This is a genomic window from Phenylobacterium montanum (assembly GCF_018135625.1).
GTDB classification, from domain to species: Bacteria; Pseudomonadota; Alphaproteobacteria; order Caulobacterales; family Caulobacteraceae; genus Poindextera; species Poindextera montana.
Map to the genome: position 1 here is coordinate 3589551 of NZ_CP073078.1, position 112971 is coordinate 3702521.

109 protein-coding genes and 1 pseudogene (2 of these 110 running past the window's edge) are annotated in these 112971 nt (G+C 69.0%); 59 read left to right on the forward strand and 51 right to left on the reverse strand.

From position 1 onward, the window contains the following. Positions 1–55 carry the start of an HlyD family secretion protein gene (locus KCG34_RS16180; protein WP_211936666.1) on the reverse strand. 1055 nt of this gene lie to the left of the window's left edge, so 55 of the gene's 1110 nt are visible here — the first part of the coding sequence; the start codon lies at positions 53–55; the stop codon falls past the left edge of the window. A gap of 170 nt (positions 56–225) precedes the next feature. Here KCG34_RS16180 and KCG34_RS16185 point away from each other — a divergent pair, with 170 nt between their 5' ends. Then, on the forward strand, positions 226–1197 hold the full coding sequence (locus KCG34_RS16185) for a LysR family transcriptional regulator (protein ID WP_211936667.1): 972 nt from the start codon (positions 226–228) through the stop codon (positions 1195–1197). On the opposite strand, the gene KCG34_RS16190 is transcribed toward KCG34_RS16185, so the two are convergent. Beyond that, positions 1160–1678, reverse strand: a complete 519-nt coding sequence (locus KCG34_RS16190) for a hypothetical protein (protein ID WP_211936668.1) — start codon at positions 1676–1678, stop codon at positions 1160–1162. The genes KCG34_RS16185 and KCG34_RS16190 overlap by 38 nt on opposite strands. Before the next feature lie 70 nt (positions 1679–1748). Next, positions 1749–2090 (reverse strand): hypothetical protein, encoded by a 342-nt coding sequence (locus tag KCG34_RS16195; RefSeq protein WP_249138048.1) that lies wholly within the window; start codon positions 2088–2090, stop codon positions 1749–1751. 210 nt (positions 2091–2300) lie between these two features. Here KCG34_RS16195 and KCG34_RS16200 point away from each other — a divergent pair, with 210 nt between their 5' ends. The 3 genes from KCG34_RS16200 (at position 2301) to KCG34_RS16210 (ending at position 9449) form a co-directional block, all read left to right on the forward strand. After that, positions 2301–4202 carry an ATP-binding protein gene (locus tag KCG34_RS16200; protein ID WP_211936669.1) on the forward strand — a complete coding sequence of 634 codons (1902 nt, stop codon included), beginning with the start codon at positions 2301–2303 and terminating at the stop codon, positions 4200–4202. Between the two features lie 88 nt (positions 4203–4290). Continuing rightward, positions 4291–7575: an acetyl-CoA carboxylase family protein gene (locus tag KCG34_RS16205; RefSeq protein ID WP_211936670.1), complete on the forward strand. Its 3285-nt coding sequence runs from the start codon at positions 4291–4293 to the stop codon at positions 7573–7575. 629 nt (positions 7576–8204) lie between these two features. Next, entirely contained in the window at positions 8205–9449 is a 1245-nt protein-coding gene (locus KCG34_RS16210; RefSeq protein ID WP_211936671.1) for a dicarboxylate/amino acid:cation symporter, read from the forward strand. A gap of 3 nt (positions 9450–9452) precedes the next feature. Here the strand turns inward: KCG34_RS16210 and KCG34_RS16215 are convergent, their stop codons facing one another. Then, positions 9453–10679: a serine hydrolase domain-containing protein gene (locus KCG34_RS16215; protein ID WP_211936672.1), complete on the reverse strand. Its 1227-nt coding sequence runs from the start codon at positions 10677–10679 to the stop codon at positions 9453–9455. A gap of 191 nt (positions 10680–10870) precedes the next feature. Between KCG34_RS16215 and KCG34_RS16220 the strand changes: the two genes are divergently transcribed. The 15 genes from KCG34_RS16220 to KCG34_RS16290 all read left to right on the forward strand — a co-directional run bounded on the left by KCG34_RS16220 (position 10871) and on the right by KCG34_RS16290 (position 33124). Beyond that, complete coding sequence (locus tag KCG34_RS16220) at positions 10871–12556, forward strand: MdtA/MuxA family multidrug efflux RND transporter periplasmic adaptor subunit (RefSeq protein ID WP_211936673.1); 1686 nt, start codon at positions 10871–10873, stop codon at positions 12554–12556. 217 nt (positions 12557–12773) lie between these two features. Beyond that, complete coding sequence (locus KCG34_RS16225) at positions 12774–15899, forward strand: multidrug efflux RND transporter permease subunit (protein ID WP_211936674.1); 3126 nt, start codon at positions 12774–12776, stop codon at positions 15897–15899. Further along, complete coding sequence (locus KCG34_RS25940) at positions 15896–19297, forward strand: efflux RND transporter permease subunit (RefSeq protein ID WP_249138049.1); 3402 nt, start codon at positions 15896–15898, stop codon at positions 19295–19297. The genes KCG34_RS16225 and KCG34_RS25940 overlap by 4 nt, the downstream gene beginning before the upstream one ends. Positions 19298–19308: 11 nt before the next feature. Next, complete coding sequence (locus tag KCG34_RS16235) at positions 19309–20757, forward strand: efflux transporter outer membrane subunit (RefSeq protein WP_249138050.1); 1449 nt, start codon at positions 19309–19311, stop codon at positions 20755–20757. Between the two features lie 124 nt (positions 20758–20881). Then, positions 20882–21514 carry a LemA family protein gene (locus KCG34_RS16240; protein ID WP_211936675.1) on the forward strand — a complete coding sequence of 211 codons (633 nt, stop codon included), beginning with the start codon at positions 20882–20884 and terminating at the stop codon, positions 21512–21514. Beyond that, a complete protein-coding gene (locus KCG34_RS16245; RefSeq protein WP_249138051.1) occupies positions 21511–22302 on the forward strand; it encodes a TPM domain-containing protein in 792 nt (263 codons plus the stop codon). Before KCG34_RS16240 ends, KCG34_RS16245 begins: the two co-directional genes overlap by 4 nt. A 10-nt stretch (positions 22303–22312) precedes the next feature. Next, positions 22313–22984, forward strand: a complete 672-nt coding sequence (locus KCG34_RS16250) for a TPM domain-containing protein (protein WP_211936676.1) — start codon at positions 22313–22315, stop codon at positions 22982–22984. Between the two features lie 172 nt (positions 22985–23156). Next, entirely contained in the window at positions 23157–23759 is a 603-nt protein-coding gene (locus KCG34_RS16255; protein WP_211936677.1) for a sensor histidine kinase, read from the forward strand. A 98-nt stretch (positions 23760–23857) separates the two neighbouring features. After that, positions 23858–25438, forward strand: coding sequence for an AMP-binding protein (locus tag KCG34_RS16260; RefSeq protein ID WP_211936678.1), 1581 nt, complete (start codon positions 23858–23860; stop codon positions 25436–25438). Between the two features lie 11 nt (positions 25439–25449). Then, positions 25450–26712 carry an LLM class flavin-dependent oxidoreductase gene (locus KCG34_RS16265; RefSeq protein ID WP_211936679.1) on the forward strand — a complete coding sequence of 421 codons (1263 nt, stop codon included), beginning with the start codon at positions 25450–25452 and terminating at the stop codon, positions 26710–26712. 2 nt (positions 26713–26714) lie between these two features. Beyond that, positions 26715–27500: an alpha/beta fold hydrolase gene (locus KCG34_RS16270; RefSeq protein WP_211936680.1), complete on the forward strand. Its 786-nt coding sequence runs from the start codon at positions 26715–26717 to the stop codon at positions 27498–27500. A gap of 129 nt (positions 27501–27629) precedes the next feature. Next, complete coding sequence (locus tag KCG34_RS16275; protein WP_211936681.1) at positions 27630–29186, forward strand: class I adenylate-forming enzyme family protein; 1557 nt, start codon at positions 27630–27632, stop codon at positions 29184–29186. Positions 29187–29355: 169 nt separating this feature from the next. Further along, positions 29356–29802: a cupin domain-containing protein gene (locus tag KCG34_RS16280; RefSeq protein WP_211936682.1), complete on the forward strand. Its 447-nt coding sequence runs from the start codon at positions 29356–29358 to the stop codon at positions 29800–29802. 90 nt (positions 29803–29892) lie between these two features. Next, complete coding sequence (locus KCG34_RS16285) at positions 29893–31515, forward strand: long-chain fatty acid--CoA ligase (RefSeq protein WP_211936683.1); 1623 nt, start codon at positions 29893–29895, stop codon at positions 31513–31515. 67 nt (positions 31516–31582) lie between these two features. Beyond that, positions 31583–33124, forward strand: coding sequence for an acyl-CoA synthetase (locus KCG34_RS16290; RefSeq protein WP_211936684.1), 1542 nt, complete (start codon positions 31583–31585; stop codon positions 33122–33124). Here KCG34_RS16290 and KCG34_RS16295 read toward each other — a convergent pair. Then, on the reverse strand, positions 33121–33363 hold the full coding sequence (locus KCG34_RS16295; RefSeq protein WP_211936685.1) for a hypothetical protein: 243 nt from the start codon (positions 33361–33363) through the stop codon (positions 33121–33123). The genes KCG34_RS16290 and KCG34_RS16295 overlap by 4 nt on opposite strands. A gap of 99 nt (positions 33364–33462) precedes the next feature. Between KCG34_RS16295 and KCG34_RS16300 the strand changes: the two genes are divergently transcribed. Beyond that, a complete protein-coding gene (locus tag KCG34_RS16300; protein WP_211936686.1) occupies positions 33463–34266 on the forward strand; it encodes a molybdenum-dependent transcriptional regulator ModE in 804 nt (267 codons plus the stop codon). 5 nt (positions 34267–34271) lie between these two features. On the opposite strand, the gene modC is transcribed toward KCG34_RS16300, so the two are convergent. From modC to KCG34_RS16320, 4 genes are all read right to left on the reverse strand, one after another. Beyond that, a complete protein-coding gene (gene modC / locus KCG34_RS16305; RefSeq protein WP_249138052.1) occupies positions 34272–35027 on the reverse strand; it encodes a molybdenum ABC transporter ATP-binding protein in 756 nt (251 codons plus the stop codon). Further along, the gene (gene modB, locus KCG34_RS16310; RefSeq protein ID WP_211936687.1) at positions 35024–35689 is read right to left on the reverse strand and encodes a molybdate ABC transporter permease subunit; all 666 of its coding nucleotides are present in this window, start codon (positions 35687–35689) and stop codon (positions 35024–35026) included. Before modB ends, modC begins: the two co-directional genes overlap by 4 nt. Before the next feature lie 2 nt (positions 35690–35691). Continuing rightward, positions 35692–36438 (reverse strand): molybdate ABC transporter substrate-binding protein, encoded by a 747-nt coding sequence (gene modA, locus KCG34_RS16315; protein ID WP_249138351.1) that lies wholly within the window; start codon positions 36436–36438, stop codon positions 35692–35694. A 171-nt stretch (positions 36439–36609) separates the two neighbouring features. Next, positions 36610–37005, reverse strand: coding sequence for an NtrZ family periplasmic regulatory protein (locus KCG34_RS16320; RefSeq protein WP_211936688.1), 396 nt, complete (start codon positions 37003–37005; stop codon positions 36610–36612). A gap of 284 nt (positions 37006–37289) precedes the next feature. On the opposite strand from KCG34_RS16320, the gene KCG34_RS16325 reads away from it, so the two are divergent. Genes KCG34_RS16325 through KCG34_RS16345 form a run of 5 tightly spaced genes read left to right on the forward strand, consistent with a single transcriptional unit; the run spans position 37290 to position 42914 of the window. Continuing rightward, positions 37290–37781, forward strand: a complete 492-nt coding sequence (locus tag KCG34_RS16325; protein WP_211936689.1) for a DUF3576 domain-containing protein — start codon at positions 37290–37292, stop codon at positions 37779–37781. Positions 37782–37800: 19 nt separating this feature from the next. After that, entirely contained in the window at positions 37801–40395 is a 2595-nt protein-coding gene (gene leuS / locus KCG34_RS16330) for a leucine--tRNA ligase (protein ID WP_211936690.1), read from the forward strand. A gap of 5 nt (positions 40396–40400) precedes the next feature. Further along, on the forward strand, positions 40401–40916 hold the full coding sequence (gene lptE / locus KCG34_RS16335; protein WP_211936691.1) for an LPS assembly lipoprotein LptE: 516 nt from the start codon (positions 40401–40403) through the stop codon (positions 40914–40916). A 1-nt stretch (position 40917) separates the two neighbouring features. Continuing rightward, on the forward strand, positions 40918–41970 hold the full coding sequence (gene holA, locus KCG34_RS16340) for a DNA polymerase III subunit delta (RefSeq protein ID WP_211936692.1): 1053 nt from the start codon (positions 40918–40920) through the stop codon (positions 41968–41970). A 29-nt stretch (positions 41971–41999) separates the two neighbouring features. Further along, the gene (locus KCG34_RS16345) at positions 42000–42914 is read left to right on the forward strand and encodes a DUF2268 domain-containing putative Zn-dependent protease (RefSeq protein WP_211936693.1); all 915 of its coding nucleotides are present in this window, start codon (positions 42000–42002) and stop codon (positions 42912–42914) included. A gap of 7 nt (positions 42915–42921) precedes the next feature. Here KCG34_RS16345 and KCG34_RS16350 read toward each other — a convergent pair whose 3' ends face one another. The 6 genes from KCG34_RS16350 to KCG34_RS16375 form a co-directional block, all read right to left on the reverse strand. Continuing rightward, positions 42922–43815 (reverse strand): ParB/RepB/Spo0J family partition protein, encoded by an 894-nt coding sequence (locus KCG34_RS16350; protein ID WP_211936694.1) that lies wholly within the window; start codon positions 43813–43815, stop codon positions 42922–42924. A 25-nt stretch (positions 43816–43840) separates the two neighbouring features. Further along, the gene (locus KCG34_RS16355; protein WP_211936695.1) at positions 43841–44671 is read right to left on the reverse strand and encodes a ParA family protein; all 831 of its coding nucleotides are present in this window, start codon (positions 44669–44671) and stop codon (positions 43841–43843) included. After that, positions 44664–45293 carry a 16S rRNA (guanine(527)-N(7))-methyltransferase RsmG gene (rsmG, locus tag KCG34_RS16360; protein ID WP_211936696.1) on the reverse strand — a complete coding sequence of 210 codons (630 nt, stop codon included), beginning with the start codon at positions 45291–45293 and terminating at the stop codon, positions 44664–44666. The genes KCG34_RS16355 and rsmG overlap by 8 nt, the downstream gene beginning before the upstream one ends. Positions 45294–45315: 22 nt before the next feature. Beyond that, complete coding sequence (gene mnmG, locus KCG34_RS16365) at positions 45316–47175, reverse strand: tRNA uridine-5-carboxymethylaminomethyl(34) synthesis enzyme MnmG (protein WP_211936697.1); 1860 nt, start codon at positions 47173–47175, stop codon at positions 45316–45318. A 223-nt stretch (positions 47176–47398) separates the two neighbouring features. Beyond that, positions 47399–48754 carry a tRNA uridine-5-carboxymethylaminomethyl(34) synthesis GTPase MnmE gene (gene mnmE, locus KCG34_RS16370; protein WP_211936698.1) on the reverse strand — a complete coding sequence of 452 codons (1356 nt, stop codon included), beginning with the start codon at positions 48752–48754 and terminating at the stop codon, positions 47399–47401. Positions 48755–48769: 15 nt separating this feature from the next. Next, entirely contained in the window at positions 48770–49006 is a 237-nt protein-coding gene (locus KCG34_RS16375; RefSeq protein WP_211936699.1) for a DUF6489 family protein, read from the reverse strand. 142 nt (positions 49007–49148) lie between these two features. Here KCG34_RS16375 and KCG34_RS16380 point away from each other — a divergent pair, with 142 nt between their 5' ends. Further along, positions 49149–49847 carry a dienelactone hydrolase family protein gene (locus KCG34_RS16380; protein ID WP_211936700.1) on the forward strand — a complete coding sequence of 233 codons (699 nt, stop codon included), beginning with the start codon at positions 49149–49151 and terminating at the stop codon, positions 49845–49847. Positions 49848–49928: 81 nt separating this feature from the next. Continuing rightward, positions 49929–50900, forward strand: a complete 972-nt coding sequence (locus KCG34_RS16385; RefSeq protein WP_211936701.1) for a quinone oxidoreductase family protein — start codon at positions 49929–49931, stop codon at positions 50898–50900. Between the two features lie 190 nt (positions 50901–51090). On the opposite strand, the gene rho is transcribed toward KCG34_RS16385, so the two are convergent. The 4 genes from rho to hemE all read right to left on the reverse strand — a co-directional run bounded on the left by rho (position 51091) and on the right by hemE (position 55305). After that, positions 51091–52488: a transcription termination factor Rho gene (gene rho, locus KCG34_RS16390; protein WP_211936702.1), complete on the reverse strand. Its 1398-nt coding sequence runs from the start codon at positions 52486–52488 to the stop codon at positions 51091–51093. Between the two features lie 248 nt (positions 52489–52736). Continuing rightward, positions 52737–53141, reverse strand: a complete 405-nt coding sequence (locus KCG34_RS16395; RefSeq protein ID WP_211940857.1) for a CopD family protein — start codon at positions 53139–53141, stop codon at positions 52737–52739. 56 nt (positions 53142–53197) lie between these two features. Further along, positions 53198–54259 carry a ferrochelatase gene (gene hemH / locus KCG34_RS16400; protein ID WP_367576004.1) on the reverse strand — a complete coding sequence of 354 codons (1062 nt, stop codon included), beginning with the start codon at positions 54257–54259 and terminating at the stop codon, positions 53198–53200. Beyond that, the gene (gene hemE, locus KCG34_RS16405) at positions 54259–55305 is read right to left on the reverse strand and encodes a uroporphyrinogen decarboxylase (RefSeq protein WP_211936704.1); all 1047 of its coding nucleotides are present in this window, start codon (positions 55303–55305) and stop codon (positions 54259–54261) included. The genes hemH and hemE overlap by 1 nt, the downstream gene beginning before the upstream one ends. A gap of 533 nt (positions 55306–55838) precedes the next feature. Here hemE and KCG34_RS16410 point away from each other — a divergent pair. Genes KCG34_RS16410 through dnaQ form a run of 5 tightly spaced genes read left to right on the forward strand, consistent with a single transcriptional unit; the run spans position 55839 to position 59496 of the window. Then, complete coding sequence (locus KCG34_RS16410; RefSeq protein WP_211936705.1) at positions 55839–56684, forward strand: pyruvate, water dikinase regulatory protein; 846 nt, start codon at positions 55839–55841, stop codon at positions 56682–56684. After that, positions 56681–57274, forward strand: coding sequence for a Maf family protein (locus KCG34_RS16415; RefSeq protein WP_211936706.1), 594 nt, complete (start codon positions 56681–56683; stop codon positions 57272–57274). Before KCG34_RS16410 ends, KCG34_RS16415 begins: the two co-directional genes overlap by 4 nt. Then, positions 57271–58128, forward strand: a complete 858-nt coding sequence (gene aroE, locus KCG34_RS16420; RefSeq protein ID WP_211936707.1) for a shikimate dehydrogenase — start codon at positions 57271–57273, stop codon at positions 58126–58128. The genes KCG34_RS16415 and aroE overlap by 4 nt, the downstream gene beginning before the upstream one ends. Continuing rightward, on the forward strand, positions 58125–58763 hold the full coding sequence (gene coaE, locus KCG34_RS16425; RefSeq protein WP_211936708.1) for a dephospho-CoA kinase: 639 nt from the start codon (positions 58125–58127) through the stop codon (positions 58761–58763). The genes aroE and coaE overlap by 4 nt, the downstream gene beginning before the upstream one ends. A gap of 7 nt (positions 58764–58770) precedes the next feature. Next, positions 58771–59496, forward strand: a complete 726-nt coding sequence (gene dnaQ / locus KCG34_RS16430; RefSeq protein WP_211936709.1) for a DNA polymerase III subunit epsilon — start codon at positions 58771–58773, stop codon at positions 59494–59496. Between the two features lie 6 nt (positions 59497–59502). On the opposite strand, the gene secB is transcribed toward dnaQ, so the two are convergent. After that, on the reverse strand, positions 59503–59982 hold the full coding sequence (gene secB / locus KCG34_RS16435; protein ID WP_211936710.1) for a protein-export chaperone SecB: 480 nt from the start codon (positions 59980–59982) through the stop codon (positions 59503–59505). Positions 59983–60175: 193 nt separating this feature from the next. Here secB and timA point away from each other — a divergent pair, with 193 nt between their 5' ends. The 3 genes from timA to KCG34_RS16450 are packed head-to-tail and all read left to right on the forward strand — an operon-like array spanning position 60176 to position 62480. Further along, on the forward strand, positions 60176–60784 hold the full coding sequence (gene timA, locus KCG34_RS16440; protein WP_249138053.1) for a TIM44-related membrane protein TimA: 609 nt from the start codon (positions 60176–60178) through the stop codon (positions 60782–60784). A 2-nt stretch (positions 60785–60786) separates the two neighbouring features. Continuing rightward, positions 60787–61977: an MltA domain-containing protein gene (locus KCG34_RS16445; RefSeq protein ID WP_211936711.1), complete on the forward strand. Its 1191-nt coding sequence runs from the start codon at positions 60787–60789 to the stop codon at positions 61975–61977. Next, a complete protein-coding gene (locus tag KCG34_RS16450; RefSeq protein ID WP_211936712.1) occupies positions 61974–62480 on the forward strand; it encodes a Smr/MutS family protein in 507 nt (168 codons plus the stop codon). Before KCG34_RS16445 ends, KCG34_RS16450 begins: the two co-directional genes overlap by 4 nt. A 4-nt stretch (positions 62481–62484) precedes the next feature. Here KCG34_RS16450 and KCG34_RS16455 read toward each other — a convergent pair whose 3' ends face one another. Beyond that, positions 62485–63855, reverse strand: coding sequence for an RsmB/NOP family class I SAM-dependent RNA methyltransferase (locus tag KCG34_RS16455; RefSeq protein ID WP_211936713.1), 1371 nt, complete (start codon positions 63853–63855; stop codon positions 62485–62487). 60 nt (positions 63856–63915) lie between these two features. Between KCG34_RS16455 and KCG34_RS16460 the strand changes: the two genes are divergently transcribed. Together KCG34_RS16460 and KCG34_RS16465 are read left to right on the forward strand one after the other, a co-directional pair. Continuing rightward, positions 63916–64113: a DUF1674 domain-containing protein gene (locus KCG34_RS16460; RefSeq protein ID WP_211936714.1), complete on the forward strand. Its 198-nt coding sequence runs from the start codon at positions 63916–63918 to the stop codon at positions 64111–64113. 85 nt (positions 64114–64198) lie between these two features. Then, complete coding sequence (locus KCG34_RS16465; protein ID WP_211936715.1) at positions 64199–64669, forward strand: hypothetical protein; 471 nt, start codon at positions 64199–64201, stop codon at positions 64667–64669. A 7-nt stretch (positions 64670–64676) separates the two neighbouring features. Here the strand turns inward: KCG34_RS16465 and pyrF are convergent, their stop codons facing one another. Next, the gene (gene pyrF / locus KCG34_RS16470) at positions 64677–65402 is read right to left on the reverse strand and encodes an orotidine-5'-phosphate decarboxylase (protein ID WP_211936716.1); all 726 of its coding nucleotides are present in this window, start codon (positions 65400–65402) and stop codon (positions 64677–64679) included. A gap of 89 nt (positions 65403–65491) precedes the next feature. Between pyrF and KCG34_RS16475 the strand changes: the two genes are divergently transcribed. Beyond that, positions 65492–66190 carry a MarC family protein gene (locus KCG34_RS16475; RefSeq protein ID WP_211936717.1) on the forward strand — a complete coding sequence of 233 codons (699 nt, stop codon included), beginning with the start codon at positions 65492–65494 and terminating at the stop codon, positions 66188–66190. 12 nt (positions 66191–66202) lie between these two features. On the opposite strand, the gene KCG34_RS16480 is transcribed toward KCG34_RS16475, so the two are convergent. The 4 genes from KCG34_RS16480 to KCG34_RS16495 all read right to left on the reverse strand — a co-directional run bounded on the left by KCG34_RS16480 (position 66203) and on the right by KCG34_RS16495 (position 70737). Then, on the reverse strand, positions 66203–66394 hold the full coding sequence (locus tag KCG34_RS16480) for a hypothetical protein (protein ID WP_211936718.1): 192 nt from the start codon (positions 66392–66394) through the stop codon (positions 66203–66205). A gap of 173 nt (positions 66395–66567) precedes the next feature. Beyond that, positions 66568–67374 (reverse strand): exodeoxyribonuclease III, encoded by an 807-nt coding sequence (xth, locus tag KCG34_RS16485; RefSeq protein ID WP_211936719.1) that lies wholly within the window; start codon positions 67372–67374, stop codon positions 66568–66570. Between the two features lie 232 nt (positions 67375–67606). Next, the gene (locus tag KCG34_RS16490) at positions 67607–68251 is read right to left on the reverse strand and encodes a LolA family protein (protein ID WP_211936720.1); all 645 of its coding nucleotides are present in this window, start codon (positions 68249–68251) and stop codon (positions 67607–67609) included. Between the two features lie 86 nt (positions 68252–68337). Then, positions 68338–70737: a DNA translocase FtsK gene (locus tag KCG34_RS16495; RefSeq protein ID WP_211936721.1), complete on the reverse strand. Its 2400-nt coding sequence runs from the start codon at positions 70735–70737 to the stop codon at positions 68338–68340. 138 nt (positions 70738–70875) lie between these two features. On the opposite strand from KCG34_RS16495, the gene KCG34_RS16500 reads away from it, so the two are divergent. Then, the gene (locus KCG34_RS16500) at positions 70876–71337 is read left to right on the forward strand and encodes a hypothetical protein (RefSeq protein WP_211936722.1); all 462 of its coding nucleotides are present in this window, start codon (positions 70876–70878) and stop codon (positions 71335–71337) included. Between the two features lie 3 nt (positions 71338–71340). Further along, positions 71341–72102, forward strand: coding sequence for a M48 family metallopeptidase (locus KCG34_RS16505; protein WP_249138054.1), 762 nt, complete (start codon positions 71341–71343; stop codon positions 72100–72102). Between the two features lie 179 nt (positions 72103–72281). On the opposite strand, the gene leuB is transcribed toward KCG34_RS16505, so the two are convergent. From leuB to dapF, 8 genes are all read right to left on the reverse strand, one after another. Continuing rightward, positions 72282–73334, reverse strand: a complete 1053-nt coding sequence (gene leuB, locus KCG34_RS16510) for a 3-isopropylmalate dehydrogenase (protein ID WP_211936723.1) — start codon at positions 73332–73334, stop codon at positions 72282–72284. A gap of 10 nt (positions 73335–73344) precedes the next feature. Continuing rightward, positions 73345–73647: a putative quinol monooxygenase gene (locus KCG34_RS16515; RefSeq protein ID WP_211936724.1), complete on the reverse strand. Its 303-nt coding sequence runs from the start codon at positions 73645–73647 to the stop codon at positions 73345–73347. Beyond that, on the reverse strand, positions 73644–74258 hold the full coding sequence (leuD, locus tag KCG34_RS16520) for a 3-isopropylmalate dehydratase small subunit (RefSeq protein ID WP_211936725.1): 615 nt from the start codon (positions 74256–74258) through the stop codon (positions 73644–73646). The genes KCG34_RS16515 and leuD overlap by 4 nt, the downstream gene beginning before the upstream one ends. An 11-nt stretch (positions 74259–74269) precedes the next feature. Beyond that, on the reverse strand, positions 74270–75073 hold the full coding sequence (locus KCG34_RS16525; RefSeq protein ID WP_211936726.1) for a VOC family protein: 804 nt from the start codon (positions 75071–75073) through the stop codon (positions 74270–74272). 46 nt (positions 75074–75119) lie between these two features. Beyond that, positions 75120–75890: a hypothetical protein gene (locus tag KCG34_RS16530; protein WP_211936727.1), complete on the reverse strand. Its 771-nt coding sequence runs from the start codon at positions 75888–75890 to the stop codon at positions 75120–75122. 78 nt (positions 75891–75968) lie between these two features. Then, positions 75969–76427: a GFA family protein gene (locus KCG34_RS16535; RefSeq protein ID WP_211936728.1), complete on the reverse strand. Its 459-nt coding sequence runs from the start codon at positions 76425–76427 to the stop codon at positions 75969–75971. Beyond that, positions 76424–77680 carry a tRNA (N(6)-L-threonylcarbamoyladenosine(37)-C(2))-methylthiotransferase MtaB gene (gene mtaB, locus KCG34_RS16540; RefSeq protein ID WP_249138055.1) on the reverse strand — a complete coding sequence of 419 codons (1257 nt, stop codon included), beginning with the start codon at positions 77678–77680 and terminating at the stop codon, positions 76424–76426. Before mtaB ends, KCG34_RS16535 begins: the two co-directional genes overlap by 4 nt. Beyond that, on the reverse strand, positions 77677–78516 hold the full coding sequence (dapF, locus tag KCG34_RS16545; RefSeq protein ID WP_211936730.1) for a diaminopimelate epimerase: 840 nt from the start codon (positions 78514–78516) through the stop codon (positions 77677–77679). Before dapF ends, mtaB begins: the two co-directional genes overlap by 4 nt. A gap of 159 nt (positions 78517–78675) precedes the next feature. On the opposite strand from dapF, the gene KCG34_RS16550 reads away from it, so the two are divergent. Then, positions 78676–79479, forward strand: a complete 804-nt coding sequence (locus KCG34_RS16550) for an alpha/beta fold hydrolase (RefSeq protein WP_211936731.1) — start codon at positions 78676–78678, stop codon at positions 79477–79479. Here KCG34_RS16550 and KCG34_RS16555 read toward each other — a convergent pair. Beyond that, the gene (locus tag KCG34_RS16555; RefSeq protein ID WP_211936732.1) at positions 79476–80243 is read right to left on the reverse strand and encodes an SDR family NAD(P)-dependent oxidoreductase; all 768 of its coding nucleotides are present in this window, start codon (positions 80241–80243) and stop codon (positions 79476–79478) included. The genes KCG34_RS16550 and KCG34_RS16555 overlap by 4 nt on opposite strands. Further along, positions 80240–81613, reverse strand: a complete 1374-nt coding sequence (locus tag KCG34_RS16560; protein WP_211936733.1) for a transaminase — start codon at positions 81611–81613, stop codon at positions 80240–80242. The genes KCG34_RS16555 and KCG34_RS16560 overlap by 4 nt, the downstream gene beginning before the upstream one ends. A 144-nt stretch (positions 81614–81757) precedes the next feature. Here KCG34_RS16560 and KCG34_RS16565 point away from each other — a divergent pair, with 144 nt between their 5' ends. Beyond that, entirely contained in the window at positions 81758–83863 is a 2106-nt protein-coding gene (locus KCG34_RS16565; protein ID WP_211936734.1) for an acylase, read from the forward strand. Between the two features lie 98 nt (positions 83864–83961). On the opposite strand, the gene KCG34_RS16570 is transcribed toward KCG34_RS16565, so the two are convergent. The 7 genes from KCG34_RS16570 to KCG34_RS16600 form a co-directional block, all read right to left on the reverse strand. Continuing rightward, entirely contained in the window at positions 83962–85179 is a 1218-nt protein-coding gene (locus tag KCG34_RS16570) for a M20 metallopeptidase family protein (protein ID WP_211936735.1), read from the reverse strand. 9 nt (positions 85180–85188) lie between these two features. Then, on the reverse strand, positions 85189–86004 hold the full coding sequence (locus KCG34_RS16575) for an enoyl-CoA hydratase (RefSeq protein WP_211936736.1): 816 nt from the start codon (positions 86002–86004) through the stop codon (positions 85189–85191). 86 nt (positions 86005–86090) lie between these two features. Further along, positions 86091–87287, reverse strand: a complete 1197-nt coding sequence (locus KCG34_RS16580) for a CaiB/BaiF CoA transferase family protein (RefSeq protein WP_211936737.1) — start codon at positions 87285–87287, stop codon at positions 86091–86093. 72 nt (positions 87288–87359) lie between these two features. Next, complete coding sequence (locus KCG34_RS16585; RefSeq protein ID WP_249138056.1) at positions 87360–87893, reverse strand: SRPBCC family protein; 534 nt, start codon at positions 87891–87893, stop codon at positions 87360–87362. A gap of 39 nt (positions 87894–87932) precedes the next feature. Beyond that, positions 87933–88784 carry a glutamate racemase gene (locus KCG34_RS16590; RefSeq protein ID WP_211936738.1) on the reverse strand — a complete coding sequence of 284 codons (852 nt, stop codon included), beginning with the start codon at positions 88782–88784 and terminating at the stop codon, positions 87933–87935. A gap of 51 nt (positions 88785–88835) precedes the next feature. After that, complete coding sequence (locus tag KCG34_RS16595; protein WP_211936739.1) at positions 88836–89297, reverse strand: DUF4345 domain-containing protein; 462 nt, start codon at positions 89295–89297, stop codon at positions 88836–88838. A gap of 51 nt (positions 89298–89348) precedes the next feature. Then, positions 89349–89732 (reverse strand): endonuclease domain-containing protein, encoded by a 384-nt coding sequence (locus KCG34_RS16600; protein ID WP_249138057.1) that lies wholly within the window; start codon positions 89730–89732, stop codon positions 89349–89351. A gap of 369 nt (positions 89733–90101) precedes the next feature. Here KCG34_RS16600 and KCG34_RS16605 point away from each other — a divergent pair, with 369 nt between their 5' ends. The 4 genes from KCG34_RS16605 (at position 90102) to rimM (ending at position 93182) form a co-directional block, all read left to right on the forward strand. Beyond that, positions 90102–90356: a hypothetical protein gene (locus KCG34_RS16605; protein WP_211936740.1), complete on the forward strand. Its 255-nt coding sequence runs from the start codon at positions 90102–90104 to the stop codon at positions 90354–90356. A 175-nt stretch (positions 90357–90531) separates the two neighbouring features. Then, entirely contained in the window at positions 90532–92064 is a 1533-nt protein-coding gene (gene ffh, locus KCG34_RS16610; protein ID WP_211936741.1) for a signal recognition particle protein, read from the forward strand. Between the two features lie 32 nt (positions 92065–92096). Beyond that, a complete protein-coding gene (gene rpsP, locus KCG34_RS16615) occupies positions 92097–92582 on the forward strand; it encodes a 30S ribosomal protein S16 (RefSeq protein ID WP_211936742.1) in 486 nt (161 codons plus the stop codon). Between the two features lie 78 nt (positions 92583–92660). Next, positions 92661–93182 (forward strand): ribosome maturation factor RimM, encoded by a 522-nt coding sequence (gene rimM, locus KCG34_RS16620; RefSeq protein WP_211936743.1) that lies wholly within the window; start codon positions 92661–92663, stop codon positions 93180–93182. 56 nt (positions 93183–93238) lie between these two features. Here the strand turns inward: rimM and KCG34_RS16625 are convergent, their stop codons facing one another. Further along, positions 93239–94087, reverse strand: a complete 849-nt coding sequence (locus KCG34_RS16625) for an acyl-CoA thioesterase (RefSeq protein ID WP_211936744.1) — start codon at positions 94085–94087, stop codon at positions 93239–93241. A 272-nt stretch (positions 94088–94359) separates the two neighbouring features. Here KCG34_RS16625 and trmD point away from each other — a divergent pair, with 272 nt between their 5' ends. From trmD to KCG34_RS16660, 7 genes are all read left to right on the forward strand, one after another. Continuing rightward, positions 94360–95085, forward strand: coding sequence for a tRNA (guanosine(37)-N1)-methyltransferase TrmD (gene trmD, locus KCG34_RS16630; RefSeq protein ID WP_211936745.1), 726 nt, complete (start codon positions 94360–94362; stop codon positions 95083–95085). A 2-nt stretch (positions 95086–95087) separates the two neighbouring features. Next, positions 95088–95474, forward strand: coding sequence for a 50S ribosomal protein L19 (gene rplS, locus KCG34_RS16635; RefSeq protein ID WP_211936746.1), 387 nt, complete (start codon positions 95088–95090; stop codon positions 95472–95474). A 254-nt stretch (positions 95475–95728) separates the two neighbouring features. Beyond that, positions 95729–97423 (forward strand): ATP-binding protein, encoded by a 1695-nt coding sequence (locus tag KCG34_RS16640; protein WP_211936747.1) that lies wholly within the window; start codon positions 95729–95731, stop codon positions 97421–97423. A 118-nt stretch (positions 97424–97541) separates the two neighbouring features. Next, positions 97542–98501 (forward strand): bifunctional helix-turn-helix transcriptional regulator/GNAT family N-acetyltransferase, encoded by a 960-nt coding sequence (locus tag KCG34_RS16645; protein ID WP_211936748.1) that lies wholly within the window; start codon positions 97542–97544, stop codon positions 98499–98501. A gap of 275 nt (positions 98502–98776) precedes the next feature. Continuing rightward, positions 98777–100141 carry an FAD-dependent oxidoreductase gene (locus tag KCG34_RS16650; RefSeq protein ID WP_211936749.1) on the forward strand — a complete coding sequence of 455 codons (1365 nt, stop codon included), beginning with the start codon at positions 98777–98779 and terminating at the stop codon, positions 100139–100141. Positions 100142–100143: 2 nt separating this feature from the next. Beyond that, entirely contained in the window at positions 100144–101403 is a 1260-nt protein-coding gene (locus KCG34_RS16655; RefSeq protein WP_211936750.1) for an MFS transporter, read from the forward strand. A gap of 39 nt (positions 101404–101442) precedes the next feature. Next, positions 101443–101727 carry a hypothetical protein gene (locus tag KCG34_RS16660; protein WP_211936751.1) on the forward strand — a complete coding sequence of 95 codons (285 nt, stop codon included), beginning with the start codon at positions 101443–101445 and terminating at the stop codon, positions 101725–101727. On the opposite strand, the gene KCG34_RS16665 is transcribed toward KCG34_RS16660, so the two are convergent. Continuing rightward, a complete protein-coding gene (locus tag KCG34_RS16665) occupies positions 101728–102642 on the reverse strand; it encodes a LysR family transcriptional regulator (RefSeq protein ID WP_211936752.1) in 915 nt (304 codons plus the stop codon). It lies immediately after the preceding gene. A 91-nt stretch (positions 102643–102733) separates the two neighbouring features. Here KCG34_RS16665 and KCG34_RS16670 point away from each other — a divergent pair, with 91 nt between their 5' ends. Next, positions 102734–103762: an NAD-dependent epimerase/dehydratase family protein gene (locus KCG34_RS16670; protein ID WP_211936753.1), complete on the forward strand. Its 1029-nt coding sequence runs from the start codon at positions 102734–102736 to the stop codon at positions 103760–103762. On the opposite strand, the pseudogene KCG34_RS16675 reads toward KCG34_RS16670, so the two are convergent. Next, positions 103701–104401, reverse strand: a pseudogene (locus KCG34_RS16675) (DUF1013 domain-containing protein). The gene KCG34_RS16670 and the pseudogene KCG34_RS16675 sit on opposite strands and share 62 nt — an antisense overlap. 120 nt (positions 104402–104521) lie before the next feature. After that, positions 104522–105505 carry an NAD(P)H-quinone oxidoreductase gene (locus KCG34_RS16680; protein ID WP_211940862.1) on the reverse strand — a complete coding sequence of 328 codons (984 nt, stop codon included), beginning with the start codon at positions 105503–105505 and terminating at the stop codon, positions 104522–104524. Between the two features lie 83 nt (positions 105506–105588). Here KCG34_RS16680 and KCG34_RS16685 point away from each other — a divergent pair, with 83 nt between their 5' ends. Both KCG34_RS16685 and rcdA read left to right on the forward strand, forming a co-directional pair. After that, complete coding sequence (locus KCG34_RS16685) at positions 105589–105789, forward strand: DUF1192 domain-containing protein (protein ID WP_211936755.1); 201 nt, start codon at positions 105589–105591, stop codon at positions 105787–105789. A gap of 233 nt (positions 105790–106022) precedes the next feature. Then, complete coding sequence (gene rcdA, locus KCG34_RS16690) at positions 106023–106547, forward strand: protease adaptor protein RcdA (RefSeq protein ID WP_211936756.1); 525 nt, start codon at positions 106023–106025, stop codon at positions 106545–106547. A gap of 210 nt (positions 106548–106757) precedes the next feature. On the opposite strand, the gene rpmE is transcribed toward rcdA, so the two are convergent. Further along, positions 106758–106982: a 50S ribosomal protein L31 gene (gene rpmE, locus KCG34_RS16695; RefSeq protein WP_211936757.1), complete on the reverse strand. Its 225-nt coding sequence runs from the start codon at positions 106980–106982 to the stop codon at positions 106758–106760. A gap of 200 nt (positions 106983–107182) precedes the next feature. On the opposite strand from rpmE, the gene KCG34_RS16700 reads away from it, so the two are divergent. Next, on the forward strand, positions 107183–109030 hold the full coding sequence (locus KCG34_RS16700) for an ABC transporter transmembrane domain-containing protein (protein WP_211936758.1): 1848 nt from the start codon (positions 107183–107185) through the stop codon (positions 109028–109030). Positions 109031–109067: 37 nt separating this feature from the next. Here the strand turns inward: KCG34_RS16700 and KCG34_RS16705 are convergent, their stop codons facing one another. Beyond that, positions 109068–109862, reverse strand: coding sequence for an inositol monophosphatase family protein (locus tag KCG34_RS16705; RefSeq protein WP_211936759.1), 795 nt, complete (start codon positions 109860–109862; stop codon positions 109068–109070). Positions 109863–109935: 73 nt separating this feature from the next. Further along, positions 109936–110589 (reverse strand): thiamine phosphate synthase, encoded by a 654-nt coding sequence (thiE, locus tag KCG34_RS16710; protein ID WP_211936761.1) that lies wholly within the window; start codon positions 110587–110589, stop codon positions 109936–109938. A 146-nt stretch (positions 110590–110735) separates the two neighbouring features. Here thiE and KCG34_RS16715 point away from each other — a divergent pair, with 146 nt between their 5' ends. Continuing rightward, positions 110736–112331, forward strand: coding sequence for a PAS domain S-box protein (locus KCG34_RS16715; protein ID WP_211936762.1), 1596 nt, complete (start codon positions 110736–110738; stop codon positions 112329–112331). A gap of 33 nt (positions 112332–112364) precedes the next feature. Further along, positions 112365–112844 carry a response regulator gene (locus KCG34_RS16720; RefSeq protein ID WP_211936763.1) on the forward strand — a complete coding sequence of 160 codons (480 nt, stop codon included), beginning with the start codon at positions 112365–112367 and terminating at the stop codon, positions 112842–112844. A gap of 19 nt (positions 112845–112863) precedes the next feature. Here the strand turns inward: KCG34_RS16720 and KCG34_RS16725 are convergent, their stop codons facing one another. After that, positions 112864–112971: the 3' end of a pyridoxamine 5'-phosphate oxidase family protein gene (locus tag KCG34_RS16725; RefSeq protein WP_211936764.1), read on the reverse strand. Its footprint extends 807 nt past the window's final position; the window shows 108 of its 915 coding nt (coding positions 808–915); the start codon falls outside the window, past its right edge; it ends in the stop codon at positions 112864–112866.

The following is a 112971-nucleotide window of genomic DNA, read 5'->3' on the forward strand; positions in this document are numbered from 1 at the left end:
GCGCAGGGGCCACGACCCCATCGCTGGGGGTCGAAGGCGTCTCGTTCTGACTCATTTGGCCAAGTCCAGTTCGCGCCAGGCGCGGCGCACACAAAAAGCGAGGTTTCGGGAAAGCCCCAGGCATAGTCAACCGGCGGGCCGGGAGGATGTCCGGGCCCGTCCGGGTCGCATCTTCAGGTAGGGCTCCGCTTCCCATGAGCCAAATGAGAAGTTATCACGACGGATATGCCGGAGATTCATTTCGCCGCCCTCGACCTCAACCTCCTGCGGGTGTTCCACGCCCTGGCCGAGGAGGGCAGCGTGACCCGCGCCGGGGCGCGGCTGGGACTGTCGCAATCGGCGGTCAGCCACGCCCTGAACCGGCTGCGCTACGCCCTGGATGACGAGCTGTTCGTGCGCGGCCCCGCCGGCATGCGCCCCACGGCCCGGGCGCTGGAGATCGCGCCCCGCCTGCACGAGGGCTTGCGCCATCTGCAGTTGGCCGTAGCGCCGGCCGAGTTCGTGCCGGCCGAAACGCGCCGCCGCTTCACCATCGCCGCCGGCGCCTACACCTCGACCGTGCTGATGCCGACCGTGATCGCCATGATCCGCCAGGCCGCGCCCCTTGCCGAGGTCCGCCTGCAGCTGGCCGCCGCGACCCTGGGCGAAGACCTGATGACCGGCCGGGTGGACCTCGCCATCGGCGCTTTCGGCCGCTCGACCCCCAGCTACGAGCGCGAGGCCCTTTTTTCGGAGGCGATGGTCTGGGCCGTGCGCGCCGACCATCCGGCGGCCCGGGCGGGAGTCCTGACCCTGGCCGACATCGCCGCCACGCCGCATGTCCTGATGAGCTCGTCGGAAGAGGACGTGGCGGTCGACGGGCGCGTGACGGAGACGGGACTGGAGCGGCGGGTGTTCTGGGACGACCGCGGCGAGGTCGACGAGGTCCTGGCGCGGGCGGGACTGCGCCGCACCGTGGCGCTGAGGGTGCAGGACGCCCATAGCGCCCTGGCCATCGTCAGCCGCTGCGACATGATCGCGATCACGCCCCGGCGGCTGTCGACCACGCTCGCGGCCCACTATGACCTTCGGCTGTTCGAGGCGCCCTACGCCTCGCCGCTGATCCAGATCGAGGCTCTGTGGCGGCGCGAGGTCGGCGAGACGGCGCCGATCGCCTGGCTCAGAGGCTGCTTGCGAGCGGCGGCGGCTCAGCTCTGAGGCCGCCGGCCGTGGGCTCGGCCGGGCGAGGCTTGCGCAGGGCGCGCAGCTTCAGAATGTTCGCCGTCGTGCCGCCGGCGAAGATCAGCAGCACCGAGTAGCTGATCATGTTGTTCAGCAGCAGGTAGACCACCATGCCGCGCCAGCGCGGGGCGTCGGCGTCATCGAGCTGGATGCCGTGCAGGGCGAACAGCATCGATTCCAGCAGCATCGCCATGCCGACCCAGACGCTGGCGTAGCGGATGGCGATGATCAAAAGGCCGATCGAAAATGCGGCGTCGGCGCCGAACAGGATCACTGTGGGGATCAATTCGCCGCTGATCGCGCGGAGCAGGTCGCTGCCGATCCAGCAACCCGCGACGACCATCATGCCCAACTTTTCGGCCCTGCCGCCTTTCCACCATGCATAGGCGCAGGTGAGCGTCAAAAGGCCCAGGCCGAACTGGGTGTAGACGTTGCTGAGGTATGAAACCAAAGACATTCCGCGCCCCGGACCAAAGGCTCGAGGCGCGGATACAGTAGAAGTCTTAAAATACCTGAACTATCGAAGTTCAGCCGGCGAGGCGGTCGTTGGCGCTGCCGGTGACCACGTTTTCGCCGAACGACTTCGGACCGCTGCCGATCATCCGCGTGCGGATGCCCAGGCGCAGCTTGGCTTCGGCCAGTTCGTTGTGCGAAGCGACCACCGCGGCGCGGGCTTCGGTCAGGGCGTTCAGCGCGACGCCGATCTTGGCCGCCGCATCGGAGCCCAGCACCGCCGAGAAGCCGATTTCCTGACGCGCTTCGATCATGCCGGCAAGAAGTTGGCTCGCTTCGAGGATGGCGGCGTCCACCGCATTCTCTGTCGCAAACAACTTGTTGGCGACCCGTTGAGCAATCAGCGCTTTTTCCACTCGGTCCTCCAGGGGGCGTGGCCCGCAATTAGCTAAGCAGTGTTAACCTTAAGCTAGTTTAAGGATTTCGCAATCAAAAAGAGCAGGCGCGACGAAAGCTCGCGCCATGGCGTCAAACCTGGCCATAGCCGAGCGTGTGACGCGTCGAAGCGAAGCGTTAGGAAGTTGCGACATATGGTCCCGCGGGCCGATGGGATCTCGGGGCTTGTTTTGACGGGAAGCGAACAACTGGAGCCGGGTCCGACGGTGGGCGCTCGGGGGATCACCTTCGAGCACCGCATCGCCGTCACAGCCCTGGCCACCGCCATCGCCGTGCTGGCCCTGGCCAGCGCGCTGTTCCTCTATGAGCAGTGGCGGTCCGAGCGCTCGAACCACATCCGCGCGCGCGGCCACCTGGCCGAGCTGGTGGCGCGCGAGCTTGAGCCCAGCCTTGCCGCCGGCGACATGGGCCTGGCGCGACGCGAGGCGACCATGTTCGACGTGGTCGGCGGCGTGCGCCATATCGTGGTGAAGAATCCGGGCGGCGGCGTTGTCATCGACTACGAGCCGCCGGGCCTCGGTCCGCCCAGGGGCGGCGAGCTGATCGACAGCCGCGCGCAGGTGGTCCACGACGGCCAGGTTCTCGGCCAGGTCGCCGTCACCTCGGAAAGCGCGCCGTTCAGCGCACTGCTGCTCCGCTATCTGGCGGTCTGCGGCAGCCTGTTCTTCGCCGCCGTCGCCATGGCCCTGTTCATGGGCCGCGCCCTGGCCAAGCGGGTGGTGCAACCGGTCAACATCCTCTCGCGCGCCATGCGCGAGGTCACCGACAGCGGCGACTATTCCGGCCGGGTGCCCAACTGGGCCAAGGACGAATTCGGCGAGCTGACCGACAGCTTCAACACCCTTTTGGCCCAGCTGCAGGCCAACGACCGCGCCCTGCACGCGACCATGAGCGACCTGGTGGAGGCGCGCGACGCCGCCCAGGCGGCCAATGTGCTGAAGTCTCAGTTCCTGGCCAATATGAGCCACGAGATCAGGACGCCGCTGAACGGGGTGCTGGCCATGGCCGAGATCATGGCCCTGGGCGACCTGGCCCCCAACCAGCGCGAGCGGGTGGCGGTGATCCGCCGCTCGGGCGAGGACCTTCTGGCCATCCTCAACGACATCCTCGACCTTTCGAAGATCGAGGCCGGGCGAATGGAGATCGAGGATGGCGAGGTCAGCGCAGAGATGCTGGAGACCAAGACCATCCAGGCCTTCGCCGAGGTGGCCGCGGCCAAGAAGAACCTGAAGTTCAAGATCGAGGTGAAGCCGGCCGCGCGCGGTGTGCGCCGCGGCGATCCGGGCCGCGTGCAGCAGATCCTGAGCTGCCTCGTCTCCAACGCCATCAAGTTCACCGGCGAGGGCGAGGTCCGAGTGCTGATCGACGGCTACGGGCCGGGCGGCGGCGAAGGCCTGCGCCTGACCGTGGCCGACAGCGGCATTGGCATCGCCCCCGAGCAGATGCCCCTGCTGTTCCAGAAGTTCAGCCAGGCCGACAGCTCCAACACGCGCCGCTTCGGCGGCACGGGCCTGGGCCTGGCCATCTCGCGCGAGCTGGCCCGCCTGATGCACGGGACCATCGAGGTCGACAGCGAGCAGGGTAAGGGCTCGACCTTCACCGTCACCCTGCCCCTGACCCGCGTCGCCGCCGCCCCCGCCGACACCGCCGACCTGGCGGCCGGCAAGCGGGCCATGCGAGTCCTGGCGGCCGAGGACATTCCGACCAACCAGCTGGTGCTGAAGACCATCCTGCAGTCCTTCGGCGTCGAGCTGGAGATGGTCGAGAACGGCCAGCTGGCCGTGGAGGCCTGGCGTCAGCACAGCTTCGACCTGATCCTGATGGACATCCAGATGCCGGTGATGGACGGGATCGCCGCCACCCAGGCGATCCGCGCCGAGGAGCTGGCCGCCGGCCGCCCCCGCACCCCGATCATCGCCGTGTCCGCCAACGCCCTGCCGCACCACGCCAAGACCTATCTGGAAAACGGCATGGACGCCCATGTCGGCAAGCCGATCGAGCTGGCCAAGCTGCAGGAGGCGATCGAGCGGGTCGCCCCGGCCGCGCCGTTGAAGCGGGTCGAGCTGGGCTGACTGCGAGAACCCGCACAGGTTCTCTATTTGACATCAAACAAGCGTTCGAATTGTCTGGCGGTCCCAGTGTTTTCAGCGGACCCGCCCCATGGCCTTCGACGCCGTCCTGATCGCCAACCGCGGCGAGATCGCCATCCGCATCGCCCGGGCCTGCGCCGCCCTGGGCCTCCGATCGGTCGCGGTCTATTCCGAGGACGACGCCCGCTCGCTGCACGTGCGCGCCGCCGATCAGGCCGTGGCGCTGAAGGGCGCCGGTGCGCGGGCCTATCTGGATAGCGAGGCGGTGATCGCCGCGGCGCTGGAGGCCGGCTGCGGCGCCGTCCACCCGGGCTACGGATTCCTGAGCGAAAACGCCGCCTTCGCCGCCCGCTGCGCCGAGCGGGGCCTGGCGTTCATCGGCCCCAAGCCGGAGGCGCTGGCCCTGTTTGGCGACAAGGCCGCCGCCCGCGCCCTGGCGGCGCGCGTCGGGGTTCCGACCGCCCGCGGGCTCGACCGAGGCGTCAACCTGGAGGATGCGCACGCCTTCTTCGCCGGGCTAGGCGAGGGCGGGGCGATGATGATCAAGGCCCTGGCCGGCGGCGGCGGGCGCGGGATGCGCGCCGTGCGCCAAGGCGCCGAGATCGAGGCCGCCTTTGAGCGCTGCGGCTCGGAGGCCAAGGCCGCCTTCGGCGACGGGGCGCTCTATGTCGAGGAGTTGATCGAGACCGCCCGTCACGTCGAAATCCAGGTGCTGGGCGACCGTCACGGTGGGCTGGTCCACCTGTGGGACCGCGACTGCAGCCTGCAGCGGCGGCATCAGAAGCTGGTCGAGATCGCGCCCAGCCCCAACCTGCCCGAGGCTCTGCGCGAACGCCTGGCCGAGGCGGCCCTCAGCATGGCCCACGAGGTCCGTTACGACAGCCTGGGCACCTTCGAGTTCCTGGTCGACGCCGGCTCTGCCGAAGGCCGGTTCGTGTTCATCGAGGCCAATGCCCGCCTGCAGGTCGAGCACACGGTCACCGAGGAGGTCTGCGGCGTCGACCTGGTCGCGGCCCAGATCCGCGCGGCGCAAGGCGCCACCCTGGCCGAGATGGGCCTCACTACTCCGCCGGCGCCCATGGGCTGGGCCATCCAGCTCAGGCTCAACACCGAAACCATGGACGCCACCGGCGCGGTCAAGCCCACCGGCGGGGTGATCGGCCTCTACGAGCCGCCCTCCGGCCCGGGCGTGCGGGTCGATGGCTACGGCTATGCCGGCTATGCGACCAACCCCAATTTCGACTCCCTCCTGGCCAAGGTGATCGTCCATCAGCGCGCCGGCGGCTTCTCCGCCGCGCTGGCCAAGGCCGGCCGGGCGCTGGACGAGTTCCGCCTGACCGGGGTCGAGACCAACCTTGCCCTGCTGCGCGCCCTGGTCGGCCGGCCCGAGGTGCGCGAGGGGCGGGTGTTCACCACCCTGGTCGAGCGCGACATCGCCCTTCTGCTGGCCGAGGCCGACGCCGCCCAGCCGCGCTTCTTCGAGCCGGCCGCGGCCGGACCGGCCCACGCCCAGCACGGCCACGACACGCCCGAGGGCATGGTCGCAGTCGCCGCACCGACTCAGGGGCTCCTGGTCTCGATCAGCGTCGCCGACGGCGATGTGGTGCGCCCCGGCCAGGCGGTGGCGGTGCAGGAATCCATGAAGATGGAGCACCTGGTCGAGGCCAGCGAAGGCGGGATCGTCCGCGCCATCGCCGCCCATGCCGGCCAGACCCTGTTCGAGGGCCAACCGATCCTGTTCCTCGAGCCCGCCGAGATCGAGGGGGCGGCGGCGGCAGCCGCCGAGGCGGTGGACCTGGACGCTATCCGCCCCGACCTCGCCGAACTGAACGAGCGGCGCAACTTCGGCCTCGACGCCCATCGCCCCGAGGCCGTCGCCAAGCGGCGCAAGCTCGGCATGAGGACCGCGCGGGAGAACGTCGACGCCATCGTCGATCCGGGCAGCTTCATCGAATATGGCGCCCTGGCCATCGCCGCCCAGCGCCGCCGCCGCTCCACCGACGACCTGATGAAGAACACCCCGGCCGACGGTCTGATCACCGGGGTCGGCCAGGTCAATGGCGCTCTGTTCCCCGAGGACAGGAGCCGCTGCGCCGTCCTGGCCTACGACTACACGGTGCTGGCCGGGACCCAGGGCACGGCCAACCACAAGAAGACCGACCGCATCCTGCAGGTGGCCGAGCGCGAAAAGCTGCCTGTGATCTGGTTCTGCGAGGGCGGCGGCGGGCGGCCCGGCGATACCGACGGCCTGGGGGCCACGGGCCTGGATGTGCCGACCTTCGAGCTCTATGCGCGGATGAGCGGCCTCGCCCCCCGCATCGGCATCGCCGCCGGGCGCTGCTTCGCCGGCAATGCGGTGTTCTGGGGCTGCAGCGATATCACCATCGCCACCAAGGATTCCACCATCGGCATGAGCGGTCCGGCGATGATCGAGGGCGGGGGCCTGGGGGTCTATACCCCGGAGGAGGTCGGGCCGATCTCGGTGCAGGACGCCAACGGGGTGGTGGACCTGGTGGCCGACGACGAGGTCCACGCCGCCGACCTCGCCCGCCGGCTGATGGCCTATTTCCAGGGGCCGGTCGCGGGCTGGACCTGCGCCGACCAGCGCCTGTTGCGGCGGTCGATCCCGGAGAACCGCCTGCGCGTCTATGACGTCCGCGCCCTGATCCGGCTTCTGGCCGACGATGACAGCTTCCTGGAGATCCGCCCCGGCTTCGCCAAGGGCATGATCACTGGCTTCCTGCGCATCGAGGGCCGCCCGGTGGGCTTGATCGCCAACGACCCGCGCTTCCTGGGCGGGGCGATCGATTCCGAAGGGGCGACCAAGGCGGCCCGGTTCATGCAGCTGTGCGACGCCTTCGACCTGCCGATCCTGTCGCTGTGCGACACCCCCGGCTTCATGGTCGGTCCGGATTCGGAAAAGACCGCGCCGGTGCGCCATGGCTCGCGCATGTTCGTCACCGCCGGCGCCCTGCAGGTCCCGATCTACGCCATCGTGCTCAGAAAGGGCTACGGCCTGGGCGCCCAGGCCATGACCGGCGGCACCTTCCCCGCCAGCTTCTTCACCATCGCCTGGCCCACCGGCGAGTTCGGCGGCATGGGCCTGGAGGGCGCCGTCCGCCTGGGCTACCGCAAGGAACTGGAGGCCGAAACTACGCCCGAGGCCAAGAAGGCCCTGTTCGACCAGCTGGTGGCCAAGAGCTACGAGCGCGGCAAGGCGGTCAATGTCGCCCAGGTGCTGGAGATCGACGCGGTGATCGACCCGGCCGAGTCGCGGGCCTGGATCGTGCGGGGGCTGAAGTCGCGCGCGCCGCGGGAGGGCGGCGGGCGAAGAAGGTTCGTGGATACGTGGTGAGGGGATAGATGAAACTTAGAACCTTCGCCGGCCTAGCAGCGATCTTCTTGGCCGCTGCATTTGTCATCCGATCCATCGCCTATGACAAAATGCTCGAAGCCCGCTTCGATAAGATTTTGCCCGGCATGACCGCCAGCCAAGTCACTCGGATACTGGGCTCGCCCAAATCGGTTGGTCGGTGTGGTGTTGCTTGGGGAACAAGACCCCCCGCTCATTGCACCAGAGAGCTCCTATATGCCTCCGCATTCGCACCTATCAATCCGACCTACTACCTAGTGGATTTGGGGGTGGACGGTCGCGTCGTGGAAACGATGCCACTATTGTCGCCTTGAGTGTGCAACTGAATTCCGGTCGCCAGTCCCCGACTGCGAACCATCCCTGAAGGCCTTGGTTGATAGTGAAGCCGTAGACCCCAGCAAGACACGCCACCAAGACTTAAGGGACAATCCGGGCCGCACGCCCAAAAGAGCCCCTCCCCCTTGCGGGGAGGGGTTGGGGCGGGGGTGTCAGCGCCCAAGTCGGTCGAAACTGAGGTTCACCCCCATCCCCTGCCCCTTCCCCGCAAGGGGGAAGGGGTTCTCATAGGCGCCGCCTTCGCTATGTTGCCCCGCTTGACCTAAAGGGGCTGCATGAACCGCCGTTTCACCATTCTGCTGGTCGCCGCCATGCTGGCGGGGATCGCCGCGGGCTATGTGCTGCATGGCTGGCTGCCCGACGACGCCGCCAGGGCGCGGTGGGAGGGCTATTTCGGGGTGGTCACCTTCGCCTTCCTGCAGGCGATCAAGATGATCATCGCTCCCCTGGTGGTCTCGACCCTGATCGCGGGCATAGCCCACATGGAGGACGCCGCCGCCGTCGGGCGGGTGGGGGCCAAGACCATGGGCTGGTTCATCGGCGCCTCGCTGGTCTCGCTGACCATCGGCCTTCTTATGGTGCACCTCTTGCACCCCGGCGTCGGCCTCGCTCCGCCGCATCCCGCCGCCGGCGCGGCCCAGGCGGTCGACACGACGAGCTTCAACATCAAGGACTTCGTCGCCCACGTGATCCCGTCCTCGATCGTCGACGCCATGGCCAAGAACGAGATCCTGCAGATCGTGGTGTTCTCGGTGCTCTTCGGTCTCGCCATCGCCGCCACCCCGGACGGCGCGCCCTTGGTGATCCAGTTCTCCGAGCAGGTCGCGCGGGTGATGATGAAGGTCACCGGCTATGTGATGAGCTTGGCGCCCCTGGCCATCTTCGCCGCCCTGGCCGCCACCGTGACCCACTATGGCGTCGGGGTCCTGATCACCTACGCCAAGTTCGTCGGCGGCTTCTACCTGTCGCTGGCCATCCTCTGGGGCCTGCTGCTGGCCGCCTGCGCCTCGGTGGTTGGGCGGCGGGCGCTTACCCTGTTCGGCCTGATCCGCGAGCCGGCGGTCCTGGCCTTCTCCACCGCCAGCTCCGAGGCCGCCTATCCCGGAACCCTGGAAGCCCTGCAGCGCTTCGGCGTCGCCCGGCGCATCGCTAGCTTCGTCCTGCCGCTGGGCTACTCGTTCAATCTGGACGGGTCGATGATGTACTGCACCTTCGCCACCCTGTTCATCGCCCAGGCCTACGGGATCCAGCTCTCCATCGGCCAGCAGATCCTGATGCTCCTTATACTGATGGTCACGTCGAAGGGCATGGCCGGCGTGCCGCGCGCCTCGCTGGTGGTGATCGCCGCCACTTTGGCCTTCTTCCACCTGCCAGAAGCCGGCCTGCTCCTGGTCCTGGCCGTCGACCACCTCCTGGACATGGGCCGCAGCGCCACCAACGTGGTCGGCAATTCCGTCGCCGCGAGCGTAGTGGCGCGGTGGGAGGGGCAGTTGGGGGAGATGACGGCGACCGAGGCCTGAGCCTCACCCATTCATCTCCGTGAGCGCCGAATAGACCAGGGTCCTCAGCTGCCGGCGGATCGGGTAGGCGGAGGAGGGGATCAGCTGGGTCATCAGGATGGCGATCAGTTCCTCCTTCGGGTCGATCCAGAAGAAGGTCGAGGCGGCCCCGCCCCAGGAGAGGTCGCCGACGGTGGCCGGGATCAGGGTCGCGGCGGGATCGACGGTGGTGGAGAAGCCGAGGCCGAAGCCCAGGCCCGCATAGGCCGCCTCGCTGAACAGCGAGCGGGACATGGTGGCGAGTTCCTGGCCGCCCGGCAGGTGGTTCAGCCCCATCTGGCGGATGGTCTTGGGGCTGAGATAGCGCCGCCCGTCCAGCTCGCCCCCGTTCAGCACCATGCGGCAGAAGCGCAGGTAGTCCTGGGCGGTGGAGACCAGACCGCCGCCGCCGGAGACGAAGCTGGGCGGCTTCAGGTACGGGCTCTTCGCCGGGTCGTCCTGCAAGACGACCCCCTTGGGCGTCAGGGTGTAGCAGGCGGCCAGCCGGTCCGCCTCGCCGGGCGGGGCGTAGAATCCGGTGTCGGCCATTTCCAGCGGATCGAACAGGCGGGTGCGCAGGAACTGCTCGAACGGCTGGCCGCTGATCTTGCCGATCAGATAGCCCAGCACATCCGTCGAAACCGAATAGTTCCAGGCCGTCCCCGGCGAGAACTCCAGCGGCAGGCCGGCCAGGGCCTCGATCATGCTGTCGAGCGTGCCCTGAACCTCGATCTCGCCAATGCCCAACTTGCGGTAGGCGGCGTCGATATTGCTGCGCTGCTGGAAGCCGTAGGTCAGGCCCGAGGTGTGGCGCAGCAGGTCGACGATCAGCATCGGCCGTTCGCACGGTTTGGTGCGGAAGGTCTCCATGAAGCCGCCGTCGTAGACCCCGAGGTTCTTCCAGGCCGGGATATACTTGGCCACCGGATCGTCCAGGGCGACCAGCCCCTGTTCCACCAGCATCATGAAGGCCACGCTGGTGACCGGCTTGGTCATGGAATAGATGCGAAACAGGGTGTCGGCCCGCATCGGCCGGCCCCGCTCGGCGTCCATCGCCCCCAGCACCCCCAGGTGCGCGGTCTCGCCCCGGCGATGCACCAGCACCACCGCACCCTTCAGCTTGCCGGTGTCGAGATACTGGGTCTGGAGAAAATGGTCGATGTGGGCCAGACGCTCCAAGGATAGTCCGGCGACCTCGGTCCTGCCGTGCATGCGCTATTCTCCCCATCCCCGCATCAAGCCAACGTCAAGCAAGTGTAAAGCTGCGGGCAAATTTCAGGCTTGAGACACCATCGCCTTGAAGCCGTCGTAGAGGAAGTCCAAACGAGCCTGGCTGAGCTACAGGCGACAGGCATGTCTGCGCACGGGCTCGACTGGACTATCCGCCGCCCTCTGGAGGACGAATGAGCGCGCCGCAATCTGGCTCGACGCCGCCTGGCGCCCACCCTTATCGCGCCCCGCCGCCGCGCAAGCGGCCCGCCTGGCGCTCGGCGCTGTGGGCCGGCGCCGCGATCGTCGTGTTCATCGGCGTCGCCTGGCTGGCGACGCCTCATGACGGCGGCGGCCAGAGCGGGCCCGGCGGGCCGGGCGGCGCCGGTAGCCGCGGCGGCCGTGGCGCCGCAGGCGGGCCGGGCGGCGGGCGCAGACCGCCGACCGTCGTCGGCGTCGCCACCGCCCAGAAGGGCGACATCCCCATCGAGCTGACCGAACTCGGCACGGTCACGCCGCTGGCCAGCGTCACGGTCACCCCGCGCATCGCCGGCAATCTGATGCGCGTCGATTTCAAGGAAGGCCAGATGGTCAAGGCGGGGCAACTGCTGGCCCTGATCGACGACCGGCCCTATGTCGCCGCCCTGACCCAGGCCGAGGGCCAGCTGATGAAGGACCAAGCCGCCCTGGCCAACGCCAGACTGGACCTGACCCGCTACACCACCCTGGCCAAGCAGGACTCCATCGCCCAGCAGCAGGTCGACACCCAGAGCGCCCTGGTCAAGCAGGACGAGGGGGTGGTCAAGACCGACCAGGCCGCCGTGGCCAGCGCCAGGCTCAACGTCGAATATTGCCACATCACCTCGCCGGTCTCGGGCCGGGTGGGCCTGCGTCAGGTCGACCCCGGCAACTATGTGACCAGCTCGGCCACCAACGGCATCGTCATCGTCACCGAGATCGACCCGATGGACGTGGTGTTCACCCTGCCGGAGGATTCCGCGCCCCAGGTGATGGCGAGGATGCGGTCGGGCGCCACCCTGGCGGCCACGGCCCTCGACCGCGCCGGCGCCCAGACCGTCGCCCAGGGCCAGCTCCTGACCCTGGACAACCAGATCGACACCTCGACCGGCACGGTGAAGGCCAAGGCGCGCTTCGCCAACGGAACCGGCGCCCTCTACCCCAACCAGTTCGTCAACATCCGCCTGCTGGTCGACACCATCCACGACGCCATCGTCGTACCGACCCAGGCCGTGCGCCACGGCTCGCAGGGCGACTATGTCTACACGGTCGACCTGGACCAGAACGCCAAGATGACGCCGGTCAAGGTCGGCCAGATCAATGGCGAGAAGACCCAGATCCTGTCCGGCGTGCAGGCCGGGGACGAGGTGGTCACAGATGGCGGCGACCGCCTGCGCGACGGCGCCCCGGTGATCCTGCCCGCCGACGTGCCCGCCATGCAGAAGGCCAACAAGCCGCCGGAGAAGCAGGGCTTCTGGGCCTGGCTGACCGGCCTGTTCGGCCACAAGCCGGCGGCGGGCGAGCAGGCGGCGGCCGGGTCCGGTCGTTCGTCCGGCGCCGGCCAGGCGGCGAGCAGCGGCGCAGGCGCGCCGGGCGGCGGCCGTGGCGGGGCCCGCTTCCAGGCGATGATGGACCAGCTGGACCTGACGCCTGACCAGAAGGAGAAGATCCGCCCGATCCTCTCGGACATGCGCCAGAAGGCCATGGCCGCCGGCCCCGACCCGGAGGCGCGCCGCGCCGCCATGAAGGAGGCCATGCCGAAGATCGAGGCCATACTGACGCCTGAGCAGAAGACCAAGTTCGAGGCTCTGCGCGCCCAGATGCGCGGCGGCGGGGGCCAGGGCGCCGGGGCTCAGCAATAATGGCTTCGGCGATCGGCGAGGCCCAGTTGGTTTCCCCTTCCCCCCTTGTGGGGGAAGGAGGGGCCCGTTCGCGAAGCGAATGGGAGGATGAGGGGTCGCGCCGGCCTATCCGGTCTTACCCGCTCATCTTTGCTGAAGCGCCTGCGCGACCCCTCATCCTCCCACGGCTTCGCCGCGGGCCCCTCCTTCTCCCACAGGGGGAGAAGGGACTTCCTCAATGAGCCCGTCCCGCCCGTTCATCCTGCGGCCGGTGGCCACGTCGCTGTTCATGGCGGCGATCCTCCTGGCCGGCCTGGTCGCCTTCAAGTTCCTGCCGCTGTCCGCCCTGCCCGAGGTCGACTATCCGACCATCCAGGTGCAGACCTTCTATCCCGGGGCCAGCCCGGACGTGATGGCCACCACCGTCACCGCGCCGCTGGAGCGCCAGCTCGGCGAAATGGCCGACCTGAAGCGGATGAGTTCGGTCAGCTCGGGCGGCGCCTCGGTCATCACCTTGCAGTTCAACCTCGACCTGTCGCTCGACGTGGCCGAGCAGGAGGTGCAGGCGGCGATCAACGCCGGCGGCAACTTCCTGCCCGCCGACCTGCCGGCCCCGCCGATCTACGCCAAGGTCAACCCGGCCGACGCGCCGGTCTTGACCATAGCCCTGACCTCCAAGACCACGCCGCTCACCCAGGTCGAGGACCTGGCCGACACCCGCATCGCCCAGAAGATCAGCCAGTTGCCCGGCGTGGGTCTGGTTTCGATCTCCGGCGGCCAGCGCCCGGCCGTGCGCATCCAGGTCAACACCCAGGCCCTGTCGGCCAACGGCATGACCATGGAGACCCTTCGCACCGCCATCTCCAACGGCAACACCGACATCGCCAAGGGCTCGTTCGATGGCCCGACCCAGGCGGTCAATATCGACGCCAACGACCAGCTGACCGACGTCGACAGCTACATGAACCTGGTCGTCGCCTATAAGAACGGCTCGCCGATCCGGCTGCGGGACGTGGCCAAGGCGGTCGATGGCGCGGAGAACAGCCGCCTCGGCGCCTGGTACAACACCACCCCGGCGGTGATCCTGAACATCCAGCGCCAGCCAGGCGCCAACGTCATCACCACGGTCGATGCGATCAAGAAGGCCCTGCCGCAGATGGAGGCCTCTTTGCCCGCCGGTGTGGACGCCGCCGTGGTCAGCGACCGCACCACCGGCATCCGCGCCTCGGTCGAGGACGTGGAGTTCGAGCTGCTGCTCGCCGTGTTCCTGGTGGTGGCGGTGATCTTCGTGTTCCTGCGCAGCGGCCCGGCCACCTTCATCGCCGGGGTCTCGGTGCCGCTGTCGCTGGTGGGCGCCTTCGCCTTCATGTACCTGATGAAGTTCAGCCTGAACAACCTGACCCTGATGGCCCTGACCATCGCCACCGGGTTCGTGGTCGACGACGCCATCGTCATGCTGGAGAACATCTCCCGCTATATCGAAGAGGGGGAAAGGCCGCTGGACGCGGCGCTGAAGGGCGCCTCGCAGATCGGCTTCACCATCATCTCCCTGACCGTGTCGCTGATCGCGGTCCTGATCCCGCTGCTGTTCATGGGCGATGTGGTCGGCCGGCTGTTCCGCGAGTTCGCCATCACGCTTGCGGTCACCATCGTGCTCTCTGCCGTGGTGTCGCTGACCCTGGCCCCGACCCTTGCGGCCCGCTGGCTGAAGCCGCACGTGGCGCACGACCCGCACACCTTCCTTGGCCGGGTCGAGCGTCTGTTCGACGACACCATCGAACGCTACGACGCGGCGCTGCAGTGGGTGCTGGACCGCCAGCCCCTGACCATGGCCGTGGCCATCGCCACCCTTGTGGTGACGGTGCTGCTCTACATGGTGATCTCCAAGGACCTGTTCCCGACCCAGGACACCGGCCTCCTGCAGGGCGTCACCACCGCGCCGCAGTCGGTCTCCTACGGCCGCATGGCCCAGCTGCAGGAGCAGCTGGCAAGCCTCCTGACCAGGGACCCCGACGTGGTCTCCGTGACCGGCAACATCGGCGTCGACGGGACCAACAACACCCTGAACAGCGGCCGGCTGATGATCACCCTGACGCCGCACGGCCACCGGACCGCCTCGGCCTCGGCCATCACCGAGCGACTGCGCCGGGAAGCCAGCCAGGTCGCCGGGATCAGCCTGGCTGTCCAGCCCGTGCAGGACCTGACCATCGACGCCAATGTCAGCCCGACCCAGTACCAGTTCGCCCTGGAGGGCTCGAACCAGCAGGACATCGACGCCTGGGCGGCCAAGCTGGTGGACAAGCTGGGCCAGGTGCGCCAGGTGCGCAACGTCTCGGCCGACGTGCAGAACCAGGGCCAGTCGATGTTCATCGATATCGACCGCGCCACCGCCGCCCGCCTGGGCGTCACGCCCGCAACGGTGGACGAGATCCTCTATGACAGCTTCGGCCAGAGAATCATCTCGACCATCTTCACCCAGTCGAACCAGTACCGGGTGATCCTGGAGGCCGACCCGACGCTGCTGCAATCGCCCCAGGCGCTCAGCCAGATCTACATGCAGTCGACCTCGGGGACGCCGACCCCGCTCTCGGCCTTCGCCACCCTGCGCCGCCAGGCCTCGCCGCTGCAGATCAACCACGTCGGCCAGTTCCCGGCAGCCAACATCTCCTTCGACACCGCCCAGAACGTCTCCATCGACGCGGCGGTGGACGCGATCAAGAAGGCCGAGGCCGAGATCAAGATCCCGGCCACCATCAACACCACCTTCCTCGGCGCCGCCCAGGCCTTTCAGGCCTCGCTGAGTAACGAGCTTTGGCTGATCCTGGCGGCGATCGTCACCGTCTACATCGTGCTGGGCGTGCTCTACGAGAGCTACATCCACCCGGTGACCATCCTTTCGACCCTGCCCTCGGCCGGGGTCGGGGCGCTCCTGGCCCTGATGCTGTTCGGCCAGCACCTGGGGGTGATGGGCATCATCGGCATCATCCTCCTGATCGGCATCGTCAAGAAGAACGCCATCATGATGATCGACTTCGCCCTGGAGGCGGAGCGCGAGGAGGGGCTGGCGCCGCGCGAGGCGATCCACAAGGCGGCGCTGCTGCGCTTCCGCCCGATCCTGATGACCACCCTGGCGGCCCTGTTCGGCGCGCTGCCCCTGATGCTGGGTTGGGGCGTCGGCTCCGAGCTGCGCCATCCCATGGGCATCGCCATCGTCGGCGGGCTGATCGTCAGCCAGCTTTTGACCCTGTTCACCACCCCGGTGATCTACCTGCAGTTCGACCGCCTGGCGCGGCGGCTCGACCGCACGCCGGGGCTGGAGCAGGTCAGCCTGGCCCCGCCGGGGCCCGAGGCGCCGGTCCCATGAACTTCTCCGAGGCCTTCGTCCGGCGGCCGATCGCCACCACCCTCCTGACCCTGGGCCTGGCCCTGGCCGGGATCGCGGCCTATTTCCTGCTGCCCGTGGCCTCCCTGCCGACGGTGGATTTCCCCACCGTATTCGTCCAGGCCGGCCTGCCGGGCGCCAACCCGGAGACCATGGCCACCAGCGTGGCGACGCCCCTGGAGCGGCATCTGGGCCTGATCTCCGACGTCACCGAAATGACCTCGCAGAGCCGGGTCGGCCAGTCGACGGTGGTGCTGCAGTTCAACCTGGACCGCGACATAGACGGGGCGGCGCGCGACGTGCAGGCCGCAATCGTGGCGGCGCGCATCGACCTGCCCTCGACGCTGAAGTCCAACCCGACCTATCGCAAAGCCAATCCCTCGGCGGCGCCGATCATCATTCTTTCGCTGACCTCGGCGACACGAAAGCCGACCCAGATCTATGACGTGGCCGCCAACCTGATCCAGCAGAAGCTGTCCCAGGTGGAAGGGGTCGGCGAGGTCAATATCGGCGGGGCTTCCCTGCCGGCGGTGCGGGTCGAGCTCAATCCCGACGCCCTGGCGCACTACGGGATCGGCATGGAGGACGTGCGCGCGGCCCTGGCCTCGGCCAACGCCAACCGGCCCAAGGGCGTGGTCGAGGAGGGCGGGCAGAGGCTGCAGGTCTATACCAACGACGCCGGCGTCGTCGCCGCCGACTACGCGCCCCTGGTGATCGCCTATCGGGGTGGTTCGGCCGTGCGGCTGTCCGACGTGGCCCTGGTCCGCGACGGCCAGGAGGACGTGCACAATCTCGGCCTGTTCTCCGCCCGCTCGGCCGAGGATGGCAGGCCTTCGGAGGCCCGGCCCTCGGTGGTGGTGTTCATCACCAAGCAGCCCGGCGCCAACGTCATCAAGACCGTCGATGCGATCAAGGCCCAGTTGCCCATGCTGCGCGCGGCCCTGCCGGCCGACATCGACATGAATGTGGCGGTCGACCAGACCACCTCGATCCGCGCGTCGCTGCGAGAGGTGGAGAAGACCCTGCTGATCGCCACCCTGCTGGTGGTGGTTGTGGTGGCGGTGTTCCTGCGCTCGGCCTCCTCGACCCTGATCCCCGCGGTGGCGGTGACCGTCTCCCTGCTGGGCACGCTCGGGGTGATGTACCTGTGCGGCTACAGCCTGGACAACCTGTCCCTGATGGCCCTGACCGTCTCCACCGGCTTCGTGGTCGACGACGCCATCGTCGTGCTGGAGAACATCACCCGCCACATCGAACAGGGCATGAACCGGTTCGACGCCGCGCTCCTGGGCGCCCGCGAGGTGGGCTTCACCGTGCTTTCGATCAGCGTCTCGCTGATCGCCGTGTTCCTGCCGGTGCTGTTGATGGGCGGGATCGTCGGGCGGCTGTTCCGCGAGTTCGCGGTGACGCTCTCAACCTCGATCCTGATCTCCCTGGCCATCTCGCTCACCACCACCCCGATGATGTGCGCCTACATGGCCGGCCGGCCCAAGCCGCGCCACGAGCAGGGACGCCTGGCCCGCTTCTCCGAGGACGCCTTCGAGGCCATGGCCCGGGCCTATCGCAAGGCCCTGCTCTGGTCGCTCGATTCTGGCCCGATCATCCTTCTGATCCTGGCCCTGACCGTCGGCCTGAACATCTATCTCTACGGCGTCCTGCCCAAGGGCTTCTTCCCGCAGCAGAGCAACGGCGAGCTCAGCGGCTTCATGCAGACTGACCAGAGCGCGTCGTTCCAGCTGACCCAATCGCGCCTGCGCCGCTATGTCGACCTGATCAAGGAAGACCCGGACGTGATGCAGGTGATCGGTTTCACCGGAGGTCGGTCAGCCGGCGGCCAGACCTTCATCGCCCTGCGCCCTGAGTCCCAGCGCAAGGGCAAGCTGACCGATGACCAGGTGATCGGCCGCCTGCGCGGCAAGATGCTGGGCGTCACCGGCGCCAGCATGTTCCTGCAGTCGCAGCAGGACGTGCGCGCGGGCGGGCGTCAGAGCTTCGCCCAGTACCAGTACACCCTGAAGGCCGACGACCTGCAGACCCTGAAGACCTGGGCCACCCGGTTGGGCGAGGAGCTGAAGAAGCAGCCGATCTTGACCGACCTCAATTCCGACCAGGAGGATCACGGCCTAGAAAGCTACGTGACCATAGACCGCGACACCGCACAGCGCCTGGGCTTGACCGCCGGCGACATCGACAACGCCCTCTACGACGCCTTCGGCCAGCGCCAGGTCTCGACCATCTACAACGCGCTGAACCAGTACCATGTGATCATGGAGGTCGGGCCGGAGTGGAACCAGGCGCCGGACATGCTGCGCCGGCTCTATGTCTCCACCAAGTCGGCCGCCACCACCAAGGCTAGCAACCCCAATGTCGGCTCGACCGCCACGACGGCGGCTGTTGCGGCCCCGGCCACAGGCTCGGCGCCGGCCTCGACCAATGCGCTGTCCCAGACCTCGCTGCTGGCCACCGGCTCCAATGGGGCCTCGGTCGCCGCAGGCACCCCCTCCAGCCTGGTCGGCCCCGCGGCGCCGCCTGCCAGAGGCGCCTCCAGCGGCGTCGCCATCTCCAGCGTGGGTGAGCGCATGATCCCGTTGGCGGCGATCACCAGCTTCGGCCCGTCCGCTGCCCCGACTTCGGTCAACCACCAGGACGGCTCGGTCGCCACCACCCTCAGCTTCAATCTCCAGCCCGGTCACTCGATCAGCGAGGCGGTGGCCGCGATCGACCAGGCGGAGCAGGCCATCCACATGCCGGCCACGGTCCAGGGCGCCTTCGCCGGCACCGCCAAGCAGGCGCAGGACACCTTCGGCAACGAGCCGGTCCTGATCGCCGTGGCGCTCCTGGCCATCTACATAGTGCTGGGCATCCTCTACGAGAGCTATGTCCACCCGCTGACGGTGCTTTCGACCCTGCCCTCGGCCGGGATCGGCGCCTCCCTGGCGCTCTTGATGTTCAAGACCGAGTTCAGCCTGATCGCCTTCATCGGCGTCATCCTCTTGATCGGAATCGTCAAGAAGAACGCCATCATGATCATCGACTTCGCCCTCGACGCCGAACGCTCGCAGGGCCTGTCGACGCGGGACGCCATCTACCAGGCCTGTATCCTGCGCTTCCGCCCGATCATGATGACCACCTTCGCCGCCCTCCTGGGCGCCGTGCCCCTGGTGGTCAACAGCGGCACGGGCTCGGAGCTTCGCAAACCGCTCGGCATCGCCATCATCGGCGGACTGATCGTGAGCCAGCTGTTGACCCTCCTGACCACCCCGGTGGTCTATCTCTATCTCGACCGGTTCCGTCGTCGCTCGGATGACGAGCGCCGCTTCAGCCGCGGCGTGGGCGTCGCCCCGCCCGAAGCCGAACTCGGCCCGAGCCCCGCCGTTTAGGAATGCGATCCATGGCCCGCTCGCCCACCCACCTCCTGATACCGGCCCTGATGGCCGCCGGCGCCGCCTTGTCGGCCTGCGCCGTCGGCCCCGACTATCATCGGCCGCCGGTGACGACCCCTCCGGCCTTCAAGGAAACCAAAGGCTGGACGCCGGCCGCTCCCGCCGACGGCGTCGACCGCGGCGACTGGTGGACCCTGTTCGGCGACGACCAGCTGAACGCCCTGGAGGCCAGGGTGTTGGTCTCCAACCAGAACCTGAAGGCCGCCGAGGCCGCCTATCGCCAGGCCCGCGCCCTGGTGGCCGAGGACCGGGCCAGCCTGTTCCCCGCCGTCGACCTGACCGGTTCGGCCACCCGCTCGCAGCGCGGCGGAACTTCCACCGCCATCGGCCCGGGCGGCGCGGTGACCACCGTGCGCAGCCCCGCCGCCTCCAGCTACCAGGCCAGCCTCGGCGCCAGCTGGGAGCCGGACATCTGGGGCAAGATCCGCCGCACGGTCGAAAGCGCCAAGGGCTCGGCCCAGGCTTCGGAAGCCGACCTGGCCAATGCTCGCCTGTCCGCCCAGAGCGAACTGGCCGCCGACTACGTCCAGCTGCGGCTGGCCGACGCGAACAAGCGCCTCCTGACCGCCACGGTCGATGGCTACGCGAAATCGCTGCAGATAACCCAGAACCAGTACAAGGTCGGCGTGGCGGCGAAGAGCGACGTGCTCCAGGCCCGGACCCAGCTGGTCAGCACCCAGGCCCAGCTGGTCGATCTGGACAACCAGCGCGCCGCCGCCGAGCACGCCATCGCTGTCCTGATCGGCGAGGCACCCGCCGACTTCACCCTGGCGCCGGCCACCGACTGGACCCCCAAGCCGCCGCCGACGCCGGAGAGTCTGCCCTCGACCCTGCTGCAGCGGCGCCCAGACGTGGCCGCGGCCGAGCGTCGGGCCATGGCGGCCAACGCCCAGATCGGGGTCGCCACCGCCGGCTTCTTCCCCGACATCACCCTCTCCGGTTCCTACGGCTTCGGCTCCAGCGCGCTGAAGAGCCTGTTCAACAGCTCCAACGCCGCCTGGTCCTATGGCGGAAACCTGGCCCAGACCGTGTTCGACGCCGGCGCGACGTTGGAGCGAGTCCATGGCGCCAGGGCTGGCTACGACCAGGCCGTGGCCACCTATCGCCAGACCGTGCTGAGCGCCTTCCAGCAGGTCGAGGACGGCCTCGCCGCCGCCCGCGTGCTACAGGACGAGGCGGTCTATCGCCAGGAAGCCTCGAGCTCGGCCGACCAGGCCGAGCAGATCCTCTTGAACCAGTACCGCGCCGGCCAGGTGGCCTACACCAGCGTGGTGGTGGCCCAGGCGACAGCCCTCTCGGCCCGGGAATCCCTCTTGCAGATCCAGGGCCAGCGCATCACCAATTCCATCAGCCTGATCGCCGCCCTCGGCGGCGGTTGGGACGGGAAGCTGAAGTAGCTTGACTGAGTGGTTTGAAAGGTTACGCCCAATTCACCCGCATTCCCGTTGCCGGGGCGGCCAAGCTCATTAGATTAGCGGCGTTTCGGCCGCGCCGCGGCCGACCAACGGAGACTTTTCTCAAATGTCCTGGACCGCGCGTTTCAAGACGCTGGCCATCGCCCTCGCCCTGCCGGTCGCCCTGGCGGGCTGCGGAATCAATACCATCCCCACCCGCGAGGAGTACGCCAAGGCCAAGTGGGCCGACGTGCAGAACCAGTATCAGCGCCGCGCCGACCTGGTGCCGAACCTGGTTGAGACGGTGAAGGGCTATGCCGCCCAGGAGAAGAGCGTGCTGGTGGAGGTGACCCAGGCCCGCGCCCAGGCGACCCACGTCTCGGTCGACGCCTCGACCATCACCGATCCCGCCAAGTTCAAGCAGTACGAGCAGGCCCAGAACCAGCTGTCCGGCGTGCTCGGCCGGCTGATGGTGATCCAGGAGCGCTATCCAGAGCTGAAGTCGAACGAGAACTTCATGGAGCTGCAGTCGCAGCTGGAAGGGACCGAAAACCGCATCTCGATCGCCCGCCGCGACTACAATGACGCGGTCCGGGCCTACAATACCGAACTGAAAACCTTCCCGGGCGTGATCTGGGCCGGCACGCTCTACAAGGCCGACAAGCCGATGCAGCCGTTCGAAGCCACCACCGAGGCCCAGGCCGCGCCCAAGATCAGCTTCGCCCCTGCTGCGCCCGCGCCCTCGTCGTCCGCGCCGTGAACCGGCTCGGCGCCGTCCTGGCGGCGGTCTTCGCCCTGGTCCTGGCGCTTGCCGGCGGCCAGGGCGCCTTCGCCGACCCCAAGTTCCCGACCCTGACCGGGCGGGTGGTGGACGAGGCCCATGTGCTCTCGCCCGACACCCAGGCCAAACTGACCTCGGAGCTCGCGGCGCTGGAAGCCAAGAACGGCGACCAACTCGTTGTCGTCACGCTGCCTGACCTGCAGGGCTATCCGATCGAGGACTTCGGCTACCAGCTCCTGCGGACCTGGGGCATAGGCCAGAAGGGTAAGGACAACGGCGCGATCTTCATCGTCGTGCCCAGCGAGCACAAGGTGCGCATCGAGGTCGGCTATGGCCTTGAGCCGGTCCTGACCGACGGCCTCTCCAGCATCATCCTGCAGCGCAGCGTCCTGCCCCGCTTCCGCAGCGGCGACATCGAGGGCGGGGTCGTGGCCGGAACCGAAAGCCTGGTCCAGCAGCTCGGCCTGTCGCCGGAAGAGGCGCAGGCCAGGGCGCAGGAAGCGCAGCAGGCCGTCGTCGAGCGCCCGGCCCGGCGTCACGGCTCGCCGCTGCAGGGCCTGATCGTGATCATATTTGTGGTGCTGTTCATCAGCTCGATGCTGCGAGGGCGCGGCGGTGGCTGGTGGTTCCTGCCGTTCCTGTTCATGGGCGGCGGCGGGCGGTATCGCGGCGACGACGGTTTCGGCGGTGGCGGCTTTGGCGGGGGCGGCGGCTTCAGCGGCGGGGGCGGCTCCGGCGGTGGCGGCGGCGCCTCGGGCAGTTGGTAAGGGGCAGGCGATGCTGAGCAAGAGCGACCACCAACGCATCGCCGACGCCATCGCCACGGCCGAGACGGCGACCCGGGGCGAGATCTTCTGTGTGGTGGCGCATGAGAGCGGCGCCTATCGCGAGACGGCCTTCGCCTGGGCCGCGGGCTTGGCCCTCGCCGGGCCGCCGGTGGTGCTGCTGGCGGGTTTCCGGCCCTGGGAGCGCATCGCGACAGGCGACTGGAGCACGGGGGCCATGGCCCACCCCCACCCGATGACGATCCTGATGGGCTACGCCACGGTCCAGGCCCTGCTGTTCGCCGCCAGCCTTCTGCTGATCTCCCTGCCGGCGGCGCGGCGAGTACTGACCCCGCCGCGGGTCAAGCGGGCCCGGGTGCATGCCCGCGCCCTTGAGCAGTTCGCCCACCGGCTGCACGCCACCGAGGCGGAAACGGGCGTACTGATCTACGCCTCCCTGGCCGAGCGCCGGGTCGAGGTGATCGCCGACGAACTGATCCACGCCAAGGTCGGCGACGCGGCCTGGGACCAGGCGGTGGCCGCCGCCCTGGCCCGCATCCGCCAGGGCGACATCGCCGGCGGCCTGGTAGCGGCGATCGAATCCTGCGGCGCGGTGCTGGCGCGCCATTGCCCCGTCGAAGGCGACCGCGCCTCTCCGCCCGGCGGAGAGGCGATCGAGATCTGAGCGGCGGCCCCCGCGTCAATTTGGCTCGCACTTGTGATTGCAGATCACCTGCCGCCGGGCTCATTGTGTCGCCGCGGCTGGCCCGACCGGAACCAGCGACCTGCGCTGTTTTCAACGCGTGCAATCTGACGTACCCGGTCACAGAGCGGCGTTATTGCCCAGGAGGCGAGGCGTGACGGACGAGACGGCCACGAGAGATCACGGCGTCGCCGAGCAGCGCCACCGCATCGCCAACCTGTTCCAGTTGCTTTCCACCTTGACGCGCATGCGCCAGCAGCGCTCGTCGGACGCCGAGGCCAAGCGCCAGCTGGGCTGGATCCTGGAAGCGATCAGCGCGCTGGGCGCCCTGCAGCAGAAGATGGTCATGCACGACCAGTACGATTTCGCCGCCTTCCTGGCGGACATGCAGGGCCAGTGGCGCCGCCGCATCGCTGGCCGGCCGGTGCAGCTGCATGTGGAGGCCGACGAGATCCTGCTGCGCGAGCAACTCTCTTCGGCCCTGGCCATCATCGCCAACGAGCTGGTCACCAACGCCATCAACCACGCCCACCCGGAAGGCCGCGCCGGGGTGGTCGACGTCAGCCTGAAACTGGTGGGCGAGGGCCGGGCCCGGCTGGTCATCGCCGACGACGGCTGCGGCTATGACGACCAGACCCAGGACCGCAGCAAGCTCGGCCTGTGGCTGATCCGCGGGCTGGCCGACCAGGTCCGCGGCGAGTTGGCGACCGAGTGCCAGGGCGGCGTCAAGGTGCGGCTGGAGTTCCCTATCGGTTAGGCCTGGACGCATCCTTCCGGTTGGTGAATGCTGATCACCGAAGGCAGCCGTCCCCTTGAGAGGCCGGCGCCGGAAGGGAGTGTTCGGGTATGGATGGCATGGACGCGCCTGTCGACGCGGGCGTGGTCGCCGAGTTGGCGATGAAGGGAATGCTGTCGTCGCTCTATGCGGCGATCAAGCCGGACGGGATCGCCGTCGTCGCTCCGCGCGGCAAGCGCACCTTCGCCGAGCTGCATGCCGGCGCCAACCGGCTGGCGGCGGCCCTGCGCCGGGCGGGCCTCGGCCCCGGCGACCACATCGCCCTGCTCTGCCCCAACACGCCGGAATTCGTCGAGGTGCTGGCCGCCAACCTGCGTTCGGGCACCCGGCTGACCCCGATCAACTGGCATCTCAGTCCGACCGAGGTCGCCTATATCGTCGCCGACTGCCAGGCCAAGGCCTTCATCGCCCATGCCGACTTCGCGGCGGCGGCCCTGGCCTCGGTCACCGACCGGCTGCAGCTGAAGCTTGCCATCGGCGGGGCGATCGAGGGCTTCGGCGACTACGCCGCGGCGCTGGCGGCCGAACAGCCCGACGACCCGCCCGAGCCGGTTCATGGCGGGACCATGATGTACACCTCGGGCACCACCGGCCGGCCCAAGGGCGTGTTCCGCGCCAAGCCGATCATCGTGCCGCCGGCCTGGGGGCCGGGCACGCTGAAGGGCTACGAGCGCAACGGCGACGTCAACCTGTGCTGCGGGCCCGGCTATCACGCCGCCCCGCTGGCCTTCGACGTCACCCAGCCGCTGAACGCCGGCATCACCATCGCCCTGATGGAGAAATTCGACCCCGAGGCCTGGCTGAAAGCGGTGGAGGCCCATCGCGTGACCCACGTGCACATGGTCTCGACCATGTTCCAGCGCCTGCTGGCGCTGCCTGAGGCGGTGCGCCGCAAATACGACCTTTCCAGCCTGCGCTTCGTGCTGCACGGCGCCGCCCCCACCCCGCCGGAGGTCAAGCGGGCGATGATCGAGTGGCTGGGGCCGATCCTCTACGAGTACTACGCGGCCAGCGAGGGCGGCGGGAACTTCTACATCGACTCCGCCGAATGGCTGGCCAAGCCGGGCAGCGTCGGACGGCTGGACCCGGCCTTCGGCACACGGATCATCGGCGAGGACGGCCGCGACTGCGCCCCCGGCGAGATCGGCGCGATCTATTTCCAGCACAGCCCGGTGGCGCGGTTCGAATATTTCAACGACCCGGGCAAGACCCAGGAAGCGACCCTGGACGGCGGGACCCACTTCACCGTCGGAGACATGGGCTATGTCGACGAGGACGGCTACCTGTTCCTGACCGGCCGCACCGCCGAGTGCATCATCTCCGGCGGGGTCAACATCTACCCGCAGGAGATCGACAACGAACTGGTCAAGCACCCGGCGGTGCTGGACGTCTGCACCATCGGCGTGCCCGACGACGAGTGGGGCGAGGCGGTCAAGTCGGTGGTCTCGCTAAGGGACGGCCATGCGCCCTCGGACGACCTGGCCCGCGAGCTGATCGCCTTCGCCCGTGAGCGCCTGGCCCACTACAAGACCCCCAAGAGCATCGACTTCGCCGCCGACATCCCCCGCTCGGAGGCCGGCAAGGTGCAGCGCCGCCAGGTGCGCGCGCCTTACTGGGCCGGGCGGGTCAAGCAGATCTGAGGACGCGCGCCATGAAGTTCACCTGGTTCAACCTGATGCCGTGGCCCTACCTGCCCGACGATTTCCGGGAAAAGAACCGTTCGGTCTGGGTCGACATCGACCAGAAGCTGTTCGATCCGGTGAAGAGCCATCAGGTCTACAACACCTATATGGACCTCCTGGAATATGCCGGCACGCTCGGCTTCGACGGCATCGGGGTCAACGAGCACCACCAGAACGGCTATGGCATCATGCCCTCGCCGAACATCATCGCTGCGGGCCTCGCCCGCCGGACCAAGGACGTGGCCCTGGTGGTGCTGGGCAACTCCATCGCCCTCTACAACCCGCCGGTTCGGGTGGCCGAAGAGTTCGCCATGCTGGACTGCATTTCCGGCGGGCGGCTGGTGGCCGGGTTCCCGGTCGGAACCTCGATGGACACCAACTATTGCTACGGCCAGATCCCGTCCCTGACCCGAGAGAAGTACCAGGAGGCGCACGACCTGATCATGCGGGCCTGGCATGAGCGCGAGCCCTTCGCCTTCAACGGCCGCTACAACAAGCTGCGCCACGTCAACATCTGGCCGCGGCCGATCCAGGAGCCGCACCCCCCGATCCACATCCCGGGCGGCGGCTCGGTGGAGACCTACGACTTCTGCATCGACAACACCTATTCCTACTCGTACCTCAGCTTCTCCGGCTACATCCGGGCCAAGGCCTTGATGCAGGGCTACTGGGACCGGGTGGCCGAGCGCCAGGCGCCGGATGCGTCGCCCTACCGCGCCGGCTTCGCCCAGACCATCTGTGTGGCTGAGACCGACGAGGAGGCCGAACGGCTCTATTCCGAGCACGTCAGCTACTTCTACAATCGCTGCCTGCACGTCTATCCGGGCTTCGCCGACGCGCCCGGGTATCGCACGATCAAGACCATCCAGTCCGGCGCCCTGTCGCAATACGCCCCACCGCGCGGCGGCTACAGCCAGCTGACCTGGAAGGACCTGACCGAAGGCGGCCACGTGATCGCCGGCTCGCCCGAGACCGTCCGCCAGCGGATGGAGGAGATGATCAAGGGCCTGCACGTGGGCAACATCTTCTGCCTGATGCACGTGGGGAACATGCCGGCCGACAAGTGCATGTACTCGAGCCGCCTGTTCGCCGAGAAGGTGATGCCCAAGCTGCGCGGGATGTTCCCAGACCATGCCGAGGACGGCCGCTTCTGGTGCAAACCGATCGCCGGCCAGGTCACGCCTGGATCGCTGCCCAGCGAGCGCGAAGCGGCCCTGGTGGCGGGGAAGTGACCATGCAGCTGAAGATCGTCCAGACCCACCACACCCCGGTCCACTACCTGGAGGCCGGCTCGGGCACGCCCCTGGTCTATCTGCATGGCGCCGGCGGCCTGACCGCCGAGGATCCGCTGCTGATCAAGCTGGCTGAGCGCCACCACGTCTTCGCGCCCTACCTACCCGGCTATGGCCCCAGCGACGAGTGCCACGCCCTGCGCGACATGCTCGACTTCACCCTGCACGGCTGGGACGTCGTCGAGGCCCTGGGGCTGAAGGACCCGATCCTGGTCGGCCACTCGATGGGCGGGATGATCGCCGCGGAGATGGCGGCGGTCGCGCCGAACGACCTCTCGCGCCTGGCTCTGATCTGCCCGGCGGGCCTTTGGCTGGATGATCATCCGATCCCGGACATCTTCGCCACCCTGCCGTTCGAGATGCCCGGCCTGCTGTTTCATGACCCGGAGCGGGGTCGCGCCATGATGACGTCCGGGCTGGCGGTGGACGATCCGGCGTTCCTGCAGACCTATCTGGTCACCAACGCCCGCCAGCTGGGCATGGCCGGGCGGATCCTCTTTCCCATCCCCGAGCGGGGCCTGTCCCAGCGCCTCTACCGCATCAAGGCGGAGACGGCCCTGATCTGGGGCGACAGCGACCGGCTGATCCCGCCGGTCTACGCCCACGCCTTCAAGCAGAGGATCGAGCATTGCCGCCTGACCTCGATCCCCGAGGCGGGGCACATGGTCGGCTGGGAGAAAACCGCGGAAGTGGCGGCGGCGATCGAGCGACTGGGCCCGTCACGATGATTTCGGATCAAATCGATCCGAAATCATCGTGACCGATTCCTACGAGTTAGAGCGGGACTGGCGCGAAAAACCGGCTTCCACTTTTCCGCGTCCCGCTCTAGTCGAACATCCGTTTGAACGGAGTTCGCCATGTCCCCCGCCGACCTGCTCGCCCAGCCCTTCGGAACCCTGCCGGCCCTGATCGCGGCCCATGCGGCGGAGCGGCCCGACCATGTGGCCCTGATCCAGGGCGAGCGGAAGGTCACTTACGGCGGGCTCGACGCCTTGATGGACAGGGTCGCCGCCGGCCTGCAGCGGGACGGCGCCGAGCCCGGCGGCGCGGTCGCGGCCTGCGCCCTGACCTCGATCGAATATGTGGCGGCGTTCCTGGGCGCGCTCAGGGCAGGCGTCGCCATGGCCCCCCTTGCCCCATCCTCCACCCCGGAAAGCCTCGCCGGCATGATCGCCGACAGCGGCGCCAGCCTCCTGTTCCTGGACCAGGGTGTCTCCGAGCAACTGGAAGGCGTGTCGGGTCAGATCTCGGCGCGGCCCGTTGCGCTGGACGGCTCGGACGCGGGCGAGGCCTTCGAAGCCTGGCTGCCGCCCGCAGGATCGAAGCCGGAACCGGTAGAGATCCAGCCCGACTGGCCGTTCAACATCATCTATTCCTCGGGCACCACCGGCGCGCCCAAGGGCATCGTGCAGTCGCACGCCATGCGCTGGCAGCATGTGGGTCGCGGCCCTGCCGGCGGCTACGGCCCCGATGCGGTGACCATGATCTCGACCCCGCTCTATTCCAACACCACCCTGGTCTGCCTGATCCCGACCCTGGCCGGCGGCGGGACGGCGGTGCTGATGGAGAAGTTTGACGTCGTCAGATTCCTCGAGCTCGCCGAGCGCCATCGGGCCACCCACGCCATGCTGGTGCCGGTGCAGTATCGCCGGCTGATGGAGCACGCGGACTTCGACCGCTTCGATCTTTCGAGTTTCCGCATGAAATTCGCCACCAGCGCGCCCTTCTCTGCGGCCCTGAAGGCGGATGTGCTGAAGCGCTGGCCCGGCGGGCTGATCGAATATTTCGGCATGACCGAGGGCGGCGGCACCTTCATCCTGGCGGCGCATGAGCATCCGGATAAGCTGCACACCGTCGGCCGTCCGGCCCCCGGCCACGATATCCGCCTGATCGACGAGGAGGGTCGCGAGGTTCCCGTTGGCGAGATCGGCGAGGTGGTCGGCCATTCGCCGGCGATGATGAACGGCTATCACAATCAGCCGGGCAAGACCGCCGACGCCGAGTGGCGCGATGCGTCCGGCAAGCGCTTCATCCGCACGGGCGATGTGGGCCGCTTCGACGCCGAGGGGTTCCTGACCCTGATGGACCGCAAGAAGGACATGATCATTTCGGGCGGGTTCAACATCTATCCCAGCGACCTCGAAGCCGTGGTGGCAGGGCACGAGGCGGTAGCCGAGGCGGCCGTGGTGGGCGCGCCGTCGAACCGCTGGGGCGAGACCCCGATCGCCCTGGTGGTGCTGCGCGACGGCGCCGCCATCGAGGCCGAGGCCCTGCGCGCCTGGGCCAATGAGCGCCTGGGCAAGACCCAGCGGCTGGCGGCGCTTGAGATCCTGCCCAGCCTGCCAAGAAGTGCGATCGGCAAGGTGCTGAAGCGCGAACTCCGGGACCAGTACGCGCATCTCGTCCGGGACTAGGGCTCCACTCCCAGCAACCGCAATTTGAGGGTCGAACAAAAGGGCGGAGGCTTCGCCTGAAACCTGCGAACCATTTTCGCGTTCGTTGTTGCGTCCGCGCGTGGCTCCATTGCTTTGCGCGCAGTCGAACCGGACGGGCGAGGGGGTGCTGGCTGTGAGAGAAATTCTGGTGAGCCCGACGGATCTGGCCCTGCAGCCTGCTCCGATTCATCCGGACTGGGTCCTGGAGGGCGCACCCAGCGCGCGTTACCGCATTCTCGCCGACACGCGCGACCACGGCGCCCAGACCCTGCTGTGGGACTGCACCGCCGGCGTCTTCAACTGGTTCTACGACGTGGACGAGACCATTCATATTCTCGAAGGCGGAATGCTCCTGACCGACGGGACTGGAACGCGCCGGGTCAAGGCCGGCGACGTCGTGTTCTTTCCCGCCGGCAGCAAGGCCAGGTGGGAAGTCGAGACCTACGTCCGCAAGGTGGCGGTGATTCATCATCCGCTGCCTGCGCCACTCGGCTTCGGCATGCGGGTCTGGCGCAAACTGACCCGCCGCAATATCGGCCATGCGACGCCGACTGCGGAGACCGCTTCGGCAAGCCCACAGCCCGAGCACGCGTAACCGCTTCGCAGCTTCCGCGACGGCGCCGTCTTATCGCCGTTCACGCGGCGGTCTATGGTTCCTCAAAACGTGAGGGAGCCCAGACGCCGCATGATCCCGGGCCTGATGCAGACGGAGCCGCTATCGACCACGGCGATCCTGCGCCATGCCGCCAGGAACCACGCCGGGCGCGAGATCGTCTCGCGCACGGTCGAGGGCGACATCGTCCGCTATGGCTATGGCGAGCTGGAGCGGCGTTGCGAGCGGCTGGCCAAGGCGCTGCTGGCCCAGGGCGTGGGGCCTGGCGATCGGGTGGCGAGCCTGGCCTGGAACACCCACCGGCATCTGGAGATGTTCTTCGCCGTCCCCGGCCTCGGCGCGGTGCTGCACACGGTCAATCCGCGCCTGTTCGAGGAGCAGATCCGCTACATCCTCGACCATGCCGGAGCCAAGGTGCTGTTGTTCGAGCCCAGCTTCGCCGATCTGGTCGATCGGCTGGCCCCGCAACTGCCCCAGCTTTCGACCTTCATCCGCCTGACCGACGAGGCCTACCACAAGCCCGGCGCGGTCGGCGCCCTGTGCTACGAAACCTTGATGGCGCTGGAGGCGCCCGGCTTTTCCTGGCCGCGGGTCGATGAGAACGCCGGAGCGGTGCTCTGCTACACCTCCGGCACAACGGGCGATCCCAAGGGCGTGCTCTATTCGCACCGCTCGATCGTGCTGCACGCCATGGCCGGCGGCCTCTCAGGCGCCTTCGGGCTTTCGGCGCATGACGTGATCATGCCCTGCTCATCCATGTACCACGCCACCGCCTGGGGCCTGCCCTACATGGCCCCGGTCAACGGCTGCAAGCTGGTGCTGCCAGGCGACAGGATGGACCCGGCCAGCCTGCACAGCCTGATCGCCGCCGAGGGCGTGACCCTGAGCGGCGGGGTGCCGACCATCTGGACCCTCTATCTGAACCATCTGGCTGAGCACGACTTGAAGCCAGGCGCCCTGCAGCGCCTCGTAATCGGCGGCTCAGCCGTGCCGCAGGTGATGGCCGAAACCTTCAAGCAAAAATACGGCGTCGGCGTCCTGCAGATCTGGGGCATGACCGAGACCAGCCCGCTGGGCGTGGTCTCGACCCCCAGCCCGGCCCTGGACGATCTCACCGAAGACGAGCGCGACCAGGTGATCTGGACCCGCCAGGGCCGCATGCAATTCGGCATCGAGCTGAAGGTGGTGGGCGACGCCGGCGACGAGCTGCCCCGCGACGGGACCAGTTCGGGCCGGCTGATGGTGCGCGGCCCCTGGGTGCTGCGCCGCTACTTCCGTGGGCAGAACGACGTGGTCGACCAGGACGGCTGGTTCGACACCGGCGACATCGCCACCATCGACGCCGCCGGCTTCATGCGCATCACCGACCGAACCAAGGACGTGATCAAGTCCGGCGGCGAATGGATCAGTTCCATCGACCTTGAGAACGTCGCCGTGGGCTGCCCAGGCGTGCGCATCGCTGCAGTGGTCGGCGCGCCTCATCCCAAGTGGGAGGAGCGGCCGATCCTGATCATCGAGACCCACGCGGGCCGCGAGATCACCCGCGACGAGGTGCTGGAATTCCTGAAGCCCCGCATCGCCAAGTGGTGGACGCCGGACGACGTGATCTTCGCCGCCGTGCCGCTCACCGCCACCGGCAAGATCGACAAGAAGATTCTGAGAGACACCTACCGCGACCATTTGATGAAGCCCTGACCCCGCCGAAAGCGTCGGCCACAAGGCGCGGCGGCGACCATTTCATAGAGGACGTTCAGTCAGACCCATGCATCCGACCCACCATGCTAAGACATTTCCGGACAAGCCCGCCTTCATCATGGCCGCCAGCGGCGAAACCGTGACCTATCGCGAACTGGAGGAACGCTCGAACCAGGGCGCGCACCTGTTTCGCTCGCTGGGGCTGAAGCCTGGCGACGCGATCGCCCTCTTCATGGAAAACCACCCGCGCTACTACGAGGTCATCTGGGCCGCCCAGCGCTCGGGCATCCGCTTCACCTGCATCTCGTCCAAGCTGACCGAGGGCGAGGTCGAGTACATCGTGGGGGACTGCGAGGCCAAGGCCTTCATCACCTCCAAGGCCCTGGCCGAGACCGCGATGAAGGTCGCGCCGAAGATTCCCGGCGTGAAGCTGTATATGGTCGACGGGGCGGAGGGGCCGTTCGAGAACTTCGTTGAAGCCCGCTCCGCCTTCCCTACGACCCCGATCGCCGACGAGACCGCCGGCAGCGTCATGCTCTATTCCTCCGGCACCACAGGCCGGCCAAAGGGGGTGAAGCGGGCCGCGACCGCCGAGACCGCGATCGACGCGCCCAGCCCCTTGGCCATGCTGGGCCAGGCCCTCTACGGCTGGAACCAGGACTCCATCTACCTCTCGCCCGCGCCCCTCTATCACGCCGCCCCTTTGGGCTGGTCCATGGCGGTGCAGTCCATGGGCGGCACCGTGGTGATGATGGAGCGGTTCGACCCCGAGGACGCCCTGCGCTTCATCGAGCAATACAAGGTCACCACCGCCCAGTGGGTGCCCACCCACTTCGTCCGCATGCTGAAACTGCCTGAGGAGACCCGAGCCCGCTACGACATCTCCAGCCTGACCGGGGTGTTCCACGCCGCCGCGCCATGCCCGGTTCCGGTCAAGGAGCAGATGATCGCCTGGTGGGGCCCGATCGTGCACGAATACTATGCCGGAACGGAGGGCAACGGCTTCTGCGTGATCAATTCCGAGGAGTGGCTGGCGCACAAGGGCTCGGTCGGCCGCGGCCTGACCGCCGAGGTCAAGATCTGCGGCGAGGACGGCGAGCCCCTGCCGCCCCGTTCCGAGGGCCTGGTCTATTTCGCCGGCGGCGGCCAGTTCGAATATCACGGCGACCCGGTCAAGACCGCCGAATCCCGCAACCAGCACGGCTGGACCACCCTGGGCGACGTGGGCTGGCTGGACGAGGAGGGCTATCTCTACCTGACCGACCGCAAGAGCTTCATGATCATCTCCGGCGGGGTGAACATCTACCCGCAGGAGATCGAGAACCTGATGATCGGCCACCCCAAGGTGGCGGACGTGGCCGTGGTCGGCGCCCCGCACGAGGAGATGGGCGAACAGGTGGTGGCGGTGGTGCAGCCCGCCGATTGGAGCGAGGCCGGCCCGGCCCTGGCGGAGGAGCTATCGGCCTGGACCCGCGAGCGGCTCAGCCACGTCAAGACCCCGCGCAGGATCGACTTCATGCAGGAGCTGCCCCGCCACCAGACCGGCAAGCTCTACAAGCGCCTGATCCGTGACGCCTATTGGGGCAAGGAGGGATCGAAGATCGTTTAGAGCGGCCGCGGGATCGGCGCGCCGGCCGTGGCCCGCACGGTCGGCAGGGCGACCTCGTCGATCCAGCGCAGGGTCGCCTCGGCCGAGGTGCGGATCAGGGCGGCGTCGGCGCGCCATCGGGTGATGACAGGCTCGATCCAGGCCGCGTCGCGCAGGGCGCCGGCCAGTTCCTCCACGAGGCCGTCAGCGCCGTCATGCAGCGCTTCGACCAGGGCGACCAGGATCACTTCGGGTTCCATGCGACGAAGCCTAGCGCAACAGCCTGAACAGTTGATGAGCAACGGCGCCGCAGGCGGCTGACATTTCGTCGCGGCCTATTCTTGTGGCAGGTTCTGCCCATGAGTTCGGACCAGGCGACCAAGGCCCTGTTGCAATTCCACCGCGGCCCCACCGCGCGAGCCGGGGCCGACCGCATGCGCCTCCTGGCCGCCATCGGCGAGCACGGCTCGATCACCGCCGCCGCCAAGGCCTGCGGGCTCAGCTACAAGGGCGCCTGGGACGCCGTGCAGGCGCTGAACAACCTGTTCGAGCGGCCCCTGGTCGCCGCCCAGACCGGCGGTGCGAAAGGCGGCGCGGCGAGCCTGACCCCGGCGGGCGAAGCGGCCCTTTCCGCCTACGGGGCGCTCGAGACCGAACTGGCCCGCCTGGTCGGCCGGCTGGATGCGGCGATCGGCGCTGCGCCCGAAACCCTCGATGGCCTGATCTGGAGCCTCGGCATGAAGACCAGCGCGCGCAACGCCCTCCGCGGCGTGGTCGAGACCGTCACCGAAGGGGCGGTCAACAGCGAGGTCACCCTGCGCATCGCCCCGGACCTGGCGATCGTCGCGGTGATCACCCGCGAAAGCGTCCAGGACCTGGGTCTGGCCCCAGGGCGCACAGCCGTGGCCCTGATCAAATCCAGCTCGGTGATCCTGGCCCTGGGCGAAGAGCCCCTGCGCACCTCCGCCCGCAATCAACTGGCCGGAACCGTGGCCCGGCACGAGCGCGGGGCGGTCAATGACGAGGTGGTCCTCGACCTCGGCGGCGGCAAGACCGTCACCGCCACCATCACCCGCGAGAGCGCCGACGCCCTGGACCTCGCCGTCGGTCAGCCCGCGCGCGCCCTGATCAAGGCTTCGCAGGTGATCCTGGCGGTGGATTGAGGGGCTCAGCCCAGTCCAGCCTTGAGCGCAGCCGCCGCCAACTGCTCCAGCCGCTCGCGATCCAGGGCCTTGACGAGGCTGTCGGCGAGGTCGGCCTGGGCCGGCGAGCCGGGTTCGACCTGCCCCGCACGCATCGTCAGCACCCGATCGGCGATGCGCGCCACCTCGGCTGGGTCGTGGCTGACATAGAGCATGGGGATGGCCAGGCTGTCGTGCAGGCCGACCAGATAGGGCAAGATCTCGGCCTTGGCTTCCGCATCCAGGCCGGCCAGGGGCTCGTCCATCAGCATCAGCCGCGGTTGGGTCAAGAGGGCGCGGCCGATGGCGACCCGCTGGCGCTCGCCGCCGGAGAGCTTCAGGGGCGCACGGTCCAGAAGCGGGCCGAGGCCGAGACTCTCCACCACCTCGTCGAACCGGGCCGCGCGGGCGTCAGGCGCGCGGCGAAAGCCATAGGCCAGGTTTCCGCGCACCGAGAGATGCGGCAGGAGGCTCGCCTCCTGGAATACATAGCCCACGGCTCGCCGGTGCGGCGGCAGGAAGGTGCGCGCGTCCTGCCAGGCCTCGCCGGCGACCGTCAGGCGCCCGGGCAGCCGCTCCAGCCCGGCGATGCAGCGCAGAAGCGTGGTCTTGCCGGCGCCGGACGGCCCCACCAGGGCGGTGACACCGCGGCCGGGCAAGCTGAACTCGGCGTCCAGACGAAAGTCGCCCAACACGCCCTTGAAGCGGGCGACCAGACCCGCGATCTCCACCGGCCCGTTCACAGCCCGACAGCCCCTGTCCGGCGATCGGCCAGGAACAGGCCGAGCAGGGCCAGGAAGGCGAAGGCCAGGAGTCCCGCCGCCAGCTTGTGCGCCCCCGCGAAGTCCAGCGACTCCACCATCTGATAGATGCGGATCGAAACCACCTCGGTCTTGCCCGGCACCCCGCCGCCGATCATCAGCACCACCCCGAACTCACCGATGGTGTGGGCGAACACCAGCACCGCGGCGGCGACGAAGCCGCGCCGAGCCTGGGGCAGGACCACGGTGAAGAAGGCGTCGAGCGGAGAGGCGCGCAAGGTCGCCGCGACCTCCAGCGGCCGCTCGCCCACGCCTTCGAAGGCGGCGCGGATAGGCTGCACGGCGAAGGGCAGGGAATAGACTGTCGAGCCGATGACGAGGCCGGTGAAGGTGAAGGCCAGTGTGCGTACGCCGAATGGATGCAGCAGGGTCATGAGCGGGCTTGAGGGCCCGAGCGCGATCAGGAGGTAGAAGCCCAGCACCGTCGGCGGCAGCACGATCGGCAGCGAGACCAGGGCCGCGAGCACGTCCTTCAGCACCGAGCGCCGGCGCGCCAGCCACCAGGCCAGGGGCGTGGCCAGCACCAGCAAGAGCACGGTGGTGACGCTCGCCAGCGCCAGCGTGGTCTGGAGGACCGTCTCCACCCTCAGCGCGCCTCGTAGCCGTAGCGGCGGATGATCGCCTTCGCCTGCGGCCCTTTCAGGAAGTCGAGGAACGCCCTGGCCGCCGGGTCGGCCGCGCCGGTCTTCAAGAGCACCGCCTGCTGCTCGATCGGCGCATGGTCGGCCTCCGGGACAAGCCAGCGCGAGCCGCCGGTCTCCTTGATCACCTGCGACTGGGCGACGAAGCCCAGCTCCGCTGCGCCGGTGGCTGTGAACTGATAGGCCTGGGCGATCGAGGCGCCGGTGACCAGCTTGGGCTTCAGGGCGTCATAGAGCTTCAGGTGCTGCATCGTCTCGACCGCAGCCTGGCCATAGGGCGCGGCCTTGGGATCGGCCAAGGCCAGCTTGGCGAAATGGCCGCCGGTCAGCACCGCGCCCCTGTCGTCCACCAGGCCGGGGGTCTTGGAGTAGAGCACCAGCCGCCCGACCGCATAGGTGAAGCGTGTCCCCGGCGCGGACAGCCCATCTTTGTCCAGCTTCTGCGGCCGCTCGGCGTCGGCGGACAGGAACACCTCGAACGGCGCCCCCTGGGTCATCTGGGTGTAGAACGTCCCCGAGGCGCCGAAGCTCAGCACCGCATCGTCGCCGGTGGCGGCCTTGAAGGCGGCGGCGATTTCCTTGGCCGGCTCGGTGAAGTTGGCCGCGACGGCCACCTGGACCTCCCGCGCGGCGGCGGGCGCGGCGGCGAGCAGGCTGGCCAGGGCGGCGAGTAGGATCGGCTTGAAGGACAGGGCTCTCAGTATCCGCGCTCCGGCGTGCAGGAAACGGGTCGTTATGTATCCTAGCTGCCGGACGACCTGCGGTGAAGCCGGCGGCGGAGTCAATCGACAAGGCGGCGCTCATTGACCGGCCACCGCATGGTCGAGAATGTCGGGTATCGCCGCGAACGCCGCGGCCCAGCCTCAGAACTTGAAGCGGGTTTCCAGCTTGACGCGGGGGGCCTGCTGGGTCTGGGGCAGATTGCGGTCCGGGGAGACCTGCTCATCGCCCAAGGACACCGCGCCGCCGACGTGCAGCGAGGGGGTCAGGTGATAATAGGCGCCGGCCTGGACGTCGCGCAGCTGCATGTCGCGGCCGGCGGGGGTATTCATGTCCAGCTTGAGGCTCCAGTGACCCTTGTCGTCCCACTGCACCGACTTGTGGATGGGGGCGAGGCCGAACTGGGCGAAGTCGTTGGGCGTGGCGGGGGTATTGGTCACGCTGAGCGTCGGGCGGGCGGAATCCGCGTGGGCCAGCGAAGCGCCCATAAGGACCATCGCTGCGATCGCCACTGCACTGATGCGAGCTTTCGCCGCCATCACACCCGCCTCAAACCCCTTAGACCCAAGGTCCGTCAAAAACGCCGGTAGACCACACGGGCCTTGAGGTCGCATTAAAGCCCCACGCCCCGTCAGGTCAATGCGTCAGCAGGTCTCGCCTCGCCCTGGCGGTCGTTCCGGCAGAGTCTGTTGCGCCCCGGCCACGCGATTCCTGTTTGGCCGAACGGCTCGCATGATATAGAGCCGCTTTGCGGGGATAGGCGGGGCGAGACGCCGGCGGGCTTTTCCGCGCCGAGCGTGAAGCGAACTGGAGAAGAACAAGAATGGTGTTGGTGCGTCGAGCGGCGATTGTGGCCGTGGCCCTGGGAGCCCTGGCCGTTGCAGGCTGCGCCCACAAGGACGCCGCCGGCCCGCGGCCCTATAGCAGCGGTGGCGGCTTCCATCCCTTTGGCGGCGGCCACCCAAAGGGTAACCCCGAGAAGGATGCGGCCCTGGGCGTGAACGCCTACCTGTGGCGCGCCTCGCTGGACACCCTGGCCTTCATGCCGCTGGCCTCGGCCGACCCCTATGGCGGCGTGATCATCACCGACTGGTACGCCAATCCGGAAAAGCCGGACGAGCGCTTCAAGTGCACGGTCTTCATCCTGGACACGCGCCTGCGCGCCGATGGCCTGAACGTGACCGTCAACAAGCAGGTCAAGGACGCCAACGGCGGCTGGATCGACGCAGCGGCCTCTGACCAGACCGCGACCGACATCGAAAACGCCATCCTGACCCGCGCGCGCCAGCTCAAGCTGTCGAACGTCGGCGGCTGATCCTCCCCTCGCATCGGCCATGGTCCGCTATAATCCGCAAGAGTCGGAACCCAGGTGGCGCAAGGCCTGGGCCGACGCCGACATCTTTCGCGCGGGGCCGATCGATGCGTCCGACCCGCGGCCGAAATACTACATCCTGGAGATGTTCCCCTATCCCTCGGGGCGCATCCACATGGGCCACGTGCGGAACTATAGCCTGGGCGACGTGATCGCCCGCTTCAAGCGCGCCCGCGGCTTCAACGTGCTGCACCCCATGGGCTGGGACGCCTTCGGACTGCCGGCCGAGAATGCGGCCATGGAGCGCGGGGTCAGCCCCCGGGACTGGACCTATCAGAACATCGACGCCATGCGCGATGAGCTGAAGCGGCTGGGCCTGTCGATCGACTGGTCGCGCGAGTTCGCCACCTGCGATCCCGAATATTACGGCCAGCAGCAGGCCTGGTTCATCGACCTGTGGAAGCGCGGCCTGGTCTATCGCCGCGAGGGCATGGTCAATTGGGACCCGGTCGACATGACCGTCCTGGCCAACGAGCAGGTGATCGACGGCCGCGGCTGGCGCTCCGGCGCAGTGGTGGAGAAGCGCAAGCTGAACCAGTGGTTCCTGCGCATCACCGACTATGCCGACGACCTCTTGGAAGGCCTGAAGACCCTGGATCGCTGGCCGGACAAGGTGCGGCTGATGCAGGAGAACTGGATCGGCAAGTCCAGCGGCCTGAAGATGACGTGGGCGTTCTCGGGCGCCGCGCCGGCGGGTTTCGAGGGCGGGATCGAGGTCTACACCACCCGGCCCGACACCCTGTTCGGGGCCAGCTTCGTGGCCGTCTCGGCCGACCATCCGCTGGCGGCGGCCCTGGCCGCGGCCGACCCCCGGGTCGACGCCTTCGTCCACGAATGCCGCCGTGGCGGCACGTCGGAGGCCGAGATCGAGTCGGCCGAAAAGCTGGGCTGGGACACCGGCCTGACAGTGACCCATCCGTTCGACCCAAACTGGAAGGTCCCGGTGTGGATCGCCAATTTCGTGCTGATGGACTACGGCACGGGCGCCATCTTCGGCTGCCCGGCCCACGACCAGCGCGACCTGGACTTCGTGCGCAAGTACGGCCTGCCGGTGAAGCCGGTGGTGCTGCCACCAGGCGCCGATCCCGTGGCCTTCGAGGTCGGCAAGGAAGCCTATGTCGGCCCGGGTCGGATCTATAATTCCGGCTTCCTGGACGGACTGGAGATCGAGGCGGCCAAGCAGGCGGCCATCGCCCGCATCGAGGCCCAAGGGCATGGCCAGGGCGCCACCGTCTATCGCCTGCGCGACTGGGGCATCGCCCGCCAGCGCGGCTGGGGCTGCCCGGTGCCGATCGTCCATTGCCCGGCCTGCGGCCCCGTGGCGGTTCCCAAGGACCAGTTGCCGGTGCGCCTGCCCGACGACCTGGACTTCAGCCGCCCGGGCAACGCCCTGGCGCGGCATCCGACCTGGAAGCACACGGTCTGCCCGACCTGCGGAACCGCGGCCGAGCGCGAGACCGACACGCTGGACACCTTCGTCGACTCGAGCTGGTACTTCGCCCGCTTCACCGCGCCGGACGCGGCGGAGCCGATCGACAGGGCCGCCGCCGATTACTGGATGCCGGTCGACCAGTATATCGGCGGCATCGAGCACGCCGTGTTGCACCTGCTCTACGCCCGCTTCGTCACCCGGGCCCTGGCCGACGAGGGCATGTTGAAGGCGAAGGAGCCCTTCACCGGCCTGTTCACCCAAGGCATGCTGACCCACGAGACCTATCGCCGGCAGAACGGCGACTGGGTCGAGCCGTCCGAGATCGAGATCACCGCGGAAGGCGCCACGCGTCGAGCGATCCTGATCGACAGCGGCGAGCCGGTGGTGATCGGCGACACCGAAAAGATGTCGAAGTCGAAGAAGAACACCGTCACGCCCAGCGTGATCTTCGACGACTATGGCGTCGACGCCGCGCGGCTGTTCGTGATGTCGGACTCCCCGCCGGACCGCGACGTGCAATGGACCACCGGCGGCATCGAAGGCGCATGGCGTTTCGTCAACCGGGTGTGGAACGAGTTCGACAGCCAGCCCCCCGGCGTCGCGCCCGCGGATACCGCCGCCGACCCCAAGGCGCACGAGCTGGTGCGGGCCACCCACCGCCTGACCGCGGCGGTGACCGAGGCCATCGACGGCTTCCGCTTCAACAGCGGCATCGCCCGGCTGTACGAATTCCTGAACACCCTCAAAACCTTGCCCGCCGAGGGCGCGAGCCCGGCGGTGCTGGCGGCGCGGCAGGAGGCCCTGTCGACCCTGGCGCGGCTGATCGCGCCCTTCACCCCGCACCTGGCCGAAAGCTGCTGGGAGCGGCTGGGCGAGACCGGCCTGGCCGTCGCAGCGCCCTGGCCGAGCTTCGACCCCGCCCTGGTCGCCCGCGACGAGGTGGTGCTGCCGGTGCAGATCAACGGCAAGCGCCGCGCTGAGATTCGCGCCCCCGCGGGCAGCCCCGAGGCCGAGGTCGAGAAGATCGCCCTGGCGGACGAGGCGGTTCGCAGCCATCTTGAGGGCGTGACCGTGCGCAAGGTGATCGTGGTCAAGGACCGCATCGTCAATATCGTGGTGGGATGAGCCGCATGAGCCCCAGCCTGGCCAGGATCGCTGTCGCGGGCGCAGCGCTCGCCGTCGCGACCGGCCTGTCGGGCTGCGGCTTCACCCCGCTCTACGCTGCCCCGGGCGTCACGGCCGGCTTGTCCTCGATCGAGGTCAATGTCGAGCATGGGCGCACCGCCTTCCTCCTGGCCCAGGACCTGGAAGACAGCCTGGCGCGCGACCGCTCGAGCCCGGCGGCCTATCGCCTGGACCTGCGGGTGCAGGAGCACCAGTACCCCCGCGGCCTGGTGGTCAGCGGTATCGCCACCCGCTACGAGACCCACGTCACCGTCACCTATCGCCTGATCGAGCTTTCCAGCGGCCAGGTGATCAAGACCGGGGTCGAGCCGGTTGAGGTCAGCTACGCGGCCACCGCCCAGCCCTACGCCGAGGTCTCGGCCCAGGAGGACGCCGAGGTGCGCGCCGCCAATGAGGCCGCCGACCGGCTACGCGTGACCCTGGCGGTGTTCTTCGCCGGTCGGAACCGGCCGGCCGGCTGACGTGATCATCAGTCGCCGCGCCGACGTCGAGCGGTTCCTGGGCGCCCCGCCCGCCAACATCCGCGCCGCGGTGATCCACGGCCGCGACCGCGGCGGGGTGCGCGAGCGGGCCGACGGCCTGGCCAAAAAGATCGTTGAACGGCCCGACGACCCCTTCGACGTCGCCCTCCTGACTGAATCCGACATCGACAGCGACGCCGCTCGCCTGGGCGACGAATTGACCGCCCAGTCCATGCTGGGCGGGCGGCGGCTGGTGCGGGTCAAGCTGACCGGCGAGAAGGCCTCGGTCGACCGCGCCCTCAGCGAGGCGATGAAGGTCCACCTGGAGGGCGGCTACAACCCGGACGCCTTCTTCCTGGTCGAGGCCGGAGCCCTGGGCCGCGACTCCGCCTTGCGCAAGGTGGGCGAGAAGGGAGAGGCCTGCGCGGTCATCCCTTGCTACGAGGACGAGGTCGGCGACGTGGCCCGCCTGGTGCGCGAGAGCCTGGCCAAGGACAAGGTCGGGCTGAACGGCGAGGCCCTGGAGCTGTTCGTCGGCCGCCTACCGCATGAGCGCGGGGTGGCGCGGCAGGAGATCGAGCGCCTGGCCCTCTACCTCGGCCCGGGCTCCGGCGCGATCGCCACGCCAGACGACCTGAAGCCCTATCTGGGGGTCGAGCCGGAAAGCTCCCTGGCCGACGCGGCCCAGGATGCCTTCGGCGGCAAACTGCAGGCGGCTTATCAGGGCCTGAGGCGCGCCGCGGCCGAGGGCGAGGGCGGCCCTGCGGCCGTGCGCGCCATTGGCCTGCATCTCGCCCGTCTGCGCCGCACCCTGAGCCTGACCAGAAACGGCGCCGGCCTCGCTGAAGCCGCCAAGGCCTCGGGCGTGTTCTGGAAGAATGAGCGCGAATTCCTGCGCCAGGCCCGCGCCTGGAGCCTGGATCATCTGGACCTGCTGCAGCCCGAAGTGCTCGAAGCCGACCGCCTGTGCAAACAGACCGGCTCCCCCGACACCCTGATCGCCGAGCGCCTGGCGCTGAGCATCGCCGGCCGGGCGCGGCGGCTGGGGTTGTAGGGCGGGCGCGTTGCAGCTTTAACGGCGATATGAGCCGGCTCCTCACCCGTTTCGCCCTCGGCCTCGTCGCCCTGACCCTCACGGCCGCCGCAGCGCAACCCGATCCTGTGGTCGAGACCGGCGACGTCAGCCGCTTCTACAGCCTCTACGACGCCACCGGCGGCCATCCGACGGCCGAGCAGCTGCAGGCCTATATCGATGGCGGCTCGGAGGGCCTGCGCCAGCTGGCGCGGCTGCGGCGGGTCACCGGCGCAGCCATGGCCGACGCCATGGGCAAGCGGCCGGAGATCTATGTAGGCGCCAGGCGCTGCGCGGCGGTGCTGCCGCGCGTGCGCACGCGCCTGCTGGCCTCATTCCGCAAGCTGGGCGAGCTCTATCCCGAGGCCCGCTTCCCGCCCATGACCATCGCCGTCGGCCGCGGCAAGCCGGTGGCGATCGGCAGCCCGGTCAACGGCGTCCAGGTTGGCCTGGAGGCCCTCTGCGCCGCCGACACCCTGGGGTCCGATCCCGAGGAGCGGTTCGTGCACGTGATCGCTCACGAATACGCCCATACCCAGCAGAACCGGGCTCTGGTCGACGACGAACACCCGACCGTGTTGGAGATGTCGATCATCGAGGGCGTGGCCGAATTCGTCGCCGAGCTGACCTCCGGCAGCGTGAGCAACACCGGCCTGGCCGCCCGGGCGAAAGGGCGGGAACTGGAGATCGAGACCGCCTTCGTCCCCGACGAGGACAAGACCGACATCTCCAAATGGCTCTACAACGGCCTCGGCACGCAGCAGTGGCCCGGCGACCTCGGCTATTGGGTCGGCTACCGCATCGCCAAGGCCTACTACCTGCATGCGCCCGACAAGCGCCAGGCGCTGAAAGAAATCCTTGAGATGAACGACCCCAAGGCCTTCCTGGCCAAGAGCGGCTGGCATCCGGGGATCAAGCTGGACTGAGCCGGCGCTACCCCGCCCGAGTCAGGCGCTGGCAGAGGTCGTCGAGCTGTTCCAGGGTGGCGTAGGCGATACGCAGTTCGCCGGCTCCCCCGCGGTCGATGATCTCGACGTCGAGGCCCAGGATATCGGCCAGGTCTTCCTCCAGCGCGCGGGTGTCGGCGTCCTTGGGCGCGGCGACGGCGGGTTTGGCCGCATTGCGGGGCCTGGCCTCGCCGCCCTGGGCCTTTCGGGCCAGGGACTCGGTCTCGCGCACGTTCAGGCCGCGGGCGATCACCTCCCGGGCCAGACCGGCCGGATCCGGCGCGGTGATCAGGGCGCGGGCGTGGCCGCTGGTCAGGCGGCCGGCGCGCAGTTCGAGCTGCACGGCCTCGGGCAGGCTGAGCAGCCGCAAGGCGTTGGCCACGTGGCTGCGGCTTTTGCCGACGTTCTGCGCCACCGCGTCCTGGGTGCGGCCGAACCGCTCCATCAGGGCCTTGTAGCCCATAGCCTCTTCCACCGCGTTCAGGTCGGCGCGCTGGACGTTCTCGATGATGGCGATCTCGAGCGCCGCCAGGTCGTCCAACTCGCGCACCACCACCGGCATCTGGTAGAGCCCGGCCTTCTGCGCCGCGCGCCAACGCCGCTCGCCGGCGACGATCTGGTATTCGCCGGCCGAATCCGGCATCGGCCGCACCAGGATCGGCTGCAGGACGCCTTTTTCCCGGATCGAGGCGGCCAATTCCTCGATATCGGCCTCGACAAAGTCGCGCCGCGGCTGGTCGGGGTTGCGGTGCAGAAGCTCGATCGGAACCTCGCGCACGCCGGCCTGCGGCGCCGCGCCTTCACCGCTGACGGCGGCCTCGGCCTGCTCGTCCAGAAGGGCCGACAGCCCGCGCCCCAGTCCCCTACGGTATTCCGCCATCATTTTATCCAATCAATTCCAAGGCTCAGGCGGCCGTCGCCCGCCGCGCCCGCTCGCGCCCCACCACTTCGCGCGCCAGCTTGAGATAGGCCTGGCTGCCCGAGCAGTTCAGATCATAGACCAGCACCGGCTTGCCGAACGAGGGCGCCTCGGAGACGCGCACATTGCGGGGGATCATGGTCTCGTAGACCTTGTCGCCGAAATGGCTGCGAACATCCTGGGCCACCTGGTCCGACAGGCGGTTGCGCCGGTCGTACATGGTCAGCACCACGCCCTGGATCTCCAGCTTGGGATTCAGGCTGGCGCGCACCAGCTCGACCGTGCGCATCAGCTGGGTAAGGCCTTCCAGGGCGAAGAACTCACATTGCAGCGGCACCAGCACCGCGTCCGCCGCCGCCATGGCGTTGACGGTCAAAAGGTTCAGCGACGGCGGGCAGTCGATCAGGATGTAGGTGTAGGGGCTGCCGCCGGGTGTCTGGCGCACGGCGTTGATCGCATCGCGCAGGCGGAACGAGCGGCGCTGGGCCTGGGCCAGCTCCAGCTCGACGCCGGAAAGGTCCGGGTCCGCCGGCACCAGCCACAGGCCGGGCAGGGCCGAGGGCGCGGCGGCGTCGGCCAAGGGCGCGCCGTTGACGATCACGTCGTAAGCGGTGGTCTTGCGCTTGCCGCGGGGCATGCCGAGGCCGGTGGAGGCGTTGCCTTGCGGGTCCATATCGATGATCAGGACCTTCTCGCCCACCGCGGCCAGCGCTGTGCCGAGGTTGATCGCCGTGGTGGTCTTGCCGACACCGCCCTTCTGGTTCGACACCGAAAGCACGCGTAGGGCCGGGTATGACCGGGGTTCGGAATCAGGCACGGGAGACCTTCTTGATTTCGACGATACGGCCGAGAGTATGGCTGAGACTGGGGGTTAGATGCGACTCGAATTTCCAAGATTTTGAGGCTTCTGCCAGCTCAACCTCAACATCTTGTCCCTTGAGGAACAGCCCTACCGCTCCGCGCTTGAGGTAGGGCCGGGCGTAGTCCAAAAGTCTGACCAGGGGCGCGACGGCGCGGGCGGTGACCACATCGACCTTCAGCGTCACATCCTCGGCGCGGGCGTTGTGCACGGTTGCGGGCAGGGCGAGCTCGCGCACCACTTCGCTGAGGAACCGGCAGCGCTTGGCCATGCTTTCAATCAGATGCACCTGGGCGCCCTCTCGCCCCTTGAGCAGGCAGGCCAGCACGATCCCGGGAAAGCCTGCCCCGGCGCCGAGATCGGCGAAAGTCAGGGCCTCCGGCGCCACGCGCAATAGCTGGGCGCTGTCCAGCACGTGGCGGCTCCAGAACTCGGCCTGGGCCGAGGGGCCGACCAAGTTCATGCGCTGGTTCCAGTCGAACAGCAGCGCTTCGAATCGCACCAGGTCGGCGACCTGAGCGTCGGTGGCCCCGAAGGCCGCCTGGAACCCAGCGGGACCGTAAGCCTGAGGGATGGCCATCGGGCTCTGGCCCGGATTCGCCTCAAGCGGCGCGGGCGCGACGGACATGGGCGAGCAGGGCGGTGATGGCGCCGGGGGTGACGCCCTCGATGCGGCCGGCCTGGCCGAGGGTCAGGGGACGGACGGCGGCGAGCTTTTCCCGCGCCTCGAACGAGAGGCCGCCGACCGCGGCATAGTCCAGGTCGGCGGGCAGCCGCAGGTCCTCGTCGCGGCGGAAGGCGGCGACGTCGGCGGCCTGGCGGTCCAGATAGCCGGCATAGCCCGCTTCGATCTCGACTTGCTCGCGCACCGCAGCCGGCCAGGCGCCGATCTCTGGCCAGACCCGGGCCAGGTCGTCGATGTCGATGTCGGGATAGGCGAGGAGCTGCATCAGGTCGCGGCGCTGGCCGTCGGCGTTGACCTTGAAACCGGCCTTGACCGCCTCGGCCGGGGTCAAGGTCAGGGCGTGGGCCCTGGCGCGAGCGGCGTCCAGAGCCTCAGCCTTTCCAGCAAAGGCGCGGGCGCGTTCGGCACCGACCAGGCCCAGCTCGACGCCGCGAGCGGTCAGGCGCTGATCGGCGTTGTCGGCGCGCAGGGTCAGGCGGAACTCGGCCCGGCTGGTGAACATGCGATAGGGTTCGGTGACGCCACGTGTAACGAGGTCGTCGATCATCACCCCGATATAGGCCTCGTCGCGGGCGAAGCTGGCCGGATCGGCGCCCGAAGCGGCCCGGGCTGCGTTGAGGCCGGCGACCAGGCCCTGCGCCCCGGCCTCTTCATAGCCGGTGGTGCCGTTGATCTGGCCGGCGAGATAGAGGCCGGGCAGGCGCTTGACCTCAAGGCTAGGCAAGAGTTCGCGCGGATCGACATAGTCGTATTCGATCGCATAGCCGTAACGGCGCACGACCACATCTTCGAGGCCGGGGATGGTGCGCAGGAACAGGTCCTGGGTCGCCTCCGACACCGAGGTCGAGATGCCGTTGGGATAGACAGTGTCGTCGTCCAGGCCCTCGGGCTCGAGAAAGATCTGATGGCTGTTCCGGTCGGCGAAGCGCACCACCTTGTCCTCGATCGAGGGGCAATAGCGCGGCCCGCGGCCCTGGATGCGACCGCCATAGACCGCGGATTCGTCCAGCCGGTCAGCGATGATCCGGTGGGTCTCTTCCGTGGTGGCGGTCACCCCGCACTGGATCTGTGCCCGCTCAATGCGATCGGTCAGGAACGAGAAGGGGGTCGGGTCAACATCGCCCGGCTGCATTTCCAGCCGGTCCCAGGCGATCGACTTACCGTCCAGCCGGGCCGGCGTCCCGGTCTTCAGCCGGCCCATGGAAAGACCCAGGCTGTAGAGCCGGTCTGACAGGCCGACCGCCGGCGCCTCGCCGGCCCGGCCGGCGGGGATGCGGTTTTCGCCGAGGTGGATCAGGCCCTTGAGGAAGGTGCCGGTGGTCAGCACCACCCGGCCGGCGTTCCACGTGCGACCGTCGGCGGCAGAAACGCCGACCACCCGGCCGTTCTCGACGATCAGATCCTCGACCGCCGCCGCCTCGACCGTCAGGTTCGGCTGGGCGGCCAGGGCGGTTTGCATAGCCTGGCGGTAGAGCTTGCGGTCGATCTGGGCGCGGGGGCCGCGCACGGCCGGGCCCTTGGAGCGGTTCAGCAGGCGGAACTGGATGCCGGCCTGGTCCGCCAGCCGGCCCATCAGCCCGTCCAACGCGTCGATCTCCCGCACCAGATGCCCCTTGCCCAGGCCGCCGATAGCCGGGTTACAGGACATCTCGCCGATGGTTTCCAGCTTGTGGGTCAGCAGCAAGGTGCGCGCGCCGACGCGCGCCGACGCGGCGGCGGCTTCGCATCCGGCGTGACCGCCGCCGATGACAATGACATCCCAAACGGGCGAGGACATGAACTCAATATGGGGTTGGCCCGGCAGGCAGCCGGGGCTGGGCGGAGCCAGGACTTATACGGAAGCCCGGCCGCCGCGTCGAGGCGCCGGCCCTGGGGGTAACGGGGATGTTTCACGTGAAACATCGCCGCACACTGTGAATCCTAGGCCCTCATCGAGGCTTGGCCTTGGCTCTTCACGCGGAGTGGGACGAGTCGCGGTTTTGCGCCGCTTCACGTGAAACTCACTTACCGATGCAGAACCGGGCAAACACCAGATCCAGCACATCCTCAGCGTCAATCCGGCCACCGATCCTGGCCAGACAGCGGGCGGCAAGCCGGACATCTTCGGCCGCCAACTCCACCGCTAACCCGCCATCGAGTTCGGCCAGGGCCCGGCGCAGGTGGGCTTCCGCCGCCTCCAGGTCCCGGCGGTGACGAGCCCGCGTCGCCGCCGGGAACTCAGCGCCGGCCAAGGCCTTCACCACCCGAACGGACAATCGTTCCGACATCGCTTGAAAGCCGGCGCCGGTGGATAGGGACAGGGCATGCGTCTCCATCCCATGCTCTTCCGCCCAGGCTCGGGCCGTCGCACCGCTTGAGCCCTGCGGCAGATCGGCTTTGTTGAGCACCAGCAGGTCGCCCGGCTTGGCCCACTCCACCACCGCCCACCAGGCCTCATCCGCCGCCGCGCTGTCCACCACCAGCAGTCTGAGATCGGCCCCGACCGCACGATCGGCGGCGCGCCGTACGCCCTCGGCTTCGATCGGATCTTCCGAATGGCGCAGGCCCGCCGTGTCGGCGACGGTGACCCGGTAGCCCGCCAGGTTCAGCACCACCTCGATCACGTCTCTTGTGGTGCCGGGCGTGGCGGTGACGATCGCCCGATCCGAGCCGGCGAGGGCGTTCAGCAGGCTGGACTTGCCGGCGTTGGGCGCGCCGATCAGGGCGATACGAAAACCTTCGCGCACGCGCTGACCCCGGCTGGAGTCGGCCAGAGCGTCCGCGAGTTGCTCGGCGACCCGGGCGATCGGCGCTCGCGCCTGCTCGGCCACCGCCTCGGGCACCTCCTCATCGGGAAAATCCACGGCCGCCTCGAGGCTGGCCAGGGCGTCGATCAGGCCCTCGCGCCAGGCCGTGTGCCGCGCCGACAACTCGCCATCCAGCTGGCCCAGGGCCTGGCGCCGCTGGGCCTCGGTCTCGGCGTCTACCAGGTCGGCGACAGCCTCGGCCTGGGCCAGGTCCAGGCGGCCGTGCTCGAAGGCCCGGCGCGTGAATTCGCCCGGCTCGGCCAAGCGCAGGCCCATCGCCAGCAAAGTCTCGATGACCGCCTCGGTCACTGCCGCGCCGCCATGAAGATGCAGCTCGGCGCTGTCTTCGCCCGTGAAGCTCGCGGGGCCGGGGAGCCAGAGCACCAGGGCCTGGTCCAGCACCGCGCCGTCCGAAGGTCGGCGAAGGGCGCGCAAGGACGCCCGCCGCGGGCTCAGTCGCCCCGGGGCCAGCGCCCACAATGTTTCACGTGAAACAGGCCCCGAGATGCGGATCACCGCGACCGCCGCGCGGCCCGCGGCCGTGGCTGGGGCGAAGATGGTGTCGCTCATGAAATCCGGCGGTGGTCAGCCCTTGGCGGCGCCGGTCGCGGCCATCATCAGCTTGCGGAACTGTTCCTGGGCCATGCCGCCGAAAGCCATCCAGTTCTTCATCAGCTCCTCGGGCTGCAGGGCGGCCATGTTCTCCTTCAGCCGCACCTGCATCTCGCTGACCAACTGCTCGTTGAGGGCGGTGACGTCCGGCAGGCCGAGAAAGGCGCGCGCCTCCTCGGGCGTACATTCGACATTGACCGTCGCCTTCATGGCCATCTCCACTCCGACCCGGCAAATCACCGGGGCCACAACTTTGTTATGAGCCTTTCCGGCCCCCAGGCGCTAGAGGCTTTACGAAACCCCATATCCAGAACGCACCCTTCGCCGCCCCCAAGGACGCCCGAGAAAGCCTATGACCCAGAATCGCCTTACCGTCACCACGCCAGCCGGCTCTTTCGGCGCCTATGTCGCCCGGCCGTCCGCCGCCAAAGCCCCGGCGGTCGTGGTTATCCAGGAAATCTTTGGGGTCAACGCGGTCATGCGCGGCATCTGCGATGACCTCGCCGGCCAGGGTTACCTTGCCATTTGCCCGGATCTTTTCTGGCGCATCGAGCCCGGGATCGACATCACCGACCAGAGCGATGCGGAGTGGAAGAAGGCCTTTGAGCTCTACAACGCGTTCAATGTGGACGCCGGCGTCGAGGATATCGCCGCCACCATCGACCTGATCCGCGCCGATAAGCAATGCTCGGCGAAGGTCGGGGCGGTCGGCTTCTGCCTGGGCGGGCTCCTGGCCTTCCTCACCGCGACCCGCACGGACAGCGACGGCAGCGTCGCCTACTATGGCGTCGGCATCGACAAATACCTTGGCGAAGCCGACCGGTTGACCCGCCCGCTCATGCTGCACATCGCGGAGGAAGACCAGTTCGTGCCCAAGGCGGCCCAGGCTTTGATCATCGATGGACTGAAGAACCGGGCCCAGGTTACGATCCACACCTATCCCGGCCGCGACCACGCCTTCGCCCGCAAGGGCGGCGAGCACTACGACGAGGTCGATGCGCAGACCGCCAACCAGCGCACAGCCACCTTCTTCAAATCGGCTCTGGCATGAGCCGCCGTTTCACGTGAAACATGGCCCAACCCGGCGCAGCTGCGTCAGGCGTCCAATCCGTCGACTGATAAGGAGTGACCCATGCTGGCGATCCAGGCGAGCAGGCCCGGCGGACCGGAGGTATTGGAGGCGATCGACCTCGCCGAATCCGCCCCCGGACCCGGTCAGATCCTGGTCCGCCACAAGGCGATCGGCATCAACTTCATCGACACCTATCACCGCTCCGGTCTCTATCCGATCAAGTATCCGGCCGTGCTAGGGCAAGAGGCCTCGGGTGTGGTCGAGGCGGTGGGCGAGGGGGTGACGCGGTTCAAGGTCGGCGACCGGGCCGCCTATGGCACGGGGCCGCTCGGCGCCTACGCTGAGGCGCATCTGGTCCCGGCCGACCGGGCGGTGAAGATTCCGGAGGCGGTCAGCTTCGAGACCGCGGCCGCGATCATGCTCAAGGGCATGACGGTCGAGTTCCTGATCCGCCGCTGCCACACGGTGCTCTCGGGCGAGACCATCGTTGTCCACGCCGCTGCCGGCGGGGTCGGCACGCTGATGACCCAGTGGGCTGCCACCCTGGGGGCCCATGTGATCGGCACGGTCGGTTCCGCGGCCAAGGCGGAATTGGCCAAGGCGCACGGCTGCCAGCACGTGATCCTTTACCGCGAGGAAGACGTCGCCGCCCGGGTGCGCGAGATCACGGGCGGCAAGGGCGTGCCCGTGGTCTATGACGGGGTGGGGGCCGCGACCTTTGAAGCCAGCCTGGCCAGCCTGGGCCGGCGCGGCATGCTGGTAAGCTTCGGCAACGCCTCAGGCCCCGCCCCCGCGATCGAGCCTGCCCGGCTGGCCCGCGGCGGCTCCCTGTTCCTGACCCGCCCGACCTTGTTCGACTATGTCGCCACGACCCCAGAGCTCGACGCCAGCGCGGCGGCAGTGTTCGAGGTCGTAGCCTCGGGCCAGGTCAAGGTCGAGATCGGCCAGACCTTCTCGCTGAAGGATGCCCGGCGGGCGCACGAAGCGCTGGAGAGCCGGGAGACGTCGGGCGCGAGTTTGCTGCTGCCGTAGAAAATCCTTCTCCCCTTGCGGGAGAAGGGGGGGGCCCGCGGCGAAGCCGTGGGAGGATGAGGGGTCTCACCAGCGCATCCGATAGAGCAACGCCGCGGCGCAGAATGGATGGAGAGGTCAGCGCGACCCCTCATCCTCCCACCCGCTGCGCGGGCGGGGGCCCCTCCTTCCCCCGCAAGGGGTAAGGCAGTCAGGTATTCATCGACTGGAAGAAGTCGGCGTTGTTCTTGCTTTGCCGCAGCTTGTCGATCAGGAATTCGATGGCGTCCTGCGGCCCCATCGGGTTGAGGATACGGCGCAGAACGTAGGTCTTCTGCAGAATATCCTTCGGCGTAATCAGTTCTTCCTTGCGGGTGCCCGACTTCAGGATGTCGATGGCCGGGAAGATACGCTTGTCGGCGACCTTGCGGTCGAGGATGATTTCCGAGTTACCGGTGCCCTTGAACTCTTCGAAGATTACTTCGTCCATCCGCGAGCCGGTCTCGATCAGGGCGGTGGCGATGATGGTCAGCGAGCCGCCTTCCTCCACGTTGCGCGCCGCGCCGAAGAAGCGCTTGGGCCGCTGCAGAGCATTGGCGTCGACGCCGCCGGTCAGCACCTTGCCGGAAGAGGGGACCACGGTGTTGTAGGCGCGGCCGAGGCGAGTGACCGAATCGAGGAGAATGATCACATCGCGCTTGTGCTCGACCAGGCGCTTGGCCTTTTCGATCACCATCTCAGCGACCTGCACGTGGCGGGTGGCCGGCTCGTCGAAGGTCGAGGAGATCACCTCGCCCTTCACCGTGCGCTGCATGTCGGTGACTTCTTCCGGCCGCTCGTCGATCAGCAGCACGATCAGATAGGCTTCCGGGTGGTTGGCGGCGATCGACTTGGCGATGTTCTGCAGCATCACCGTCTTGCCCACCCGCGGCGGCGCCACGATCAGGCAGCGCTGGCCCTTGCCGAGCGGGGAGACGATATCGATGATCCGGCCCGAGCGGTCCTTCAGGGTCGGATCCTCGATCTCCATGGTCAGCCGCTCTTCGGGATAGAGCGGGGTCAGGTTGTCGAAGGCGACCTTGTGGCGGACGTTCTCCGGGCTCTCGAAATTGACCTGGTCGACCTTGACCAGGGCGAAATAGCGCTCGCCTTCGCGCGGCGAGCGGATGCCGCCGTCGACCGTATCACCAGTGCGCAGGCCGAATTTGCGGATCTGCGAGGGGGAGACATAGATGTCGTCCGGGCCGGCCAGATAGTTGGCTTCCGGGCTGCGCAGGAAGCCGAAGCCGTCCTGCACGACTTCCAGAGTGCCGCTGCCGCTGACCTCGACGCCTTCCTCGGCCAGGGCCTTGAGGATGGCGAACATCATGTCCTGCTTGAGCATTGAGTTGGCGTTCTCGATCTCCAGCGCTTCGGCGAAGGCCACCAGATCGGCGGAGGACTTCTCCTTCAGCTGCTGTAGCGACATGCGCGTCAGCCCCATGGCGGCGATGGCCTGGCTGGCGGCGGAGGGCCCGTCCTCGGCCCCGTTTTCGCCACCGTCCGGGCCTTCGCCCAGAATGTCGGCGGCTTCGGGATCGATCAGGGTGTCGATAGTTTCGTCTTGCATGGATAGTACTCAGTTCCTGGATCGCTCACGCGATCATGCGGACCCCGGAGAAGGGCCCAACGGTTGGTCTGTCGCGCCGGAGATGTTGAATATCCGGCGCCGATGGGGAGGTTCGGACCTTGCGGCGTCACGGAAGGACGCGGGTCCGACAGGAGAAGGGCGGCGCGGTTTGGAACCTTGCCTCGCCCCAAGCGGAACCACATGCCGAAGGTCAGGTCAAGCAGAGCGTGAGCCGAGGGGGCGCCGCCTCAGCTGTGGATTCCGCCGAACTTGGTGGTCACCGACAGCACGATGATGATGGCCAGGACGAACGGAATCTCGTTGGTCATGCGCCAGAAGCGCTCGGAGCGCTGGTTGCGGCCATTGGCGAAATCGCGCCGCGCCCGGGCTAGAAAGCCGTGCCAGCTGAACAGCACAACCAGCGCCGCGATCTTGGTCAGCGCCCACGGGCTGAGCCAGAAGTGGGGACCCATCAGGCCGGCGTCAAGCCAGGCCAAGGTTCCACCGAATATCACCGCCATGATCATGGCCGGATTGATGATCATGCGGAGCAGCTTCAGCTCCATGATCTTGAAGGTTTCGTCCATCTCCGAGCCCGGCGTGGCCTTGCAGTGATAAACATAGAGCCGCGGCAGATAGAGCATGCCGGCCATCCAGGCGATCACCGCCAGGATGTGCAGGCCCCGGATCAACTCGAACGGCTCGCCTCTCAACGCACGATCTCCACGACTCGGCCAGGGCACTGGCCATAACAGGCTTCGCACTGGTGCGGGGCGCCGGGGCTGACGCCGACCGGCTGGTTCAAGCAGCCGACCACCAGATCGGCCAGGCCGCCGATGAAAGCCTCGTGCAGCCCAAGGGCCGGGACGCGAACATAAGGCCTGCAGCCCTCCTGCTCCGCCAGAACGGCATAGTCGTGATCCAGCTCGACCAGGGTCTCAATATGCTCCGAAACGAAGGCGATCGGGGTGACGATCACGCCCAGGCCTTCCCTGGCCGCCTGACCGATCGCCTCGGCGGTGGAGGGGCCGATCCACTTCAGCGGCCCGACCCGGCTCTGGTAGCAGACCTGCCAGTCCCACTCGCCGCCCAAGCACTGAACCACCGCTGCGGCGGTCGCCTCGACCTGGGACTGGTAGGGGTCGCCCGCCTCGATCACCTTTTCCGGCAGGCCGTGGGCGGAGAACAGCAACCGCAACTTTTCCGGACGCCCGGCGGCTTCGAAGGCGCCCAGGATCCGCTGGGCGTGAGCCTCGACAAGGCCCTTCTGGGTCGGATAGCAGCAGATCGCCCGCACCCGGCCCGATCCGCGATAGGCCGCCCTCCAAGCCTTCAGCGACGAGGCCGTAGTGGTGGTGGAATACTGCGGGTACAGCGGCAGCAGCACCACCTCGTCCGGTTCGAACTCCGCAACCTCGCGGGCGGCGGCGGCGGTGAAAGGGCGCCAGTAGCGCATGGCGATGAAGGTCTTGACCCTACAGCTCGGAGCCTGGGTGGCGAGCAGGGCCTGCAGGGCGCCGGCCTGGGCCTCGGTCTCAGGCAAGAGGGGCGAGGCCCCGCCCATCCGCGCATAGTTGGCCTTGGCCGAGGCCTGGCGCAGCCAGGAGATCATCAGGGCCAGAGGATAGCGCACCAGGGCCGGGACCTGGATGATCGCGGGATCGGCGAACAGGTTGAACAGGAACGGGCGCACCGCCGAGGGCCGGTCGGGTCCGCCCAGGTTGAACAGGACCACCGCCACCCGCCGCGCCGGCCCGGCGTCCCGCGCCATCAGGCTCTCCGCCATCCGGTGACCCTGGCCAGCACCTGCTCCACATGCCGTATCGGCGTATCCGGCAAGATACCGTGGCCCAGATTGAACACATAGGGCCCATCGCCCCATTGCTGCAGCAGCTGATCGACACGGCGATCCAAGCCATCGCCCCCAGCGCGCAGAAGCAAGGGATCGAGCGCGCCCTGGATCGTCAGCGAGCGCTGCAGGCTCTGGCCCATGGCCGCGCTGGCCTGCACGTCCAGCCCGACGGCGTTCACCCCCGCGCCGGCCGCATAGCCGGTCAGCAGGGATCCGGCGCCACGGGGAAAGCCGATCACCGGTACGGTGACGCCGGCGGCCCTCAAGCCCTGGACAATACGGGCGTGCGGACGGGTGACGATGCGCTCGAACAGGTCTTCGGGGATATTCTCGGCCCAGGATTCGAACAGTTGCAGGGCCTGGGCCCCGGCCTCCACCTGCATGGTCAAGTAGCGAATAGTGGCCTGGACCAGCACTTCGATCAGGGCGTCGAGATCGTCCGGCTTTTCGAAGGCGTAGCTTCTGGCCCGGGTCCGATCGCTGCTGCGCCCTTCGATCATGTAGGTCGCCACAGTCCAGGGCGCACCGGCGAAACCGATCAGGGCCCGCTCCGGCTCCAGCACCGCCCGCACGCGGGACAAGGTCTCGCCCACGGCTGAAAGCCGGCCCGCCGCGGCCTCGACTTCGCCCGCCAGGCGTTCGATGGGCGGAAGTTCGCCCAGCCTTGGCCCCTCGCCGGCCTCGAACCACACCTCCTGGCCCAGGGCTTGGGGCAGGAGCAGGATGTCGGCGAACACGATGGACGCGTCGAACGGGAAGCGGCGCATGGGCTGCAGAGTCGCCTCGGCGGCCATTTCCGGATCGAGGCAGAAGCTGATGAAGTCCTTGGCCCGGGTCCTCAGCTCGCGATATTCCGGCAGGTAGCGCCCAGCCTGACGCATGAACCACACCGGCGGCCGGTCGGTCACCTCGCCCGCGAGCGCCCCTAGGAAACGCGATTCAGCCCTGCTCGCCTGCCCGGTCATACCCGGTCTTAAAGCCCGGACAGCCCTTGGGCTCAAGCCCCGTACGGCCCCTTAATCTCTTAAAGAAATATTAATGAGAAAGAGGAGGAAGAGGTATGGCCAGGGACAAGCGTGGATAACCGAGTCGCACCGAATCCGATCTGCGGCCATACCGCGCGCTGGCCGCGGATTTCCACCAGGCCTCCCGGGGCTGTGGAAAACGGGGATGACCGCCAGGCCACCGAATTTCTTAATGAAAGGTTAAATCCTGTCTGGGCGCCGGTCTGGGGAGAGGGGATTGGCGCCCCGGCGGGGGAAATGTGACATCCCCATGACAGTTTGTCGCACCGCGCCTGGGGACGGCGGCGACCACAATCGGCAAACTGTCCCGAACGTCCTTGGCAAAGCGGCCGCGACCGGCTTTTCTCGTTAACAACTCGTTAATCCGACCACCGCTCGTTAAGCATTCATTAACCGATGCTCCACAGGGGCTTTCGACCACACATGATCCTGACCGAACCCCTGACCCCAAATCCCTTGCTTCAGAGCGGCCGATGAGCGCCTCGCGTTTCGCCACCTATTTCCATGTCCATCTCGTCTCCGATTCCACCGGCGAGACCCTGAACGCCCTGGCCCGGGCGGTCTGCGCCCGGTTCGACGATGTTCTGCCCATCGAACACATCTACGCGCTGGTTCGTTCCGAGCGGCAGCTCGAACGGGTGCTGCTGGAGATCGCCGGCGCGCCGGGGGTGGTGCTGCACACCATCGTCGACCGCAACCTGCGCGCCCGGCTGGAAGCGGGCTGCCGCGAGCTGGACATGACCTGCGTGGCGGCGCTGGACCCGCTGGTGGCGGCCCTGGGCCGCTATCTCGGCGCCTCGCTCTCGACCCGGGTCGGGGTGCAGCACGCCCTGGACAACGACTATTTCAACCGTATGGACGCCTTGAACTACGCTATCGGCCATGACGACGGGCAGGGAACCGACGACCTGGAAAGCGCCGACGTCGTGCTGGTGGGCGTCAGCCGCACCTCCAAGACCCCAACTTGCATCTACCTGGCCCACCGCGGGGTGCGCGCGGCCAATGTGCCCCTGGTGCCGGGGGCCGAGCCGCCGCCGAACCTGACCCGGTTGAAGCGGCCGGTGGTGATCGGGCTGACAGTCTCCCCAGACCGACTGATCCAGATCCGCCGCAATCGCCTGCTGAACCTCAGGGAGGAGCGCGAAAGCAGCTATATCGAGATCGAGTCGGTGCGCGAGGAGATCGTCAAGGCGCGACGGATGTTCGAGCGCCAGGGCTGGCCGGTGATCGACGTCACCCGCCGCTCGGTGGAGGAGACCGCCGCCCAGGTGATCAATGTGATCAATTCCGGCGGCGGGCAGATCGAGGTCCTGTCTTGAAGCCAGTGGTGCTCGCGTCCCAGAGCCAATCCCGCGCCGCCCTCCTGTCCGCGGCCGGGGTCGTGTTCTCCAAGGTCAGCTCCGGCGTCGACGAGGACGCCATAAAGCAGCGCATGCTGGCTGAATGCGCAGGGCCGAAGGCGATCGCCGAGGCCCTCGGCGAGGCCAAGGCCGTGGCAGTGTCGAACAAGACGACCGGCCTCGTCATCGGCGCGGATCAGACCCTGGACCTGGCCGGCGAGCTGTTCGACAAGGCGGCCAATGTGGACGAGGCCCGCCAAAGGCTGGTCGCCATGCGCGGCCGCACCCACCAGCTGCATGGCGGCCTGGTCGTGGCCGAGGAGGGGCGGGTGGTCTGGCGACACGCTGAAAGCTCGACCCTGACCATGCGCGACTTTTCCGACGCCTTCCTCGACGCCTACCTGGCGCGACACGGCCAGGCGGTCTTGTCCTCGGTCGGCTGCTATCATCTCGAGGGCGCCGGGGCGCAGCTGTTCGAGCGCATCGAGGGCGACTATTTCGCCATTCTGGGCCTGCCGCTCCTGCCGCTCCTGGCCTTCCTGCGCGAGCAGGGCGCGATCGCGTCATGAGCGGGATCTCCGGCGCCACCCGCCTCGCTGCCGTGGTCGGGCGGCCGGTCCGGCATTCGCTCAGCCCCCTGATCCACAACGCCTGGCTGGCCGCAGCCGGGATCGACGGCGCCTATCTGGCCTTGAGCCCCAGCGAGGAAGGGTTCCCGCACCTGGTCGAGGGCCTGCGCGGCTCGTCCCTGGCCGGGATCAACGTCACCTTGCCGTTCAAGGAGGCGGCGCTCGCCGCCGCCGACGTGGCGAGCACGCGCGCGCAACTGGCGGGAGCCGCAAACCTCCTGCTGTTCGCCGAGGACGGCTCGGTCCAGGCAGACAATACCGACGGCCAGGGCCTCCTGGGCGCCTTCGCCAGCCAGGCGTCGGGCTTCGATCCGGCAGCGGCGCCGGTCGTGATCCTGGGCGCGGGCGGGGCTGCGCGCGGGGCGGCGGCCGCTTTTGTCCTGGCCGGCGCGCCCAAGGTCCGGCTGGTCAATCGCACCAAGGGGCGGGCCGAAGCCATAGCTCACGCCCTGGGCGAAGCGGTGTCCGCCCACGCCTGGTCGGAACTGCCCGGCCTGTTGGACGACGCCGGCGCCCTGGTCAACGCCACCTCGCTCGGCCTCGAGGGGCAGGCGCCGTTGGAGATCGAGCTGGACCCGTTGCCGGCTTCCGCGCCGGTGATGGACATGGTCTATCGGCCCCTTACCACGCGCCTGCTGGAGGATGCGGCGGGCGCCGGCCATCCGGTGGTCGACGGGCTGGAGATGCTGATCCTGCAGGCCGCGCCGTCGTTCGAAGCCTTTTTCGGCCAGGCGCCGCCCGCGGGGGTCGACGTGCGCGCCTTGGCCCTCGCCGCCCTGGAGCAGGATGCATGATCGTCGTCGGCCTCACCGGCTCCATCGGCATGGGCAAGTCGACCACCGCGGCCATGTTCGCCGAGGCTGGCGCCCCGGTCTATGACGCCGACGCCGCCGTCCACGCCCTCTACGCGCCAGGGGGCGCGGCGGTGGCCCCGATCGAGGCGGCCTTTCCCGGCGTGATCAAGGACGGGGCGGTGGACCGTACAGCGCTTGGCCAGCGTGTCCTGGGCGATGAGGCGGCGATGAAGCGGCTGGAGGCCATCGTCCACCCGCTGGTGGGGGCCAGCCGCGGCGGCTTCTTCGAAAAGGCCCGCGCCGACGGCGCCGAGGTGGTGGTGCTGGACATCCCCCTGCTGTTCGAGACCGGCGGCGAGCGCAATGTCGATGCGGTGGTGGTGGTCTCCGCCCCGGCCGACCTCCAGCGCGAACGGGTTCTGGCCCGCCCGGGGATGGCGCCGGAAAAGCTGGACGCCATCCTCGCCCGCCAGAAGCCCGATGCGGAAAAACGCGCCCGGGCCGACTTCGTCATCGAGACCGGCCAGGGGTTGGAAGCCGCCCGAGCTCAGGTGGCCGAGGTGCTCGCGGCGCTGAAATCGCCCACATGGCGTTCAAGGCGAGCCCTTGAAGCCGGCGGCGAAGCGTCCCAATGATCATGGGATGTTGCGCGAAATCGTCCTCGACACCGAAACCACCGGCCTCGACCCGAAGACCGGCCACCGGCTGATCGAAGTCGGCTGTATCGAGCTGGTGGATTACCTGCCCACCGGCCGGACCTTCCATAAGTACATCCACCCCGACCGCGAAATCGATCCCGAGGCCGAGCGGGTGCATGGCATCTCCCTGGCCTTCCTGGCCGACAAGCCGCGCTTTCACCAGCCGGAGGTCTGCGACGCGCTGCTGGAATTCATCGGGGATGCGAGCCTCGTCGCGCACAACGCCGGCTTCGACCGTGGCTTCATCAATCACGAGCTGAAGCGGGCGAACCGACCGATCCTCGAAGAGTCGCGCTGGATCGACTCCCTGCCCCTGGCCCAGAAGAAATTCCCGGGCATGTACAATTCGCTGGATGCGCTCTGCAAGCGGTTCAAGATCTCGCTGGCGGACCGCACCAAGCATGGCGCCCTGCTGGACGCCCAGCTGCTGGCCGGAGTCTATCTCGAGCTGCGCGGCGGCAAGGAGCGGGGCTTGGACCTGGCGCCCCAGCAGGCCCAGCGCCGGACCACGGCCGGCCCGACGAGCGTCGCCGCCGTCAGCCACGGCCCGCGGCCTCGTCCGCTCGCCCCGCGCTCCACCGAGGAGGAGCGCGCGGCGCACGAGGCCTTCATCAAGGGAACCATCAAGTCCGGCGCGATCTGGGCGCGCTGGGGGGTGGCGGTGGAATAGTACGGGTCAGGCCTGCCCGACCGGCTGGCCGCCCAACTGGGCCTGACGCGCCGTATAGACCGCCACGAAGTCGATCGGGTCGATCATGAACGGCGGGAACCCGCCCTCGCTGGTCAGGTCCGAAATCATTCGCCGGGCGTAGGGGAACAGGTAGCGCGGGCATTCGATCAGCAGCACCGGCTCCAGCTCGGTCTCCGGAACGCCGGTGATCTGGAACAGGCCGCCATAGACCAGTTCGACCTGGAACACGGTTTCGGCCGTGCCCTTGGCGGTGGCGTTCAGCTTCAGGTCGACCTCGTAGAGACCGTCCGGCCGCGCCCTCGCGTTCATCTCGACGCCGAGCTCGATCTGCGGCTGGACCCCGCCGGCGCGCAGCGATTCCGGCGCGCGCGGGTTCTCGAACGACAGATCGCGGATGAACTGGGCGAGAACGCGCATGCCCGGGCCTTCGGCGGGGGCGGCGGCCGGGGTTTCGGTGTCGGTCATGAAAGGGACAGTTCCATATGGCTTGACGCACCGCAAACCGGGCGGCGCGCCTTGGAGGCATGAAGCGGGGCTGCTATCACGCGCACGAACGCGGCGCAACGCGGCGCCTGACGCGGCGCGAGGCGCGGATTATATAGAACCCAGTCCGTCGGGCGTTGGCTTCGCTCGCGACGGGCGCTGACTCGGTATCGCCGTGCAAGTCTTGGAACTGCTCATCCTGGCCGTGCTGGCCGCCGTGGTGCTCTACCAGCTCTACGCTGTGCTGGGCCGGCGCGTCGGGCGCCAGCCCGAGGATGGCCTGACCGCGCCGGTGCACCGCGTCGGCGCGCCGGCGGCGCCGCAGCCGGAGGCCGAGGCCGAGCCGCAGCCGGCGGGTGTCGCCGCCATCCGCGCCCGCGACGCCAGCTTCGACATCGGACGATTCCTCGACGGCGCCCGCATCGCCTACGAGACCATCGTCAAGGCCTTCGCCGAGGGCGACCGCGAAACCCTTCGCCGCCTGGTCTCAGAGGAGGTGTTCGCCCGCTTCGACCCCGTGATCGCGGCCCGCGCAGCCGAGAACCGCCACGAGACGGTCGAGTTCGTGCACCCCGCCCGCACCGACCTTGATTTCGCCGAGGTGGTCGGCGACCTGGCCCGGGCCAAGGTGCGCTTCCTTGCGGAGCTGCGCAGCCGCACCCATGGACCCGAAGGCGAGGCTGTGGACGAGCGCCGCACCGCCGAGATCTGGACCTTCGAGCGCTATTTCACCAGCCGCGACCCCAACTGGACCCTGGTCCGCGTCGACGCCGCGGAGGCGTGAGCATGGGGCGATGCTGGAGGCTGGCGGCGATCGCAGCCGCTCTCGCGATCCTGGCCGCCTGCGCCACGGCCCCACCTGCGCCGGTTGCGCCGCCGCCCATACCCGCCCCGCCGGCCCAGCCTGCCCCAAGCCCTGCCCCGCCGGCCGCGCCGCCCAGATCGACGCCGCCGCCGCGGCTCAGCCTGCACCTCGCCGATCTTCCCGGCTGGGCGCAGGAGGACCACGCCGCCGCGCTGCTGGCCTTCGAGGCCGGCTGTAGCGTCGCCCCCAACCCGGACATGGCCGCCGCCTGCCGTAGGGCCCGGAACGTCGGCGCCTTGGGCGAGGCCGCTGCGCGTGATTTCCTTGAAGCCAATTTCCGCGCCGAGCCGGTCGGTGATGGCGGCCTCCTGACCGCCTATTTCGCCCCGGAATACGAGGCCCGCGCCAGCCGCCGTGGAGAGTTCACCGCCCCGGTGCGCGCGCGGCCCGCCGACCTGGTGCTGATCGACCTTGGCCAGTTCGACCCTACCCTGACCGGCCGCAAGATCAGCGGCCGCATCGTCGGCGGCCAGCTGGTCCCCTATCCCGACCGCGCGGCGATCGAGGCCGCGCCCGCGGACGCGCCCCTGGCCTGGATGCGGCCCGAGGACCTGTTCTTCCTGCAGATCCAGGGCTCAGGCGTGCTGCGCCTGCCGGAAGGCCGCCGGCTGAAGGCGGTCTATGCCGGCAACAATGGCCGGCCGTTCGTCGGCGTAGCCAACATCCTGCGCGACCGCGGCGCCCTGGCGGCGGGGGATGCTTCGGCCGAGGCGGTGCGGAACTGGCTCGCCGTCCATCGCGGGCCGGAAGCGGACGCCGTGATGCGCCAGGACCCGCGCTATGTGTTCTTCCGCCTGGAGGCCGATGATGGGGCCGAGCCGGTCGGAACGGCGGGCGTGCCCTTGATTCCCGGGCGTTCGCTGGCGGTCGATCCCGCGAGACATGCCATGGGCGGGCTCTACTGGATCGACGCCGTCGCCCCGACCCTGAACGGCGCCATGCCGGCCTATCGCCGCATCGCCATGGCCCTCGACACCGGCGGGGCGATCAAGGGCGAGGTCAGGGCCGATCTCTATATCGGCGCCGGCGCCGCCGCAGGGCTGGAAGCGGGCCGGGTGCGCCATGTGCTCAGCCTCTACGCCTTGGCTCCTGTCGGCTCGGCCACCCAGTGACCCGCAGGCTGCGTCCGGAGGAGACCCACATCTGGGCCAAGGTCGCCGCCACCGTGCGGCCGGCGCCGGGGCGGCATTTCCCCACGGCCTTGCCGCTCGAAACCAAGCCCGAAACCTTGCCGGCGGTCGCGCCACAACCGGCCCCGGCCGCCAGGCCACAGATCAAGAGGCACGGCCCGCTCGAAGGCATCGAGCCCCGCCGCAAGCGCCGTATCGTCCGCGAACAGGAACTTGGCCCGCGCATAGACCTGCATGGCCTCGACCAGGATCGCGCGCGCCAGGCCCTGACCGGTTTCATCGCCCGGGCCTCAGAGGACGGCTGGCGGGCGGTGCTGGTGATCACCGGCAAGGGCGCCCTGGGCGACGGCGTCCTGCGCCGCATGGTCCCCCACTGGCTGGCCGAGCCGCCCTTGCGGGCCCTGGTCGCCGGGGTCTCGGAAGCCCAGCGCCACCACGGCGGCGCTGGGGCGCTCTATGTGGCGCTCAAGCGGCAGCGAGGCTGAGGCTTCAGGCCTTGCGCACGAACCGGGCGGCGAAGAAGCCGTCGGCGCCGCCCGGCAGCTGGTGCGGCAGCACCCGCAGGAGGCCGGCCTTGGTGACCGCGCCTTGGGGCGCCCCACCTTCACCGGGCTGGACCGGGGCCAAGGCGAAATCCTCATGCCGCGCCAGGAAGGCCTCAGCCTGGGCCTCGGCCTCTTCGGTCTCCAGCGAACAGACGCAATAGACCAGCCGCCCCCCCGGCTTCACCCGTTCGGCGGCGCTGTCCATGAGCCGCGCCTGCACGCCCGCCAGTTTGGCGATGTCGCCGGGGCGCGTGCCCCAGAGAACATCCGGATGCCGCCGGAAGGTGCCCGTCGCGGAACAGGGCGCGTCCAGTAGGACGGCGTCGAAGCGGCGCGAATCCTCCCAACGCTCGGCTTCGGCGGCGACCACCTCGGCGGTGAGGCCAGTCCGTTCCAGGGCCTGGGTCAAGCGGCGCAGCCGCTGGGCGGAGCGGTCGAGGGCCGTGACCTTGGCCCCCGCAGCCGCGAGCTGCAGGGTCTTGCCGCCCGGGGCGGCGCAAAGGTCGATGGCCGTCTCGCCGGGTTGGATGGCCAGCAGCCGGGCGGGGATGGCGGCGGCCGCGTCCTGCACCCACCAACGGCCCTCGGCATAGCCGGGCCAGTCGGCGACGTCGCCGCGCTTTTGCGACCTCAGCGACCCGCCGGGCAGGACTTCGGCCTCCAGGGCTTCCGCCAGTTCGCCGGCGCCCTCGGCTTGGCGCAGGCTGAGGTCGGTCAGGGGCTCCTCGGCGATCACCGCGGCCATGGCCCGGGCGTCCGCCTCGCCATAGGCCGCACGCCAACGGGCGAACAGCCAGCCGGGGGCCAGGACCTCGGGGTCGGCGTCGGGGGCCCCGTCGCGCTGCAGACCGCGCAACACGGCGTTGACTAGGCCCTTGAACGGCCGCGTGGCTTCGGCGGCGCCAGCCAGGCGCACGGTAGTGTCGATCGCCGCGTGGGCGGGGACGTCCATGAACAACAGCTGCGCCGCGCCCAGGCGCAACAGCATACGCACCGCCTCCGGCGGCGGCTTGGCCAGCTTGGCGTCCAAAAGGCGGTCGATCGCGCCCAGCCGCCGCAGCAGGGTCATGGCCGTCATTCGCGCCAGGGCCCGATCGCGCAGCTCCAGCCCGGCGAAGGGCTTGCGCACAAGGGCCTCCTCGAGCCCGCCGCGGTGATCCAGCGCCGCGGCCACCAGGTCCAGCGCCGCCCGGCGGGCGTCCAGGCCTTCGCCGAGGGGTGTTTCCGTATGGGCGGCGTCCGGCTTGGGCCTGGGCTTGCGGGCGTTGGGCGTCGGGCGTGGGCGGCGTGGGCCGGACGGGCGAGGGGGTTTCATCCGCGCCCCGTGCCCCCAAAGGCCGCTGACAATCAAGCAAAAAGGGCGCAAAATCCGCCCATGACGGAACTTCCCGAACACGCCGCCCCCGACAAGCCGCTCAGCCCGGCCGCCCAGCGGGCGCTGGAAGAGGCGGCGGAACGCCGCCGGCTGGTCGCCGAAGAGGCGAAAAAGGTCGAGGAACGGGGCGGCCCGGCAGGCCCCGAACCCACGCGGTTCGGCGACTGGGAGCGAAAAGGGATCGCTGTCGACTTCTGATCGCCGTTCACCCCAGGCGCGTATGGACTCGCAGGGTCGCGCACAGGTGCGTAGACCGGACAGCGACCAAGCCCCGGAGCCGGCCATGCCGTTCAAGCTCGCCAGACTAGCGCCCCTGTTCGTCCTCGCCCTGGCGGCGGCGGGCGCCTCAGCCGCCAGCGCCCATCCGCGTGCGGCGTGCTGCTGCCGGCCGCACGCCGTTCGTCACCACCTGACCCATGTGCGGACCATCGTGCGCGAGAAGGTGATCATCGACCACATTGTCGAGGGCCCCAGCGAATGGCGCCCCGCGCCTGAAGCGCCGCCGCCGCAGGAGGTCCAGGTCTCGGACCTCTGGCTCAGCGGCGGGGTCGGCCCCGCCAATGTGGGCGGCGGAGGCGGAGGCGGCGGATTCGCCTATGCCCAGGGCTCGGGGGCGGCGAACGCCGGGGCCTTCGCCCGCGCCAACGCCTTTGCGGCGGCCCAGGCCAGCGTCTCGGCCAATATCGCCGTCCACGTCGGGATCGGCGGTCATGGCGGACACGGCTGTGGCTGCGGCAAGGGCGGCCACTGGTAGAAGAGACTCAGGCCTCCGCCATCTCCTGCACCACGCTGAGCGCCGCCGCGCGCGGGTCATTGGCGGCGGTGATCGGCCGGCCGCAGACCAGGTGGCTGGCGCCGGCGCGCAGGGCCTCTGCCGGGGTCGCCGCGCGGGCCTGATCGTCGGCCTTGGACCAGGACGGCCGCACCCCCGGCGTCACCACCAGAAAGCCCGGCCCGCCGATCTGGCGCGCCAGCTCGGCCTCGTGCGGGCTGGCCACCACCCCGTCGAGGCCCGCATCCAGGGCCTGGCGGATGCGCCGCTCGACCAGGTCGCGGACCTTCAGCCCATAGCCGAGCTGGACCAGGTCGTCTTCCGACAGGCTAGTCAGCACGGTCACCCCGACGATCTTGACCCCCAGCGCGCCGGCCCGTCCGCGCACGGCGGCGGCCATCACCTGGGGTTCGGCGTGCACGGTCAGGAGATCGCAGGCGCCGGTGGCGACGATGGCCGCCGTCGCCTTCTCCACCGTGGCTCCGATGTCGTGCAGCTTCCAGTCCAGGAACACCTGGCGCCCGCGGCGCTTCAGGTCCTTGGCCATGTCCATGCCGCCGCCGGCCAGAAGCTGCAGGCCGATCTTGTAGTAGCTGACCGCATCGCCCAGCCGCTCGACCATGGCCTCGGCGTCAGCGCGTGTCGGCAGGTCCAGCGGGATGATCAGCCGCGGATCGGCGGGCGTGTCCTGCAGGCGGGCGGCGGCGAGGGTCATCGAGGGCTCCGTAGCGTACGGGCGCGCGACCCGGCGTTTCGAACGAGCGGGGCGGCGCGGATTTCGAGGATTTAGGCTAAGACAAAAACATGAGCCTTGCAGAACTCTCGGTCAACTTCTTCGTCGCCCTGTTCGCCCTGATCGACCCGGTGGGCAACGTGCCCTTGTTCGCGGCGGCGACAGTGGGCGCGACCCCGGCCGGCCGGCGGCGGCTGGCTGCCTATATCGCCCTATTCTCGCTGGTGTTTCTGACGCTGATCTATTTCAGCGGTCTCTCGATCCTGCAGTTCTTCGGCATCTCCATGCCGGCTTTCCGCATCGCCGGCGGCATCCTCCTGTTCCTGTTGGGCCTCGACATGGTGCGCGACGATTTCACCGCCCGCTTCGCCGACGAGAGCGAGGAGGGCGCCGAGCCCCTGTCCACCAGCGCCTACGCCCGGCGCCGGTTCGAACGCCTGGTGGTGCCCTTCGCCATGCCGCTCCTGATCGGGCCGGGAGCGATCTCGACCGTGGTGATCTATGCCGCCGAGGCCAAGGATTTCGGCATCCGGGGCATGGGGGCGGGCGTTGGGGTGATCGCCGCCATCGCCCTGTCGATCCTGGTGTCGTTCTGGATGACCAGCCTGATCTCGCGCGCCCTGGGCCGCATCGGCATGACCATCGTCGTGCGCATCCTGGGCCTGATCCTCTGCGCCATGGCGGTGCAGTTCATCATCGCCGGAGTCGCGGCCTCGACCCACAATCTCGTGCGGCACGACGCGGTCTCGCCCTACGAGACGGACAAGTAGGCGCGTTCACCTTCAGAGAAGGTGGGCCAGGCTCGGATAGTTGATCAGCACGATCCCGGCCATGGCGATCACCGCGGCCAGGGTCGAGGCGGCCAGCATCCAGATCACCCCGTGTCGTTCGGCGCCGCGAACCTTGCTGAGGGGCAGATCGACGCCGTCGCCGTCCTGGTGCTCATGGAGATGCTGGCGATAGGTTTGGGTCATGGGCGGACCTCCGTTCGGCGCGAGCGCTGAAGCGGGGCGCATCGGCGATGCGCGGCGCGCTCGCTTAAACCCGGCCCTGATCTTATCGCCTTTTGCGAATGCGACCAAATCGCCGCCGGGGAATGCGGTCTGGCGTTCCTGAATTCCGCGCCGGCCGCCCTCTGGTTCAATCTTCAGAGCGCGAGGTCGGCGATCACCGGCGCGTGGTCGCTGGGCCGCTCCCAGGCGCGCACGTCGTCATGGATGCGGGCCTCGGCGCCCCGCCCGGCGAAGGCCTGGGCGTGCAGGGCGGGGGTGGCCCAGATGTGATCCAGCCTCAGGCCCCGGTTGGAGGCGCGGAAATCGGCGGCGCGATAGCTCCACCACGAAAACAGCTTGGTCGGGTCCGGCGTGGTCTCGCGCACCAGGTCGACGAAGCCGGCGGAGGCGCGCAGCTTCTCGATCGCCGCCAGCTCGATCGGGGTGTGGCTGACGATCTTCAGCATCTGTTTGTGGCTCCAGACGTCGAATTCGCCGGGGGCCACGTTGAAGTCGCCGGTGATGACCAGGGGCGCCTTGGGGCCGGCCGCCGCGGCCTTGGCCGACAGCCGCTCGAGGAAATCGAGCTTGTGGTCGAACTTGGGGTTCAAGGTCCGGTCGGGGATGTCACCGCCCGCGGGGATGTAGAAGTTCTGGATCTCGACGCCCTGGACCTTCACGGCCACCGAGCGGGCATGACCCTCGCGACAGGCGCCCCAGTCGGCGCCCGGCTCCAGCGGCAGGCGCGAGGCGGTGGCCACGCCATGCCAGCCCTTCTGCCCGGCGATGGCCAGGTGCGGCAGGCCCATGGCCTCGAAGGCCTCGCGCGGGAACTCGGGCGCCTGGCACTTGATCTCCTGCATGCACAGCACATCCGGCTGCTGCTCGGCGACGAAACGGGCGACCTGCTCGACGCGCAGGCGGACGGAGTTGACGTTCCAGGTGCAGATTCGAAGGCGCATGCCGGCTTCATCTCACGACCCGGCGCGCAAAAAAAGCGCCCGAGGCGGAGGGCCGCGCTCGGGCGTCTGAAGTCGTCTCTCATGCCGCCGCCGGGAGGGGATTGGGATCCGGGACGGAAACAAAGCGTCGGAGGTCAGTCCTACGCCTCATGCGTGTTAAATGTGCCACTTGGGGCAAAAAAAGTCAATACGAAATCCGTTTCAATCTTGATTGTGACGAATATGTCTCAATTCAGGGCTGTGCCGCTGTCGCCCCCCCGCCACCCGGCGGCGCGAACAGGGCAGGATCCAGCCCCGAGGTTGCATGAAGGCCCGTCAGACGAATGCGGGTGGTGCGGCCCTGGCCGTCGGTCAGGCTCCATTCGCGCAAGCGCACGGGGGCGTCGGCGAACACCAGGGTGATCTGCCCCTGGGACCGGTGACGGGCGTCGACCGCGGTGAGGGCGAAACCGTCGCTGAAATGGTCGACATTGGTCACGCTGACCCCGCGGTCCAGCCGCACGTGCTCGGCCAGGAACAGGGACAGGGGGGTCGCGCTCAGGGGATAGTGGTTCACCGTCTTCAGCCGGGGATCATAGACCCAGACCCTGCGTCCGTCCGAGACCGTCACCATGCCGTAGGGCGGATCGTAGGCGAACCGCGCCCGGCCGGGCCGAGACAGGTAGAGGTCGCCATTGGTGGTGCGCCCGCGCGGGTCGGTCTGCTCGAAGCGGCCCTTCAGTTCGTTCAGCCCGTCCAGATAGGCGGCGGCCTTGGCCACCACCGCCTTGTCCTCGTCGCTGAGGTCGTCGGGCGAAGGCTGGGCCAGCACCGGCAGTGCGGCCAGCGAAAGGGCGCCGGCGAGAAGGCTGCGGCGGGTGGTCTGTCGATGGCTCAAGTCGGACTCCTCGGCTCGTTGCGCCGTTCTAACGCGCAACACGGCCGGAAAAGCAACGCGATCACGGCGCCAGTTTGGCGAAAGGCTCAGATCGGGGGGGGCGGCCCAGCCAGAATGTCCCGCTTGCCGGCGTGGTTGGCGGGGCCGACGATGCCCTCCTGCTCCATCCGCTCCATCAGCGAGGCGGCGCGGTTGTAGCCGATCTGCAGCCGGCGCTGGATGTAGCTGGTCGAGGCCTTGCGGTCGCGGGTGACCACGGCCACGGCGCGGTCATAGAGGTCGTCGCCCGAGCCGCCGCCCTCGCCGAACATGTCGCCGCCCTCGCCGTCCTCGTCGTCGCCGCCGGCGGTGATTTCCTCCAGATATTGCGGCTCGCCCTGGTCGCGCAGGAACTTGGCCACCGCCTCGACCTCGCCGTCGCTGACGAACGGCCCGTGCAGGCGGGTGATGCGCCCGCCGCCGGCCATGTACAGCATGTCGCCCTGGCCCAGCAGCTGCTCGGCCCCCTGCTCGCCCATGATGGTGCGGCTGTCGATCTTGGAGGTGACCTGGAAGCTGATCCGGGTCGGGAAGTTGGCCTTGATGGTGCCGGTGATCACGTCCACCGACGGGCGTTGGGTGGCCATGATCAGGTGGATGCCGGCGGCGCGGGCCATCTGGGCCAGGCGCTGGACAGCGCCCTCGATATCCTTGCCCGCCACCATCATCAGGTCGGCGACCTCGTCGATCACCACCACCAGATAGGGCATGGGCTCTGGCCTGAGCTTCTCCTCCTCATAGACCGGGCGGCCCTGCTCGTCGAAGCCGGTCTGCACCGTGCGCACGAAATGCTCGCCCCTGGCCTGGGCCTCCAGCGCCTTTTCGTTGTAGCCGGCGACGTTGCGCACGCCGATCTTGGACATCTTGCGATAGCGGTCCTCCATCTCGCGCACGGTCCATTTCAGCGCGACGATGGCCTTCTTCGGGTCGGTGACGACCGGCGCCAGGAGGTGCGGGATGCCGTCATAGACCGACAACTCCAGCATCTTGGGGTCGATCATGATGAAGCGGCACTGATGCGGGGCCAGGCGGTAGAGGATCGACAGGATCATGGCGTTGACCCCCACCGACTTGCCCGAGCCGGTGGTGCCGGCGATGAGCAGGTGGGGCATCTTCGACAGGTCGACGATATAGGGCTCGCCGCCGATGGATTCGCCGAGCGCCAGGGGCAGGTTCTGGCTGGCGCGCTCGAACTCGGGGGCGGCCAGAAGGTCGCGCAGATAGACGGTCTCGCGGCGGGTGTTGGGCAGCTCGATGCCGATGGCGTTGCGCCCCTGCACCACCGAGACGCGGCAGGCGGCGACGCTCATCGAGCGGGCGATGTCGTCCGACAGGGCCACCACCCGGGCGGACTTCACCCCGGGCGCGGGGACCAGTTCATAAAGGGTGACCACCGGGCCGGCGCGGATCTGGTCGACGGTTCCCTTGACCCCGAACTCGGCCAGCACGCTTTCCAGCATGCGGGCATTCTGGCGCAGGGCGCCCTCGTCGAACATGGCCGAGCGCGGCTTGGGCTTGGCCAGCATGGACAGTTCCGGCAGGTGGAAGCCGCTGGGCCGGACGAAGTCGAAGCTCTGCTGGTTCTCGCGCTGCTCGCGGTCCGAGCCGCGCGGGGCCGGCGTGCGCGGCGTCTTCACGGCGGGCTGGGCGCGCGGGTCGGCGTCGTCCTCGTCCGACTCGGGCGCGGCGGCGGCCGGAGTTCCCGCTGGCGGGTCGGCCGGCAGCTCGATGTGGACGCCACGGCGGGCGGGTCGTTCCTGTCTCGCGCGGGCCACCTCCGGTTCATGGCGGGGCGCAGGCTTCAGCTTGGGCGCTCGCGGGGCGCGGGGCGCGGTCAGGGCGGCGATGATGGCCATGGGGCTGAGGCGGCCCAGGCCGACGGCGGCGCCCAAGGTCACCGCGGCGACCACCGCCAGCACGCCGGCGCCGATCGTCCGCCCACCCGGAGCGTGGGCCATGCGCAGCAGGGCGGCGAAACCGTTCAGCAGGCTGTCGCCCCAGAAGCCGCCCAGGCCGCGGGCCAGGGGCCAGGTCGCCGGCGTCGGCAGGGCCGTCAGCACCCCGGCCAGGGCCAGCAGGCCCACCAGGCCGAACCACATCCGCCGCCGCAGCACCGGGCGCGACAGGTCCGGATCGCGATCGGCGATCCGCCCGAGGCCCATCACCAGCAATACTATGGCCAGCAGCCACGCGCCCAGGCCCAGGGACTGCAGCCCCAGGTCGGCCGCATCGGCGCCCAGCCGACCCATCAGGTTGTGCGGCCGCTCGCCGGACACCGCGTTCAGGCTCGGGTCCGTGACGCGATAGGTGGCGAAGGCGATCAAGAGGAACACACCGAGCGTCGCGGCCGCCACGCCGCGGAGGCGGGCAGCCATGGGATGGCGCCAGCCGGCCTCGGCCACCGCCCACATCCATTCCAGGCCCGACCGTCGCGCTACCCTGGCCATCGTACGCTGATACTCCCTAAAGCCCGCCGCAGGTTTCGGCCAAGAGGGTTAAGGCGTGTTTACCATGGGCTGAATCGCAGCGCCGCACCGTTCGGATTTCAGCTTAATCCCGTCACGCCTCCAGGCTAAGATTCGCTCATGGCGGAAGAACGTTTCATCGGCGGCTGGACCCGCTCCTCCCTCGCGGCGCGCACGCCCGAGGAACGCTATGCGATCTGGAAGCGCGCCCGCGGCCTGAGAACCGCCGACGGCAACCAGCTGGCGCGCGAGATCGAGCTTCTAGGCCTGCCCTATGCCGAGCCCGCCCGGCTGGACGACGACGATCCCATGCGCGCCCGCATGGCCGAGATCGTCACCTCGCCGGAGGGCCGCTCGGCCTGCATCGAGGCTACCCTCGACGGCCTGCCGGCCATAGCCGGGGTCGATCCCCTGCTGCATGAGGAATTCGGCGCCGCCTACCGGCTCAGCGACGAGGCCGTGGCTACCGCCGCCGCCCTGGTGGCCGAGCTGATGACGCGCGAGGGCTATGTGGACTCCGGGCGCAAGACCCTGCCCAACCGCTATGTCGCCCGCAGCGGCGTGTTCTGGAAGCGCGGCTGAGCCTTGAACCTGTTCTTTCGCCAGCGCCTGGCCGATGGCGACCGGATCGAGGTCGCCGGCGTGCCCGTGCGCCTGCGGGTCAACAGCCGCGCCCGCCGGGTCTCCCTGCGCCTCGACCTCGCCAGCGGCGAGATGGTGGCCACCGCCCCTAACCTGCGCCAGCTCTCGGCCGCGGCCGATTTCGCTCAGCAGCGGGCCGAGTGGATCCGCCACCAGCTCGCCGCCCGACCGCAACCGCTAGGACTGGTCCCCGGCCAGGCGATCGAGGTCCTCGGCCGGCCCTGCCTTTTGGCCCATCGCCCTGGTCGCGCGGCCTTCCACCCCGCGGCGGGCGGCGAGCCGGCGCGGATCGGTGTCGGCGGCGACCCCGCGCGCTTTTCCAATGGCGTGATCCGTGTGCTCAAGGCCGAGGCCCTGGGCTTCCTGTCCGAACGCACCGAGGTTCATGTCGCCGCCATCGGCAAGCCTCTGCCCACGGTCAGCGTCGCCGACGCCCGCTCCCGCTGGGGCTCCTGCCGCCCGCCCCGCAGCCGCGGCTTCGGCGCCGAGTGCGAGGTCGGTCGCATCCGCTATTCCTGGCGCCTGATCCTGGCCCCTTACGCCGTCGCCGACTACGTCGCCGCCCACGAGGTCGCCCACCTGGTGGAAGCCAACCACTCGCCGCGGTTCTGGGCGGTGGTAAAAGATCTGGTCGGCGACCACCGCCCGCACCGGGAATGGCTGCGGGAGCACGGTGCCCGGCTGCATGCGTTTGGGGGTGGGTGAGGCGCGGCCCTCAAAACCTCGTCATCCCGGCCGGAGCGCAGCGAAGAGCCGGGACCCAGCCGCACCGACTTCGACGCCGCCATCGTCGCGCGTCGAGACCTGGTGTGCTGGGTCCCGGCTCTCCAGCCCGCTGCACGGGCCTCCGGCCGGGATGACGAGGTAAGGGGGCGGTAGGAAGCCTACAGCCCCTTCAACACAGCATCACCCATCTGCGCGGTCGTCAGCGACCCGCCGATGTCCCGCGTCCGCGCGCCTTCCTCCAGCGCCGCCTTGACCGCCGCGTTCAGCTTGTCGGCCAGGTCGGTGCGGCCCAGCGACCAGCGCAGGGCCATCTCGAAGGACAGGATCGCCGCCAGCGGGTTGGCCAGGCCCTGCCCCGCGATGTCAGGGGCCGAGCCGTGGATGGGCTCGTAGAGGCCGGGCTTGCCGGGATCGCCCAGGGCGGCGGAGGGCAGAAGGCCGATGCCCCCGGTCAGCATGGCCGCCTCGTCCGACAGGATGTCGCCGAACAGGTTGTCGGTGACGATCACGTCGAACTGCAGCGGGTTCTTGACCAGCTGCATGGCCGCGTTGTCGGCCAGCATGTGCTCCAGCTGCACGTCGGCATAGTCGCGGGCGTGCAGGGCGGTGACCACCTCGCGCCACAGAAGGCCCGTCTCCATGACGTTGGACTTCTCGCAGCTGGTCACCTTGTTGCGCCGGCCGCGGGCCAGCTCAAAGGCGACGCGGCTGACGCGTTCGATCTCGCTGGTCGTGTAGACCTGGGTGTCGACCCCGCGTTTCTGGCCGTCGGCCAGGGTTTCGATGCCCCGCGGCTGGCCGAAATAGACCCCGCCGGTCAGCTCGCGCACGATCATGATGTCGAGGCCGGAGACGAACTCCGGCTTCAGCGCCGAGGCGCCGGCCAGGGCGTCGAAGCAGATGGCGGGGCGCAGGTTGGCGTAGACGTTCATCGCCTGGCGCAGGCGCAAGAGGCCCGCTTCCGGCCGTTGAGCCCGCGGCGCGCCGGCCCACTTCGGCCCGCCGACCGCGCCCATCAGGACGGCGTCGCTGGCCAGGGCCACGGCCTCAGCCTCCTCCGTCAGCGGCGTGCCGAACTGGTCGAAGCTGGTCCCGCCGAAGGCCCGCTCCTCCAGCGTCAGGTCGTTGGCCAGCCGGCTGGCCACGCGGCGGACCTGTTCGATCACCTCCGGGCCGATGCCATCGCCCGGGAGAAGCAGAAGCGTGCTCATGGAAGGTCCTCTAGATGACGCGCTCGTCGGCCACGTCGTAGGCGGTGATGCTGCGCTCGGAAACCCCGAACTCTGGCCACAATGCGCGCCATTTCGCCATGTGCTCGGTCTGGAAGTGTGCGGTCAGGGCGCCGCGGTCGCGCCAGACCTCAAAGACCCGGATCAGGCCCGGATCGGCCACGTCCTCGGCATAGCTGTAGACGATGCAGCCTTCCTCGGCGCGGGAGGCGTCCAGCATCTCGCGCATGTGCGGCAGGAACCGCTCCAGGCTGCCGGGCTGGACCCGCACGCTGCCGGCGACGATCACCTTCATGGCCTGCGCTCCAGCCAGGGCTGGGCCAGCTTGCGGCGTTCTTCGAACAGGCCGATCTCGCCAGCGTGGACCAGGGTTTCGCCCACCGCGTCCAGGCCCTTCAGCAGCTTTTCCTTGCGGCCCGGGTCGATCTCGAAGGCGAAGGTCTTGCCCGAGGGCGAGACCACCGTCTGGCTCTCCAAGTCGACGCTGAAGATGTGATTGCCGCCCTTGGCCTCGTCCATCAACTCGCGCACCTGGGCTTCCGGCAGGGTCAGGGGCAGCAGGCCGTTGTTGAAGCAGTTGTTGTAGAAGATGTCGGCGAAGGACGGGGCGATCACGCAGCGGACGCCGAAGTCCAGGAGCGCCCAGGGCGCATGCTCGCGGCTGGAGCCGCAGCCGAAATTATCGCCGGCGATCAGCACGCTGGCGCCCTGATAGGCGGCCTGGTTCAGCACGAAGTCGGGCCGTTCCTTGCCCTCGCCGTCGAAGCGCAGGTCGTAGAACAGGCCCTTGGCCAGGCCCTCGCGCTCCACGGTCTTGAGGAACTGCTTGGGGATGATCTGGTCGGTGTCCAGGTTGGCGATGGCCAGCGGGGCGGCCTTGCCGTCGAGATGGGTGAAGGGCTGCATGGGAAAGACGCTTAATCGCTCGCGGCGCTCAAGACCAGAGTGGGAACGCCCGCGGTGCGGTCGCGGACGGTGAAGACGTGGGTGCCGGGCTTTCGGCCCTGGCGCACCTCCGAGACGTTGAAGCCGGCCGCGGCGATGCGCTCGCGGGCGGCGTGCGGGTCGCGGGTGCGCCAGGCGAGGCCGCCGAAGCGGTCAGGGCCGTCGCCGGTAGAGTCCAGACCATGGCCGATCTCGACCACGCTCTTCCCGCAGCGGAAGAACAGCAGCCGGCTGTTCCAGGCCGGGTTGGTGCGGTCCAGCCTGAGGTACAGCCCCAGCCGCGCGCCGTAGAGGGCCGCGGCCCGGTCCGGGTTCGGGGTCTGCACCACCACATGGTCCAGGGCGTGCAAGGCGGCGCCGTCGGTTAAGGCCGACCGTGGAATGGGCTCCGCCTCGCACAGCGCCAGCGGCAGGCCGTGGCTGGACTCCGGCGCGATGAACGCTGCCTTGAGCGCCGTTCCGGGCGCGGCGGCTACGGAAAGCCCGCGCCGCTCGCAGAGCTTGACCGCCGCCTCCAGGTCGGAGGTCGCGAAGGCGATGGCCAACAGCCCCTCGCCCTGCTCGGCCAGCCGGGCGCGCACCCGGTCGCCCGCAGGCCCTTCGCCCTCCGCCGCGATGATCTCGATCGCCAAATTCTCCAGCCTCAGCCAGGCCCGCCGCGCCCCACCGGCCGGTTCCGTCCGCTCCGCCGGGCGGCCGAGCAGCGCCTCGTAGGCCGCGGTCCCCGCCTCCAAGTCGGCGACGGCGAGGGCGATGTGGTCTATGCCGGTGATCATGGCCCGATCCTATACCGGGCTGTCGCATGGACGGGAGTCCGCGCCGTCACGTCAGGGCGAGCAGGGGCGCCAGCTTTTCGGGCCGCTTGGCCAGGTAGCGCCGCGCGGCCTTCATCATGTCGGCGATTTCCGGTTTCAGGTGCTTCAGGCCCTCCTCCGCCGGCGCCGCCTTCAGCTCGAGGAAGGTCGCCAGGGCGAAGGCCCAGCCGCGTGGCGAGAAATAGCCGGACCGCTGCGAGCGCCAGCCCTGCGAGAAGGTGTCGCCATGCTGCTCGAAGGTGAAGGCGGTGTTGGCGCTGAAGACGGCCAGGCCGCGATAGGCGACGCAAAGTTCGGTGGCCAGTTCGTGCCCAGCCTCGCCGCCCGGCGGCGGCTCCTCGACGGTGCAGAGCAGGAAATGCGACAGCTCGTGGGCGAAGGTCGCCACCAGCTGGGCCGGCTTGTCGACCAGTTCGCGCGCATAGCAGATGATCGCCTCGCCATTGACCACCTGGAACGTGCCGCCGGCCTGGCCGGTGCTTTGCAGCGCCCAGAATTCGCCGACCCGCGCGGTCGAGGCCCGCTCGCGGGCCTCCAGCCGGCAGGGCCAGTTCTGCATGCCCATCAGCTCGCGCACGCAGCTGAACACGTGCTCGGCCCGGGCCTCGCCGGCGGCTTCGCTAGGCGGGAAATAGTCGCGGCTGGGCAGGACCAGCGGCGTCTGGCGGACCAGACCCATGCCGCCGCGATGGCGCATCAGCCAGGCCCAGGTCTCCAGGTGCCAATCCTCAAGGTCGGCGTCCAGGAACCGAGGGCCCTTGAACAAGGATCCGAACATGGGCGCCGTTCTCCCGCAATGGTTGTCCGCGGAAGCTTTACCGGAACAATAAGAGAACGCAAGTGGCGCCGCAGCCCTTCAGTCCGTATCCCTGTCCGGGTGCTGCAGGGAGACGATCGAGGCGAAATAGGGCTGCACCTTCTCCACCTCCTCACGCGTGCGCACCGGCAGGCCGGCCAGGTCCTCGAACCAGGGCATGCGGGCGGAGACGTCGTGCTGGATGGTCGGGCGGATGGGGGCGGGATCGTCGAAAGCGCCGATGGACAGATCCACATCGCCGGTGTCCGGCTCGAAGCTCAGCGGGGTGCCGCACTGGGCGCAGAAGCCGCGCCGCACGCGGTTGGAGCTCTGGAAATAGGCCGGCGCGCCGCGGGTCCATGTCATGCCGGAGATCACCGAGACGAACGGGCCGAAGAAGCCGCCGGTGGCCTTCTGGCACATGCGGCAGTGGCACAGGCTCGCCCGGCCCAGCGGCAGGTTCACCGAAAACCGCACCGCCCCGCACTGGCAGCCGCCGCTGACGCTGTCCTCGCTCATGCGGCGACCCTCTCCGCTGTAGCCTTGCGCCCGTCGTGGCCGGTGACGCGCAGCGGGATCACCTGGCCCGCCGGTGCGTCGCCGTCGAAGGCGATCTCGGTGAAATCCTCGGCGCGGGCCACGCCTTCGCGCTCGACCAGGCCCATCAGGGTGCGGCCGGCCTGGCGATCCAGGTGTCGGGCCAGGGCCGCCTCGCCCGCCTGGCGCAGCCGCTCGGCCCGGGGCTTGATCACCGCCCGGGTCAGCTGAGGCATGCGCGCCGCCGGGGTGCCGGGCCGCGGGCTGAAGGGGAAGACGTGCAGGAAGGACAGCCCCGCCTCGTCGACCAGGCTCAGGGTGTTCTCGAACATGGCCTCGGTCTCGGTGGGGAAGCCGGCGATCAGGTCGGCGCCGAAGGCTGTGTCGGGGCGCACGGCGCGCACCTGCTCGACCAGCTTCAGGGCGTCGGCCCGGGAATGGCGCCGCTTCATGCGCTTCAGGATCATGTCGTCGCCGGCCTGCAGCGACAGGTGCAGGTAAGGCATCAGCCGCGGCTCTTCGGCCAGGCAGCGCATCAGGTCGGGGTCGATCTCGGCCGCGTCGATCGAGGACAGGCGAAGGCGCGACAGCTCGGGAACCAGCTTCAGGATCCGGGCCACCAGCTGGCCCAGGGTCGGCGCGCCCGGCAGGTCGGCGCCCCAGGAGGTGACGTCCACCCCGGTCAGCACAACCTCGGCATAGCCTTGGGCGGCCAGGCGGCGGATCTGCTCGACCACCTCGCCCGCCGGCGCCGAGCGGGAATTGCCGCGGCCATAGGGGATGACGCAGAAGGTGCAGCGGTGGTCGCAGCCGTTCTGCACCTCGACGTAAGCCCGCGCCCGATCCTTCAGCCCGTCGATCAGGTGGCCGGCGGTCTCGCGCACCGACATGATGTCGTTGACCCGCACCCGCGGCGCGTCCGGCTGGTCGGCATAGGCGCCGGGCGCGGCCTTTTCCGCATTGCCCAGCACCAGGTCGACCTCGGCCATGCCGGCGAAGGCGGCGGGATCGATCTGGGCGGCGCAGCCGGTGACGATCAGCCTGGCGTCCGGCCGCTCGCGGCGGGCCTTGCGGATCGCCTGGCGCGCCTGGCGCACCGCCTCGCCGGTGACTGCGCAGGTGTTGAAGATGATCGCCTTGTCGAGGCCGTCTTCGGCCGCCCGGGCGCGGATCACCTCGGATTCATAGGCGTTCAGGCGGCAGCCGAACGTGACGACCTGAAGGTCGCTGCTCACGGCAGCACGCCCGCATAGTCCACCGAGACCGGGCCGGTCATCAGCACGTGGTCGTCGCTCTCGCGCCATTCGATGGTCAGGCGGCCGTGCTCGAACTCGACGGTGGCCTTGCGGTCGGTCAGGCCGCGGCGGGCTGCGGCCACCAGGGCGGCGCAGGCGCCGGTTCCGCAGGCCTTGGTCAGGCCGGCGCCGCGCTCCCAGACGCGCAGGCGGATATGGTCGCGGGCCTTGATCTCGGCGAAGCCGACATTGACCCCTTCCGGGAACAGGGGGTGGTGCTCGATCAGCGAGCCCGCCTCGCGCACCGGCGCGGTCTCGATGTCGGGCACGAAGAACACCACGTGCGGATTGCCCATAGAGACGCAGCCCGGGGTGTGCAGCACCGGATTGTCGATCGGCCCGACCTGAAGCTCGACGCCCTTGGTGTCCATCTCTTCGGCCAGGGGGATTTCGGTCCAGTCCAGGCCCGGCTCGCCCATGTCCAGCGTGACCAGCTTGTCGCCGGCCTTGCGACCGCTGAGCCGGCCGGCCCGGGTCTCGAAGGTGGCCTCCTCACGGCCGCTGGCCTCCATCAGCAGCCAGGCGACGCAGCGCGAGCCGTTGCCGCAAGCGTCGATCTCCTGCCCGTCCGCGTTCCAGAAGCGCACGAAGGCCTGGGTTTGCGGCGACTGGGTGACGGAGATGATCTGGTCGCAGCCGATGCCGGTTTCGCGGTTGGCGATGGCGCGCGCCGCCTCGATCCCCGGCTCGAACGGGCCATAGGGGCTTGAGGTATGCGCCTCGACCACGACGAAGTCGTTGCCCAGGCCATTCATCTTCAGGAACGGGCGGCTCATGGCCGGCTCATATAGGACAAGGCTTACCGTTTTTCACCTGGGATTGAGGCCGCACGGCGCCCACCTTCGGTAACCCCCGCAAAAACCCCTGGGCCGCCCCAGGGTAAGGGTGGTCTATTGCAACCCTCAGACAAGAACACGGACACCTGGGGAGCAGCCATGGACGATCTCGACGCCGAGGCCGAGGCCTTGCTGGCCGAGGCGGCCAAGCCCGTGCGCCGCGTGCGGCCGCGCCTCGCCCGCCAGCTGGCTGACGGCGAGGACCTGGAGGTCCAGACCAGCCACGGCCCGGTGATGGCCTGGCGCCTGGGCGTCGGCCCGGCGACCCTGCTGGTACACGGCTGGGAGGACGACAACGCCCTCTGGAGCCCCCTGATCGACGAATGCGCCAAGATCGGCCGCGCGGTGGTGGCCCTGGACCTGCCCGGCCACGGCTATTCCCAGAGCGAGGCCAACTCCATCGAGGCCGCCGCCGAGGCGGTGATCGCCGTGGCCCGGGCGCTGGGTCCCATCGACACCCTGGTCGCCCACTCGTTCGGCTGCCCGACCAGCATCACCGCCCTGTCCGAGGGGCTTTCGGTCGAGCGGGCGGTGATGATCGCCTCGCCCGTGCCCCGCTCACGCGATCGCAACTGGTTCGACGCGCGCTGGAAGCGGCGCCAGCGCGAGCGTGGCTGGGACGAGGCGGTGATCGAGCGCGCGGCCGAGCTCGGCCTCTTGCGCACGGCCGAGCGGATGGCCTCGCACGACCGGGTCGAGACCCTGATCCCGCAGATGACGGCCCGGCTTCTGGCGGTGCACGCCTTCGACGACGAACAGTGCCCGCCGGAGGCCAGCCGCATCATGGCCGACCGTTGGCCCGGGGGCGAAATCGCCCTGTTCGACGGCCTCGGCCATCGCCTGATCGCCCAGGACGATGCGGTGCTGGAGCGGGTGATGGCGTTTCTGGAGGACTTCGGCTAGCCCTTGCGTTCCTGCAGAATATTGCCGCCGTCGACCACCAGGACCGAGCCGTTGACGTAGCTCGCCTGGTCGGAGGCCAGGAACAGGGCGCAGGCCGCCACTTCGTCCGGCGATCCCGCACGCCCCAGCGGTGTCTTCAGGGCGGCCCGGCGCTCTTCGTCCGTGGCGGCGCCGGTGTCGATCCAGCCCGGGGCCACGGCGTTGACGGTGACCCCGCTCGGGCCGGCCTCCAGCGCCAGGGCGTGGGTCAGGCCGACCATGCCGGCCTTAGCCGCCGAATAGGCGCTCTCGCCGGCGTTGGAGACGTAAGGGCCGGTCACCGAGGCGATGTTGACGATGCGGCCGAAGCCGCCTTGCAGCATCGCCGGCAGAAAGCCCCGCGTGACCAGGAAACAGCTGGTCAAGCTGACCGAGATCCCACGATTCCAGTCGGCTTCGGACAGGTCGGCGAAGGGGGCCTGCAGGGCGGGCTGGGCCAGCGAGCCCATGCCGGCGTTGTTGACCAGAATCTCCACCGGGCCGCAGGCGGCTCTCAGGCGCTCGACCTCGGCGGCGCGGGTCAGGTCGAACACGCTGGCCTCGGCCTTTCCGCCATCGGCCCTGATCTCGGCCGCGCGGGCCAGCACCCGTTCGCTCGCGCCCGTCAGGTGGACGGCGAGGCCGGCGCGGGCCAGGCCGCGGGCGATGGCGAACCCTATGCCGTCCGCAGCGCCTGCGCCCGTGACCAGGGCGCGGCGTGCGCGCTGAAAGCTCTGCCCGCTCACCCGCCCGCCCCACAGAGTTCCGCCAGCGCCTCGCCATAGGCCGAGACGAAACCGTCCGCTTCGGCGTCGGTCAGGGCGGGGGCGGCCAGCACCATGTTGTGAAACGGGGTCACCAGGTAGCCGCGATTGAGCAGGAAGAGGTGCAGGGCCTGTTCGATCGGGTGCGAGGCCGCCGCGCGGGCCTCGGCGGCGTCGCGCACCGGGTCTTTTGCAAACACCACCTCGATCCGCGCCCCGACCCGGGCCACGTGCCAGGGCGGGCCGAAACGGGCGATGGCGGCCGCCAGGCCCCCGGCGATGCGGCCCGCCTGCCGCTCCATGGCGGCGTAGGCCTCGGCGGTCATCACCTCTTCCAGGCAGGCGCGCAGGCAGGCCAGTTGCAGGGCGCTGCCGGACAGAGTCGTGCCGATGCCGGAATGGCCGTCCGGGCGGGCGCGGCGCACCGCGTCCAGCCGTTCGGCGACCGCGTGGCTCAGGCCCCAGACCGCAGTCGGGACCCCGCCCGCCACCGCCTTGCCGGCGACGAACAGGTCGGGCTCAAGCCCGTGCAGGGCCGTGTAGCCGCCGAGACCGCTGGACAGGGTGTGGGTCTCGTCGATCAGGAGCAGAGTCCCGGCCTCCCGGGTCAGGCGGCGCAGGGCGGCATGGAAGCCCGGCCCAGGCAGGATCATGCCGCAGTTGGTCATCACCGGCTCGGCCAGCACGCAGGCGATCTCGCTCCCGGCCAGGGCGGCGGCCAGGGCGGCCTCGTCATTGAAGGGGATCGAGACGGTGGTCTGCGACAGGTCGACCGCCTGGCCCAGCAGGCTGCGCCGCGAGACCGTACGGCCGTCCACCAGGTCCACCAGGGTATCGTCCACCGCCCCGTGGTAGCAGCCGTCGAACACCAGCACCTTGGCCCGTCCGGTCACCGCGCGGGCGACGCGGATGGCGAAGCGGTTGGCGTCGCTGGCTGTGGCGGCGACCTGCCAGAACGGCAGGCCGAAGCGCTCAGCCAGCAGTCGCCCGACGGCTGTGGCGTCCGACGAGGGCAGCATGGTGGTCAGGCCCCGGCTGGCCGTCCGCTTCAGCGCCTCAAGAACCGGCGCAGGCCCATGACCGAACATGGCCCCGGTGTCGCCGAGGCAGAGGTCGACGATCTGGTGGCCGTCCAGGTCGACCAGCCGCGCGCCCGAGGCCTGATCGACCACCATCGGGAACGGGGTCGGCCAGTCGAGCATCCACAGCATGGGGACGCCATCCAGGAAGCCGCCAACACCGCCATGCGCCGCCCGGCTCTTTGGCCGCGCCTCGGCGAAGCGCGCCGCTTCGCGCGCGGCCATGACCTGGGCTCGCGCCTCGAGCGCGCTGCGGGACAGGATCTCGGACATGGTGGGCCTGGACTGCTTCTGTGATCACACAGCAACACCACGCTGGCGATGGCGGGTCAAGCGCTCGCACGTTCGGTGCGCCGGGTTATAGTCGGCGGCAAATCAAGGCGCGGCGGCAAGGCCCGCGCGGTTTGGGGGGCAGTCATGCGTCGCGTTCTGCAAGTCGCCTTGGCGGCAGGGGTCCTGTTGCTGCTCGCAACCGCCGGATTGGCCCTGGCGGATCGCGGAAACCAGCCGCCGACGCCCGACCGCGCGGCTCTGATCGCCCGGGCCAGGGCCTATGACGTTCACATCCGCCGCGACGAATGGGGCGTGCCACATATCAAGGGACCGACCGATCCCGATGTCGCCTTCGGCTTCGCCTACGCCCACGCCGAGGACGATTTCGCCACCATCGCCGAGACCGTGTTCACCGTGCGCGGTCAGCTCGCCGCGCAGATCGGGCCCAAGGGCGCGCCGACCGACTACCTCGTGCGCCTGTTCAAGGTGCGCGAGACCATCGACGCCCAGTACGACCGCGACCTCTCGCCCGATACCCGCCGGGTGCTTCAGGCCTATGCCGACGGGCTGAACTATTACGGCGCGCTGCATCCGGACCGCGCGCCGCCGGGCCTGTTGCCCGTCACCGCCAAGGATATCGACGCCGGCTTCGTCTTCCGCACGCCATTCTTCTACGGCCTGGACCACGTGCTGAAGGACATTACCGCCAAGACCAAGGGTTCGCCGCCGCCGACCGGCTCCAACGGCGTGGCCATGGCCCCCTCGCGCTCGGCGGATGGCGCCACGCGCCTGCTGGTCAATTCGCACCAGCCCTATACCGGCCAGGTGGCCTGGTACGAGGCGGTGCTGGACTCGGGCGAGGGCTGGCATGTCGCCGGCGGCTTCTTCCCCGGCTCGCCTTTCATGCTGCATGGGCATAACGAGCATCTGGGCTGGGCCAACACCGTCAACGACCCCAACCTGACCACCACCTACCGCCTGGCGCTGAACCCGGCCGACCAGAACCAGTACCGCCTGGACGGCGCCTGGAAGCCGCTGCAGCGAGCCACGGCGCATATCCGCATCAAGCTGTTCGGGCCGTTCTTCATCACCGTCTCCAAGCCGCTGGAGTGGTCGGCGCAGGGCCCGGTGTTCCGCACCGACCACGGCGTCTTCGCCCTGCGCTACGCTGGCATGGGCGAGGTGCGCCAGCCCGAGCAGTACTACCGCCTGGACAAGGCTCAGGACTGGAGCCAGTGGCGTTCGGCCATGGCCCTGCAGGCCCTGCCCTCGATCAACTACATCTACGCCGACCAGACCGGCCGCATCGGCTATGTCTACAATGGCCAATTCCCCAAACGGGCCGAGGGCCGCGACTGGCGGCAGATCCAGCCCGGCGATCGCTCGGACCTGATCTGGCATGGCTACCTGCCCTTCGACCGGGTCCCGCAGATCTGGGCGCCCAAGTCCGGCTGGGTGTTCAACTCCAACAACACCCCCTTCGCCGCCACCGATCCAGCCGACGGGCTGAAGCCGGCCGACTTTCCCGCCAGCATGGGCCTACAGGAGAACATGACCAACCGAGCGTTCCGCGCGCAGGAGACCTTCGGCCAGGACCACGCGGTGACCGACGCCAGTTTCCGCGCGCACAAGTTCGACATCACCTATTCCGAGCGTTCGGACATGGCGCATCTTGTCGCCCAGATCGTCGCCGCCGATCCCGGCCCCTATGACGACGTCAAGCAGGCCCAGGCGATCCTGAGCCGCTGGGACCGGCGCACCGACATTCACAATCGCTCGGCCGCGCTCGCGGTCCTGACCGGGGTCGAGGCGATCAAATCGCAGGATAATCCCAGCCCCCCGCCGCCCATGACCGCTCTGCGCCACGCCATGACCACGCTGAAGACCCATTTCGGCCGGCTGGATCCCGAATGGGGCCAGCTGAACCGAATCCGCCGCGGGAGCGTCGACCTTCCGATCGATGGCGGCCCCGACACCTTCCGCGCCGTCTATGGCGAACCCCAGCGCGATGGAACCCTGACCGCCGCCGCCGGCGACACCTTCATCATGTTCGTGACCTGGGACCGCGCCGGCAAGGTCAGTTCGGAGAGCGTTCACCAGTTCGGCTCGGCCACCCTGGACGCCTCATCCCCGCACTATGCCGACCAGACCCCCCTGTTTGTGGCCATGAAGACCAAGAAGGTCTGGTTCACCGAGGACGGACTGCAGGGGCATGTGAAGGCGGACTACCGGCCAGGCGAGGCGCACTGAGCCGGGAAACCCTTCTCCTCCACTGTTGCGCGCAGCGGGCCGGGGGACCTGGCGGCCCGTCGACAGCCCCCCGTTCTGCGAACAGGGGAGCAGAAAGGTTAGACCACCGCGTCCCCATTCAGGAACGCCTGCGCAAAGGCGCAGTGCAGGGCGACGCCGCGGCTCATCACCGTCTCGTCCAGCACCATGCGATTGGAGTGCAGGGCGCAACAGGTGCGCCAGTCGCCGCCCTCGGGCGTGGCGCCCAGGAAAGCCATGGCGCCGGGAATTTGCTGCAACACGTAGGAGAAGTCCTCGGCCCCCATCATCGGGTGGGGCATGTCGCGCCAGGCGCCGGCGCCGAACACCTCGTGGGTGACCCTGCGCGCCAGTTCGACGATGCGGCCGTCGCAGACCGTGACCGGAAAGCCTTGGTCGAACTCGGCCTCGCCGGTCGCGCCATGGGCGGCGGCGACGTGGTGGACCAGCTTCTTGACGCCTTCCTGCACCTGCTTGCGGGTGGTCTCGCTCATGGTGCGCAGGGTGCCGGTCAGGTGCGCGTCCTCGGGGATGATGTTGTTGGTGGTCCCAGCCTCGATCTTGGCGATGGTCAGGACCGCTGGATTGAAGGCCGGCACGCGGCGGGTGACGAAGGCCTGCAGGGCGGTGACGATCTCGCAGGCGATCGGGATCGGGTCGATCGCGTCCTGCGGCATGGCCGCATGGCCGCCGGCGCCGCGCACCTTGATCCGCACCACGTCGGCCGAGGCCAGCAGCGGCCCGGTGCGGCTGGCGAACACGCCGCTGGGGATATTGGGCGAGACGTGCAGGGCGAAGGCCGCGTCCGGCTTGGGATCGTCCAGCAGGCCGTCCTCCAGCATGAACCGTGCGCCGTGCCAGCCCTCCTCGCCAGGCTGGAACATGAACACCACCGTCCCGTTCAGCCGCTCGCGCTCGGCCGACAGCGCCCGCGCCGCCCCGGCCAGCATGGCCACGTGGGTGTCGTGGCCGCAGGCGTGCATGGCCCCCGCGGTCCGCGAACGGAAATCGAGGCCGGTGTCCTCCTGCAGCGGCAGGGCGTCCATGTCGCCACGCAACAGCACCGTGCGCCCGTCGCCGCCCCCGCGCAGGATCGCCACCAGGCCCGTGGTCGACGGCCCCTGGCGGATTTCCAGCGGCAGGCCCTGCAGGGCTTTGAGGATTTTCTCGGTGGTGCGCGGGCAGTCTAGGCCCAGCTCCGGGTCCTCGTGTATGGCCCGGCGCAGGGCGATGGCCTCGCCCAGCAAAGCCTCGCCGGCGGTGGTCCAGACGGAGGTGTCGATCGGCAGGGCGGTCATGGGGTATCCTCAGCGGCCGGTGAAGGCCGGCGCGCGCTTTTCAACATAGTGGGCGACGCCTTCCTTGAAGTCTTCGGAGACGAAGCTCCCGGCCATGTCGGCGTTGGCGCTGTCGATCGCTTCGCCTAGGGTCTGGAAGAGGCCGTTCCAGATCTCCCGCTTCATTTCCCGCAAGGACCGGGGCGAGACCTCGCGCGCCAGCATGCCGGCATAGGCCATGACCTCGGCCATGAACTGCTCGTGCGGGATCACCCGATTGACCAGGCCCATGGCCAGGGCCTCGGCCGGGCTGACCCGGCGGGCGGAATAGAGCAGGTCGGCGGCGTTGGCGAACCCCACCAGCCGCGGCAAGAGCCAGCTGGACCCATGCTCGGCGATCAGCCCGCGGCGGGAGAAGGCGGTGGAGAACACCGCAGCGTCGGAGGCGAAGCGCAGGTCGGCATAGAGCGAGATGACCAGGCCCAGGCCCGCGCAAGGCCCGTTGATGGCGGCGATGATCGGCTTGGGCACAGCGGGGAAGTAGGAATAGGTCTTCTGGAAATCGGCGGCCGAGGCGGGGTCGAAGGGCGCCTCGGCCTGGGTCGCCGCCCGGGTTTCGCCACCCTGGATGGTCTGCAGGTTCTGCATGTCGGCCCCGGCGCAGAAGCCGCGCCCCGCGCCGGTCAGCACGATCACCCGCACGGCCTCGTCCTCGGCCGCGGCGCGCATCGCCGCCTTGACCTCCTGGTGCATCCGCCCGGTCCAGGCGTTGAGCCGGTCGGGCCGGTTCAGCGTGATCGTCGCGATCCCGCCCTCGCTGGCATAGAGGATTTCGGAATAGTCCATGGCCGCTCTCCCTCCGGTCGTTCCAGGTCCGTTGTTTTTGAGAGACTAGCTCAGACCGGTCGGTGCGGGAGTGGAAAACGACGGCTTCAGACGGCGCCGGCCTTGTGCAGCGCCTCCAGGGCGTCTGCATCCAGCCCCAGCAGCCCCCCCAGGACCTCGGCGTTGTGCTCGCCCACGGCCTGCGGCGCGATGGTGCGGATCGCGCCCGGCGTGGCCGACAGTTTCGGAAACACGTTCTGCATCTTCAGTCCGGCGAACCGGGGGTGGGCCACCTCGACGATCGCCTCACGGGCGGCGAAGTGCGGATCCTCGATCATGTCGGCGGCGGAATAGATGCGGCCCGCAGGGATCGAATGCTCGACCATCAGGGCTTCGACCTCGGCGATTGTCAGGGTCCTGGTCCAGGCTTCGATGCGCTGGTCCAGCTCGATCTGGTTGGCGCCGCGGGCCACGTGGGTCGCATAGCGCGGATCGTCGGCCAGGTCCGGCAGGCCCATGGCCTGGCAAAGGCGGCGGAAGATGCCGTCCTGGTTGGCCCCGATCAGATAGTCGCCGTCCTTGCAGGCATAGACGTTGGACGGCGCGATGCCGGGCAGGTACGAGCCCGACCGCTCGCGCACGATGCCGCTGACCGCGTACTCCGGCACGAGGCTCTCCATCACCTGCAGCACCGATTCATAGAGGGCGGCGTCGATCACCTGGCCCTCGCCGGTCTTTTCCCGGTGGTGCAGGGCGGCCAGCACGCCGAGGCAGCCATAGGTGGCCGTCAGGCTGTCGCCGATCGAGACGCCCATGCGCGAGGGCGGCCGGTCCGGGTCGCCGACGATGCGCCGCCAGCCGCCCATGGCCTCGCCCACCCCGCCGAAGCCGGTGCGTGCGGCGTAGGGGCCCGTCTGGCCGTAGCCGGACATGCGCACCACGATCAGGCCGGGGTTCTCGCGCCGCAGATCCTTGGGGTCCAGGTTCCAGCCCTCGAGCGCGCCGGGGCGGAAGTTCTCGATCAGGACGTCGGCCTTGGCGATCAGCCGGCGGGCCAGGGCCTGGCCCTCGGGGATGCGCAGGTTGATCGACACCGACTGCTTGTTGCGGGCGATCACCTCCCACCAGACGTGCTCGCCGCGGCCCCAGACCCGCATGGGATCGCCGGCGCCCGGCGGCTCGACCTTGATCACCCGCGCCCCGAAATCACCCAGGAGCTGGCCGCAGAACGGTCCGGCGATCAACTGGCCCATCTCCACCACCAGAAGGTCGCTCAGGGGGCCGGGCTTGGCGGGTTCAGTCATGGGGCGTGCCTTGCGCTGACGGGTCTGGCCGAACGCATAGCTCGCACCGATCGCCAGGGCGAGGGCCTGGGCCTAGGGCTTGCCGGTCTCGGCATAGGCCTTCAGCCGCGCCATTTGCAGGCCCAGCACGTGGTCCACGGGCGTGGCCCAGCCGGCGAAGCCGTCCTTGGCGTAGCCGCCGACATCGTAGGTCAGCACCAGGTCCGCGCCGCCGTCCTGCGGCTTCAGGGCGAAGGCCAGATGGCCGGTGACGCCCAGGGTCTGCAGCGGCCCCAGCGCGCCCTCCAGCCGCAGCATCTTGCCTGGCGCGACGAACACCACCCGCATGTGCGCGACCGAGCCGCCGTCCTTCAGCGCCTCGCAGAAGCAGCCGCCGGCCTTGGGCTCGATGCTCAGATTGGCCGAGTCGCCGGAAAAGGTGTGGTCCGGACTCCACCAGCGGCCGATATCGACCAGGGCGGCATAGGCCTTGTCGGGCGGGACGGCCAGGTGGAGCGCGTGGCGCACCTCGAAGCCGTTCGGCTGGACGTCGACGACCTCGGCCCGGGCTGCGCCCGAAGATGCGACCACGGCGGCCACCGCCGCCAGAACCAGCTGAATCCGCACGCCCGCCTCCCCGGCTTTCTTGTTCGTCGGGATTGAGACCTAGGCGGCGTCGAAACTCAAGGGCGCGCCCCAGAAGCTGGAGACCAGCCCGTTCTGCGGCCCCGCCCGGCCGGTGGTCAGGAACCGCCGCGCCCCGCCGGTCCCGGGCGCATATTCCGGGTGCCGCTCCAGATAGCGCACGATCGCCTCCGCCGTGGCCGCCGGCTGGTGGATCAGCGGCGTGCCGGGCGGCAGGGCGGCGCGGAACAGGTCGGCGATGATCTCGTAGTGGGTGCAGCCCAGGATCGCCCGGTCCGGAGCGCGGCCGATACGCTTCTTCAGCGCCGCCACGTGCCCGTCCACCGCCGCCTTCAGCGCCGCCTGGCCCTCGCCGGCCTCGATCATGCGGGCCAGGTTCGGGCAGGGCTCGGAGAACACCGCCACGTCCTGACGGCGCTTGTCGATCTCGATCTCATAGACCCGGCTGGCCGCCGTGCCCGGTGTCGAGAACACGCCCAGGATGTCCAGCTGCTCGACCTTGTCGCCGCGCCGCTCGGCCTCGTGCTCCCAGGGCAGGCCGGTGGCCTTTTCGATGGTCGGCACGATGATGCCGAGGACGTTCAGCGCCCGCCCCTGCTCGCGCCGATAGCCGGGCAGCCAGGTCTGCTGCAGTCGCCGCAGGGCTATGGCCGAAGCGGTGTTGCAGGCCAGGACGATCAGGTCGCAGCCCTGGTCGAACAGGCGCTCGCAGCCCGCTCGGGTCAGGGTGACGATCTCCTCGCCCGGGCGGCCGCCATAGGGCTGGTTGGCCTGGTCGGCCAGATAGATCAGGTCGGCGTCCGGCAGGGCCTGAACCAGAGCCCGATGCACCGAAAGCCCGCCCACGCCGGAATCGAAAACGCCGATGGCCATGGCCCGGCTTTAGCCGAGCCCGCGGCGCTTAGAAACCGGAAAGAGGTTAATTCAGTGCGGCATGTTCTCTGTGTTTGAGGCCGTCGCCGCCGCCACCCAGGGCGCCACCGAGGCCAGCCGCGCCCGCCGCGCGACCCGGCCCTGCCAGAGGTAGAGCAGGGGTGTGATGATGAGCTCCATGACCAGGGCCGCCACCATCCACGGATCCAGCGGCCCTGCGGCCAGAAGGCCGAGGGCGCGGAAAAATCCGCCGCAGACCACGATCAGGGTCAGCAGCGTGAACCGCGAGCCCGCCAGCTCGATGCGCGGAATGGTGCTCCAATAGGCGAGGCCGATGGCCAGCAACAGGCCCGACAGGTAGCGATAGTGGCTGTCCAGCCCCGCCCCGCCGGCCTGGTCCAGCATGGCCGGCCCGAACAGCGCCCCCGCCAGCCCCGCCGCGACCGGCGCCCCGCCGCACACCGCGACGGCGAGCTGTAGGAGTTTGGTTTCGAGGGGGCGGTGGTGGGTCACAAAGGGGTTATAGCGCGAGATCGTGGGCGGTGGGGAAAGATCGCGGCGGCTTCACTCTTGCTCGCCGATCCGCCGCAGGATTTCGTTGAGGGCGGCTTCGGGATTGTCGATCACATCGACATTCCAGAGCCGGATCACCGTGAACCCCTCGGCTTTGAACCAGCTGTCGCGAGCCTCGTCATAGCCGCTATCGGCGTGCTGACCGCCGTCGCATTCGACGATCACGTAGGGGTCGAAACAGGCGAAGTCGGCGATGTAGGGACCGATTGGAACCTGGCGACGGAACTTCAGTCCCTCGAGCTGCCCACCGCGCAGCAAGCTCCAAAGTTTCTGCTCGGCGCGCGTTGGGTCCCGCCGCATGGCGCGGGCGCGCTTGGTGAGGACGGTGTGATCAACCACAAGGCGCAGCTTGTCACCCAGCGGATCAGCCGCCAACCCTTCCCCCCTTTGTGGGGGAAGGAGGGGCCCGCTCGCGAAGCGAGTGGGAGGATGAGGGGCGCCGGCGGATCGTCTTCGCGAGGAGTCTTCAGTCGCGCGGCTATCGCCGCGCGTCCCCTCAACCTCCCACGGCTTCGCCGCGGGCCCCTCCTTCTCCCACAAGGGGAGAAGGGATTGATTTCGCTCACCAAAGCCCATGAAGGTAGCCTTGCTCGCCGTCCCAGGCTGCTCAAGGACGGCGCGGCGCGCCGCCGCGGTGCGGCCGGCCCTCCGGGCCGGTCCTTGACCAGCCCGGGTCGGCGAGCTCCAATTCCATCATGGATTTAGGGGGCGATGTGGCCCGCCGACTGCAACACGGAGGCTGAGGTGAAGCAGATACTTCGGATCGCAAGCGCGGCGCTAGTCATGCTCGGCCTGTTTGAGTTGCGCGATCTGCTGGGGATTGTCGCCGCGGCGGTCGGGGCTGCGAAATTCCACGATGGCTGGACGTTGTATCCGCCAGAGGTCGGCCATTCCTTGTTTGACCCGTCCGTTCCCGCAGGCCTGATGCTGTTAGCCGCGGGCGTGTTTGTAGGACTGGCGTCTCTACTACCGTTTCGTCGCCAGACCTCCCTTCCTTGACCTTTCCCCCCATCCGGCGTAAATCGCCGCCTCCTCGGCGCAGTCCAAAACGCGCCCTCCACCGCCACGACCCCTGAACCATCAGGACGAGGGCGGCGAGGCCCCCCGTCGACGTGATCGTCCACGGGGGCGTTTTGCGTTTGGGATCAGGCTTGGGAATTCGAAGGTAGGTTTCATGTTCGACGCCCTGACCGAAAAGCTATCCGGCGTGTTCGACCGCCTCGGCGGCCGCGGCGTGCTGTCCGAAAAGGATGTCGACGAGGCCCTGCGCGAGGTCCGCGTCGCGCTCTTGGACGCCGACGTCGCCCTGCCGGTGGCGCGCGACTTCATCGCCAAGGCCAAGGAACGGGCCGCGGGCGAGGCGGTGGTGCGCTCGGTGCGGCCCGCCGACCAGGTGGTCAAGATCGTCTATGACGGCCTGATCGAGACCCTGGGCGGGGAGGAGCCGGTTCCGCTGAACCTGGCCGCCGCGCCGCCGGCGGTGATCCTGATGGCCGGCCTGCAGGGCTCGGGCAAGACCACCACCGCCGCCAAGCTGGCCCTGCGCATCTCGAAGACCGAGCGCAAGAAGGTCATGATGGCCTCGCTCGACACCCGCCGCCCGGCGGCCATGGAGCAGTTGGCCCTGCTGGGCCAACAGGCCGAGGTCGACACCCTGCCCATCGTCGCCGGCCAGTCGGCGCCGGACATCGCCCGCCGCGCCATGTCGGCCGCCAAGCTGGCCGGCTACGACGTGCTGATCCTCGACACCGCCGGCCGCACCACGCTCGACGAGGCGATGATGGCCGAGGCGGCCGAGATCGCCCGGATTTCGCAGCCGACCGAGACCCTGCTGGTCGCCGACAGCCTGACCGGCCAGGACGCGGTGCGCACGGCCAAGGCCTTCCACGAGCGCCTGCCGCTGACCGGCCTGATCCTGACCCGCGCCGACGGCGACGGCCGCGGCGGCGCCGCCCTGTCCATGCGCGCGGTCACCGGCCTGCCGATCAAGTTCCTGGGCGCGGGCGAGAAGATCGACGCCCTGGACGTGTTCGACGCTCGCCGGGTCGCGGGCCGCATCCTCGGCCAGGGGGACATCGTGGCCCTGGTGGAGAAGGCGTCGGCCGAGCTGGACCAGGCCAAGGCCGAGCGCATGGCCAAGAAGCTGGCCAAGGGCCAGTTCGACCTGGACGACCTCTCCGACCAGCTGGCCCAGATGCAGAAGATGGGCGGCATGCAGGGGCTGATGGGCCTGCTGCCCGGCGTGCAGAAGATCAAGAAGCAGATTGCCGAGGCCAATATCGACGACAAGATCTTCCGCCGCCAGCAGGCGATCATCTCGTCCATGACCAAGGTCGAGCGCAAGAAGCCCGACCTCTTGAACGCCTCGCGCAAGCGGCGGGTGGCCGCCGGCGCCGGCGTCGACGTGGCCGAGATCAACCGGCTTCTGAAACAGCACCGCCAGATGGCCGACATGTTCAAGGCCATGAGCAAGGGCGGCGGCAAGGGCTTCGCCCGCATGGCCCAGATGATGGGCGGCCAGATGGGGGGAATGGGCGGCGCCGACATGGCGCGGCTCAAGGCCATGGGCGGCGGCAAGCTGCCCCAGGACGCCTCGCAGCTCTCGGGGCTCGGCGGCCTCGACCCGAACAATCCTCCGCAGATGCCCCAAGGCCTTACGGGCCTGCCCGGCCTCGGCGGCGGCTTCAACCCCTTCAAGAAACCCTGAAGACCCTCAAGACTTAGACAAGGACCAACCCCATGCTGAAGATCCGTCTCGCCCGTGGCGGCGCCAAGAAGCGCCCCTTCTACCAGATCGTCGTCGCCGACAGCCATTCGCCCCGCGACGGCCGTTTCATCGAGAAGGTGGGCACCTACAACCCGCTGCTGAAGAAGGACGACCCGAGCCGCGTCACCCTGAAGGTCGAGCGCCTGCAGGACTGGATCGCCAAGGGCGCCCAGCCGACCGATCGCGTCGCGCGCTTCCTGGCGGCCGAGGGCCTCGCCAAGTGGGCCCCGGGCAACAACCCGACCAAGGCCAAGCCGGGCAAGAAGGCCGAAGAACGCGCCGCCGAACGCGCCCAGCGTGAAGCCGACCGCGCCGCCGCGGCCGCCGAAGCCGCCGCCCAGCCGGCGCCGGAGCCCGAACCCGAAGCCGCCGCCGAGGAAGTCGTGGCCGAAGCTCCGGCCGCCGAGGCTGTTGCTGAAGAAGCGCCGGCCGCTGAAGAAGCCGCCACCGAGGCGTAAGGCGTTGCTGGCGCCTTGGCGCTCGCACCCCCACCCCAACCCCTCCCCGCAAGGGGCAGGGGCTTTGGGAATGCGCCCATGACCAACCTGATCCTGGTCGGCCAGGTGGCCGGGGCGTTTGGCGTGCGGGGCGAGGTGAAGATCACCGCCTTCACCGAGAGCCCCGCCAATCTCCTTTCCTACAAGACCTTGAAGCGTCAGGACGGCTCGCCCGGCCTGACGCTGACCTCCGGCCGCGTCCACAAGGGCCAGGTGATCGGTCGCGCCAAGGAGGTCGCGACCCGCGAGGAGGCCGAGGCCCTGCGGGGCCTGAAGCTGTTCATCCCGCGCGAGACCTTGCCCCAGCCGGACGAGGACGAGTTCTACCTGACCGACCTGATCGGCCTCGCCGCCGTTTCGCCCGAGGGCGCGGCTGTGGGCCGGATCAAGAGCGTGCAGAACTTCGGCGCCGGCGACCTGCTTGAAATCGAGCCCCCCGCCGGCCCCACCTGGTGGCTGCCCTTCACCCGCGATTGCGTCCCCGAGGTCGACCTCGCCGGCTGTAAGGTCGTGGTGGCGCGGCCGGACGAGGTGGGGGACGAGGAGCCCGGGGCCTCGTAGGCCTCCGCGACATTTTTGGCGCTCTTTCCCGCGAAGGCGGGGTGAGCGCTAAAATACTACTTCCGCATCCGGATCAGCCCTTCCTGGGCCACCGACGCCACCAGGGCGCCGTCCTGGGTGAACAGTTGGCCGCGGATGAAGCCGCGGGCGCCCGAGCCCGAGGGCGTGTCCTGGGCGTAGAGGTGCCAGTCGTTGAAGTTCGACGGGCGGTGGAACCAGATGGCGTGGTCCAGGCTGGCCGACTGCAGGCCGGGCGTCTGCCACCATACTCCGTGCGGCCGCATTGCGGTGCCGAGGAGCGCCATGTCCGAGGCATAGGCCAGCAGGGCCTGGTGCAGATGGGCGTCGCCGCCGATCGGGGCCTTGGCCCGCATCCAGACATTGTTGAGCGGCGGGGCGACCTCGCCGGCCTGGCTGGGAGTGGCGTGGCGCAGGTCGATCGGCCGCGGCCGCAGCATCATCCGCGCCTGCTCGGGGGTCATTTTCTTGGCCAGCTCCGCCATCTGGGCGTGGCCGTCGTCCAGCGTGTCGGGCGCCGGCGCATAGGGCATGGCCGCCTGGTGCTCGAAGCCTTCCTCGGGGACCTGGAACGAGCCGGCTAGGTTGAAGATCTGCTTGCCGTGCTGGATGGCGGTCACCCGGCGGGTGGTGAAGCTGGCCCCGTCGCGGGCGCGATCGACCTCGTAGAGGATCGGCACGCTGGGGTCGCCCGGGCGGATGAAATAGCAGTGGATCGAGTGGCAGACCCGGTCCTCCACCGTCTCGTAGGCCGCCAGGAGGGCCTGGGCGATCACGTGGCCGCCGAAAATCCGCGGGCCGCCATCCTCGGGCGCCTGGCCGCGGAACAGGTTCATTTCGATCGGCTCGAGCGCGAGCGTCTCGACCAGGTTTTCGACGTCGTCCATGGCCATGGCTTTTCAAATTGTGCAATGCGAAAGGCACGGGGGATTACGCCGCAAAGCCGGGCGGAGCAAGTTCCCACCCTTCTCCCCTTGCGGGAGAAGGAGGGGCCCAGTGCGCAGCAAAGGGAGGATGAGGGGTCGCGCGAACCTCTCCGTCCTGGTTTTGCAGCAGCGACGGACTTCTGGTAGGCCGGCGCGACCCCTCATCCTCCCACCCGCTGACGCGGGCGGGCCCCTCCTTCCCCCACAAGGGGGGAAGGGAGCAGAAGCGCCCCATGCCCTACGACGTCACCGTCCTGACCATGTTCCCCGAGGCCTTTCCCGGCCCGCTCGGCGTGTCGCTGATCGGTTCGGCCTGGCGGGAAAAGGGCCTGTGGCGATTGGAAACACTGGACATTCGGGGCTTTTCCGAAGATAAGCGCGGCTTCCTCGACGACACCCCCGCTGGGGGTGGCCCGGGGCAGGTTATGCGGGCGGACGTGATCGCGGCGGCGCTGGACAGCGTTTCGCAGGCGGGGCGGCCGCTTTTGTACATGAGCGCCCGGGGAAGGCCCCTGACCCAGGCGCGCGTCCGTGAGTGGGCTCAGGCTCCTGGCCTGATCGTGCTCTGCGGCCGTTTCGAGGGGGTGGACCAGCGGGTGCTCGACGCCCGGGGGTTCGAGGAGGTCGCCGTCGGCGACGCAGTCCTGGCCGGTGGCGAGGCGGCGGCGATGGTGGCGATCGAAGCCTGTGTCCGGCTCGTGCCGGGCGTCCTGGGCGAGGCCGAAAGCCTGGCCGAGGAAAGCTTCGAAGACGGGCTTCTGGAGCACCCGCAGTTCACAAGGCCGCGGACGTTCGAGGAGCGCGAAATTCCGGAGGTCCTGCTCTCCGGCCACCACAAGAAGGTGGCCGCGTGGCGCCGGGCGCAACGGGAACAGACCACGCGGGAGCGGCGGCCGGACCTTTGGGCGCAGCATCTCGCCAACTTACAGGCAAAGGGCGACAAAGCCCAAGGAGACTAGACATGAACATCATCCAGCAGCTGGAACAGGAAGAAGCCGCCCGCGTGATGGGCGACAAGAAGGTCCCGGACTTCCAGCCCGGCGACACCCTGCGCGTCAACGTGCGCATCAAGGAAGGCGACCGCGAGCGCGTCCAGGCCTATGAGGGCGTCTGCATCGCCCGCGCCGGCGGCGGCCTGCAGGAGAGCTTCACCGTCCGCAAGATTTCTTTCGGCGAAGGCGTGGAGCGCCAGTTCCCGCTGATGTCGCCGATGATCGAATCCATCGAGGTCAAGCGCCGCGGCGTCGTGCGCCGGGCCAAGCTCTATTATCTGCGCGACCGTCGCGGCAAGTCGGCCCGCATCGCCGAACGCGCCATGGGCGCCGGCAAGGAGAACGGCGAGGGCTGATCTTCGCCCGCAATTGACCCATTAGAAGGGCCGTTCCGGATCGCCGGGACGGCCCTTTTCGCGCGGCGGGGGTTTTGCTGTTCGCCCTACCCAAAAGGGGGTCGCCGCGCGCCGTCGATCCTGACTCGACTTTTGTATCTTCACTTTGCTGGGTTAGCTTCTTCGAACTCGGCTGAAAACTGAATCTGCAACCTGAAATGCCAGATTCCGCCTATCCGCCTCGCGTTCCGGCGGCAAACGGAGGGTGATCGTTCTTGACTGGGCCCAAGGCCGCTCGGCCAGGCATTCAGGTCAAGGTCTTCGCGGCGACCGCAGCGTTGTCGTGGGCGGCCGCGCTGATCTTTTCGGTTTTCGAGCAGCGGACCCACGGCGCGACCGCCATATGGCCGGTGAACGCCATGATCCTGGCGGCTTATATTCTGCTCGGCCGGGAGGCGCGCGCGGCGGTCATCGCAGGCGGCGCGGCGGCCCTCATCGCCACCAGCCTGGTGATGAACACCAATCCGCGGCTCGCATGCGTCCTGGCCATCTTCAACTCGACAGAGATCGTCTTGGTGCATCTGGTCGCCGCCCGGGTGCTGAAGGGCCGCTTCAGCTTCGAAGGGGTGGACCGCCTGCTGGCTTACTGGTCCGCCTGCGCCGCGGTCTGCGCCGTGAACGCCTTGCCGGTAGGTTTCGTCGAGCTCGCCTGGCAGGGGCGTCCGTTCTGGACCACATTCAACGCCTGGGGCGTCGGGGACGCGCTGGGCTACATGCTGGTGACGCCGGCGATTTTGGATATTCGGCACGACTGGGCGGCGCTGGCGGCGGATTCCCGGCGGGGCGTCCACGCCCTGGCGACGGTAGCGGCCCTGCTCTTGGTCGAGGCGCCGGTGCTCTATTTCCGCGCCTATGAGCTCCAGTTCGCCATATTGGTGATCTTTGTCGCGATCGCTTTCCGCCAGGGGCGCACGGTCGCCGGCCTCGCGATCCTGTCGACCATCGTGCTCGCCGACGGACTGCTCAATTTCGGCAGCCCGCGCGCGCCGGTCGTATTCGGCCTGGTGATTGACGAGAAGCTCTATGCCCAGATCTTCCTGGCGGGCTGTGCGCTGGCGGCGATCCCGATGGCTGGTGCGGTCGCCAAGCAAAGGGCGCTCGACGCAGAACTGATCGCAAGCCGCACCGAGGCGCTGGCGGCCTCCGAGGCCAAGAGCCAGTTCCTGGCCAATATGAGCCACGAGATGCGCACGCCGCTGAACGCCGTGATCGGCTTCGCCGGCCTGCTGCAGGGTATGGCCGAGTTGCCCGGGCCAGCGCGGCGGCACGCGGACCGTATCGCAGCCGGCGGGCGTGCGCTGCTCGATCTCGTCAATGACGTGCTGGACTTCGCCAAGGTCGAGTCCGGGCATGTGGACCTAGCCTGCGAGATGGTGGAGCTTCACCGCCTTGTCGCAGAGACGGTCGACCTGGTGGCTGCGGACGCTACGGCCAAGGGGCTGGGGCTCGACTGGGCGATGGACGAAGCGACACCAGCGCTGATCCAAGGTGACGCGAGGCGGTTACGCCAAGTCCTGCTCAACCTTCTCGGCAACGCCGTCAAATTCACCGAGCGCGGCGCCGTGCGCGTCAGTGTGGCGCCGGCCGGCGAGTCGATACGCTTCAGCGTCACCGACACCGGTCCCGGCATCGCCCCCGACTTCAGAGACCGGCTATTCGATCGTTTCAGCCAGGGCGACGCCTCGCTCAGTCGCAGCCATGGCGGCGCAGGTCTCGGCCTGGCCATTTCGCGGGGGCTGGTAGAACTGATGGGTGGGCGCATCGGCGTGACAAGCGAGCTCGGCCAAGGCTCGATGTTCTGGTTCGAAATCCCGGCGCGGGCGCCAGCAGCGGCCGCGCCGCCCCACTGGAGAGCATTACCGTCGATAAGTTCTCCTTCAGCGAAGGGGTCGAGCGTCAGCTCCTTTTGACGCCTTCGGTCATCCCGCCAAGGCGCCGGCAAGGACACCGGTTTGGGCTCCATTCGAACTTGCCGACCGCCATTTTCATAGCTAGCTATATAGCTATAAATATGTGTTGGAGGCCGCGATGACGGGCGACCTGTTGCAAGAGCGTGGAAACCTGTTCCTGGGCAGCCGGCTGAAGCGGTTGGCCGAGCGGATGCAGGCCGATGTGGTCCACGTGCCCGAGCGGGCCGGGCTGGAGATCCAGCCGGGCCAGTACCCCATGCTGGGCGTGCTCGACCGCGACGGCCCGATGACCATCGGCGAACTGGCCCAGACCCTCGAGCTCAGCCAGCCCACCATCACCCGCGCCGTGGCCCGGCTGATCGAGATGGGCCTGGTCGAGGCCAGCCGCCTCGGCCGCGACCAGAGGCACAAGACCATCTCCCTGACCGCGGCGGGGCGGGCGGCGATGGAGGTCTCGAAGGCCCGGGTCTGGCCGCAGATCGAGGCGGCGGTGACCGAGATCACCCAGGGCCTTACCGGCTCGCTGTTGAACCAGATCACGATCCTGGAGCGCCGCCTCGCGGAGAAGCCGCTGAGCCAGCGGGGCCTTTCCGCCGTGCCGTCGGGCCTCGTCATTCGCGAATTCGCCGCCGATCTCGCCCCTGCCTTCCGTGACATCAACAGCCAGTGGATCACCGCCATGTACGAGATGGAGGCGGCCGATCGCGAGGTGCTGGACGACCCTGAGGGCAAGATCATCGACCCCGGCGGCGCCATCCTGTTCGTCGAGGCCGAGGGCCTTGGGATCGTCGGGACCTGCGCCCTGAAGAAGACCGGCGAGGGCGCCTTCGAGCTGATCAAGATGGGCGTCCTGGAATCCGCCCGCGGCCGCAAGGCCGGCGAATTCCTCCTCCGAGCCGTGATCGCCCGGGCCCAGACGCTGGGGGCCAAGACCCTCTACCTGCTGAGCAACAAGAAATCCGCCGCCGCCGTCCACCTCTACGAAAAGCTCGGCTTCGTCCACGACGAGGCGATCATGCGCGACTATGGCGGGGCGTATGAGCGGTGCGACGTGGCGATGCGCTATCGCGGGCGGTGAGGCGGGTGAGATTTCTATCGCCTTTCGGCGAGGGAACGGCGCCGCCAAGCTGAGTCCTATTCACGGCTGCGGGCCGGCAGGCTCTGATCGCCTGTGAAACTGAGGTGAGATATGTGCGTGCGCGCCGAACGGCAAATTAGCGCTGGCTTGCCCTGTCATGACGTTTGGACACTGCAACCTGTCGCATCCGTCCATGGCGGTGTCTGCAGGCTGTCACAGAAACGCGTCTAAGCTGGGCCTTTGAACCACCCTCCACCAGAAGAGGCGGAAATCCCGTGACCCGATCGATCCAGGAACCTGCCCGCGAGATTCCGGTCGTGCATGAGACCGACGTGCTGGTGGTCGGGTCCGGTCCCGGCGGGCTGCCGGCGGCGCTGGCGGCGGCGCGGGCGGGGGTCGAGGTCACGCTCTTGGAGCGCTACGGCTGCTTCGGCGGCAACATCACCCAGGTGGGGGTCGAGGGTTTCGCCTGGTATCGCCATCCGACCACCATCGACAGCGAGGGCATCGGCCGGGAGATGGAGGAGCGCGCCAGGGTGATGGGCGCGGCCCAGCCCGAGCCGCAGTCGGTCAGCCACGCCCTGGACGCCGAGGGCTTCAAATATGTCGCCGACCTGATGGTCGAGGAGGCGGGGATCCGGCCCATGCTGCACCGCATGTTCGTCGCCCCGATCGTCGAGGGTGGCGAGATCAAGGGCGTGATCGTCGAGAGCAAGGCCGGGCGCGAGGCGATCCTGGCCAAGCGAGTGATCGACGCCACCGGGGACGCCGACGTCGCCTTCCGCGCCGGCGCGCCGACCTGGAAACTGCCCAAGGCCGAGATGATGTCGGTCTCGGTGATGTTCTCCATGAGCGGGGTCAACAAGACCCGCTTCATCGAGCAGGTGAAAGCCGACCCGCAGACCTATGCCGACTGGGGCGGCAACGGCGAATGGGACATCACCACCGACGGCAAGGAGGACGCCCTGTTCTCCCCGTTCCTGAGGAAACCGTTCAAGAAGGCGCTGGAGGCGGGGCTTCTGCCGCCGAACCTGGCCACCATCGCCGGCACCTGGGGCGGCGTCACCGACCAGGGCGACCTGACCTATCTCAATCTGGTCCACCTGAACTATGACGGGACCGACCCGGACGAGCTGACCGCCGGCGAGATGGAGGGGCGCAAGCAGGCCATGCTGGCCATCGAGGCGCTGAAGCGCTTCATGCCCGGCTGCGAGGAGGCCAAGCTGCGCAATTTTGGCATGACGCTGGGCGTGCGCGACACCCGCAAGATCGACGCCCTCTACAACATCACCGAGGCTGACGTGCGGGGCCAGGGTCGGTTCGAGGACTCCATCGGCATCTTCCCCGAGTTCATCGACGGCTACGGGATCCTGATCCTGCCCACCACCGGCCGCTATTTCCATGTCCCCTACCGCTCGCTCGTGCCCAAGGGGGTGAGGAACCTGTTGGTCGCCGGCCGTTCGATCGGCGGGGACAAGATCAGCCATGCGGCGGTGCGCAACATGATGTGCTGCACGGTCGCCGGCCAGGGCGCGGGGGTCGCGGCGGCGGTGTCGCTGAAGAGCGGCCGCGCGCCGCATGAGGTCGACATCGCCGCAGTCCAGGCCGAACTGAAGCGCCAGGGCGCGCGGCTCCATTGAGCGTGCGGCGCGTCCCTCCGCTCGCCTGGCTGGCCCTGGCGCTGGCGGCCCTGACCATCGCCGGCAACTACTACGCCTATGACGCGGTGGCCCCGGCGGCGGACCTGCTGCGCACCCAGCGGGGCTTCAGCCAGTCGCAGCTGGGCTTCCTCAACGCCATAGCCAGCCTGCCGAATATCGTGCTGTCGCTGTTCTGCGGCCTGATCATAGACCGGGTGGGGGCGGCCAAGGCGGCCTTCGGCTTCGCCCTGGTCTGCTTCGTCGGGGCCGTCATGACCGCGATCGGCCAGCCCTTCGCCCTGATGGCGGCCGGGCGGCTGATTTTCGGCGTGGGCGAGGAGACGGTGCTGATCGCGCTTCTGGCCGGCCTTGCCCAATGGTTCTCCGCCGGCGGCGCGGCGCTTTCGATGTCACTGCTGTTCAGCCTGGCCCGGGTCGGATCCTACATGGCCGACATCTCGCCGCGCTGGGCGGGCCCGCTGTACCACAGCTGGCGGCCGCCCCTGGTGCTGGCCGCCGCCCTGACCGGGATCAGCATGGTCACCGGCCTGCTCTTCTGGCTAATCGACTCGCGACGTGCGCCGGGCGAAGCGGCGGCGTCCGAGCGGTTCGAGTTGAAGGGCGTTCTGCGCTTCGACCGCTCGTTCTGGTACATCCTGGGACTGAACGTCCTCTACGCCTCGGTTTTCTTCCCCTTCCGCTCGACCTTCGCCATCGAGTTCTTCCAGGACGCCAAGCACCAGACCCTGGCCATGGCGGGCCTGGCCAACAGCTGGGTGTTCTTCGCCGCCATCTTCGCCACCCCGGTGTTCGGGGCCATAGCCGACCGCTTCGGCCATCGCTGCGCCATGCTGAGCTTCGGCGCCGGCCTTGTGCCCCTGACCTTCCTTTTGCTCGACGCCACCGACGCCAGCCTGTGGGTCTCCACCGCCCTGATGGGGATCAGCTTTTCGGTGGTGCCGGCGGTGATCTGGCCCACGACCGCCATGCTGGTGGAGGAGCGGCGTCTCGGCACGGCCTTCGGCGTTATCAACGTGCTGCAGAGCCTGGGCATGTTCCTCTGCAACTGGATCGCCGGGGGGCTGAACGACGCCTACCGAGCCGGCCCGGCGCACCCGGAGGGGTATGGCCCGATGCTGGTCATGTTCGGCGCGCTCAGCCTCGTCGGCTTCCTTTGCACGCTCGCGCTGTGGCGGCGTGAGAGTGGACCGAATGGCCACGGCCTGGGGAGGCCGCCCTCAGCATCGAGCGCCGCCGCCTGACAGCTTGACGGGAGCCTATGTGTTCGGCGTGATCGTCGGATGAGCCAAGATAGGGCTACCCAGGCCGATCTCACAAAGCAAAGCATAGCCTACGCCCTGATCGGGTTCGGCGCGCCGTCCCTGTTTGCCGGCATGATGTTGTTTCGGATTGTCTTTCTTCCAGGCCACAGCGGGCCTTCTTTGGCCAAGATTTCCTTCTCACACCCGGCGTTTGTCGTATCGGCGATTTTGATGGGATTTGGTTCGACCCTGTTCTTCGGCGGATTGTCGATACTCAAGTCGGTAAAACGGGCGATCGGCCGGCACCGAAACGACCGTGGATAGCTATCGGACCGGCGTCTCGGGCTGCGCCCCGACGATATAGGCTGTCAGCCCCTCCGCCAGATGGTCGAACATCAGCCGCATGCGGCGGCTGGCCTTCAGGTCCTCGTGCATCACCACCCAGGTCTCCAGCTGGAAGCCGAACGCATCGGGCAGCACCCGCACCAGATTTGGATCGCGGCGGGCTATGCCGACCTGGCACCCGCCGATGCCGAAGCCGGCGCGCAGGGCGGCCAGCTGGGCCAGGTCGCTGTCGGCGCGGAAGGTGAAGGTCTCGCGGCTGACCGGCCCGGTCAGGTCGTCGACGGAGTCGCCGAGCGAGCTTTCCTGGTCGTAGCCGATCACCGCATGGTCGGCCACGTCGGCCATGATGGCCGGGGTTCCGCGCCGCTGCAGATAGCGGCGGTGGGCGTAGAGGCCGATCTCCAGGCTGCCGATGCGCTTGGCCAGCAGCGCGCCCTGGGTCGGGCGGACCATGCGCACGGCGATGTCGGCGGCGCGGCGGAGCAGGTCCTCGGCCCTGTTGGATAGCACCAGCTCGACCACGACCTTGGGGTACAGGTCGTTGAACTCGGCCAGGATCGGCGGCAGCACCTCGGCGCCGATGATCTCGCTGGCGGTGACCCGGACCACGCCGGCTACCTCGTCCGCCTCGGCCGAGGCGTCGCGGGCTGCGGCGGCGGCGGCCGAGGCCATGGTCTCCAGATAGGGGCCGAGTTCACGGGCCAGGTCGGTGGGCCGCAGGCCGGTGGGCGAGCGGGTGAAGAGAGGCAAGCCCAGCGCCTGCTCCAGCTGCTCGATATGTCGCCCGACGGTCGGCTGCGACAGCCCAAGGGTTCGCGCCGCCCCGGACAGGCTGCCGGCGCGCAGCACGGCCCTCAGGGTGCGATAGAGCGACCAGTCCACGTCCTTGCTCATACAGATTCGTATATCAAACCCACAGCTTTCCACAATTCCGTCTAGCGGCCTGAGGCGGCATTCTCCCAGCATCAGACACGAGGAGGACGCCATGTCCGGTCAAACCCAAGCTCTCCGCACGGCCCCCGAGCGCACGGCGCTTGTCATCGGCGCCGGCGGTTCCTTCGGCCTGCACGCCACCCTGGCCCTGATCGGCCACGGCTGGCAGGTCCGCGCCCTGGTCCGCGACCCGGCCAAGGCCGCCGCTCGCCATGGCCAGCGCCTGCCGGTGCAGTGGGTCCGCGGCGACGCCATGAACCCGGCCGAGGTGGCCGAGGCCGCCCGCGGCGCGCAGGTGATCGTCCACGCCGTCAACCCGCCCGGCTATCGCAACTGGGCCGGCACGGTCCTGCCCATGCTGGCCTCGACCATCGCCGCGGCAAAGGCCGAGGGCGCGCGCATCGTCCTGCCCGGCACGGTCTACAACTTCGCCCCCGACAGCGGACCCATGATCCGCGAAGACGCCCCGCAACAGCCCGTCACCCGCAAGGGGAAGATCCGCGCCGAAATGGAGCGGATGCTGCGCGCCGCCAGCGAGGAGGGCGCCCGCGCCTTAGTGCTGCGCGCCGGCGACTTCTTCGGCCCCGCCGCGCCCAATAGCGCGCTCGCCTGGCTGACCCTGCGCACCAAGGGCCGCGTCACCGGCGTGTTCAAGCCCGGCCCGGCCTCGGTCGGCCACGCCTTCGCCTACCTGCCGGACATGGTCGAGGCCATGGCCCGGCTGCTCGATTGCGAGGCGGATCTGGCGTCCTACGAGGTGTTCCACTTCCGTGGCCACTGGCTGCAAGGCGACAATAGTCTGGCCGCCGCGGTGCGCCGTGCGACCGGGCGGCCCCAACGGGTCCTGCCCTTCCCGGTCCCGATGCTGTGGGCGCTGGCGCCCTTCAACGAGACCTTCCGCGAGATGCTGGAGATGCTCTACCTGTGGCGCCGGCCGATCGGGCTGGACAATAGCAAGCTGGTCGCCTTCCTGGGCGCCGAGCCGCACACCGACCTCGACAGCGCCGTCCGCGCGGCCCTCACCGACCTGGAAACCGCCCCGGCCGAGCCCGCTGCAGCGGTCCGGCCAGTGCTCGCCTGATCAGTCTTCCTCGTGGAAGCCGGCGTCTTCATCCTCGTGATGGGCGCCGGTTTCGGCTGCGGGGCGTAAGGAGGCGCCGTCATCGACGATCCCCTTCTTGGCGTCTTCCTTGGCCTTCTTCTCCGCCGCCTTCTTGACGATGGCGTCCAGCTCCAGCTGGGTGATCAGGCCGAGGGTCACCGGGTCCACCGGCTTGATGTTGCTGGCGTTCCAATGGGTGCGGTTGCGCACCTGGTCGATGGTCGCCTTGGTGGTGCCGAGCGTCTTGACGATCTGGCTGTCGGCGATCTCGGGGTGGTTGCGCAGGAACCAGGCGATGGCGTCCGGACGGTCCTGGCGGCGGGAGACGGGCGTGTAGCGCGGGGCCTTCTTGGCCGGCTTCAGAAGCTCGGCGTGGCGGCTCTTCTGCGCCTTCATGCGATAGGCGGGGTTGGCCTGGGCCGTGTCCAGCTCCTGGCGCGACAGCTGGCCATTGGCGATCGGGTCGGCGCCGCGGATGTCGCGCGCCACCTCGCCGTCGGCGATGCCCTTCACTTCCAAGGGGTGCAGGCCGCAGAAATCGGCGATCTGCTCGAAGCTCAGCGAAGTGTTGTCGACCAGCCAGACGGCGGTCGCCTTGGGCATCAGGATGTCGGCCATGAGCGGAACCTTTCCATGGTCCAGAAATGACGGCGCCCGGCCTTTCGGCCGGGCGGTGTTGAGCTCTGTATAGGGCCGATTGCGGCCAAAGCCAATCGCAATCAGGGGCGAGAGCGCCACCTACGCGATCAGCATCACCTTGCCCACATGGGCGCCGGCCTCGAGGTGGGCGTGGGCCTCGGCCGCCTTGTCCAGGGGGAAGCGTGCGTCGATCACCGGGGTCAGCTTGCCGGCTTCGATCCAGGGCCAGACGGTTTTCTCCACCGCCGCGGCCAGGCGCGCCTTCTCGTCGGCGGTGCGGGGGCGCAGGGTCGAGCCGGTCAGCACCAGCCGCTTCTGCATGATGGCCAAGAGGTTCAGCTCGACCTTCGCGCCCGCCTGGGTGGCGATGATCACGATCCGCCCGCCGGTGTTCAGCGCCTCGATGTCCTTGGCCAGATAGTCGCCGCCGACCATGTCCAGCACGACGTCGACCCCGCCCAGGGCCTTGGCCGCCTCGGCGAAGTCGTCCTTGGAGGTGTCGATGGCGTGGTCGGCGCCCAGCTTCAGCGCCGCTGCGGCCTTGTCGGCGCCCCGGCCGGTGGCGATCACCCGCGCGCCGGCGGCCTTGGCCATCTGGATCGCGGCGACGCCAATGCCCGAGGTCGCGCCATGAACCATCAGGGTCTCGCCGGCCTTCAGCCCCCCGTGCTCGAACACGTTGGCGTAGACGGTGAACACCGTCTCGGGCAGGGCCGCCGCCTGGACGAAGTCGAAGCCCTTGGGGAGCGGCAGGGCGTGGCGCGCATCGACCAGGGCGTATTCGGCATAGCCCCCGCCGCCCAGGAGCGCGGTGACCTTGTCGCCCACGGCCCAGCGCGGCGCGGCTTCGCCCAGGGCCGCGACCTCGCCCGCCACCTCCAGGCCCAGGGTCGCCGGCGCGCCCGGCGGCGGCGGATAGAAACCCAGGCGCTGGACAATGTCCGGCCGATTGACCCCGGCGGCGCGGACCCGGATCAGGATCTGGCCCGGCCCGGGCTTCGGCGTCGCCAGGCGGGCAGGCCTCAATGCCGAGGCCTGGCCCTTGCCGCCCTCGACCTCGATCGCGACCATCTGTTCGGGGATCATCACGCGCTCCTGGCTTGCGCGGCTGGCGGCCGCGTGCGTCAAATAGGGCGCTTTGGGCTCCAGCGACAGGGAGAGCGCACATGATGGAGGAGGCGCCGCCGCCGAGGCGAGGCCGGGGCCAGGCCCTTATCGACGTCAGTCGCGAGGACCTGGACCTCTATGCGGTCGAGGAGCTGGAGGAGCGGGTCGGCCTGCTGCAGGCCGAAATCGAACGCACGCGGTCCCAGATTGAACGCAAGCGCAGCGGCCGGGCCGCGGCCGATGCTTTGTTTAAGAGATAGCAACCATAATATTGTTGTGCTGTTCCCCAGCGATTCACAAGATCAAGCGTAGCCGTGAGCGTAGAAGGGAAAACTGCGACTTGGAGCGTCGATGACGATGCTCTTCGAATCGGCCCAGACTCGCCCGGCAGGCGAAGCTTTGCTATGGACTGTGACATTCGGTGTGACTGGCACGGGGGTTGCAAGCCCTCCGCCGAACCGGGCCGAGACCCCGGGCTTGAAAAGGCGAGTTTATGAACCAGACCGAACATGGCCCGATCGTCGCCGGTGACTGGCGCGCCGAAGTGGTGCGCGACTTCGCTCAGTCGGAGCTGTTCGACCACACCTTCCGCGAGGGCATGAGCCTGGTGGAGGAAACCGCGGCCTATCTGGACGGCCCCGGCCGGCAGGAATCCAAGCGGCTGGACCGCTCTTCGGCCCTGGAATACGCCAGCGAAAGCATGCGCCTGACCACCCGCCTGATGCAGGTGGCTTCCTGGCTGCTCGTCCAGCGCGCCGTGCGCGAGGGCGAAATGGAGCCGCACCTGGCCTGCGATTCCCGTTATCGCATCGGCGCCGAGGGCTTGGCCGCCGGCGCGGCGGTGGGCGGCCAGCTGCCGATCGGCCTGACCGACCTTCTGGACCGCTCCGAGCGCCTCTTTGACCGGGTGCTGCACCTGGACAAACGCATGTACCAGGATGTCGACGCCGCCGCCGAGACCCGACCCAACCCGGTGGCCTCGCAGTTCGAGCGCCTGCAGGCGGCTTTCGGGATCTGATCACCCTCACGCACCTCTTAAATTCCTCATCCTGAGGCGCCCGCGCAGCGGGCCTCGAAGGACGCATTGGCGGCGCCGTGGTTGCGCCCTTCGAGGTTCGCCGCTTCGCGTCGAGCACCTCAGGGTGAGGACTTTGGAAATGCAAAAAGCCGGCTCGCATCGCTGCGGCCGGCTTTTGCTTTGCGCGGCGCCCGAAGGGGCGGCCGACGCTTACTTCTTCAGGAAGCCGCCGTACTTGGCCGCGAAGCGCGACACGCGGCCGCCGCGGTCCATCAGCTGCTGGTTGCCGCCGGTCCACGCCGGGTGGGTCTTCGGGTCGATGTCCAGGTGCAGGGACGCGCCTTCCTTGCCGTAGGTCGAGCGGGTCTGATAGGTCGTCCCATCGGTCATCACCACGGTGATGAAGTGATAGTCGGGGTGGCCAGCTTGTTTCATCGTCAGTTCGTACCGACTTCTTAATAAGGGGACGGACACGGACGGCGAAACACCGGCCCGCGAGGATGGGCGGCTATACACGAAGCTGGGGCGCCAAGGCAAGGGGGCGCCAAGCGGAGTCTTTGTCTAGGGGCTATCCCGGATAGGCAACCGGCTCCGGACCGGCTAATCCGCCGCGCGAGGGTTTGAGGAAAGCTTGCATGAGTGACGCCACAGCCGACGAAGCGGTCGCCGCGGGCCGGCCGAACGCCGGGGCGGTCCTGGCCCAGTCGATGAGCCAGGCGGCGGCGCGCCGGCCGAAGAGCCGCGACCTCTCGCCGCTGGCCGGCCTGTGGCCGCACGTGCGCGCCCATATCGGCGACGCCATCGGCGGCGGCCTGTTCCTGATCGTCTCCTCGTCGGCCACGGTGGGGCTGTCCGCGGCCGGGCGCTACGTCGTCGACCACGGCCTGCAGCTGGGCACGCCCCAGGCGCTGAACCAGGCCTTCGGCGCCCTGTCGGTGGTCGTCGCCCTGCTCGCCGCCGCCACCGCCCTGCGCTTCTATTTCGTCTCGCGGCTGGGCGAGCGCGTGGTCGCCGACCTGCGCCGCCAGGTCTACGACCACATCCTGACCCTCGACCCGGCCTTCTTCACCCAGACCCGTACGGGCGAAGTGCTGTCGCGCATGACCACCGACATGACCATCATCGAGACGGTCAGCGCCTACGCCTCGATCGCCCTGCGCAACCTTCTGATGTTCATCGGCTCGCTCGGCATGCTGATCGCGTTCGTGCCGCGCTACACCATCTTCGTGCTGGTGCTGGTGCTGTTCGTGCTGGCGCCCCTGTTCCTGTTCGGCCGCCGCGTGCGCAAGCTGTCCATGACCGCCCAGGACCGCTTCGCCGAGGCGGTGGGCTTTGCAGGCGAAAGCCTGGACGCGCTGGAGACGGTCCAGGCCTTCAACCGCGAGGCCAATGTCTCGGCCCGGTTCGGCGCCGGGGTCGAGGCCGCGTTCAGGGCCTCGATGGCCCGCGTCAGGGCCCGCGCCCTGATGGCGGCCCTGGTGATCGCCCTGATCTTCGCCGGCGTGGGCGGCATTCTCTATCTCGCCTGCACGGCGGTGTTCATCCAGCACACCATGAGCGGCGGTACGCTCCTGCAGTTCATCGTGCTGTCGGTGCTGGCCGCCAGCTCGGTCGGGCAGATTGGCGAGGTGATGGGCGAGATGCAGAAGGCCGCCGGGGCCATGGACCGCATCAGCGAGCTGCTCGCGGCCAGGCCCGCCATCGCGCCGCCGCCGATCCCCGTCGCCCTGCCCGAGCCGCCCCGCGGCGCGATCAGCTTCGAGCACGTTGACTTCGCCTATCCGGGCCGTCCCGACCTCCCGGCGCTGAAGGATTTCAGCCTGTCGGTGAAGCCCGGCGAGCGGGTGGCCCTGGTCGGCCCCTCGGGCGCCGGCAAGAGCACGGTGCTGCGCCTTCTGCTGCGCTTCTACGACCCCCAGGGCGGGGTGGTGCGTCTGGACGGGGTGGATTTGAAACAGGCCGATCCGGCCAAGGCCCGGGCACGCATCGCCCTCGTCGGCCAGGACGCCCCGCTGTTCTCGGGCTCGGCCTACGAGAACCTGGCCTTCGCCCGCGACGGCGCCAGCCAGGAGGAGATGCAGGCCGCCGCCCGGGCAGCCCAGGCTTTCAGCTTCCTCTCGGCCCTGCCGGAAGGCTTCGACACCCCGATCGGCGAGCGGGCCAAGACCCTGTCCGGCGGCCAGCGCCAGCGCCTGGCCATCGCCCGGGCCCTGCTGCGGGACGCGCCGATCCTCTTGCTCGACGAAGCCACCAGCGCCCTGGACGCCGAAAACGAGCGGCTGGTGCAGGAGGCCCTGCACGAGGCCATGACCGGCCGCACCACCCTGGTCATCGCCCACCGTCTGGCCACCGTGCTGGAGGCCGACCGCATCGTGGTGATGGACGAGGGCCATGTGGTCGAGGAGGGCGACCACGCCGAGCTGGTGGCCAAGGGCGGGCTCTATGCGCGCCTGGCCAAGCTGCAGTTCGGGGTGGAAGCGTAAGGAACCCCTTCCCCCTTGCGGGAAGGGGCAGGGGCTTTTAGGACGCCGCCCTCAGCCGTTCCAGCACCAGGGGGTGCAGGTCAGCATTGGCCACCAGCACCGAACCGGCGCCCATCGGGTCCTTGCCGCCGTCGGCGTCGCTGACCACGCCGCCGGCTTCGGTGATCATGAGCAGGCCCGCCGCCATGTCCCAGCGGTTGATGTTGCGCTCCCAATAGCCGTCGAAGCGGCCGGCCGCGACATAGGCCAGGTCCAGGGCCGCCGAGCCGAAGCGGCGAATGCCCGAGACCTTGGTCGACATCTGGTGCAGCTCTTTCAGGAACTGGGCGTGGCCCGGCTTGGCGGCGAAGGGGATGCCGGTGGCCAGCACCGAGTCGATCAGATCGCGCCGGGCGGCGACGCGCAGGCGCTTGTCGTTCAGGAAGCAGCCCTTGCCTCGTTCGGCCCAGTAGAGCTCGTTGGTGGCGGGATTGTAGGTCACGCCGGCCACGATCTGGCCCTCGCGTTCCAGGGCCACGGTGACGGCGAAGTGCGGGATGGCGTGCAGGAAGTTCGTGGTGCCGTCCAAGGGGTCGGCGATCCAGGTATGGGTCTTGTCGGTGCCCTCGATCAGGCCCCGCTCCTCGCCCAGGAAGCCGTAGCCGGGGCGCGCGGCGGTCAGGGCCTCGAACAGCACCTGCTCGGCCTTCAGGTCGGCGGCGGAGACGAAATCGCCCGGCCCCTTGCGCGAGACCTGCAGCTCGCCCAGCTCGCCGAAGTCGCGCGTCAGGCCCCGCGCAGCCTTGCGCACGGCGTCGATCATCACCTTCACGAGGGCGGTGGGGGTGCTCATGGGGTGGGCGGTCTTTCGGGGCCGGAGAGGGCGCGGAACCTAGTCGCGCGGGGGCGGGATGGCAAGGCGAGGGCTAGTTGGCGCGCTCCTTCAATCCCGCAGCAATCTCCGCATTGAACCGCCGCACCGCCTCGCCCGGCCCGTCCGGATAGGCCCAGACCCCCGCGGACACGGCGATGAAGTCCGCCCCGGCGGTCACCAAAGACCGGCAATTCTCCACCGTGATGCCGCCGATGGCGACGCAGGGGGTCTGCATGGTTTCCTGCCAGATGGTCAGGACCTCGGGGTCGGCTCTGGTCTTGGGGTCCTTGGTCGCGGTGTCGAAGAAGGCGCCGAAGGCTACGTAGTCGGCCCCGGCCTCGGCCGCCTCCATGGCCAGGTGGCGGCTGTCGTGGCAGGTGACGCCGATCATGCGGTGCGGGCCCAGCAGCTTGCGCGCCTGGGCGTAGGGCATGTCGTCCTGACCCACATGCACGCCGTCGCAGCCGAGCTTCAGGGCCAGGTCGGGCCGGTCGTTCAGGATCACCGCCACCTCGCGGGCGTGGCAGATGGGCGAGATCACATCGACCGCGGCGGCGATCACCGCGTCCGGCGCATCCTTCAGCCTGACCTGCAGGGCGGCGACGTCGCCGGCGTCCAGCGCCTGGGCCAGGGCATGGCCGAAGGCGGCCAGGTCCGGAATCGCAGGGGGCGTGATCAGGTAGAGGCGGCAGTCGGCATGGCGCATGGCTCCGGCGCTATCCCGCCCGGCCCGGCCCGTCAATGCGCCCCTGCGGCGTCTCGTTGCTCGAGGGGCGCCTGCGACGGCTCTTTCTTGAAGGGCGCCTGCGGCGCCTGGGCGCAGGGTGCTGCGACGAACACGATATCCTCGACGTGCGTTTTGAGTCAGGCTACGCGCTTGACGCGAAGGAGACCGAGGGGGCGATGAAGGCGGACCGGCCAGACCGCGCCTCGCGCAATGAAGCCGACGGCTTGATCGGCCTGTTCCTCGACACCGCCCCCGACGCGGTGGTGGTGATGGACGCCGCCGGTTGCGTGACCGGCTGGAACGAACAGGCCGAGGCGGTGTTCGGCTGGCCGGCGGCGGAGGCGGTCGGCCGGGAGCTGGCGAACCTGATCATCCCCGCGGCGCAGCGCGATGCGCATCGCCGCGGCTTGGCGCATTTCCTGGCCACGGGCGAAGGCCCCCTGCTGCAGGGGCGGGTCGAGGTCAATGGCCAGCACCGGTCGGGCGAGGCGATTCCGGTCGAACTGGCGATCCTGCAGCTGGGCGCGGAAGGCGCGCCCACCTTCGTCGGTTTCGTGCGCGACATCTCCGAACGGCGGCGCGCCGAGGCGGCCCTGCGGCGGCAGGCACGCGAAGCCGAGCTGGTCAACCAGGTGACCATGCTGGCGGGCGAGAGCGGCTCGCTGGAGGAGACCTTGCCGGCCTGCCTCTCGGCGGTATGCGAACTGACCGGCTGGCCCGCGGCCCACGCCTATCTGCCGGACGGCGCCGACCCGCCGCGCCTGGTCTCCAGCGGCATCTGGCATGGCCACCCCGAGACCTTTGCGCCCCTGCGTGAGATCACCGCCCGCACCGCTTTTGGCATGGGCGAGGGCATGCCCGGCCGCATCTGGCGGCGGCGCGGCGCCTACTGGTTGCCGGACGACGGGCGCAACGACCAGATCCACAAATTTCCCCGCGCTCAGGTCACCCGCAGTCTCGGCATCCGCGCCACCTTCGGCTTTCCGATCCTGATCGAGGGCGAGGTGGCGGCGATCCTTGAATTCTTCAGCCAGGACGGGTTGCGGCCGGACCCCGACCTGCTGCTGACCGTGCGCACCCTGGGCGAGCAGGTCGGTCGGGTGCTGGAGCGGCGCAGGGTGCAGCGCCACCAGGCCCTGCTGCTGGCCGAGCTGGACCACCGGGCAATGAACATGCTGTCGGTGGTGATGGGCATGGCCGACCAAACCGCCCGGCGCGCTCGGTCCATCGAGGGCTTCCGCGCCGACTTCACCGCTCGGCTCGGCTCCCTGGCCCGGGCCTACGGCCTTCTGACCTCGCGCGGCTGGAAATCGACCGACCTTCTGGAGATCATTCGCCAGATCGTCGGCCCCTATGTCCCCGAGGGCGACGGCCGCTTCACCCTGGCTGGCGAGGCGGTGCAGATTCCGCCCAAGGTCGGCATGACCCTCAGCATGGTGCTGCACGAACTGGCCGCCAACGCCACCAAGTACGGGGCCCTGTCCGATCCCGCCGGACGCCTGGCGGTGACGGTCGAGACCGTCCCGGCGCCGGAAGGGCGGCGCGTCGTGCTGACCTGGCGCGAGAGCGGGCTCTCCGGCGTGCGGCCGCCTACGCGCCGCGGCTTCGGCGCTCGCCTGATCGAGGCCAGCCTGCAGCGGGAGCTGAACGGAACGGCCGAGATCGAATATACGGGCGAAGGCGTGCGCTACCGCTTCGATTTTCCGGAACGGCGCCTATAAAGGGTGTGACCTAATTTGTGGCGCTGCTCATCCATGTATCATCCCGCCGTCCTGTCCGCCGGTCTCGACCTCTGGCTCGCCGCGCCGCCTGCTGAACCCGGCGGCGCGCCGGGAACCTCGGGAGCCGTCGGCGCGGGCAAGGCCCCGCCGCTTCGGGTGCTGATCGTCGAGGACGAGGTGATGATCGCCATGACCCTCGAGGCCCTGGTCGAGGATTTCGGCCATGAGGTCTGCGGCGTGGCCAGCACCGGCGAGGACGGCGTGCGCCAGGCCCTGGCGGCCCAGCCGGACGTGATCCTGATGGATATCAATCTGGGGGCGGGGATCGACGGGATCGAGGCCGCCCGTCAGGCGCGCGCGAGCCTGGACGCCCGGATGGTCTTCGTCACCGCCTATAGCGACGCCGGCACCCTGACCCGGGTGCGCCAGGCGATTCCCGACGCCGCCGTGGTCAACAAGCCCTTCGACAGCGACGGCCTGCGCGCCGCCATCGAGCGCACAACCGGACACTGAGCCGTCGCCGATCCTGCGCCTACCCCGGTGAAAATGGCGAGGCCTCGGCCTCACCGAAACGCAGGGGCAGGGCTGCGCGCACCCAGCGGCCGGCCGTGGGGTGAAAGCGCCAGGCAAGCTGGGCCCC

Coding starts and splice junctions, on each gene's coding strand:
- KCG34_RS16660 (WP_211936751.1), top strand. CDS start 101,443: ATGAGCCAAGATAGGGCTACCCAGGCCGATCTCACAAAGCAAAGCATA.
- hemH (WP_367576004.1), bottom strand. CDS start 54,259: ATGGCGCGGGACGCCGGGCCGGCGCGGCGGGTGGCGGTGGTCCTGTTC.
- KCG34_RS16625 (WP_211936744.1), bottom strand. CDS start 94,087: ATGGACGACGTCGAAAACCTGGTCGAGACGCTCGCGCTCGAGCCGATC.
- KCG34_RS16250 (WP_211936676.1), top strand. CDS start 22,313: ATGCTGAGCAAGAGCGACCACCAACGCATCGCCGACGCCATCGCCACG.
- KCG34_RS16455 (WP_211936713.1), bottom strand. CDS start 63,855: ATGAAACCCCCTCGCCCGTCCGGCCCACGCCGCCCACGCCCGACGCCC.
- KCG34_RS16570 (WP_211936735.1), bottom strand. CDS start 85,179: ATGACCGCCCTGCCGATCGACACCTCCGTCTGGACCACCGCCGGCGAG.
- KCG34_RS16265 (WP_211936679.1), top strand. CDS start 25,450: ATGAAGTTCACCTGGTTCAACCTGATGCCGTGGCCCTACCTGCCCGAC.
- KCG34_RS16580 (WP_211936737.1), bottom strand. CDS start 87,287: ATGACTGAACCCGCCAAGCCCGGCCCCCTGAGCGACCTTCTGGTGGTG.
- aroE (WP_211936707.1), top strand. CDS start 57,271: ATGAGCGGGATCTCCGGCGCCACCCGCCTCGCTGCCGTGGTCGGGCGG.
- KCG34_RS16475 (WP_211936717.1), top strand. CDS start 65,492: ATGAGCCTTGCAGAACTCTCGGTCAACTTCTTCGTCGCCCTGTTCGCC.
- KCG34_RS16300 (WP_211936686.1), top strand. CDS start 33,463: ATGAGTTCGGACCAGGCGACCAAGGCCCTGTTGCAATTCCACCGCGGC.
- KCG34_RS16525 (WP_211936726.1), bottom strand. CDS start 75,073: ATGATCACCGGCATAGACCACATCGCCCTCGCCGTCGCCGACTTGGAG.
- KCG34_RS16465 (WP_211936715.1), top strand. CDS start 64,199: ATGCCGTTCAAGCTCGCCAGACTAGCGCCCCTGTTCGTCCTCGCCCTG.
- KCG34_RS16645 (WP_211936748.1), top strand. CDS start 97,542: ATGACGGGCGACCTGTTGCAAGAGCGTGGAAACCTGTTCCTGGGCAGC.
- KCG34_RS16575 (WP_211936736.1), bottom strand. CDS start 86,004: ATGGACTATTCCGAAATCCTCTATGCCAGCGAGGGCGGGATCGCGACG.
- KCG34_RS16550 (WP_211936731.1), top strand. CDS start 78,676: ATGGACGATCTCGACGCCGAGGCCGAGGCCTTGCTGGCCGAGGCGGCC.
- xth (WP_211936719.1), bottom strand. CDS start 67,374: ATGCGCCTTCGAATCTGCACCTGGAACGTCAACTCCGTCCGCCTGCGC.
- KCG34_RS16380 (WP_211936700.1), top strand. CDS start 49,149: ATGACCCAGAATCGCCTTACCGTCACCACGCCAGCCGGCTCTTTCGGC.
- dnaQ (WP_211936709.1), top strand. CDS start 58,771: ATGTTGCGCGAAATCGTCCTCGACACCGAAACCACCGGCCTCGACCCG.
- KCG34_RS16345 (WP_211936693.1), top strand. CDS start 42,000: ATGAGCCGGCTCCTCACCCGTTTCGCCCTCGGCCTCGTCGCCCTGACC.
- KCG34_RS16225 (WP_211936674.1), top strand. CDS start 12,774: ATGAGCCCGTCCCGCCCGTTCATCCTGCGGCCGGTGGCCACGTCGCTG.
- KCG34_RS16700 (WP_211936758.1), top strand. CDS start 107,183: ATGAGTGACGCCACAGCCGACGAAGCGGTCGCCGCGGGCCGGCCGAAC.
- KCG34_RS16410 (WP_211936705.1), top strand. CDS start 55,839: ATGAGCGCCTCGCGTTTCGCCACCTATTTCCATGTCCATCTCGTCTCC.
- KCG34_RS16260 (WP_211936678.1), top strand. CDS start 23,858: ATGGACGCGCCTGTCGACGCGGGCGTGGTCGCCGAGTTGGCGATGAAG.
- KCG34_RS16290 (WP_211936684.1), top strand. CDS start 31,583: ATGCATCCGACCCACCATGCTAAGACATTTCCGGACAAGCCCGCCTTC.
- KCG34_RS16375 (WP_211936699.1), bottom strand. CDS start 49,006: ATGAAGGCGACGGTCAATGTCGAATGTACGCCCGAGGAGGCGCGCGCC.
- KCG34_RS16385 (WP_211936701.1), top strand. CDS start 49,929: ATGCTGGCGATCCAGGCGAGCAGGCCCGGCGGACCGGAGGTATTGGAG.
- KCG34_RS16285 (WP_211936683.1), top strand. CDS start 29,893: ATGATCCCGGGCCTGATGCAGACGGAGCCGCTATCGACCACGGCGATC.
- KCG34_RS16275 (WP_211936681.1), top strand. CDS start 27,630: ATGTCCCCCGCCGACCTGCTCGCCCAGCCCTTCGGAACCCTGCCGGCC.
- mnmE (WP_211936698.1), bottom strand. CDS start 48,754: ATGAGCGACACCATCTTCGCCCCAGCCACGGCCGCGGGCCGCGCGGCG.
- KCG34_RS16565 (WP_211936734.1), top strand. CDS start 81,758: ATGCGTCGCGTTCTGCAAGTCGCCTTGGCGGCAGGGGTCCTGTTGCTG.
- rcdA (WP_211936756.1), top strand. CDS start 106,023: ATGAACCAGACCGAACATGGCCCGATCGTCGCCGGTGACTGGCGCGCC.
- KCG34_RS16560 (WP_211936733.1), bottom strand. CDS start 81,613: ATGTCCGAGATCCTGTCCCGCAGCGCGCTCGAGGCGCGAGCCCAGGTC.
- KCG34_RS16295 (WP_211936685.1), bottom strand. CDS start 33,363: ATGGAACCCGAAGTGATCCTGGTCGCCCTGGTCGAAGCGCTGCATGAC.
- lptE (WP_211936691.1), top strand. CDS start 40,401: ATGAGCCCCAGCCTGGCCAGGATCGCTGTCGCGGGCGCAGCGCTCGCC.
- KCG34_RS16480 (WP_211936718.1), bottom strand. CDS start 66,394: ATGACCCAAACCTATCGCCAGCATCTCCATGAGCACCAGGACGGCGAC.
- rsmG (WP_211936696.1), bottom strand. CDS start 45,293: ATGGCCATCCCTCAGGCTTACGGTCCCGCTGGGTTCCAGGCGGCCTTC.
- KCG34_RS16720 (WP_211936763.1), top strand. CDS start 112,365: ATGTATCATCCCGCCGTCCTGTCCGCCGGTCTCGACCTCTGGCTCGCC.
- KCG34_RS16190 (WP_211936668.1), bottom strand. CDS start 1,678: ATGTCTTTGGTTTCATACCTCAGCAACGTCTACACCCAGTTCGGCCTG.
- rplS (WP_211936746.1), top strand. CDS start 95,088: ATGAACATCATCCAGCAGCTGGAACAGGAAGAAGCCGCCCGCGTGATG.
- KCG34_RS16395 (WP_211940857.1), bottom strand. CDS start 53,141: ATGGCCGGCATGCTCTATCTGCCGCGGCTCTATGTTTATCACTGCAAG.
- KCG34_RS16185 (WP_211936667.1), top strand. CDS start 226: ATGCCGGAGATTCATTTCGCCGCCCTCGACCTCAACCTCCTGCGGGTG.
- hemE (WP_211936704.1), bottom strand. CDS start 55,305: ATGACCGGGCAGGCGAGCAGGGCTGAATCGCGTTTCCTAGGGGCGCTC.
- leuS (WP_211936690.1), top strand. CDS start 37,801: ATGGTCCGCTATAATCCGCAAGAGTCGGAACCCAGGTGGCGCAAGGCC.
- dapF (WP_211936730.1), bottom strand. CDS start 78,516: ATGAGCCGCCCGTTCCTGAAGATGAATGGCCTGGGCAACGACTTCGTC.
- KCG34_RS16685 (WP_211936755.1), top strand. CDS start 105,589: ATGATGGAGGAGGCGCCGCCGCCGAGGCGAGGCCGGGGCCAGGCCCTT.
- leuB (WP_211936723.1), bottom strand. CDS start 73,334: ATGAGCACGCTTCTGCTTCTCCCGGGCGATGGCATCGGCCCGGAGGTG.
- thiE (WP_211936761.1), bottom strand. CDS start 110,589: ATGCGCCATGCCGACTGCCGCCTCTACCTGATCACGCCCCCTGCGATT.
- KCG34_RS16235 (WP_249138050.1), top strand. CDS start 19,309: ATGGCCCGCTCGCCCACCCACCTCCTGATACCGGCCCTGATGGCCGCC.
- KCG34_RS25940 (WP_249138049.1), top strand. CDS start 15,896: ATGAACTTCTCCGAGGCCTTCGTCCGGCGGCCGATCGCCACCACCCTC.
- KCG34_RS16495 (WP_211936721.1), bottom strand. CDS start 70,737: ATGGCCAGGGTAGCGCGACGGTCGGGCCTGGAATGGATGTGGGCGGTG.
- pyrF (WP_211936716.1), bottom strand. CDS start 65,402: ATGACCCTCGCCGCCGCCCGCCTGCAGGACACGCCCGCCGATCCGCGG.
- coaE (WP_211936708.1), top strand. CDS start 58,125: ATGATCGTCGTCGGCCTCACCGGCTCCATCGGCATGGGCAAGTCGACC.
- KCG34_RS16460 (WP_211936714.1), top strand. CDS start 63,916: ATGACGGAACTTCCCGAACACGCCGCCCCCGACAAGCCGCTCAGCCCG.
- KCG34_RS16705 (WP_211936759.1), bottom strand. CDS start 109,862: ATGAGCACCCCCACCGCCCTCGTGAAGGTGATGATCGACGCCGTGCGC.
- ffh (WP_211936741.1), top strand. CDS start 90,532: ATGTTCGACGCCCTGACCGAAAAGCTATCCGGCGTGTTCGACCGCCTC.
- KCG34_RS16590 (WP_211936738.1), bottom strand. CDS start 88,784: ATGGCCATCGGCGTTTTCGATTCCGGCGTGGGCGGGCTTTCGGTGCAT.
- KCG34_RS16270 (WP_211936680.1), top strand. CDS start 26,715: ATGCAGCTGAAGATCGTCCAGACCCACCACACCCCGGTCCACTACCTG.
- KCG34_RS16530 (WP_211936727.1), bottom strand. CDS start 75,890: ATGTTCGGATCCTTGTTCAAGGGCCCTCGGTTCCTGGACGCCGACCTT.
- KCG34_RS16535 (WP_211936728.1), bottom strand. CDS start 76,427: ATGAGCGAGGACAGCGTCAGCGGCGGCTGCCAGTGCGGGGCGGTGCGG.
- KCG34_RS16210 (WP_211936671.1), top strand. CDS start 8,205: ATGAACCGCCGTTTCACCATTCTGCTGGTCGCCGCCATGCTGGCGGGG.
- KCG34_RS16240 (WP_211936675.1), top strand. CDS start 20,882: ATGTCCTGGACCGCGCGTTTCAAGACGCTGGCCATCGCCCTCGCCCTG.
- rho (WP_211936702.1), bottom strand. CDS start 52,488: ATGCAAGACGAAACTATCGACACCCTGATCGATCCCGAAGCCGCCGAC.
- leuD (WP_211936725.1), bottom strand. CDS start 74,258: ATGCAGCCCTTCACCCATCTCGACGGCAAGGCCGCCCCGCTGGCCATC.
- KCG34_RS16325 (WP_211936689.1), top strand. CDS start 37,290: ATGGTGTTGGTGCGTCGAGCGGCGATTGTGGCCGTGGCCCTGGGAGCC.
- KCG34_RS16320 (WP_211936688.1), bottom strand. CDS start 37,005: ATGGCGGCGAAAGCTCGCATCAGTGCAGTGGCGATCGCAGCGATGGTC.
- trmD (WP_211936745.1), top strand. CDS start 94,360: ATGCCCTACGACGTCACCGTCCTGACCATGTTCCCCGAGGCCTTTCCC.
- KCG34_RS16500 (WP_211936722.1), top strand. CDS start 70,876: ATGGCGGAAGAACGTTTCATCGGCGGCTGGACCCGCTCCTCCCTCGCG.
- KCG34_RS16350 (WP_211936694.1), bottom strand. CDS start 43,815: ATGGCGGAATACCGTAGGGGACTGGGGCGCGGGCTGTCGGCCCTTCTG.
- KCG34_RS16220 (WP_211936673.1), top strand. CDS start 10,871: ATGAGCGCGCCGCAATCTGGCTCGACGCCGCCTGGCGCCCACCCTTAT.
- KCG34_RS16205 (WP_211936670.1), top strand. CDS start 4,291: ATGGCCTTCGACGCCGTCCTGATCGCCAACCGCGGCGAGATCGCCATC.
- rimM (WP_211936743.1), top strand. CDS start 92,661: ATGACCAACCTGATCCTGGTCGGCCAGGTGGCCGGGGCGTTTGGCGTG.
- secB (WP_211936710.1), bottom strand. CDS start 59,982: ATGACCGACACCGAAACCCCGGCCGCCGCCCCCGCCGAAGGCCCGGGC.
- KCG34_RS16445 (WP_211936711.1), top strand. CDS start 60,787: ATGGGGCGATGCTGGAGGCTGGCGGCGATCGCAGCCGCTCTCGCGATC.
- KCG34_RS16515 (WP_211936724.1), bottom strand. CDS start 73,647: ATGAAGGTGATCGTCGCCGGCAGCGTGCGGGTCCAGCCCGGCAGCCTG.
- KCG34_RS16665 (WP_211936752.1), bottom strand. CDS start 102,642: ATGAGCAAGGACGTGGACTGGTCGCTCTATCGCACCCTGAGGGCCGTG.
- mnmG (WP_211936697.1), bottom strand. CDS start 47,175: ATGTCCTCGCCCGTTTGGGATGTCATTGTCATCGGCGGCGGTCACGCC.
- rpmE (WP_211936757.1), bottom strand. CDS start 106,982: ATGAAACAAGCTGGCCACCCCGACTATCACTTCATCACCGTGGTGATG.
- KCG34_RS16670 (WP_211936753.1), top strand. CDS start 102,734: ATGTCCGGTCAAACCCAAGCTCTCCGCACGGCCCCCGAGCGCACGGCG.
- KCG34_RS16215 (WP_211936672.1), bottom strand. CDS start 10,679: ATGCACGGCAGGACCGAGGTCGCCGGACTATCCTTGGAGCGTCTGGCC.
- rpsP (WP_211936742.1), top strand. CDS start 92,097: ATGCTGAAGATCCGTCTCGCCCGTGGCGGCGCCAAGAAGCGCCCCTTC.